Annotated in this window: 109 protein-coding genes, 10 tRNA genes and 1 pseudogene; 66 read left to right on the top strand and 54 right to left on the bottom strand. The window is 53.4% G+C overall.

The genetic code is table 11. The features are described from left to right. The first annotated feature begins 519 nt into the window (after positions 1-519). Positions 520-1,242 carry an ABC transporter ATP-binding protein gene (locus tag GA0061070_RS02645; RefSeq protein WP_090133411.1) on the top strand — a complete coding sequence of 241 codons (723 nt, stop codon included), beginning with the start codon at positions 520-522 and terminating at the stop codon, positions 1,240-1,242. On the opposite strand, the gene bioD is transcribed toward GA0061070_RS02645, so the two are convergent. Genes bioD through bioB form a run of 4 tightly spaced genes read right to left on the bottom strand, consistent with a single transcriptional unit; the run spans position 1,184 to position 4,826 of the window. Next, a complete protein-coding gene (gene bioD / locus GA0061070_RS02640; RefSeq protein WP_090133409.1) occupies positions 1,184-1,906 on the bottom strand; it encodes a dethiobiotin synthase in 723 nt (240 codons plus the stop codon). The genes GA0061070_RS02645 and bioD overlap by 59 nt on opposite strands. After that, on the bottom strand, positions 1,899-2,648 hold the full coding sequence (gene bioC / locus GA0061070_RS02635; RefSeq protein WP_090133407.1) for a malonyl-ACP O-methyltransferase BioC: 750 nt from the start codon (positions 2,646-2,648) through the stop codon (positions 1,899-1,901). The genes bioD and bioC overlap by 8 nt, the downstream gene beginning before the upstream one ends. After that, entirely contained in the window at positions 2,635-3,789 is a 1,155-nt protein-coding gene (bioF, locus tag GA0061070_RS02630) for an 8-amino-7-oxononanoate synthase (RefSeq protein ID WP_090133405.1), read from the bottom strand. Before bioF ends, bioC begins: the two co-directional genes overlap by 14 nt. Further along, positions 3,786-4,826: a biotin synthase BioB gene (bioB, locus tag GA0061070_RS02625; RefSeq protein ID WP_090133403.1), complete on the bottom strand. Its 1,041-nt coding sequence runs from the start codon at positions 4,824-4,826 to the stop codon at positions 3,786-3,788. The genes bioF and bioB overlap by 4 nt, the downstream gene beginning before the upstream one ends. An 86-nt stretch (positions 4,827-4,912) precedes the next feature. Between bioB and bioA the strand changes: the two genes are divergently transcribed. From bioA to GA0061070_RS02605, 3 genes are all read left to right on the top strand, one after another. Then, entirely contained in the window at positions 4,913-6,199 is a 1,287-nt protein-coding gene (gene bioA, locus GA0061070_RS02620; RefSeq protein WP_167353522.1) for an adenosylmethionine--8-amino-7-oxononanoate transaminase, read from the top strand. 35 nt (positions 6,200-6,234) lie between these two features. Further along, positions 6,235-6,711, top strand: coding sequence for a kinase inhibitor (locus GA0061070_RS02615; RefSeq protein ID WP_090133399.1), 477 nt, complete (start codon positions 6,235-6,237; stop codon positions 6,709-6,711). Positions 6,712-7,161: 450 nt separating this feature from the next. Then, complete coding sequence (locus GA0061070_RS02605) at positions 7,162-8,439, top strand: putative acyl-CoA thioester hydrolase (RefSeq protein ID WP_090133397.1); 1,278 nt, start codon at positions 7,162-7,164, stop codon at positions 8,437-8,439. Positions 8,440-8,497: 58 nt separating this feature from the next. Here the strand turns inward: GA0061070_RS02605 and pgl are convergent, their stop codons facing one another. After that, positions 8,498-9,493: a 6-phosphogluconolactonase gene (gene pgl, locus GA0061070_RS02600; RefSeq protein WP_090133395.1), complete on the bottom strand. Its 996-nt coding sequence runs from the start codon at positions 9,491-9,493 to the stop codon at positions 8,498-8,500. A 155-nt stretch (positions 9,494-9,648) separates the two neighbouring features. Here pgl and GA0061070_RS02595 point away from each other — a divergent pair, with 155 nt between their 5' ends. After that, positions 9,649-10,467, top strand: a complete 819-nt coding sequence (locus tag GA0061070_RS02595; RefSeq protein WP_090133393.1) for a pyridoxal phosphatase — start codon at positions 9,649-9,651, stop codon at positions 10,465-10,467. Here the strand turns inward: GA0061070_RS02595 and modC are convergent, their stop codons facing one another. The 4 genes from modC to GA0061070_RS02575 all read right to left on the bottom strand — a co-directional run bounded on the left by modC (position 10,468) and on the right by GA0061070_RS02575 (position 13,314). After that, complete coding sequence (modC, locus tag GA0061070_RS02590; RefSeq protein WP_090133391.1) at positions 10,468-11,526, bottom strand: molybdenum ABC transporter ATP-binding protein ModC; 1,059 nt, start codon at positions 11,524-11,526, stop codon at positions 10,468-10,470. A gap of 3 nt (positions 11,527-11,529) precedes the next feature. Beyond that, a complete protein-coding gene (gene modB / locus GA0061070_RS02585; protein ID WP_071920504.1) occupies positions 11,530-12,219 on the bottom strand; it encodes a molybdate ABC transporter permease subunit in 690 nt (229 codons plus the stop codon). Next, positions 12,219-12,992 carry a molybdate ABC transporter substrate-binding protein gene (gene modA, locus GA0061070_RS02580; protein ID WP_090133389.1) on the bottom strand — a complete coding sequence of 258 codons (774 nt, stop codon included), beginning with the start codon at positions 12,990-12,992 and terminating at the stop codon, positions 12,219-12,221. Before modA ends, modB begins: the two co-directional genes overlap by 1 nt. A gap of 172 nt (positions 12,993-13,164) precedes the next feature. Next, a complete protein-coding gene (locus GA0061070_RS02575; protein WP_090133388.1) occupies positions 13,165-13,314 on the bottom strand; it encodes an AcrZ family multidrug efflux pump-associated protein in 150 nt (49 codons plus the stop codon). A gap of 164 nt (positions 13,315-13,478) precedes the next feature. Here GA0061070_RS02575 and modE point away from each other — a divergent pair, with 164 nt between their 5' ends. The 7 genes from modE to gpmA all read left to right on the top strand — a co-directional run bounded on the left by modE (position 13,479) and on the right by gpmA (position 21,353). Further along, positions 13,479-14,267, top strand: a complete 789-nt coding sequence (gene modE, locus GA0061070_RS02570; RefSeq protein WP_090133386.1) for a molybdenum-dependent transcriptional regulator — start codon at positions 13,479-13,481, stop codon at positions 14,265-14,267. Between the two features lie 67 nt (positions 14,268-14,334). Continuing rightward, the gene (gene modF / locus GA0061070_RS02565) at positions 14,335-15,810 is read left to right on the top strand and encodes a molybdate ABC transporter ATP-binding protein ModF (protein ID WP_090133384.1); all 1,476 of its coding nucleotides are present in this window, start codon (positions 14,335-14,337) and stop codon (positions 15,808-15,810) included. A gap of 326 nt (positions 15,811-16,136) precedes the next feature. After that, positions 16,137-17,153 (top strand): UDP-glucose 4-epimerase GalE, encoded by a 1,017-nt coding sequence (gene galE / locus GA0061070_RS02560; protein WP_090133382.1) that lies wholly within the window; start codon positions 16,137-16,139, stop codon positions 17,151-17,153. 10 nt (positions 17,154-17,163) lie between these two features. Continuing rightward, positions 17,164-18,210, top strand: a complete 1,047-nt coding sequence (gene galT / locus GA0061070_RS02555; RefSeq protein WP_090133380.1) for a galactose-1-phosphate uridylyltransferase — start codon at positions 17,164-17,166, stop codon at positions 18,208-18,210. Between the two features lie 2 nt (positions 18,211-18,212). Further along, a complete protein-coding gene (galK, locus tag GA0061070_RS02550; protein ID WP_090133378.1) occupies positions 18,213-19,361 on the top strand; it encodes a galactokinase in 1,149 nt (382 codons plus the stop codon). Continuing rightward, positions 19,355-20,395, top strand: a complete 1,041-nt coding sequence (gene galM / locus GA0061070_RS02545; protein ID WP_090133376.1) for a galactose-1-epimerase — start codon at positions 19,355-19,357, stop codon at positions 20,393-20,395. Before galK ends, galM begins: the two co-directional genes overlap by 7 nt. Positions 20,396-20,600: 205 nt before the next feature. Further along, the gene (gpmA, locus tag GA0061070_RS02540; protein ID WP_074775320.1) at positions 20,601-21,353 is read left to right on the top strand and encodes a 2,3-diphosphoglycerate-dependent phosphoglycerate mutase; all 753 of its coding nucleotides are present in this window, start codon (positions 20,601-20,603) and stop codon (positions 21,351-21,353) included. A 131-nt stretch (positions 21,354-21,484) separates the two neighbouring features. Here the strand turns inward: gpmA and aroG are convergent, their stop codons facing one another. Next, positions 21,485-22,537, bottom strand: a complete 1,053-nt coding sequence (gene aroG / locus GA0061070_RS02535) for a 3-deoxy-7-phosphoheptulonate synthase AroG (RefSeq protein ID WP_090133372.1) — start codon at positions 22,535-22,537, stop codon at positions 21,485-21,487. A gap of 319 nt (positions 22,538-22,856) precedes the next feature. Between aroG and GA0061070_RS02530 the strand changes: the two genes are divergently transcribed. Together GA0061070_RS02530 and zitB are read left to right on the top strand one after the other, a co-directional pair. Next, positions 22,857-23,240, top strand: coding sequence for a YbgS-like family protein (locus GA0061070_RS02530; RefSeq protein WP_090133370.1), 384 nt, complete (start codon positions 22,857-22,859; stop codon positions 23,238-23,240). Positions 23,241-23,359: 119 nt separating this feature from the next. Continuing rightward, the gene (zitB, locus tag GA0061070_RS02525; RefSeq protein ID WP_090133369.1) at positions 23,360-24,292 is read left to right on the top strand and encodes a CDF family zinc transporter ZitB; all 933 of its coding nucleotides are present in this window, start codon (positions 23,360-23,362) and stop codon (positions 24,290-24,292) included. Here zitB and pnuC read toward each other — a convergent pair. From pnuC to GA0061070_RS02435, 18 genes are all read right to left on the bottom strand, one after another. Continuing rightward, a complete protein-coding gene (pnuC, locus tag GA0061070_RS02520) occupies positions 24,289-25,008 on the bottom strand; it encodes a nicotinamide riboside transporter PnuC (protein WP_090133366.1) in 720 nt (239 codons plus the stop codon). The genes zitB and pnuC overlap by 4 nt on opposite strands. A gap of 37 nt (positions 25,009-25,045) precedes the next feature. Continuing rightward, positions 25,046-26,089 carry a quinolinate synthase NadA gene (gene nadA / locus GA0061070_RS02515; protein ID WP_090133471.1) on the bottom strand — a complete coding sequence of 348 codons (1,044 nt, stop codon included), beginning with the start codon at positions 26,087-26,089 and terminating at the stop codon, positions 25,046-25,048. 383 nt (positions 26,090-26,472) lie between these two features. After that, positions 26,473-26,548, bottom strand: a tRNA-Lys gene (locus GA0061070_RS02510). Between the two features lie 149 nt (positions 26,549-26,697). After that, positions 26,698-26,773, bottom strand: a tRNA-Lys gene (locus tag GA0061070_RS02505). Positions 26,774-26,776: 3 nt separating this feature from the next. Continuing rightward, positions 26,777-26,852: transfer RNA gene (locus tag GA0061070_RS02500), tRNA-Val, on the bottom strand. 128 nt (positions 26,853-26,980) lie between these two features. After that, positions 26,981-27,056 (bottom strand) — tRNA-Lys (locus tag GA0061070_RS02495). A gap of 164 nt (positions 27,057-27,220) precedes the next feature. Beyond that, complete coding sequence (gene cpoB / locus GA0061070_RS02490) at positions 27,221-28,024, bottom strand: cell division protein CpoB (protein ID WP_090133364.1); 804 nt, start codon at positions 28,022-28,024, stop codon at positions 27,221-27,223. Between the two features lie 9 nt (positions 28,025-28,033). Further along, entirely contained in the window at positions 28,034-28,549 is a 516-nt protein-coding gene (pal, locus tag GA0061070_RS02485) for a peptidoglycan-associated lipoprotein Pal (protein ID WP_090133362.1), read from the bottom strand. Between the two features lie 29 nt (positions 28,550-28,578). Next, positions 28,579-29,871 carry a Tol-Pal system beta propeller repeat protein TolB gene (gene tolB / locus GA0061070_RS02480; RefSeq protein WP_090133360.1) on the bottom strand — a complete coding sequence of 431 codons (1,293 nt, stop codon included), beginning with the start codon at positions 29,869-29,871 and terminating at the stop codon, positions 28,579-28,581. A 57-nt stretch (positions 29,872-29,928) separates the two neighbouring features. Continuing rightward, positions 29,929-31,209, bottom strand: a complete 1,281-nt coding sequence (gene tolA, locus GA0061070_RS02475) for a cell envelope integrity protein TolA (RefSeq protein ID WP_090133358.1) — start codon at positions 31,207-31,209, stop codon at positions 29,929-29,931. 39 nt (positions 31,210-31,248) lie between these two features. Next, the gene (tolR, locus tag GA0061070_RS02470; RefSeq protein WP_061494500.1) at positions 31,249-31,677 is read right to left on the bottom strand and encodes a colicin uptake protein TolR; all 429 of its coding nucleotides are present in this window, start codon (positions 31,675-31,677) and stop codon (positions 31,249-31,251) included. A 3-nt stretch (positions 31,678-31,680) separates the two neighbouring features. Beyond that, entirely contained in the window at positions 31,681-32,373 is a 693-nt protein-coding gene (gene tolQ / locus GA0061070_RS02465) for a Tol-Pal system protein TolQ (RefSeq protein ID WP_090133356.1), read from the bottom strand. Next, positions 32,370-32,774: a tol-pal system-associated acyl-CoA thioesterase gene (gene ybgC, locus GA0061070_RS02460; RefSeq protein ID WP_090133354.1), complete on the bottom strand. Its 405-nt coding sequence runs from the start codon at positions 32,772-32,774 to the stop codon at positions 32,370-32,372. Before ybgC ends, tolQ begins: the two co-directional genes overlap by 4 nt. Positions 32,775-32,922: 148 nt before the next feature. Further along, the gene (ybgE, locus tag GA0061070_RS02455; protein ID WP_090133352.1) at positions 32,923-33,216 is read right to left on the bottom strand and encodes a cyd operon protein YbgE; all 294 of its coding nucleotides are present in this window, start codon (positions 33,214-33,216) and stop codon (positions 32,923-32,925) included. Further along, positions 33,216-33,329 (bottom strand): cytochrome bd-I oxidase subunit CydX, encoded by a 114-nt coding sequence (cydX, locus tag GA0061070_RS02450; protein ID WP_007373915.1) that lies wholly within the window; start codon positions 33,327-33,329, stop codon positions 33,216-33,218. Before cydX ends, ybgE begins: the two co-directional genes overlap by 1 nt. Before the next feature lie 14 nt (positions 33,330-33,343). After that, a complete protein-coding gene (gene cydB, locus GA0061070_RS02445; protein WP_090133350.1) occupies positions 33,344-34,483 on the bottom strand; it encodes a cytochrome d ubiquinol oxidase subunit II in 1,140 nt (379 codons plus the stop codon). Between the two features lie 15 nt (positions 34,484-34,498). After that, on the bottom strand, positions 34,499-36,067 hold the full coding sequence (cydA, locus tag GA0061070_RS02440; protein ID WP_090133349.1) for a cytochrome ubiquinol oxidase subunit I: 1,569 nt from the start codon (positions 36,065-36,067) through the stop codon (positions 34,499-34,501). A 716-nt stretch (positions 36,068-36,783) separates the two neighbouring features. After that, positions 36,784-37,176 (bottom strand): hypothetical protein, encoded by a 393-nt coding sequence (locus tag GA0061070_RS02435; protein WP_482183491.1) that lies wholly within the window; start codon positions 37,174-37,176, stop codon positions 36,784-36,786. Between GA0061070_RS02435 and GA0061070_RS02430 the strand changes: the two are divergent. Continuing rightward, a pseudogene (locus GA0061070_RS02430) lies at positions 37,136-37,571 on the top strand (winged helix-turn-helix transcriptional regulator). The gene GA0061070_RS02435 and the pseudogene GA0061070_RS02430 overlap by 41 nt on opposite strands. Before the next feature lie 71 nt (positions 37,572-37,642). Here GA0061070_RS02430 and sucD read toward each other — a convergent pair. The 8 genes from sucD to sdhC all read right to left on the bottom strand — a co-directional run bounded on the left by sucD (position 37,643) and on the right by sdhC (position 47,459). Continuing rightward, complete coding sequence (sucD, locus tag GA0061070_RS02425) at positions 37,643-38,512, bottom strand: succinate--CoA ligase subunit alpha (protein ID WP_090133347.1); 870 nt, start codon at positions 38,510-38,512, stop codon at positions 37,643-37,645. Then, entirely contained in the window at positions 38,512-39,678 is a 1,167-nt protein-coding gene (gene sucC / locus GA0061070_RS02420; protein WP_090133344.1) for an ADP-forming succinate--CoA ligase subunit beta, read from the bottom strand. The genes sucD and sucC overlap by 1 nt, the downstream gene beginning before the upstream one ends. Positions 39,679-39,791: 113 nt before the next feature. Beyond that, on the bottom strand, positions 39,792-41,015 hold the full coding sequence (gene odhB, locus GA0061070_RS02415; protein ID WP_090133343.1) for a 2-oxoglutarate dehydrogenase complex dihydrolipoyllysine-residue succinyltransferase: 1,224 nt from the start codon (positions 41,013-41,015) through the stop codon (positions 39,792-39,794). Next, a complete protein-coding gene (gene sucA, locus GA0061070_RS02410) occupies positions 41,015-43,837 on the bottom strand; it encodes a 2-oxoglutarate dehydrogenase E1 component (RefSeq protein WP_090133341.1) in 2,823 nt (940 codons plus the stop codon). The genes odhB and sucA overlap by 1 nt, the downstream gene beginning before the upstream one ends. Before the next feature lie 378 nt (positions 43,838-44,215). Next, the gene (gene sdhB, locus GA0061070_RS02405) at positions 44,216-44,932 is read right to left on the bottom strand and encodes a succinate dehydrogenase iron-sulfur subunit SdhB (RefSeq protein ID WP_007373904.1); all 717 of its coding nucleotides are present in this window, start codon (positions 44,930-44,932) and stop codon (positions 44,216-44,218) included. 15 nt (positions 44,933-44,947) lie between these two features. Continuing rightward, entirely contained in the window at positions 44,948-46,714 is a 1,767-nt protein-coding gene (sdhA, locus tag GA0061070_RS02400; RefSeq protein WP_007373903.1) for a succinate dehydrogenase flavoprotein subunit, read from the bottom strand. Then, positions 46,714-47,061, bottom strand: coding sequence for a succinate dehydrogenase membrane anchor subunit (gene sdhD / locus GA0061070_RS02395; protein ID WP_090118972.1), 348 nt, complete (start codon positions 47,059-47,061; stop codon positions 46,714-46,716). Before sdhD ends, sdhA begins: the two co-directional genes overlap by 1 nt. Further along, positions 47,055-47,459 carry a succinate dehydrogenase cytochrome b556 subunit gene (gene sdhC, locus GA0061070_RS02390; RefSeq protein ID WP_167353521.1) on the bottom strand — a complete coding sequence of 135 codons (405 nt, stop codon included), beginning with the start codon at positions 47,457-47,459 and terminating at the stop codon, positions 47,055-47,057. The genes sdhD and sdhC overlap by 7 nt, the downstream gene beginning before the upstream one ends. 274 nt (positions 47,460-47,733) lie before the next feature. On the opposite strand from sdhC, the gene GA0061070_RS25920 reads away from it, so the two are divergent. Further along, positions 47,734-47,892, top strand: coding sequence for a hypothetical protein (locus GA0061070_RS25920; protein WP_425256034.1), 159 nt, complete (start codon positions 47,734-47,736; stop codon positions 47,890-47,892). A 201-nt stretch (positions 47,893-48,093) separates the two neighbouring features. Next, a complete protein-coding gene (locus GA0061070_RS02385; protein WP_090133339.1) occupies positions 48,094-49,380 on the top strand; it encodes a citrate synthase in 1,287 nt (428 codons plus the stop codon). A 46-nt stretch (positions 49,381-49,426) separates the two neighbouring features. On the opposite strand, the gene nei is transcribed toward GA0061070_RS02385, so the two are convergent. The 7 genes from nei to GA0061070_RS02350 all read right to left on the bottom strand — a co-directional run bounded on the left by nei (position 49,427) and on the right by GA0061070_RS02350 (position 55,077). Further along, positions 49,427-50,218, bottom strand: coding sequence for an endonuclease VIII (nei, locus tag GA0061070_RS02380; RefSeq protein WP_090133337.1), 792 nt, complete (start codon positions 50,216-50,218; stop codon positions 49,427-49,429). A 15-nt stretch (positions 50,219-50,233) separates the two neighbouring features. Then, on the bottom strand, positions 50,234-50,971 hold the full coding sequence (gene pxpA / locus GA0061070_RS02375) for a 5-oxoprolinase subunit PxpA (RefSeq protein ID WP_090133335.1): 738 nt from the start codon (positions 50,969-50,971) through the stop codon (positions 50,234-50,236). Continuing rightward, positions 50,961-51,893 carry a 5-oxoprolinase subunit PxpC gene (gene pxpC, locus GA0061070_RS02370; RefSeq protein ID WP_090133333.1) on the bottom strand — a complete coding sequence of 311 codons (933 nt, stop codon included), beginning with the start codon at positions 51,891-51,893 and terminating at the stop codon, positions 50,961-50,963. Before pxpC ends, pxpA begins: the two co-directional genes overlap by 11 nt. Continuing rightward, positions 51,887-52,543: a 5-oxoprolinase subunit PxpB gene (pxpB, locus tag GA0061070_RS02365; protein ID WP_090133331.1), complete on the bottom strand. Its 657-nt coding sequence runs from the start codon at positions 52,541-52,543 to the stop codon at positions 51,887-51,889. The genes pxpC and pxpB overlap by 7 nt, the downstream gene beginning before the upstream one ends. A gap of 11 nt (positions 52,544-52,554) precedes the next feature. Beyond that, positions 52,555-53,298 (bottom strand): type 2 GTP cyclohydrolase I, encoded by a 744-nt coding sequence (locus GA0061070_RS02360; protein ID WP_090133329.1) that lies wholly within the window; start codon positions 53,296-53,298, stop codon positions 52,555-52,557. Between the two features lie 11 nt (positions 53,299-53,309). After that, complete coding sequence (gene phrB, locus GA0061070_RS02355; protein WP_090133327.1) at positions 53,310-54,722, bottom strand: deoxyribodipyrimidine photo-lyase; 1,413 nt, start codon at positions 54,720-54,722, stop codon at positions 53,310-53,312. Between the two features lie 148 nt (positions 54,723-54,870). Then, positions 54,871-55,077, bottom strand: coding sequence for a YbfA family protein (locus GA0061070_RS02350; protein WP_090133324.1), 207 nt, complete (start codon positions 55,075-55,077; stop codon positions 54,871-54,873). 368 nt (positions 55,078-55,445) lie between these two features. Here GA0061070_RS02350 and kdpF point away from each other — a divergent pair, with 368 nt between their 5' ends. From kdpF to GA0061070_RS02315, 7 genes are read left to right on the top strand one after another with little or no spacing between them, the layout of a single operon-like run. After that, complete coding sequence (gene kdpF, locus GA0061070_RS02345; protein WP_090118949.1) at positions 55,446-55,535, top strand: K(+)-transporting ATPase subunit F; 90 nt, start codon at positions 55,446-55,448, stop codon at positions 55,533-55,535. After that, positions 55,535-57,211: a potassium-transporting ATPase subunit KdpA gene (gene kdpA, locus GA0061070_RS02340; RefSeq protein ID WP_090133323.1), complete on the top strand. Its 1,677-nt coding sequence runs from the start codon at positions 55,535-55,537 to the stop codon at positions 57,209-57,211. Before kdpF ends, kdpA begins: the two co-directional genes overlap by 1 nt. A gap of 20 nt (positions 57,212-57,231) precedes the next feature. Then, positions 57,232-59,280, top strand: a complete 2,049-nt coding sequence (gene kdpB / locus GA0061070_RS02335; protein ID WP_090133322.1) for a potassium-transporting ATPase subunit KdpB — start codon at positions 57,232-57,234, stop codon at positions 59,278-59,280. A gap of 12 nt (positions 59,281-59,292) precedes the next feature. Further along, entirely contained in the window at positions 59,293-59,868 is a 576-nt protein-coding gene (gene kdpC / locus GA0061070_RS02330; protein WP_090133321.1) for a potassium-transporting ATPase subunit KdpC, read from the top strand. A 3-nt stretch (positions 59,869-59,871) separates the two neighbouring features. Beyond that, on the top strand, positions 59,872-62,559 hold the full coding sequence (kdpD, locus tag GA0061070_RS02325) for a two-component system sensor histidine kinase KdpD (RefSeq protein WP_090133319.1): 2,688 nt from the start codon (positions 59,872-59,874) through the stop codon (positions 62,557-62,559). Continuing rightward, positions 62,556-63,233, top strand: a complete 678-nt coding sequence (kdpE, locus tag GA0061070_RS02320) for a two-component system response regulator KdpE (RefSeq protein ID WP_090133317.1) — start codon at positions 62,556-62,558, stop codon at positions 63,231-63,233. The genes kdpD and kdpE overlap by 4 nt, the downstream gene beginning before the upstream one ends. 33 nt (positions 63,234-63,266) lie before the next feature. Continuing rightward, positions 63,267-63,695 (top strand): EamA family transporter, encoded by a 429-nt coding sequence (locus GA0061070_RS02315; protein ID WP_090133315.1) that lies wholly within the window; start codon positions 63,267-63,269, stop codon positions 63,693-63,695. A gap of 84 nt (positions 63,696-63,779) precedes the next feature. Here the strand turns inward: GA0061070_RS02315 and pgm are convergent, their stop codons facing one another. Both pgm and seqA read right to left on the bottom strand, forming a co-directional pair. Beyond that, positions 63,780-65,420: a phosphoglucomutase (alpha-D-glucose-1,6-bisphosphate-dependent) gene (gene pgm, locus GA0061070_RS02310; RefSeq protein WP_090133313.1), complete on the bottom strand. Its 1,641-nt coding sequence runs from the start codon at positions 65,418-65,420 to the stop codon at positions 63,780-63,782. Between the two features lie 24 nt (positions 65,421-65,444). After that, on the bottom strand, positions 65,445-65,999 hold the full coding sequence (gene seqA / locus GA0061070_RS02305; protein ID WP_090133311.1) for a replication initiation negative regulator SeqA: 555 nt from the start codon (positions 65,997-65,999) through the stop codon (positions 65,445-65,447). A 182-nt stretch (positions 66,000-66,181) separates the two neighbouring features. On the opposite strand from seqA, the gene ybfF reads away from it, so the two are divergent. The 4 genes from ybfF to fur all read left to right on the top strand — a co-directional run bounded on the left by ybfF (position 66,182) and on the right by fur (position 68,800). Further along, on the top strand, positions 66,182-66,955 hold the full coding sequence (ybfF, locus tag GA0061070_RS02300; RefSeq protein ID WP_090133309.1) for an esterase: 774 nt from the start codon (positions 66,182-66,184) through the stop codon (positions 66,953-66,955). 130 nt (positions 66,956-67,085) lie between these two features. Continuing rightward, on the top strand, positions 67,086-67,370 hold the full coding sequence (ybfE, locus tag GA0061070_RS02295; protein ID WP_090133307.1) for a LexA regulated protein: 285 nt from the start codon (positions 67,086-67,088) through the stop codon (positions 67,368-67,370). A 163-nt stretch (positions 67,371-67,533) separates the two neighbouring features. Further along, the gene (gene fldA, locus GA0061070_RS02290; RefSeq protein ID WP_167353520.1) at positions 67,534-68,064 is read left to right on the top strand and encodes a flavodoxin FldA; all 531 of its coding nucleotides are present in this window, start codon (positions 67,534-67,536) and stop codon (positions 68,062-68,064) included. Positions 68,065-68,353: 289 nt separating this feature from the next. Beyond that, positions 68,354-68,800 (top strand): ferric iron uptake transcriptional regulator, encoded by a 447-nt coding sequence (gene fur / locus GA0061070_RS02285; RefSeq protein ID WP_090118933.1) that lies wholly within the window; start codon positions 68,354-68,356, stop codon positions 68,798-68,800. A 105-nt stretch (positions 68,801-68,905) separates the two neighbouring features. Here fur and GA0061070_RS02280 read toward each other — a convergent pair whose 3' ends face one another. The 3 genes from GA0061070_RS02280 to glnS form a co-directional block, all read right to left on the bottom strand. Then, entirely contained in the window at positions 68,906-71,557 is a 2,652-nt protein-coding gene (locus GA0061070_RS02280) for a beta-N-acetylhexosaminidase (RefSeq protein ID WP_090133303.1), read from the bottom strand. Positions 71,558-71,601: 44 nt separating this feature from the next. Further along, positions 71,602-72,999, bottom strand: coding sequence for a chitoporin ChiP (gene chiP, locus GA0061070_RS02275; protein ID WP_090133302.1), 1,398 nt, complete (start codon positions 72,997-72,999; stop codon positions 71,602-71,604). Between the two features lie 444 nt (positions 73,000-73,443). Then, a complete protein-coding gene (gene glnS / locus GA0061070_RS02265; RefSeq protein WP_090133300.1) occupies positions 73,444-75,111 on the bottom strand; it encodes a glutamine--tRNA ligase in 1,668 nt (555 codons plus the stop codon). 140 nt (positions 75,112-75,251) lie between these two features. On the opposite strand from glnS, the gene GA0061070_RS25070 reads away from it, so the two are divergent. Further along, complete coding sequence (locus GA0061070_RS25070; RefSeq protein WP_167353519.1) at positions 75,252-75,416, top strand: hypothetical protein; 165 nt, start codon at positions 75,252-75,254, stop codon at positions 75,414-75,416. Here the strand turns inward: GA0061070_RS25070 and nagE are convergent. Then, complete coding sequence (gene nagE, locus GA0061070_RS02260) at positions 75,393-77,414, bottom strand: N-acetylglucosamine-specific PTS transporter subunit IIBC (RefSeq protein ID WP_090133297.1); 2,022 nt, start codon at positions 77,412-77,414, stop codon at positions 75,393-75,395. The genes GA0061070_RS25070 and nagE overlap by 24 nt on opposite strands. Before the next feature lie 351 nt (positions 77,415-77,765). Here nagE and nagB point away from each other — a divergent pair, with 351 nt between their 5' ends. The 12 genes from nagB (at position 77,766) to GA0061070_RS02200 (ending at position 85,241) form a co-directional block, all read left to right on the top strand. Then, complete coding sequence (gene nagB / locus GA0061070_RS02255) at positions 77,766-78,566, top strand: glucosamine-6-phosphate deaminase (RefSeq protein ID WP_090133294.1); 801 nt, start codon at positions 77,766-77,768, stop codon at positions 78,564-78,566. Positions 78,567-78,628: 62 nt separating this feature from the next. After that, on the top strand, positions 78,629-79,777 hold the full coding sequence (nagA, locus tag GA0061070_RS02250; RefSeq protein WP_090133291.1) for an N-acetylglucosamine-6-phosphate deacetylase: 1,149 nt from the start codon (positions 78,629-78,631) through the stop codon (positions 79,775-79,777). A 9-nt stretch (positions 79,778-79,786) separates the two neighbouring features. Continuing rightward, the gene (nagC, locus tag GA0061070_RS02245) at positions 79,787-81,007 is read left to right on the top strand and encodes a DNA-binding transcriptional regulator NagC (RefSeq protein ID WP_090133289.1); all 1,221 of its coding nucleotides are present in this window, start codon (positions 79,787-79,789) and stop codon (positions 81,005-81,007) included. 41 nt (positions 81,008-81,048) lie between these two features. After that, positions 81,049-81,801: an HAD-IIA family hydrolase gene (locus GA0061070_RS02240; protein ID WP_007373873.1), complete on the top strand. Its 753-nt coding sequence runs from the start codon at positions 81,049-81,051 to the stop codon at positions 81,799-81,801. Positions 81,802-82,056: 255 nt separating this feature from the next. Continuing rightward, the gene (gene asnB / locus GA0061070_RS02235; protein WP_090133287.1) at positions 82,057-83,721 is read left to right on the top strand and encodes an asparagine synthase B; all 1,665 of its coding nucleotides are present in this window, start codon (positions 82,057-82,059) and stop codon (positions 83,719-83,721) included. Between the two features lie 221 nt (positions 83,722-83,942). Beyond that, positions 83,943-84,019 (top strand) — tRNA-Met (locus tag GA0061070_RS02230). An 8-nt stretch (positions 84,020-84,027) separates the two neighbouring features. Beyond that, a tRNA-Leu gene (locus GA0061070_RS02225) sits at positions 84,028-84,112 on the top strand. A 22-nt stretch (positions 84,113-84,134) separates the two neighbouring features. Beyond that, positions 84,135-84,209, top strand: a tRNA-Gln gene (locus GA0061070_RS02220). 28 nt (positions 84,210-84,237) lie between these two features. Next, positions 84,238-84,314, top strand: a tRNA-Met gene (locus GA0061070_RS02215). A 45-nt stretch (positions 84,315-84,359) separates the two neighbouring features. Then, a tRNA-Gln gene (locus GA0061070_RS02210) sits at positions 84,360-84,434 on the top strand. A 33-nt stretch (positions 84,435-84,467) separates the two neighbouring features. Beyond that, positions 84,468-84,542, top strand: a tRNA-Gln gene (locus GA0061070_RS02205). A 114-nt stretch (positions 84,543-84,656) separates the two neighbouring features. Next, on the top strand, positions 84,657-85,241 hold the full coding sequence (locus GA0061070_RS02200) for a hypothetical protein (protein ID WP_090133285.1): 585 nt from the start codon (positions 84,657-84,659) through the stop codon (positions 85,239-85,241). A gap of 51 nt (positions 85,242-85,292) precedes the next feature. Here the strand turns inward: GA0061070_RS02200 and ubiF are convergent, their stop codons facing one another. Further along, complete coding sequence (gene ubiF, locus GA0061070_RS02195; protein WP_090133283.1) at positions 85,293-86,465, bottom strand: 3-demethoxyubiquinol 3-hydroxylase; 1,173 nt, start codon at positions 86,463-86,465, stop codon at positions 85,293-85,295. Positions 86,466-86,636: 171 nt separating this feature from the next. Between ubiF and miaB the strand changes: the two genes are divergently transcribed. The 9 genes from miaB to GA0061070_RS02145 all read left to right on the top strand — a co-directional run bounded on the left by miaB (position 86,637) and on the right by GA0061070_RS02145 (position 95,834). Continuing rightward, positions 86,637-88,061: a tRNA (N6-isopentenyl adenosine(37)-C2)-methylthiotransferase MiaB gene (gene miaB / locus GA0061070_RS02190; RefSeq protein ID WP_090133281.1), complete on the top strand. Its 1,425-nt coding sequence runs from the start codon at positions 86,637-86,639 to the stop codon at positions 88,059-88,061. 141 nt (positions 88,062-88,202) lie between these two features. Beyond that, complete coding sequence (locus tag GA0061070_RS02185; RefSeq protein WP_090133279.1) at positions 88,203-89,249, top strand: PhoH family protein; 1,047 nt, start codon at positions 88,203-88,205, stop codon at positions 89,247-89,249. Next, positions 89,246-89,713: an rRNA maturation RNase YbeY gene (gene ybeY / locus GA0061070_RS02180; protein ID WP_090133277.1), complete on the top strand. Its 468-nt coding sequence runs from the start codon at positions 89,246-89,248 to the stop codon at positions 89,711-89,713. The genes GA0061070_RS02185 and ybeY overlap by 4 nt, the downstream gene beginning before the upstream one ends. A 96-nt stretch (positions 89,714-89,809) precedes the next feature. Further along, entirely contained in the window at positions 89,810-90,688 is an 879-nt protein-coding gene (gene corC / locus GA0061070_RS02175) for a CNNM family magnesium/cobalt transport protein CorC (RefSeq protein WP_090133275.1), read from the top strand. A 5-nt stretch (positions 90,689-90,693) separates the two neighbouring features. Continuing rightward, a complete protein-coding gene (lnt, locus tag GA0061070_RS02170) occupies positions 90,694-92,232 on the top strand; it encodes an apolipoprotein N-acyltransferase (protein ID WP_090133273.1) in 1,539 nt (512 codons plus the stop codon). A gap of 377 nt (positions 92,233-92,609) precedes the next feature. Continuing rightward, complete coding sequence (locus GA0061070_RS02160; protein WP_090133271.1) at positions 92,610-93,533, top strand: amino acid ABC transporter substrate-binding protein; 924 nt, start codon at positions 92,610-92,612, stop codon at positions 93,531-93,533. A 158-nt stretch (positions 93,534-93,691) separates the two neighbouring features. Beyond that, a complete protein-coding gene (locus GA0061070_RS02155; protein WP_090133269.1) occupies positions 93,692-94,432 on the top strand; it encodes an amino acid ABC transporter permease in 741 nt (246 codons plus the stop codon). Between the two features lie 2 nt (positions 94,433-94,434). After that, entirely contained in the window at positions 94,435-95,109 is a 675-nt protein-coding gene (gene gltK / locus GA0061070_RS02150; protein ID WP_090133268.1) for a glutamate/aspartate ABC transporter permease GltK, read from the top strand. Beyond that, entirely contained in the window at positions 95,109-95,834 is a 726-nt protein-coding gene (locus GA0061070_RS02145; protein WP_090133266.1) for an amino acid ABC transporter ATP-binding protein, read from the top strand. The genes gltK and GA0061070_RS02145 overlap by 1 nt, the downstream gene beginning before the upstream one ends. Positions 95,835-95,872: 38 nt before the next feature. On the opposite strand, the gene GA0061070_RS02140 is transcribed toward GA0061070_RS02145, so the two are convergent. Then, complete coding sequence (locus tag GA0061070_RS02140; protein ID WP_090133264.1) at positions 95,873-96,355, bottom strand: zinc ribbon-containing protein; 483 nt, start codon at positions 96,353-96,355, stop codon at positions 95,873-95,875. Between the two features lie 236 nt (positions 96,356-96,591). On the opposite strand from GA0061070_RS02140, the gene leuS reads away from it, so the two are divergent. Genes leuS through nadD form a run of 4 tightly spaced genes read left to right on the top strand, consistent with a single transcriptional unit; the run spans position 96,592 to position 101,444 of the window. Continuing rightward, positions 96,592-99,174 (top strand): leucine--tRNA ligase, encoded by a 2,583-nt coding sequence (gene leuS / locus GA0061070_RS02135; protein ID WP_090133262.1) that lies wholly within the window; start codon positions 96,592-96,594, stop codon positions 99,172-99,174. Between the two features lie 14 nt (positions 99,175-99,188). Further along, positions 99,189-99,749 (top strand): LPS assembly lipoprotein LptE, encoded by a 561-nt coding sequence (lptE, locus tag GA0061070_RS02130; protein ID WP_090133260.1) that lies wholly within the window; start codon positions 99,189-99,191, stop codon positions 99,747-99,749. Further along, complete coding sequence (gene holA / locus GA0061070_RS02125; RefSeq protein WP_090133258.1) at positions 99,749-100,780, top strand: DNA polymerase III subunit delta; 1,032 nt, start codon at positions 99,749-99,751, stop codon at positions 100,778-100,780. Before lptE ends, holA begins: the two co-directional genes overlap by 1 nt. 1 nt (position 100,781) lies before the next feature. Then, entirely contained in the window at positions 100,782-101,444 is a 663-nt protein-coding gene (nadD, locus tag GA0061070_RS02120) for a nicotinate-nucleotide adenylyltransferase (RefSeq protein ID WP_167353523.1), read from the top strand. On the opposite strand, the gene cobD is transcribed toward nadD, so the two are convergent. Continuing rightward, entirely contained in the window at positions 101,398-102,486 is a 1,089-nt protein-coding gene (gene cobD, locus GA0061070_RS02115; RefSeq protein WP_090133255.1) for a threonine-phosphate decarboxylase CobD, read from the bottom strand. The two genes, nadD and cobD, sit on opposite strands and share 47 nt — an antisense overlap. A 100-nt stretch (positions 102,487-102,586) precedes the next feature. Between cobD and GA0061070_RS02110 the strand changes: the two genes are divergently transcribed. The 11 genes from GA0061070_RS02110 to lipA all read left to right on the top strand — a co-directional run bounded on the left by GA0061070_RS02110 (position 102,587) and on the right by lipA (position 113,340). Continuing rightward, positions 102,587-103,198: an adenosylcobalamin/alpha-ribazole phosphatase gene (locus GA0061070_RS02110; protein WP_090133253.1), complete on the top strand. Its 612-nt coding sequence runs from the start codon at positions 102,587-102,589 to the stop codon at positions 103,196-103,198. Positions 103,199-103,444: 246 nt separating this feature from the next. Then, entirely contained in the window at positions 103,445-103,762 is a 318-nt protein-coding gene (gene rsfS, locus GA0061070_RS02105) for a ribosome silencing factor (RefSeq protein WP_007373852.1), read from the top strand. 3 nt (positions 103,763-103,765) lie between these two features. Beyond that, positions 103,766-104,233 (top strand): 23S rRNA (pseudouridine(1915)-N(3))-methyltransferase RlmH, encoded by a 468-nt coding sequence (gene rlmH, locus GA0061070_RS02100; protein ID WP_000776107.1) that lies wholly within the window; start codon positions 103,766-103,768, stop codon positions 104,231-104,233. Between the two features lie 29 nt (positions 104,234-104,262). Beyond that, positions 104,263-106,164 carry a peptidoglycan DD-transpeptidase MrdA gene (gene mrdA, locus GA0061070_RS02095; protein ID WP_090133251.1) on the top strand — a complete coding sequence of 634 codons (1,902 nt, stop codon included), beginning with the start codon at positions 104,263-104,265 and terminating at the stop codon, positions 106,162-106,164. A 2-nt stretch (positions 106,165-106,166) separates the two neighbouring features. Continuing rightward, positions 106,167-107,279, top strand: a complete 1,113-nt coding sequence (gene mrdB, locus GA0061070_RS02090; protein WP_090133249.1) for a peptidoglycan glycosyltransferase MrdB — start codon at positions 106,167-106,169, stop codon at positions 107,277-107,279. Between the two features lie 10 nt (positions 107,280-107,289). Next, a complete protein-coding gene (gene rlpA, locus GA0061070_RS02085) occupies positions 107,290-108,462 on the top strand; it encodes an endolytic peptidoglycan transglycosylase RlpA (RefSeq protein ID WP_090133246.1) in 1,173 nt (390 codons plus the stop codon). A gap of 138 nt (positions 108,463-108,600) precedes the next feature. Next, positions 108,601-109,812, top strand: a complete 1,212-nt coding sequence (dacA, locus tag GA0061070_RS02080; RefSeq protein WP_090133244.1) for a D-alanyl-D-alanine carboxypeptidase DacA — start codon at positions 108,601-108,603, stop codon at positions 109,810-109,812. 104 nt (positions 109,813-109,916) lie between these two features. Continuing rightward, positions 109,917-110,180, top strand: a complete 264-nt coding sequence (ybeD, locus tag GA0061070_RS02075; protein WP_007373847.1) for a DUF493 family protein YbeD — start codon at positions 109,917-109,919, stop codon at positions 110,178-110,180. Positions 110,181-110,265: 85 nt separating this feature from the next. Further along, a complete protein-coding gene (gene lipB, locus GA0061070_RS02070) occupies positions 110,266-110,907 on the top strand; it encodes a lipoyl(octanoyl) transferase LipB (protein WP_090133242.1) in 642 nt (213 codons plus the stop codon). Positions 110,908-111,209: 302 nt separating this feature from the next. Further along, positions 111,210-112,163: a YbeF family transcriptional regulator gene (locus GA0061070_RS02065; RefSeq protein WP_090133240.1), complete on the top strand. Its 954-nt coding sequence runs from the start codon at positions 111,210-111,212 to the stop codon at positions 112,161-112,163. A gap of 211 nt (positions 112,164-112,374) precedes the next feature. After that, positions 112,375-113,340 carry a lipoyl synthase gene (gene lipA, locus GA0061070_RS02060; RefSeq protein WP_090118864.1) on the top strand — a complete coding sequence of 322 codons (966 nt, stop codon included), beginning with the start codon at positions 112,375-112,377 and terminating at the stop codon, positions 113,338-113,340. Between the two features lie 66 nt (positions 113,341-113,406). Here the strand turns inward: lipA and tatE are convergent, their stop codons facing one another. Next, the gene (tatE, locus tag GA0061070_RS02055) at positions 113,407-113,604 is read right to left on the bottom strand and encodes a twin-arginine translocase subunit TatE (RefSeq protein ID WP_090133238.1); all 198 of its coding nucleotides are present in this window, start codon (positions 113,602-113,604) and stop codon (positions 113,407-113,409) included. Positions 113,605-113,731: 127 nt separating this feature from the next. After that, positions 113,732-114,520 carry a deaminated glutathione amidase gene (locus GA0061070_RS02050; RefSeq protein WP_090133236.1) on the bottom strand — a complete coding sequence of 263 codons (789 nt, stop codon included), beginning with the start codon at positions 114,518-114,520 and terminating at the stop codon, positions 113,732-113,734. An 89-nt stretch (positions 114,521-114,609) separates the two neighbouring features. Between GA0061070_RS02050 and crcB the strand changes: the two genes are divergently transcribed. Continuing rightward, a complete protein-coding gene (gene crcB, locus GA0061070_RS02045) occupies positions 114,610-114,993 on the top strand; it encodes a fluoride efflux transporter CrcB (RefSeq protein WP_090133234.1) in 384 nt (127 codons plus the stop codon). The last annotated feature ends 350 nt before the right edge of the window (positions 114,994-115,343 follow it).

Below are 115,343 nucleotides of genomic sequence, written 5' to 3'. Positions count from 1 at the left end.
CTTGAAAGTTTTGTGGCAAGCAATGACACTTTTCTTACAACCATTGCTTTTATATAACCAATTGATAAACAATAATTAATTCAAAAAGCCGGGTTTCGCGCCAATTCAGACGAAAGCCGCGTCCGCTCTCGCTTGCCGCGCGTTTTCTAACTCTAATACACAAGGTTATCCACAGGAATAGTGGATAACTGCCGCCAGCCCGTATACCTCGCCAGCCGACAAATTCCCAACAAGACCCAATCACTACTCATTAAAAAATTTTTATCATTTCTTTTTGCTTATTATCAGCTAAACAAAGACGTCATTCTCATGAGATACCAATCACAAATTGTCACTTTGCTGCACCACAACCCGACACTGGTAGCACTGGCAAAGTGCAGGATATTTACCTGCGTTCTCTCTTTCCTGCGTGTTAAACAGCAGTTTTATCAGCGGCATCCGAAAAAAAAGCCTTTTTTTGCTTCTGGCAAGCCTTTTGCAATACGAAATGGTCACCAGAGCCGTAAGAAGGAGCGGACAATGTTGAGCTTACGCGCAGTAAACCAGTACTACGGTAATCAGCATACGTTATGGAATGTTGATCTTGATTTAACCCCGGGCGTATGTAATTCGATCATCGGCATGCCAGGAATGGGGAAAACGACTCTCATAAATTGCATTTCCGGTTATTTACCCGTTGAGAGCGGCAGCATGATTTGGCAGGAAGCCGGCGCACCACCGTGCGATCTGCTGAATATTCAGGCGGAACACCGCAGCGCGATGGGAATTGGCTATGTGCCACAGGACCGGCGCATCTTTTCACAATTGACCGTGGAGGAGAATCTGCATATTGCCATGCGTGCTGTCGGCGAGCCGGGAAGCGTCATGGGACGCGATATTTACGACCTGTTCCCGGAGCTGTATCCGATGCGCCCGGTACGTGGAGCAGAACTGTCAGAGGATAACCAGCAGCAACTGGCGATGGCGCGAGCGCTGGTCACCCGCCCGCGGTTGCTCTTGCTTGATGAGCCGACGCGCGGGCTGGGCCAGGCGTTTATCCATAAACTGGGCAACCTGATCGTGCGACTGAATCAGGAATTCGGCATGACCATTTTATTAGCCGAGCAGCATCTCTCATTCATTCGCCGGGTAGCTGACCGTTTTTGTCTATTGCACCGGGGGCGCAACGTCGCACAGGGAGATGTCAGACAACTGGATGATCAAATGTTGTCACACTGGATGACACGGGAGTCAGTACGCTGAGATCAAGAAAATGACCTGTTTTTTCTTTTTCGGGCGCGTGGGCAAACCAGGGGATTTCACCAATCAGTGGAGCCTGCATCACGCGCCGCAGCGTCGCCATATACTCCCGGTGACGCGCGCCTGGCGCCACCACATCGTTAGCAATCCAGCCCACCAGCCTTAATCCTGCCTGGCGTACCGCCTGCGCAGTCAGCATGGCGTGGTTGATACAGCCCAATTTCACGCCCACTACCAGAATCACCGGTAACTGCTCCTGGATAACCCAGTCCGCATAGGTGAAGGTTTCTGAAAGCGGCGTAAACCAACCGCCCGCCCCTTCCACCAGCAGCCATTCAGCTTGCGTTTCCAGCGTGCGTAACCCGGCGGACATCACAGCGGCATCAATCGGTTCGCCCAGAGAGGCGCTGACAATATGTGGCGAGGTCGGTTCCGCAAAGGTGTAAGGGTTCACGGTCTTATAATCCAGCGGCAGACTGCTGTGCTGCTGCAACGCCAGCGCGTCGCTATTTCGCAGCCCCTGCGCCGTCATTTCACTGCCGGATGCAACCGGTTTATAACCTGCGCTGCGTAAACCGCGCAGATTGGCCGCCTGTAGCAGTGCGCAACTGGCGATGGTTTTCCCCACTTCGGTATCCGTGCCGGTGACAAAGTAGCGTTCAATCACGCGTGATAACTCCCCAAAAAAGATGATATGTCAGAGGACATTTCCCCTGCTGCTGCGGCCAGGCGAGCTGTAGACGTTGCAGTTTTCCCCGCGTCAGTCCCTGCTGCCTGCCGTCGTGTAAATGTGTCGCGCCAATGCCTTTCAGAGACCGCAACGCGCGGGCGGCGTCATCAAAATGCAAGGTGATGCTCTCGACACCGCTGCGTAACGACCAGCCTGCTAAAGCCTGTTCGATGGCCGAAAGGGATAAAAAATGATTAGCATGCGGCCGATCGTCCACCGCTCGCCAGGCCTGATTCAATTCCGGCAACGACGCTTCCACTAGCGTGGTCAATGCCACCAGGCCGCCGGGTTGCGTCACGCGACAGAGTTCGTTGATGGCCAGGCGTAAATCATCACACCACTGCACGGCGAGATTGCTCCACACCAGTGAGAACTGTACATCCGGCAGTGGCAGCGCTTCGATATCTCCCAGCAGATAGTGATCGGCGCTCTGCTGTCGGCGAGCTTCATCCAGCATGGTGGCCGAGAGATCCAGCGCCGTCACGTTACTGCCCTGCCTGTGCCAGTAACGACTCATGGCACCGGGGCCGCAGCCAGCATCAAGAACGTTCGACGGGGTGATGTCGCCCAGTTGCCTCAACAGCAGATCAGCGCTCAGCCGCTGCAATGCATCGTGGTGGGCGTAACTTTGCGCCGCACGACCAAATGCAGCGGCCACTGCGCGTTTATTCACCGCCATATAACGCCTCCAGCAGACGATCAATATCTTCCGCCTGATGAGCCGCCGTCAGCGTCAGGCGCAGGCGCGCGGTACCTGGCGGGACGGTCGGCGGACGAATCGCGGTTACCCAGCAACCTTGCTGTCGCAGACGCTCCGCCAGATGCAGGGCGCGCGTGTTATCACCGACAATCAGTGGCTGAATGGCGCTCTCTGAATCTGCCAGCGTCATCGGTAGTTGCGCCGCACCGTGGCGAAAACGCGCAATCAGTGCCGCCAGCGTTGCCCGGCGTTGCTCACCTTCATTACTACGGATCACCCCTAATGCCGCGCTAAGCGCCATTGCCTGTGCCGGTGGCATTGCGGTGCTGTAAATCAGATGGCGGGCAAATTGCAACAGATAGTCGGCAACCGTTTCGCTGCACAGTACCGCCGCACCGCTGACGCCAAAACCTTTGCCAAAGGTAACAATCAATATCTCGGGTTTGATGCCATGCAGATGGCAACTGCCACGCCCCTGCTCGCCAACTACGCCAATGCCGTGCGCGTCGTCAACCATCAGCCACGCCTTCGCCTCACGCGCTGCCTGAGCGATATCACCTAGCGGCGCGCTGTCGCCATCCATACTGAAAATACCTTCGGTGACCACCAATTGCTGGCCGTCAATGGGTTTTGCCAGTAACGTTCGCATCTGCACCACATCATTGTGCGCAAAACGCCGCAACTGCGCCGGACTGTTGCTGGCGGCTTCCAGCAACGAAGCGTGGCTCAGCTTGTCGGCGACAACCCGATCCTCTTTATCGGTCAGCGCGGCGATCGCCGCCTGATTGGCGGAAAAGCCAGAGATAAACAGTAGCGCGCGCGGGTATCCCAGCCATTCGGCCAGCTCGTTTTCCAGCGCCTGATGTGCCACGGTGTAGCCGCTGACGTGCCCGGAACCTCCACTGCCCACGCCGTAGCATTCCGCACCCTGTTGCCAGGCGCGTACCACTGCCGGATGCTGGCTTAAACCGAGGTAATCATTACTGGAGAAGTTGCAAAAACGCCGCTCCCCGACCGTCAGCCAGCGTCCTGCGCCCTGTACCACAGGTTGGCGCGAGCGCAGAGCATCTGCCGCGCGGCGTTCGCGAAGCCGCAAATCAATACGCTGTTGCCAACTCATAGCGCTGCCGCGTTGTAGAATTGCTCCGTATCGGCGTGCAACAGTTGCTGCTCAATCTGCTGTTGCTGTTCGTTATCACCCTTCAGCACTTCCGTCTGCTGCGGGTTCAGCCCAAGCTTACGGAACAGTTGCAGATCTTTATCCTCTTCCGGGTTTGGCGTAGTCAGTAGTTTGCAACCGTAGAAAATGGAATTCGCCCCGGCCATAAAACACATCGCCTGGGTCTGTTCGTTCATCTGTTCGCGACCGGCAGAAAGACGCACATGGGAAGTGGGCATCATGATGCGGGCAATAGCGATGGTGCGGATAAAATCAAAAGCATCGACATCATCGTTATCGGCCAGCGGCGTACCTTTGACCTTTACCAACATGTTAATCGGCACGCTCTCCGGCGGTGTGGGCAGGTTCGCCAGTTGCAGCAGCAGACCAGCGCGATCTTTCACCGTTTCCCCTAGCCCGACGATGCCGCCCGAACAGACTTTGATCCCGGCTTCGCGCACTTTATCCAGCGTGTCGAGACGCTCCTGGTAGGTGCGGGTGGTGATGATATTGCCGTAAAACTCCGGTGAGGTGTCGAGGTTGTGGTTGTAGTAATCCAGCCCGGCGCTGGCAAGGCGCTGCGCCTGGTTTTCATTCAGCGTGCCAAGTGTCATGCAGGCTTCCATCCCCATCTCTTTGACCCCTTCAACCATTTTTTCAAGGTACGGCATGTCGCGATCGTGCGGGTTTTTCCAGGCTGCGCCCATACAAAAACGCGTTGATCCAGCGAGCTTCGCCTGGCGCGCGGATTCCAGCACCTGCTCCACTTCCATCAGCCGTTCGGATTCCAGCCCGGTTTTATAGCGCGCGCTCTGCGGGCAATATTTACAATCCTCCGGGCAGGCACCGGTCTTGATCGACAGCAGCGTACTGACCTGAACCTGGCGTGGATCAAAGTGTTGACGGTGAACCTGCTGCGCCTCGAACAGCAGTTCAAGAAGTGGTTTTTCAAACAGAGCGTTAACTTGCGACATTGTCCAGCGTGCGTGGTGAGCCATCGGGCGTCTCCAAAGGGTGTTGTTAATTTTTGATTCGGTGTAAACTCGTAAACCTAAAACTTTTTAATTTGGTTTACAAGTCGATTATGACCGCAGACGATTTCGCTTTTGACCAGCGCCATATCTGGCACCCGTACACGTCAATGACCTCTCCCCTGCCGGTTTATCCGCTGCAATCTGCCCAGGGCTGCGAGCTTTACCTCAACAGCGGCGAGCGGCTGGTGGATGGTATGTCTTCCTGGTGGGCGGCAATTCATGGCTATGGTCATCCGGCGTTGAACGCAGCGATGAAAGCGCAGATTGATACAGTTTCTCATGTGATGTTCGGCGGCATAACGCATCAACCGGCGATCGATCTCTGTCGCAAGCTGGTTGCGATGACACCCGGGGCGCTGGAGTGTGTATTCCTGGCAGATTCCGGTTCGGTGGCCGTGGAAGTGGCGATGAAGATGGCGTTGCAATACTGGCAGGCAAAAGGCGAAGCGCGGCAGCGTTTTCTCACCTTCCGCAACGGCTACCACGGCGATACTTTTGGCGCAATGTCGGTCTGCGATCCGGACAACTCCATGCACAGCTTGTGGAAAGGCTATCTGCCGGAGAACCTGTTCGCGCCTGCGCCGCAAAGCCGCTTCGATGGTGAATGGAGCGAGCTTGATATGGTAGCGTTTGCCCGGCTGATGGCAGCACATCGCCATGAGATCGCGGCAGTGATCCTGGAACCCATCGTGCAGGGCGCGGGCGGTATGCGCATGTATCACCCGGAGTGGCTAAAACGCATACGTAAAATGTGCGATCGCGAAGGCATTTTGCTGATTGCTGACGAAATTGCCACTGGCTTTGGCCGTACCGGTAAACTGTTTGCCTGCGAACATGCGGATATCACACCGGACATTCTGTGCCTCGGCAAAGCGCTGACCGGCGGCACGATGACACTCTCCGCCACGCTGACCACGCGACAGGTCGCTGAAACCATCAGTAACGGCGAAGCAGGCTGTTTTATGCATGGCCCGACATTTATGGGCAATCCGCTGGCCTGCGCGGCAGCAACCGCCAGCCTGACGCTTCTCGAAAGCGGCGCATGGCGTGAGCAGGTTGCGGCCATTGAAACCCAGCTCAAAGAGGAACTGGCACCTGCGGCGCGATCTGCCACGGTGGCAGATGTCCGCGTGCTCGGTGCAATAGGAGTGGTAGAAACCCGCTCGCCAGTAAATATGGCGGCACTACAGCGTTTCTTTGTTGAACAAGGCGTGTGGATCCGGCCATTTGGCAAGCTCATCTACCTGATGCCGCCATACATCATTACGCCAGAGCAGTTGTCACGACTGACCCGCGCGGTGAATCGCGCCGTTGCACGCAGCGATCTGTTCGCTTAGGCTACACTCAGTCTGAACAAAACCAGGAGCCCGCAATGAAGCTTATCAGTCATGATTTACGCGACGGCGAAAAACTGCCGAATCGCCATGTGTTTAACGGCATGGGTTACGATGGCGATAACCTTTCCCCGCATCTGGCATGGGACGATGTCCCTGCCGGAACCAAAAGTTTTGTCGTCACCTGCTATGACCCTGATGCGCCGACCGGCTCTGGCTGGTGGCACTGGATTATCGCCAACCTGCCTGCCGATACGCGCGTTCTGCCGCAGGGCGCCGGTTCTGGCGTCGCTGAACTGCCGGAAGGGGCGATTCAGACGCGCACCGATTTCGGCAAAGCCGGTTACGGTGGCGCTGCGCCGCCGAAAGGTGAAACCCATCGCTACATCTTTACTGTTTACGCGCTCGATGTGGAGCATCTGGAGGTGGATGAAAACGCCAGCGGTGCGATGGTCGGTTTTAACGTCCATTTTCATAAACTGGCCAGCGCCAGCATTACTGCGATGTTCAGCTAATTAATGTGCGCGCAACGTAGTGCGCCCGGCGACTGGGTGGATTTTCGCCGGTACGCTGGCTGATTTGCAGCGTACCCACCGCAAAGGGCTGGAGCGAAAAGTCACGGTTGTGCCACATATGTGGAAGCGATGTTCTCTACCGGCAATGATGGCACTAACCGCGCCGTGTTTTAGCAAGAAGATGCGGGGGCAATGAATCTGGTCGGTATTGCCCTGCGCAGACCGAAAAAAACCATCGATAAAGTGATCAAAGGTCTCATCCTGCATCCTTAATTGCCCTTCCCGCCGACGCCTTTGTGCGGCGGGAATTCCCCCATCTGTAAAATCGCGGTCAATTTCACTCATTTACCGGTGACTTTTTTCGATTTTGGCTTCCCGTTTCGCTCAACTTAGTATAAAAATGCAGGCTTTGACGTAACCCTTTCAATTTTGCATAGTCTGGAGCACGCTTTGAACACATCATCGGTTTCCCGTCTGGCGCTGGCGCTCGCTTTTGGCGTGACACTGACCGCCTGTAGCTCAACCCCGCCGGCTGAACGTCCCTCTGAACAGAAGGCACCGGGCACGACGTCACGTCCAGTCCTCAGCGAGGGCGAAGCGAAGAACTTCGTGGCGGATCGCTACTTTACCTCGATGACGCCGGACGGCGCGGTATGGAAACCGGTTTCGATCCGTCTGCCGCAAAAAGCAGACTTCGTGGTTGGCCCGGCAGGTACTCCAGGCGTAACGCATACCACCATTCAGGCTGCGGTAGACGCGGCAATCAACAAGCATGCCAGCGATCGTCAATATATCGCAGTGATGCCGGGCGAGTATGAAGGTACGGTGTATGTGCCAGCCGCCTCCGGCAGCGTGACTATTTACGGTACCGGCGAGAAAGCGCTGGACGTAAAAATCGGGCTGGCGATTGATTCTGAAACCGATCCGAACACCTGGCGCCGTCTGGTCAATCCATCAGGCAAATATATGCCGGGTAAACCGGCGTGGTACATGTTCGATAACTGCCAGCGCAAACGCACCGCTACGGTCGGTGTGATGTGTTCTGCGGTTTTCTGGTCACAGAACAATGGACTGCAATTGCAGAACCTGACTATTCAGAACACGCTGGGCGACAGTGTTGATGCGGGCAACCACCAGGCGGTAGCGCTGCGCAGTGATGGCGATAAGGTACAGATCAACAACGTCAACATTCTGGGTCGCCAGAACACCTTCTTTGTTACCAACAGCAACGTGGACAACACCCTGCGTAGTGATCGCCAGACCCGTACGCTGGTGACCAACAGCTACCTCGAAGGGGATGTTGATATCGTCTCTGGTCGTGGCGCTGTGGTGTTTGATAACACTGATTTCCGCGTAGTGAACTCCCGCACGCAGAAAGAAGGCTACGTATTCGCCCCGGCGACGCTCTCTAACCTGTACTACGGCTTCCTCGCCGTAAACAGCCGCTTTACCGGCAACGGCGTGGCGCAGCTCGGCCGTTCCCTGGACGTTGATGGCAATACCAACGGCCAGGTCGTTATCCGCGACAGCGTGATTAATGAAGGCTTTAATGTCGCTAAACCGTGGGCAGATGCCGCTGTTTCTGGCCGTGCGTACGCAGGCAATGTTGGCACTGTGGATGATAAAGGCAATGTACAGCGCGAGCTGAACAACCCGCAGTTCAACCGCATGTGGGAGTTTAACAACCGCGGCGTGGGCAGCCAGGTCGTCGCTGAGCCGAAAAAATAATTCTGTGGTACTAAAAAACCTCGCGGCGGCGAGGTTTTTTTATGGCTGATGTTCAGTATCAGAAGGCGTTAACCACCACCCACATTGGCCCCTGGCCTACCGCATAGCGTGCTTTCTCGGTCAGCAGCCCCTGCTCGCCGGAGATTTTATACAGCGCGATATGGTGCGATTTCTGCCCGGCCGCGATCAGATACTTACCGCTCTTATCGATGTTGAAACCGCGCGGCTGTGTTTCCGTCGGCTGGAACCCTTCCAGCGACAGCACGCTGCCATCTTCCGAGACACTGAAGATCGTCAACAGACTGGCGGTACGATCGCAGGTATAGAGATGACGACCATCCGGCGTGATATGGATATCTGCTGCCCAGCGGGTATCGGTAAAATCTGACGGCATAATATCCAGCGTCTGTACACACTCGATTTTGCCGTGCGCATCGCTCAACTGCCAGACATCAACGGAGCTGTTCAGTTCATTCACGCAATAGCCGAAACGCGCGTTCGGATGGAATACCATATGACGCGGGCCTGCGCCTTCCACGGTGGTCACTTCCGCCGGGTTTTGCGCCGTCAGATTGCCATCATCCGCCAGCGTGAACAGGCAGATACGATCCTGCTTCAGCGCCGGAACCCACAGCGTACGATTGTCCGGGGAGATGTTCGCCGAGTGGCATCCATCCAGCCCTTCCACGACATCGACGTTCTGGGTCGGAATACCGTCTTCCAGGCGCGTCACGCTGACGCTGCCCGCATTGTAAGAGGCGCTGAACAGGAAGCGGCCGCTGCGATCGGTGGAAATATGCGTCGGGCTACCCGGCAACGGCGCTTCCGCCTCAAACGTCAGCGCACCGTCGTCAGGAGCGATACGGTAAGCGATAACGCGAAATTCAGGGCGAACGCCCACGTAGAGGTAACGTTTATCCGGGCTGACCACCATCGGCTGAACCTGACCCGGCACATCAACGACTTGAACCAGCGTCAGGGTGCCCTCAGAATTCAAACGCCAGACATGGATCTGCTGGCTTTCCGGACTGGCGGTATAAACGGTTTGTTTCATGAACACTCCTTTCCTCTAATTCTTATTTGCGTTAAGTAACCAGAATAGCTTTTTTGTAGATTGATGCTGATTTTCTGTGCCAGATTTTGCGCATCCGACGACGCGGTGTACCATGCCCGGACGCAAAAATTTCAACATCGACCACGGAATACGTTATGACTTCGCGAGTTATTGCTCTGGATTTAGACGGTACGCTACTGACACCGAAAAAAACGCTTCTGCCCTCATCCATTGAAGCGTTGGCCCGCGCAAAAGCGGCAGGACATCAACTCATCATCGTCACCGGTCGGCATCATGTCGCCATCCACCCTTTTTATCAGGCACTGGCGCTGGATACACCTGCAATTTGCTGTAATGGCACTTATTTGTATGATTATCATGCAAAAAAAGTGCTCTCTGCTGATCCACTGCCGGTGCCAAAAGCGCAACAACTGATTACTCAGCTTAACGAGCATGACATTCATGGTCTGATGTATGTTGATAACGCCATGCTGTACGAGAAACCCACCGGCCATGTGCTGCGCACCAACAACTGGGCGCAATCGCTGCCGCCGGAACAACGTCCGGTATTCGAACAAGTGGCGTCGTTGAACACCGCAGCGCAGGAAGTGGAAGCCATCTGGAAATTCGCGCTCACCGATGAAGATACGCAAAAGCTGAAGAATTTTGTCCACCATATCGAACAGACACTGGGGCTGGAATGTGAATGGTCGTGGCATGATCAGGTTGATATCGCCCGCGCCGGAAACAGCAAAGGCAAACGCCTGGCCGAATGGGTGGCCTCACAAGGCATGTCGATGCAGAACGTGGTGGCGTTTGGTGATAATTATAATGATATCAGTATGCTGGAAGCGGCTGGTCTGGGCGTGGCGATGGGGAATGCCGACGATGCAGTCAAAGCGCACGCCGATGTGGTGATTGGCGATAATACTGTCGACAGCATTGCCAGCTTTATCTACAAAGCGCTGCTGTGATCAGGCCGTAATCGACACGCTCTTGATTTGCGCATACAGCCACTGGCCCGCTTTAACACCCAGTTCATCTCTTGCCCAGGGGCTGATGCGCGCCCACAACGTGCGGCTTCCCACCTCCAGTTGAACTTCTACCTGCCCATCAATATCGAAACACTGCGCCACTTTAGCGCGCAGAATATTACGAATACTGGTATTCATCGGCGGTTGTAGTACCAGGGAAACGTCCGTCGCCTGCACACGGATGCGCAACGTGCTTTGCAGCGGGCGATCGACTTTGTTCACCCAGATATGCTGATCGCCAAGCGCCAGTGCGGTCATCGCATAATGCGGATGGTGTTCCAGCACCACCACTTTTAGCACGCTGCTTTGCTGTTCGGGTGGCAGCCAGGGGTTCATCACGCGGCTTCCCCAGACATCTTCCAGGCTACCGAACGCTTTCACTTCACCCGCTTCCAGCACCATCACTTTATCGGCCAGGTGCAGGATCTCATCCAGCGAGTGGCTGACATACAGCATCGGGATGTTGATCTCCTGCGCCAGTCGCTGCAAATAGGGTAACAACTCCCGTTTACGGGGAATATCCAGTGAAGCCAACGGCTCATCCAGCAGCATCAGTTCCGGCGCGGTTAATAAGGCGCGGCCAATGGCAACACGCTGTTTTTCACCACCAGAGAGCGTACCCGGCAGCCGCTCCAGCAAAGGCTCAATGCCCAGCAGCGCCACCAGCTTGTCGAACTGCCCGGCCATTGATTTCGCCATGCCATAACGCAGGTTACCGAGCACTTTATAGTGTGGGAACAGGCGCGCATCCTGAAAAACATAACCGACACGGCGTTTTTCTGGCGGCAGGCAAATTTTGCGCGTGGTATCGAGAAGCACGCGATTGTTCAGAGTAATACGCCCCTCTTGTGGGTGCGTGAGGCCGCCAATTGCGTTAATCAGTGAGGTTTTCCCGGCGCCGGAAACACCAAAAATCGCCGTAATCCCGCTGGCAGGCAGTGATTCGGCGACACGCAGTTGATGTGTTCCCAGCGTTTGGGTGAAATTGAGCTCCAGCATAGGTTATCTTCCCGTCCGTTCACGGCTGATACGCGCCAGCCATTCCGACACCAGCAACGAGATTAGCGCCAACACAATAGAGATAACACATAGCCGCGCCGCCGCGCTTTCGCCGCCAGGCATCTGGATCAGGGTGTACATCGCCGACGGAATGGTGCGCGTTTCCCCCGGAATATTGGAAACGAAGGTGATGGTCGCGCCAAACTCACCGAGCGAGCGGGCGAAGGCCAGCACCGTACCAACAATAATTCCCGGCAACGTCAGCGGCAGCGTGATGGTGACAAAGACGCGCCAGCGCCCTGCACCAAGCGTACGTGCCGCCTGTTCAAGTTTTCTATCCACACCTTCCAGCGCCAGACGGATCGCGCGCACCATCAATGGAAAAGACATCACTGCGGCGGCTAACACCGCGCCGCGCCAGCTAAACGCAAAGGTGATACCGAACCAGTCATACAACCACTGACCGATAAAACCGCGTCGGCCCATCGCTACCAGCAACAGATAACCTACCACCACCGGCGGTAAAACCAAGGGCAGATGCAGTACGCTATCAAGGAGAGCCTTCCCTGGAAATGTGCAACGCACCAGCAGCCAGGCAAAGAAGATCCCAAAGGGCAAACTGAATAATACCGCGAGGGATGAGACTTTTAGGCTCAGCAGTACCGCCTGCCATTCAGGATCCGTCAATATCATTAGTGCGTCGTAAATCCGTAACGTTTGAAAATTTCAGAAGCCTGCGGGCCTCTCAGGTAATCATAAAACGCCGTTACCGTTGCGTTTTTATGCCCATCAATGATAGCCAGCGGGTATTCCACTTTTTGGTGTGAATCCTCCGGGAAGGTACCCACCACTTTCACACCTTTGCTGGCAACCGCGTCAGAACCGTAAACGATGCCCAGCGGCGCTTCTCCTCGCTCTACCAGTGCCAGCGCGCCACGCACGTCTTCTGCCGGAGCCAGCTTCGGTGACAGGGTGTCCCATGCCCCCAGTTTTTGCAGCGCTTCTTTAGCGTAAATCCCTGCCGGAACGTGTTCCGGGTCGCCAACGGCAAGGCGGCCGCCTTTCAGCAGGCTTGCCCAGTCCGTTTTGGCATTAATGGTAATATCGCCCTGAGCGCTACTTTTCGGGGCTACGACCACCAGGCTATTGCCCAACAGGGTTTCACGCGTCGCCGTATCAATGGCTTTTTTCCCGACCGCATAATCCATCCATTTCTGATCGGCAGAAATAAACAGATCGGCTGGCGCGCCTGCTTCAATCTGACGCGCCAACGTTGACGATGAGGCAAATGAAGAGACTACCTCAACGTTTTTCTCTTTTTTATACGCCGCCGCAATATCCTGTAGCGCATTGGTCAGCGATGCTGCTGCAAAAACGGTAATTTTGCCCTCTTCCGCCAGCGCATGCCCGGCAACAGAAAGCGATAAAGTCGCCCCAGCAAAAAGGCGTAACCATGTACCTGCCATTTGTAGCTCCTCTGAGTATCGTTATATACATTGAAACATAACGATGTTATCAGAGTTTTGATGAACGCAGGTAATACCCATAAAGAATGAGTAACTTCAGTAAATATATCGGCAGGATGTCACAAAACCTTGAACAGTAAAACGCCCACCGAAGTGGGCGTTTTCGAAAGGATCAGCGCTGCTGGCTGGAACGGTCGCGGCGACCAAAGGCGGAAAAGACGTTAAACACTTCACCCAGGCCATAAATCAACCCCAGGATGACAGCCATCACCACAGGAACCATGATCACGGCAAAAACCAGACTTTTCAATAACTCAAACATGATCGACTCCGGATATTGTGAAGGAAGCATTTTAGCCTGATTTCACAGTAAAACACTCGCCTTTTGTGCGATTGCATGCGCCACTTTGCTATCAATATCAGGGCTCAGGCTAGGCGTAATACTGCTTTTCCTTCACAATACTCTTTTTGCCAGGATATTGCGTAATGCAGGCTGAAATTCTCTTAACCCTCAAACTCCAGGAACGCCTTTTTGCCGATCCGCGCCGTATTTCTCTGCTGAAACAGATTGAACAAACAGGTTCGATTAGCCAGGGTGCGAAGAACGCAGGCATCAGTTACAAAAGCGCCTGGGATGCCATTAATGAAATGAACCAACTGAGCGAACATACGCTGGTTGATCGTGCAACAGGCGGTAAAGGCGGTGGCGGCGCGGTAGTGACGCGTTACGGACAGCGTCTGATTCAGCTTTACGATCTGCTGGCGCAGATTCAACAGAAGGCGTTTGACGTGCTGAGCGACGACGACGCGCTGCCGCTGGACAGCCTGCTGGCAGCTATTTCCCGCTTCTCCCTGCAAACCAGCGCCCGCAACCAGTGGTTTGGCACCGTAACCGCCCGCGATCACCAGCAGGTACAGCAGCATATTGAAGTGCTGCTGGCCGACGGTGAAACGCGTCTGAAAGTCGCTATCACCGCACAAAGCGGCGAACGGCTTGGCCTTGATGCAGGAAAAGAGGTACTGGTATTACTGAAAGCGCCATGGGTTAATATCACACAGGATGCGCAGTGCGCAGCGCTTGCCGACAACCAGCTTAAGGGGTTCATCAGCCATATTGAGCGTGGCGAACAGCAAAGCGAAGTGCTGATGACATTGCCCGACGGACAGCAACTCTGCGCCACGGTGCCGACGCATGATGTGGATAATTTGCAGAAACAGCACGAAGTGACGGCATATTTTAATGCCGATCGCGTCATTCTCGCCACGTTATGCTAATCGCATTGACAAGTGAGTGCATTGCACGTATCCCTGAGCTTCATTGCTGCAAAAAACGGGATGTATCATGTCATCATTGCAAATTTCGCAAGGCACGTTTCGTCTTAGCGATACACGTACACTGCACCTTGAACAGTTAATCCTGCGGGCGGGTGAAAGCTGGGCCTTTGTTGGTGCTAACGGCAGCGGGAAATCCGCGCTGGCCCGCGCGCTTTCAGGAGAACTGACGCTGTTGAACGGTGAACGTCAGTGCCAGTTTACCCGCCTGACGCGCCTCTCTTTTGAACAGTTACAAAAACTGGTCAGCGATGAGTGGCAGCGCAACAACACCGATATGCTCAGTCCTGGCGAAGAAGATACCGGGCGCACCACCGCCGACATCATTCAGGATGAGGTCAAAAACCCACAGCGCTGTGAACAACTGGCGGCGCTGTTCGGCATCACGCATCTGCTGACACGCCGTTTTAAATACCTTTCGACCGGCGAAACGCGCAAAACACTGCTGTGCCAGGCGCTGATGTCCGAGCCGGAACTGCTGGTTCTGGATGAACCGTTCGACGGGCTGGATGTGAACTCCCGCCAGCAACTGGCAGAACTTCTGGCGCGGTTGAATGCAGAGGGTTACACCGTGGTGCTGGTGCTTAACCGCTTCGATGAAATTCCGGAGTTTGTGCAGCATGCTGGCGTACTGGTGGATTGCACCCTAACGGAAACCGGTGAAAAGTCAGCCCTGTTGCAACAGGCGCTGATTGCGCAACTGGCGCACAGTGAAAAACTGACCGGCATTGCCCTGCCGGAACCCGATGCGCCCCCGGCCCGAGAAACGTTACGCACGGGCGAGCCGCTGATTGTGTTAAACGATGGTGTCGTTTCTTATAACGACCGGCCAATCATCAACCAGCTTTCCTGGACGGTAAACCCCGGCGAACACTGGCAGATCATCGGCCCGAACGGCGCAGGAAAATCGACGCTATTGAGCCTGATCACTGGCGATCATCCGCAAGGTTACAGTAACGATCTTACGCTGTTTGGCCGCCGTCGCGGCAGCGGTGAAACTATTTGGGATATCAAAAAACATATTGGTTACGTCAGCAGCAGCCTACATCTCGATTACCGCGTCAGCACCAATGTGCGCAACGTGATCCTCTCCGGCTATTTTGACTCAATTGGCATCTATCAGGCGGTGTCAGACAAACAGCACAAACTGGCGCAGCGCTGGCTGGATATTTTAGGTTTCGACGCCCGCACCGCCGATGCGCCATTCCACAGCCTTTCATGGGGACAACAGCGGCTGGCGCTGATTGTCCGTGCGCTGGTGAAACATCCGACATTACTGATCCTTGACGAGCCGCTGCAAGGCCTTGATCCGCTGAACCGTCAGTTGATCCGCCGCTTTGTTGATGTGTTAATCAGTGAAGGGCAAACTCAGTTGTTGTTCGTTTCACATCATGCTGACGATGCGCCAGCCTGCATTACTCACCGGCTTACCTTTGTGCCGGAAGGCGACAACTATCGCTACCAACTCGAAACGCACACTTCCTGAGCAGCATCACTCTGGCGAACTTCTGGAATATATGTCTTTTATCGTGTACGCCGATTGCCTGGCTGCCATCAATGACTTATAACCTCTCGGGACGTTGCCCGACTTTGTCGGCAGCGTCTGCGTTGCTGTAACGCAATGCAGTCATTTTAAGGCTGTTCAGATTCGCCGGATAAGCGCCGCTAAAGCAGGTTTTTCCGGCGGTTACACGACAAACCGGACGACAGAAAATTCAGTGTAAACGATTCCACTATTTTATCCCATATCACAGTTTTCACCTCTCTGTTATGCTAAGGTTTGTTCATATCAAATGCTTTATGGAGTGAAATATGCGAGTTCTTGTTACTGGTGGTAGCGGTTACATAGGAAGCCACACCTGCGTGCAACTGCTGCAAAACGGCCATGATGTCATCATTCTGGATAACCTCTGTAACAGTAAGCGCAGCGTACTCAATGAAATCGAGCGCTTCGGCGGGAAATCCGCGCTGTTCGTTGAAGGTGATGTTCGCGATGAAGCGCTGCTGGCCGAAATCCTGCACGATCATGCCATTGAAGCAGTTATTCACTTTGCCGGGCTGAAGGCTGTTGGCGAATCCGTGGCGAAGCCGCTGGAGTACTATGACAACAACGTCAACGGTACGCTGCGCCTGGTAGACGCCATGCGTGCCGCTAACGTCAAAAACCTGATTTTCAGCTCCTCTGCCACGGTCTACGGCGATCAACCGAAAATCCCTTATGTCGAAAGCTTCCCTACCGGGACGCCGCAAAGTCCGTACGGCAAAAGTAAGTTGATGGTGGAACAGATCCTCACTGACCTGCAAAAAGCACAGCCGGAGTGGAGCATCGCGCTGTTGCGCTACTTCAACCCGGTTGGCGCACATCCGTCGGGAGATATGGGCGAAGATCCGCAGGGTATTCCGAATAACCTGATGCCTTACATCGCGCAGGTTGCCGTTGGTCGTCGTGATTCGCTGGCAATCTTCGGCAACGATTATCCGACGCAGGATGGCACAGGTGTGCGTGATTACATTCATGTGATGGACCTTGCTGACGGTCACGTTGCAGCTATGCAACAACTGGCCGGCAAACCGGGCGTGCATATTTACAACCTCGGCGCCGGTGTCGGCAGCAGCGTACTGGATGTGGTTAACGCATTCAGCAAAGCCTGCGGCAAACCGGTGGCATGGCATTACGCGCCGCGCCGCGAAGGCGATTTACCGGCCTACTGGGCCGACGCGACCAAAGCCGATAAAGAGCTGAACTGGCGCGTGACCCGTACGCTTGACGAAATGGCAGAAGATACCTGGCGCTGGCAGTCACGCCATCCGCAGGGTTATCCGGACTGAAGGAGCAGTAATGACGCAATTTAACCCGGTCGATCACCCGCATCGCCGCTACAACCCGCTGACTGATCAGTGGATCCTGGTTTCTCCGCATCGCGCAAAACGTCCCTGGCAAGGGGCGCAGGAAACGCCTGCGAAGCAAACATTGCCTGCACACGATCCGGATTGCTTCCTGTGTCCGGGCAATACTCGCGTAACGGGCGATAAAAACCCCGATTACACCAGTACTTACGTGTTCACCAATGATTTTGCAGCGCTGATGACCGATACGCCGCAGGCGCCGGAAAGCAGCGATCCGCTGATGCGCAGCCAGAGCGCACGCGGAACCAGCCGGGTTATTTGCTTCTCGCCGGATCACAGCAAAACGCTGCCGGAGCTTAGCCTGAGCGCGCTGGAAGAGGTGGTGAAAACCTGGCAACAGCAAACCGCCGAGCTGGGCCAGCAGTATCCCTGGGTGCAGGTTTTTGAGAATAAAGGCGCGGCAATGGGCTGCTCCAACCCGCATCCGCATGGTCAGGTGTGGGCGAACAGCTTTCTGCCCAACGAAGTGGAACGCGAAGACCGTCTGCAAAAAGCGTACTTTGCTGAACATCACTCGCCGATGCTGGTCGATTATGTGCAGCGCGAGCTAAATGACGGCAGCCGTACGGTAGTGGAAACTGAGCACTGGCTGGCCGTGGTGCCTTACTGGGCGGCATGGCCCTTCGAAACGTTGCTGTTGCCGAAGGCGCATATCCAGCGCATTACCGACTTAACCACAGCGCAGCGCAGCGATCTGGCGCTGGCGCTGAAAAAACTGACCAGCCGTTACGACAATCTGTTCCAGTGCTCTTTCCCCTACTCAATGGGTTGGCACGGCGCACCGTTTAACGGTGAAGAGAATGATCACTGGCAATTGCACGCGCATTTCTACCCGCCGCTTCTGCGTTCCGCTACCGTACGTAAATTTATGGTGGGCTACGAAATGCTGGCGGAAACCCAGCGCGATTTGACGGCGGAACAAGCCGCTGAACGCCTGCGTGCGCTAAGCGATGTCCATTTTCGCGAATCCGGAGAATAATAATGAGTCTGAAAGAGAAAACACAATCCCTGTTTGCTGAGAAATTTGGCTACCCTGCCACCCATACCATTCAGGCTCCGGGCCGCGTGAATCTGATTGGCGAACATACTGACTATAACGATGGTTTTGTTCTGCCCTGTGCTATTGATTACCAGACGGTGATTAGCTGTGCACCGCGCACCGATCACATCGTGCGGGTGATTGCCGCTGATTACGATAACCAGACGGATGAATTTTCCCTCGACGCCCCCATTGTTATTCACGACAGCCAACAGTGGTCCAACTATGTGCGTGGCGTAATGAAACACCTGCAAAAACGAAACGCGAGCTTTGGCGGTGCCGATTTGGTGATCAGTGGTAACGTACCGCAAGGCGCGGGGTTAAGCTCTTCAGCATCGCTGGAAGTGGCGGTCGGTACCGTCTTCCAGCAGCTTTACCATCTGCCGCTGGATGGTGCGCAGATTGCCCTCAACGGCCAGGAAGCGGAAAACCAGTTCGTCGGCTGTAACTGCGGCATTATGGATCAGTTGATCTCGGCGCTGGGCAAAAAAGGCAGCGCGTTGCTGATCGATTGCCGCTCACTGGGTACCAAAGCAGTGTCGATGCCGGAAGGTGTGGCAATTGTCATCATTAACAGTAACTTCAAACGCACGTTAGTGGGCAGTGAATACAACACGCGTCGTCAGCAGTGCGAAACTGGCGCACGTTTCTTCCAGCAGAAAGCGCTGCGTGATGTCAGCATCGACCAGTTCAATGCGGTAGCGCACGAGCTGGATCCACTGGTCAGCAAACGCGTACGCCATGTGCTGACAGAAAACGCGCGCACGGTGGAAGCAGCAGCCGCGCTGGAGAAAGGCGATCTGCAACGCATGGGCGTGCTGATGGCCGAATCCCACGCGTCGATGCGCGATGATTTTGAAATCACTGTGCCGCAAATCGATACGTTGGTCGAGATTGTAAAAGCCACCATCGGTGACAAAGGCGGCGTACGCATGACCGGCGGCGGCTTCGGTGGCTGCGTTGTCGCGCTGGTGCCAGAAGCACTGGTTCCTGTGGTGAAACAGGCCGTGGAAAGCCAGTACGAAGCCAAAACCGGCATCAAAGAAACCTTTTATGTGTGTAAACCTTCACAGGGAGCAGGACAGTGCTAAACGAATCTGCGACGGCGGCCCCGGACGGGCTGCCCTTTCGTCTCATAACTCTGCGCAACAGCGCCGGAATGGTGGTGACACTGATGGACTGGGGCGCGACGCTGCTCTCGGCACGCGTGCCACTGAAAAATGGCACCGTACGTGAAGCGTTGCTTGGCTGCGCATCACCGGAATACTATCTACAACAATCCGCGTTTCTCGGCGCTTCGGTGGGCCGCTACGCCAACCGTATCAGCAAAAGCCGTTTTCAGCTTGATGGCCAGACGTATGCGCTTACGCCCAGCCAGGGCGAAAATCAGTTGCACGGTGGCCCTGACGGTTTCGACAAGCGTCGCTGGCGAATTGAGCGTCAGAATGAAAATGAAGTGCTGTTTTCGCTGACCTCGCCGGATGGCGATCAGGGTTTTCCGGGCAACGTAAATGCCACGGCGAATTTTCGCCTCGGCGAGGATAACCGTCTGGCCATTGAATATCGCGCCACGACCGACAAACCCTGCCCGGTCAATCTGACGAACCACGCGTATTTCAACCTCGATGGGTACCAGTCCGATGTGCGTAGCCACTCCCTGCAACTGCTGGCAGATGAATATCTCCCTGTGGATGAGATGGGGCTACCGACCGGTGGGTTGAAAAAAGTCGCGCTGACCAGTTTTGATTTCCGTACGCCCAAAACCGTGGCAGAAGAGTTTCTCAGCGATGACGATCAGCGTGTGGTAAAAGGCTACGATCATGCGTTTTTGTTGCAGGCAAAGGGCGATACCAGCCAGCCTGCGGCGTATCTGTGGTCAGCAGATAATCAACTGCAAATGACGGTTTATACCAGCGCCCCTGCGCTCCAGTTCTATTCCGGTAATTATCTTGACGGGACGCCAGCACGCGGGGGGAAAACCTACGCTGCATGGCAAGGCCTGGCGCTGGAAAGTGAATTTTTGCCCGACAGCCCGAACCGCCCGGACTATCCACAGCCGGACTGTGTGTTACGCCCCGGCAGCGAATATATCAGCCTGACGGAATATCACTTTATTGCGCTTTAATCTCAGCCCTCCTTCCGGAGGGTTTTTTTTGCTCATTTTGCTGAAATAAGCGTCACTCATCGACAAAACTATAACCACTGGTTCACAAGCATCTTACACTGCGCGGCTATTTTCGCTATGGTTATAGGTAACCGTTGCCGTGGCTCGCTCCCTGGCAATATAATGAGAATTGTTATCATTCAATCAGGTTTACAGGAGTAAGAGTATGGCTGTTACTAAACTGGTTCTGGTTCGTCATGGCGAAAGCCAATGGAACAACGAAAACCGCTTCACCGGTTGGTACGATGTCGATCTGTCAGAGAAAGGCGTTGGTGAAGCAAAAGCAGCAGGCAAACTGCTGAAAGAGGAAGGCTACTCCTTTGATTTTGCTTACACCTCCGTGCTGAAACGTGCCATCCACACACTGTGGAACGTGCTGGACGAATTGGATCAAGCATGGTTGCCGGTAGAAAAAAGCTGGAAACTGAACGAGCGTCACTACGGCGCATTGCAGGGTCTGAACAAAGCCGAAACCGCAGAGAAATACGGTGACGAGCAGGTTAAACAGTGGCGTCGTGGCTTTGCCGTTACCCCGCCAGCGCTGACCAAAGATGACGAACGTTTCCCGGGCCACGATCCGCGCTACGCCAAACTGACCGAAGCCGAGCTACCGCAGACCGAAAGCCTGGCGCTGACCATTGATCGCGTTATTCCTTACTGGAATGAAACCATTCTGCCGCGTCTGAAAAGCGGTGAGCGCGTGATTATTGCTGCGCACGGTAACTCCCTACGCGCACTGGTGAAATACCTCGACAATATGAGCGAAGAGGAGATCCTCGAACTGAACATCCCGACTGGCGTGCCGCTGGTTTATGAGTTCGATGAAAACTTCAAACCGCTGAAACACTACTACCTGGGCAATGCGGAAGAGATCGCCGCAAAAGCCGCTGCGGTAGCAAACCAGGGTAAAGCGAAGTAAGTTTTCTCCCATTAAAAAAGCGTCTCACGCGATCAGATACACAAAATAATTCGCAGTGCAGCTAATCCCCGGCTGCTAATACAAGCAAGCGGCCGGGTTAGTGAGGAAAGCCAACGCCTCTGTGTCTCGAATCAGGTGCGACGGGCTTTTACTGCTGCCGCTAACTGACGCAGGATCGCGTCCGTATCTTCCCAGCCGATGCACGCATCGGTGATGCTCTTACCGTAGAGCAGCGGTTTGCCGCTCTCCAGGCTCTGATTACCTTCCACCAGATGGCTTTCAATCATCACGCCGATAATCGCTTTTTCACCATTGGCGATCTGCTGGCAGACATCGCTGCCAACGTCCATTTGCTTTTTGAATTGTTTACTGGAGTTCGCATGACTGAAATCGATCATCACCTGCGGTTCCAGGCCCGCTTTGGTCAGACCTGATTTCACTTCTGCCACATGTTTTGCACTGTAGTTCGGTTCTTTGCCGCCGCGCAGAATAATGTGGCAGTCGCCATTACCGGCGGTATTCACAATGGCTGAGTGGCCCCATTTGGTGACGGACAGGAAGCAGTGCGGCGCGCTGGCGGCGTTAATGGCATCGATCGCCACTTTGATGGTGCCGTCGGTGCCGTTTTTGAATCCAACCGGACAGGAGAGACCAGAAGCCAGCTCGCGGTGTACCTGTGATTCCGTAGTTCGGGCGCCGATCGCCCCCCAGCTCATCAGATCCGCCAGATATTGCGGTGTGATCATATCGAGGAATTCCCCCGCAGCCGGCAGACCGCTGTCATTGATTTCCAGCAACAACTTACGGGCAATGCGCAGGCCGTCATTGATCTGGAAGCTGTTATCCATATACGGATCGTTGATCAGCCCTTTCCAACCTACGGTGGTACGCGGTTTTTCAAAATAGACGCGCATCACCACTTCCAGCTCACCGCTAAGCTCTTCACGCAATGCCAGCAGGCGCGAAGCATACTCTTTCGCCGCTGCAGGATCATTAATGGAGCACGGACCAATCACCACCAGCAGACGATCGTCATTGCCGCGCAGAATGTTGTGGATCGCTTTGCGGGCGCTGGATACCGTCCGGGCGGCAGTTTCAGTGGCGGGGAATTTTTCAAGGAGCGCTACAGGAGGTAATAACTCGTTGATCTCTTTAATACGTAAATCGTCGTTCTGATAATTCATGATCTTTCCAGTGTGCCCATACTTTTTTGTAATGAATGCAATCTTTCCAATCTATCTTGTCAGACCCGAAGTGTAAACGTCATTTTACACTTCGGGCGGATAATTCCTGGAATGGTGCAAAAAGCCATGCAAAAGTCGCAGACTGTAAGATTGGGGCTACACTTTTTAACTGCAAACACCGTTAAATTGAATTTTAGCAATATTACATTCTGCCGTTAATCACTAAAACGGCATCTTTCACCACTGAGCGTGATAACTCGTTCGCGCTGCTTTTATCGCCTTTGCCGGTGATGAAAACGACCAGAACAGGAGCTTTATGATGAAAATGAATAAATTAGCGACGCTTTTACTGACCTCGACGCTGACCCTTGCAGGTGGGGCAGCATGGGCTGCCGGTTCCACGGCTGATACTTCGGCCAATAACGGCCAGGCAAACTCCTCGGCAGCCGCAGGGCAAACAGCCCCGGATGCACAGCAGAATCTTGCGCCGAAAGGGGTTGATAACAGCAAAATTAACAACGGCAGCACAAATTCCGCTTCCGGGACACATCAGACTCATTCATCGCAGCATATGAGCAAAGATGAAGTGCACAAAAACACGATGTGTAAGGACGGCCGTTGCCCGGACGTGAACAAAAAAGTCCAAACCGGTAACGGTACTCATAATGATGCCGATACCAAAACCGATGGCACTACCCAGTAAAAATAATGACGCCGTAATACGTGAGGAGAGCTTCGGCTCTCCTTATTTTTTTCTTCTCACCGGTTAAAAATCTGTAATGATGTAAGGCGTTCAGCCTGGTTAAAAGGAAGGAGCCATTTATGGCGCTCTCACATTCACACGCCCCCGCCGATGCCAACGCCCGGCGTTTATTGCTGGCATTTATAGTCACTGCCATTTTTATGTTGGTGGAGGTGGTCGGTGGGATTATCTCCGGCTCGCTGGCGCTGCTGGCTGATGCCGGTCATATGCTTACCGATACCGCTGCCCTGCTCTTCGCGCTATTAGCTGTCTGGTTTGCTCGTCAGCCACCCAGCGCACATCGCACGTTTGGCTGGCTACGGCTGACAACACTGGCCGCCTTTGTGAATGCGCTGGCGCTGGTCTTGATCACCGTGTGGATTGTCTGGGAAGCACTGCAGCGCTTTTACCACCCGCAGCCAGTCGCCGGGTTAATCATGATGGTGATCGCCATTGCCGGTCTGCTGGCAAACATACTGGCGTTCTGGTTGCTACATCGCGGTAGCGAAGAGAAGAACCTTAATGTGCGTGCTGCGGCGTTGCATGTCCTTGGTGACCTGCTTGGTTCCGTTGGGGCGATCGTCGCCGCGTTGGTGATCATGCTCACCGGATGGACACCGATCGATCCGATACTATCTGTGCTGGTTTCCGCGCTGGTGTTGCGTAGCGCGTGGCACTTATTGAAGGAAAGCGTCAACGAATTGCTGGAAGGCGCACCGTCGACATTCGACATTGGCACGCTGAAACGTCATTTGCGTCGCGCCATTCCGGAAGTGCGCGATGTACACCATGTTCATGTCTGGTTGGTCGGTGAAAAACCATTAATGACGTTACATGTACAGGTTATTCCGCCGCGTAATCACGATAAGTTACTCAGTGAGATCCAGCATTTCCTCACCCATCATTACCAGATTGAGCACTCCACCGTGCAGATGGAGTATCAGCTCTGTAACGGGCCAGACTGCACGCTGGGAGAATCACAGCCTGACCATCACCATCAGTACCATCATTAATGTGAAAACGCGTGAGAACCCCGCTCACGCGCGCTGTTCATCCACATCCGGCTGCCATTAAGCGCAATGAATGTCAGGATCAGATATTCAAGCGACATCGCCCATACGCCTTGTAAAGCGAAAATCACCACGCTGATAACGTTGATGATCACCCAAAGCAGCCAGTTTTCAACATATTTGCGAGTCATCAGGATCATCGCCACAATCGACAACACCATCATGGAGGAATCCCAGAACGGGAAAGCATCCGGTTGCAGTTGCGGCATCGCCACATTCAGCCCCAGCGTTTGCATTACTGAAACGGCAATTGTCGTCAGAAATGCAAAAACAGGATCAATAAACGCGGTCATCAGGCCAATCGCAACCACACACACGGCCAACCATGCCAGCGCTTTCGGCAATGGCAACCAGCGAATTTGCAGCTCAGCCTCGTTTTGCGATGTCTGCCGTGACCAGGCGTACCAGCCGTAAATATTGGCAGCAAAGAAAAAGAGCTGGAGTAACAGGCTGGCATAGAGCTGGATCTGGAAAAAGATAATGGCGAACAGCGTGACGTTTATCAGACCAAACGCGTAATTACTGATTTTCTCCAGGCTCGCCAGCCAGATACAAAGTAAGCCCGCCAGCGTGCCTGTGGCTTCAATCCATGAGAGATCGTACCCACCTGCACCCAGCGGTATGTGTACCAGGATGTTCTGTGTACTAAAAAAATCCATTATTTCCTCAGAGCGTATCGTTACGCGTTAAAAAGTATTACGGTCGTAGTGTAGCCGCAAAATCCAGCATGCGGTTCAGCGATACTAATGCGCCTTCGCGTAGTGCCGCATCAACATGGATCTCATGCTCAGCACCGGCATGTTCCAGCCCTTCAGCAATCGCTTTCAGTCCATTCATCGCCATCCATGGACAGTGCGCACAACTACGGCAAGTTGCCCCTTCTCCCGCCGTCGGCGCTTCAAACAGATCTTTTTCCGGTACAGCTTGCTGCATTTTATAAAAGATACCCCGGTCCGTGGCGACAATAAGCTGTTGGTGCGGTAGCGTTTTCGCCGCGGCAATTAATTGGCTGGTAGACCCCACGGCATCCGCCAGTTGCACGACCGATTGCGGCGATTCCGGATGCACCAGAATAGCGGCTTGCGGGTAAAGCGCTTTCATGCGCATCAACGCCTGGGTTTTAAACTCATCGTGAACAATACATGCCCCCTGCCAGCACAGCACATCTGCACCGGTCTGTTTCTGCACGTAGCTTCCCAGATGTTTGTCCGGCGCCCAGATAATTTTCTCGCCGAGGCTATCGAGATGCTCAATCAACTCCACGGCAATACTGGAGGTCACGACCCAGTCGGCACGCGCTTTTACTGCTGCCGAGGTATTTGCGTAGACCACCACTGTGCGGTCCGGGTGAGCATCGCAGAAAGCGGTAAACTCCTCAATCGGACAGCCCAGATCGAGCGAACATTCGGCGTGTAGCGTTGGCATCAGAATGGTTTTTTCCGGGCTGAGAATTTTGGCGGTCTCGCCCATAAAACGAACGCCTGCAACCAACAGCGTAGAGGCTGGATGTCTGGCGCCAAAGCGCGCCATCTCCAGCGAATCAGCTATACAGCCACCGGTCTCTTCCGCGAGTTGTTGGATCTCCGGGTCGGTATAGTAGTGCGCAACCATCACCGCATCCCGCTCTTTCAGCAAGCGTTTGATTTTCTCGCGGTAAAATTGCTTGCCTTGCTGATCCAGCGGCAGAGGTTTTGGCGGAAAAGGATAGATTGCGGCTTCAGTGTCACACATTACGCTCATCATGCTTACTCGTTTTTCTTGCTGAACTTAACAACCGGGTTAGCCGCCATGGGAGCGGGTAATACGGCAGGGATGTTTTATATACTAAACAAGATAGCCGATTGCGTAAAAAATGTCGTGAGGAATTTTTAAGGAATGGCAGATAGCAAAAAAGCGCCGCCAGCGCCATTTTTATATTGGTGGGTCGTGCAGGATGACTCGCTTCGCTCGCCCTTCGGGCCGTCGCCGCAAGCGGCTCCGTTGTCTCACTGCACTACTCGTCTCATCCTGAGACTCGCCCTACGGGCCAACGCTGGCGCGTTGTTCAAAATTGTTCCCGACAATTTTGTCGAATCTTGTATATTGCAGATAGCAAAAAATTTCGTCCTGCGCCTTTTTTACATTGGTGGGTCGTGCAGGATTCGAACCTGCGACCAATTGATTAAAAGTCAACTGCTCTACCAACTGAGCTAACGACCCATAAAGGTAGTGACTTCGAAGATAATTTAACTGGAAACCACATTGAGTGGTGGATCGTGCAGAATGATTTGGCTTTTGCCTCGCCCTCTGGCGCCGCTGCTGTCGCAGCGTTATCCTCCACGTTTAACACCATTAGATTGATGTTAAATTGGTGGGTCGTGCAGGATTCGAACCTGCGACCAATTGATTAAAAGTCAACTGCTCTACCAACTGAGCTAACGACCCGAGTGGTGGGTGATGACGGGATCGAACCGCCGACCCCCTCCTTGTAAGGGAGGTGCTCTCCCAGCTGAGCTAATCACCCGATACTACGTGCTGGATACTGCTTTAAGTGGTGGGTCGTGCAGAATGACTCGGCTTTGCCTTGCCCTGTCGGGCCGTTGCTACGCAACGTTATCCTTCACGCTTAACATCTCCACCCCGATGTTAAATTGGTGGGTCGTGCAGGATTCGAACCTGCGACCAATTGATTAAAAGTCAACTGCTCTACCAACTGAGCTAACGACCCACTTTTACGTTGCTTCTGGTTTAAGAGATATCCCGTGGCAACGGCGGCATATATTACTGATTTAAGAATTCAGCGCAACAACAATTTCAACGAGAATAACTTAACTGCTTATGATTCATGCGACAAGACCAGAAAAAACACGATTTCTGGTCATGCGCTATGCATTACATAGAACCAAGGCGTTTTTGCGCTTGTTTCGCGCCTTCGGTACCAGGATATTTACTGACCACCTGCTGGTAAACCGCTTTCGCTTTAGCACTGTCACCTTTGTCCTGCATAATCACACCAACCTTGAACATGGCATCAGGCGCTTTAGGCGACTTCGGGTAATTTTTCACCACAGAGGCAAAGTAATAAGCAGCGTCGTCTTTTTTACCCTTGTTGTAATTCAACTGACCAAGCCAGTAGGTGGCATTCGGTATGTAGGTTGAATCTGGGTACTTTTTGACAAAATTCTGGAAAGCAGCGATCGCATCATCCTGGCGGGCTTTATCCTGTACCAGCGCAATCGCTGCATTGTAATCCGTATTCGCGTCGCCACTTTGAACTGGCGCACCAGACGTTGCCGCACCGTTATTTGCGCCCGTATCCGCTGCTGGCGCTTGCGCCGCCGCACCGCTCTGGTCGCCGGAAGCTTGCTGCGTCTGTCCCGCAGTGCCACTGCTCAGATTGCCTATCTGCTGCAAAATTTGCTGTTGGCGTTCAACCACCTGATTAAGCTGATACTGATTTTCCTGGATTTGTCCACGAAGGGTATCAATATCGGCCTGATTATCAGAAAGTTGTTGCTGGAGTTGAGTCAAAAGCTGGCTATGAGCATTAGAAATACGCTCAAGTTGAGTGACACGGTCTTCGACCGAGCCTGAGCCGACACTACTGATTGGCGCCTGCGCAGTAGCGGCCCATGGGGCCGCTATGCCAACCAGTAACGACAGACTCAACAAATGATGTCTGAAGTTACTGCTCATGCAATTCTCTTAGTAAACCAGTACGGCACGACGGTTTTTAGCGTAAGCCGCTTCGTCATGACCCAGTACTGCAGGTTTTTCTTTACCGTAAGAAACGATGGAGATCTGGTCTGCGGAAACGCCTTTACCCTGCAGGTACATTTTAACGGCGTTAGCACGACGTTCGCCCAGGGAGATGTTGTATTCCGGAGTACCACGTTCGTCCGCGTGACCTTCTACGGTGACTTTATAGGACGGGTTGCTACGCAGGAAGTTAGCGTGAGCATCCAGCATCGCAGCAAAATCAGAACGGATGTCATATTTGTCCAGATCGAAGTAAACAATGTTGTTCTGCTGCAGTTGTTGCATTTGCAGACGCGCTTGTTCTTCGGAAGACATGTTGCCATTACCGTTCATGCCAGTGCCAGCACCCATCATGCCTTCGCCGCTCTGGTCGCTGGTGTTGTTCTTGTGAGAAGAACATGCAGCAATTGCCATAACAGGCAGAGCCAGCATCAGGCCTTTCAGCACTTTGTTCAGTTGCATTTCTTTGATTCCTTTATAAATATTTATTATCACAGATACGGAGACCAGGCAGGGAATTTAACCTGACCATCAGTCGCCGGAAGACGCGCTTTGAAACGCCCATCTGTAGAAACCAGATTCAGCACGGATCCCATCCCCTGAGAAGAGCTGTAGATCACCATTGTGCCGTTAGGTGCCAGACTTGGCGTTTCATCCAGGAACGTTGACGACAGAACCTGTACGCCACCCGCTGCCAGATCTTGTTTAGCGATGTGCTGCTGACCACCGTCAGAGCTTACCATCACCATAAATTTGCCGTCACTGCTCACGTCAGCATCCTGGTTTTGTGCACCCTGCCAGGAGAGACGCTGCGCGGCGCCGCCATTGATACCTATTTTATACACCTGAGGACGTCCTGCCTGGTCAGACGTAAATGCCAGCGTCTGGCTGTCCGGGAACCAGGTCGGTTCGGTGTTGTTGCTGCGGCCATCGGTAACCTGGCGAATCTGACCAGAACCGATATCCATGACATAAATGTTCAGGCTACCGGTTTTAGACAGCGCAAACGCCAGTTTAGAACCGTCCGGCGAGAAGGCTGGCGCACCGTTGTGGCGCGGGAACGAAGCAACCTGGCGGATGCTAGCATTCGCCAGCGTCTGGATAACCAGAGCAGAACGACCACTTTCAAACGTCACGTAAGCCAGTTTGGACCCATCCGGAGACCATGCCGGAGACATCAGCGGCTGCGGAGATTTATGCACCAGGAACTGGTTGTAACCGTCATAGTCTGAAACACGCAGTTCATACGGGAACTGACTGTTCGCCGTCTGCACTACGTAAGCAATACGGGTACGGAACGCACCTTTAATACCGGTCAGTTTTTCGAATACTTCATCACTGGCGGCATGAGCGGCATAACGCAGCCACTGTTTGTTCACTTTAAAGGAGTTCTGTGCCAGCACAGTACCCGGCGCACCGGCGGTGTCCACTAGCTGGTAAGCGACGTTGTAGCTGCCGTCAGGATTCGGGGTTACCTTACCAACAACCACCGCATCGATGCCCAACGCAGACCATGCTGCCGGCTGAACTTCCTGTGCACTACCAGGCTGCTGCGGCAGGCGGGAACGATCCAGAGGATTGAATTTGCCGCTGTTGCGCAGATCCGCAGCAACGATACCGCCGGCATCTTCAGGCGCGGCACCAGGACCTGCCCACTGGAAAGGCACAACACCAATCGGGCGTGCCGAGTCCACCCCCTGGGTGATCTCGATACGTACTTCTGCGTGCAGCACTGCTGCCCACAGCATCAGAAAACCAAATACAACACGTAATGCCTGCTTCATCATATCTCCCTTATCCGGGCGGAAAACCCGCGATAATTTAGCAGAATTTTAACAAACTCATTGTGGTTTAAAGACCAGCGGCGCATTTTTGAACACTTCATACACAGCCTGACTTGGCGGCTTCGGTATTTTCGCCTGTCTTGCAGCTGTAAGAGCAGCCTGACAAAGCGCCGGGTCGCCACCTTCCGACTGAATATCTAACAGCATACCATCTGGCGCCAGTTTGATGCGTAATGTACAGGTTTTCCCCGCATAGGAGGAGGCGTCATAAAAGCGGCTTTCAATCGCCGATTTAATCTGCCCTGCATAGTTACTGATGTCAGCACCAGATGCGCCGTTATTCTTAGTGTTACCAGAACCAGCTGCGGCTGCATTACTACCTTTCGCCCCGCCACCTGTTTTCGGCGCATTCTTACCAGAGCTTAAATCGCCAAACAGATCGTCAACGCCAGCGGCGGCAGCGGCTTTTTCAGCAGCAGCTTTCTTGGCAGCGGCCGCTTTTTCGGCTGCCGCTTTCTTATCGGCTGCGGCCTTCTCTGCGGCAGCAGCTTTCGCGGCAGCAGCCTTTTCAGCGGCAGCGGCTTTCGCAGCAGCAGCCTTCTCAGCCGCAGCGGCTTTTTCAGCTGCCGCTTTTTCTGCGGCGGCTTGTTTAGCCGCTTCGGCCTGTGCTTTCTTCTCAGCGTCGGCCTGAGCTTTCTTCGCGGCTTCAGCTTCGGCTTTTTTCTTCGCATCGGCGGCGGCTTTCGCGGCTTCAGCTTCGGCTTTTTTCTGTGCGTCTGCAGCAGCTTTTGCGGCTTCAGCTTCCGCTTTTTTCTGCGCATCAGCGGCGGCTTTCTTCGCAGCTTCTGCCGCCTCTTTTGCCTGAGCAGCTGCTTTAGCTTTTGCATCGGCTGCGGCTTTCGCTGCGGCTTCTTCAGCTTGCTTCTGTTGCTGCTGTGCTTTTTTCGCCGCCTCTTCCGCTTGCTTCTGCTGTTCGGCCTGTTCGCGCGCGGCTTCCTGCGCCTGCAAACGCTCCTGCTCCAGTTGTTTCAAACGCTCCTGCTCGGCAGCCTGCTTTTCACGCAGCTCTTCTGCCTGCTGTTGCGCCTGTTTTTCGCGCTGCTCTTTGGCGCGTTGCGCACTGGCTTGCTGTTGCTGTTGGCGATTGTAATTGTCCACCACAGCACCGGGATCGACCATCACCGCATCGATCGCCGAGCCACCGCCGCCGCCTGCAGACGCATCAATATGCTCGTCGAACGAACTCCAAATCAGCAGCGCCACCAGAATTATGTGCAGCAATGCCGAGATGATTATCGCTCGCTTCAGCTTGTCGTTTTGTACGGTTGCCTTTGACACTCTCGGTTCCCAAAAACTGTCCGCCTGTCAGGCGAGTGATCAGATAGGCTGCGTCATCAAGCCAACCGATTTCACACCCGCGCTATGTAACAGGTTCAGCGCTTTAATGATTTCATCGTACGGCACGTCTTTCGCTCCGCCGATTAAGAACACGGTTTTCGGATTGGATTGCAGGCGACGCTGCGCCTCGGCAATCACCTGCTCTGGCGGTAGCTGATCCATACGATCTTTTTCCACCACCACGCTGTATTGTCCGACACCGGAAACCTCAATAATGACCGGAGGATCGTCATTAGTACTGACGGTCTGCGATTGCGTCGCATCCGGCAGATCGACCTCTACGCTCTGCGTGATGATCGGCGCTGTTGCCATAAAGATCAGCAGCAGCACCAGCAACACGTCCAGCAACGGTACAATGTTGATTTCAGATTTGAGGCCACGACTGCCTCGCCCACGCGATCTGGCCATGGATTACTCCTTGTTGCTGTCGCTGCTGGCGAATGCCTGGCGATGCAGAATAGCCGTGAACTCTTCCATAAAGTTGTCGTAATTCTGTTCCAGTTTGTTCACGCGCTGGTTCAGGCGGTTATACGCCATCACCGCCGGGATTGCGGCAAACAGACCAATTGCGGTAGCGATCAGCGCTTCCGCGATCCCCGGCGCAACCATTTGCAGTGTGGCCTGCTTCACCGCGCCCAGCGCGATAAAGGCGTGCATGATCCCCCACACCGTACCGAACAGACCGATATATGGGCTGATAGAAGCCACGGTGCCAAGGAAAGGAATGTGGTTTTCCAGATTTTCCAGCTCGCGGTTCATCGAAATACGCATCGCCCTTGATGCTCCTTCGACAATCGCTTCTGGCGCGTGACTGTTTGCGCGATGCAGACGGGCAAACTCTTTGAACCCGCTATAGAAAATTTGTTCCGAACCGCTCAGATTATCGCGGCGCCCCTGGCTTTCCTGATACAAACGCGACAGTTCAATCCCGGACCAGAACTTGTCTTCGAATGCCTCCGCTTCGCGCCCTGCTGTGTTGAGGATGCGCGTTCTCTGGATGATGATTGCCCAGGATGCGATTGAAAAACCAATCAAAATCAACATGATAAGTTTGACCAGAAGGCTTGCCTTCAGGAACAAATCAAGGATGTTCATGTCAGTCACTGCTTAAACTCCGCGACAATAGACTTGGGAAGCGCACGAGGCTTCATTAAGAGTGGATCAACACAGACAATCAGTACCTCAGCTTCATTCAGCACTTTGTTCTCTGCGTTGACAATCCGCTGCGTGAAAACCATGGCGGTACCACGCATTGATGTAATTTCCGTTTGGACTTCGAGCATGTCGTCGAGTCTGGCGGGTGCAAAATACTCCAGCACCATTTTGCGTACCACGAACGCGACGCGCTCAGCCAGCAGAACTTGTTGGCTAAAGTGATGATGGCGCAGCATCTCAGTACGAGCTCGTTCATAAAAAGCCACGTAGCTGGCGTGGTAAACCACACCACCGGCGTCAGTATCTTCGTAATAGACACGAACCGGCCATCGAAACAGCGTTGTATTCACTTTACATCCCGGTAATGCAAAAAAAGTTAGAGCTTTTAAACTTCGCTACTATACGCGCGGGGAAGGTGCTTTGGAATGGCTTCAGGTAAACGGATGGTAAAAATTTATGGGCTTTTGCAAGCCCATGAGGATAACGGATATTTCTTATTCAAAAGAAGAAAAAAATAAGCCCCACCAGCAGAACAACATCCGCGATAAGCGGGCAGAAAAACCCCTGCCAGTGAATAGCGTGCGGACGGAAACCGACGCCGTGGATAACCCCGGAACAAACCGCCCACATCAGCAGCAATCCGTGCCAGACCTCCAGCTCGCTGGTTTTCGCAGCAAAACGGGATGGATCCCAGAAAATGCAGCCAGCCAGCAGGAGCGCCATTATTAAGGAAAGGGCCCTTAACGGGCCCTTATCCATTACCGCATACAATTTTGCGATAATTTTTTCCATTACTGTTCTTCTTGTCCGGCTTTCGACGCTTCAACATGTTCCAGCGCCAGGGCGGTAATCACTCCAAAAGCACAGGCAAGAAGCGTTCCTAAAATCCATGCGAAATACCACATATTCAGCTCCTTACTTAGTACAGTGAGTGGGTATTGCTTTCAATATGTTCTTTGGTGATACGGCCGAACATTTTCCAGTAACACCAGATGGTGTAGAGCAGAACAATTGGCACAAATACCAGAGCAACATAGGTCATCAGATTCAACGTCAGTTGAGTCGATGTCGCATCCCACATGGTCAGGCTGGCCTTCAGCATGGTGCTTGACGGCATGATGAACGGAAACATCGCGACACCGGCGGTCAGAATGATGCAGGCCAGGGTCAGCGAAGAGAACACAAATGCCCATGCTGCTTTATCCAGACGCGCGGTCAGTATGGTCAGCAGCGGCAGTACTACACCCAGAGCCGGGATCACCCACAATACAGGCATGTTGTTAAAGTTAGTCAGCCAGGCGCCAGCCTGTACAGCAACGTCTTTAAGCAGTGGGTTAGACGGGGCGTGATGATCCATCACCGAGGTCACCACATAGCCATCAATACCATAAACTACCCACACACCGGCGAGTGCAAAACAGACCACTGTCACCAGTGCGGCGATCTGCACAGTAGCGCGAACACGCAGATGCAAATCACCCACGGTGCGCATTTGCAGATATGTCGCGCCCTGCGTCAGGATCATCGCCACGCTAACCACACCCGCCAGCAGACCGAACGGGTTCAGCAACTGGAAGAAGTTACCGGTGTAGAACAGACGCATATCGTTGTCGAGGTGGAATGGCACGCCCTGCAGCAGGTTGCCAAACGCCACGCCAATCACCAGCGGCGGTACAAAGCTACCGATGAAAATGCCCCAGTCCCACATTCCGCGCCAGCGATTGTCTTCAATTTTCGAACGGTAGTCGAAACCAATCGGACGAAAGAAGAGAGAAGACAGCACGAGGATCATCGCAACATAGAAGCCAGAGAATGCAGCAGCGTAAACCATCGGCCAGGCAGCGAACAACGCACCACCGGCGGTGATCAGCCAAACCTGGTTGCCGTCCCAGTGCGGCGCAATGGCGTTAATCATCACGCGGCGCTCAGTGTCGCTACGACCCAGCACGCGGGTCAGCATGCCTACACCCATGTCGAAGCCATCTGTTACAGCAAAACCAATCAGCAGAATGCCAACCAGCAGCCACCAGATAAAACGTAATACTTCATAATCGATCATTTGACGACTCCTGTCTTAGCGTGCCGGCTGAGAAGCCACACTGGACTGCTCATAGTGATAGCGACCTGTTTTCAGGCTGCTCGGCCCAAGGCGAGCAAATTTGAACATCAGGAACACTTCCGCCACCATAAACAGCGTATAAAGGCCGCAAATCAGAATCATGGAGAACAGCACATCGCCAACGGTTAACGACGAGTTAGCCAATGCGGTCGGCAACACTTCACCAATCGACCACGGTTGACGTCCGTACTCGGCAACAAACCAGCCGGTTTCTACGGCGATCCACGGCAGTGGAATACCATACAAAGCTGCACGCAACAGCCATTTCTTCTCGCCAATACGGTTACGAATCACCGTCCAGAAGGACGCAGCGATAATCAGCAGCATCAAAACACCACACGCCACCATGATACGGAACGCGAAGTACAGCGGCGCAACACGCGGAATGGAGTCTTTCGTCGCCTGCTGGATTTGCGCGTCAGTCGCATCGGTCACATTCGGCGTATAGCGTTTAAGTAACAGGCCATAACCAAGGTCTTTCTTGACGTTGTTGAACTGATCGCGAATGGACTGATCGGCAGAACCTGCACGGAGTTGCTCCAGCAACTGGTACGCTTTCATACCGTTACGGATACGCTCTTCATGTTGCACCATCAGCTCTTTGAGGCCGATAACCGGGGTATTCAACGAACGGGTCGCGATAATACCCAGCGCATAAGGGATCTGGATAGCAAATTTGTTCTCTTGCTTATCCTGGTCCGGCACGCCAAACAGGGTAAATGCCGCCGGAGCCGGCTGCGTTTCCCATTCGGCTTCAATGGCAGCCAGTTTGGTTTTCTGCACGTCACCCATTTCGTAACCGGATTCATCACCCAGCACAATAACAGACAGAACAGCGGCCATACCAAAGCTGGCAGCGATAGCAAAGGAGCGTTTAGCAAAAGCGATGTCACGCCCACGCAGCAGGTAATAAGAGCTGATACCGAGAATAAAGATAGCGCCGCAGGTATAACCGGAAGCCACGGTGTGAACGAATTTAACCTGAGCAACCGGGTTCAGCACCAGTCCGGCAAAGCTCACCATCTCCATGCGCATGGTTTCGAAGTTGAAATCAGCCGCGACGGGGTTTTGCATCCAGCCGTTAGCTACAAGGATCCACAATGCCGACAAGTTAGAACCCAGCGCGACTAACCAGGTGACTGCCATATGCTGCACTTTGCCGAGACGATCCCAACCGAAGAAGAACAGACCAACAAATGTGGATTCGAGGAAGAAGGCCATCAACCCTTCGATTGCCAGCGGAGCACCGAAGATATCCCCAACGTAGTGGGAATAGTATGACCAGTTAGTCCCGAACTGAAACTCCATCGTCAGGCCTGTTGCCACGCCCAGAGCAAAGTTGATACCAAACAACTTACCCCAGAACTTGGTCATATCTTTATAAATCTGTTTGCCGGAGAGGACATAAACCGTTTCCATAATTGCCAGCAGGAACGCCATACCGAGCGTCAGTGGCACAAACAGAAAGTGGTACATCGCAGTCAAGGCAAACTGTAAGCGCGACAGTTCGACTATATCTAACATTCTGACTCCTTGCTCATCGCATGAAGACTCCGAGAGTAAACCCCGTTAGTGCGGGTTCACACGCATGCCCCAATAGAAATTTGTTGCACTGTTTTTATTCACTGTCACATAACGTGTGGTAATGAATGAAAAAAAGTTACAACCAGGTTAATAAAATTTCGAATTGATCTCGAGCATATTAACTCGGAACACCCTTACGATAAATAGGTTTTTATTGAGTTAATTTTACATTTTTCGACAGCGATCAATTTATGCCCATCTTACCGATTCTTAGCCAATTTGATCTGCAACAATTTAACGATTTTCATAATCTTTTCCAAGCATTTAGATATTGATTTAAATCATTTTTTATTCCGTATTGTTAACTTTGTAGCCGATGTACAATTGCAGTAAAATCATTGTTAACAGCATGTTCATTTTAACGTAATCAATGGTTATCAATCGGTGGGTAAAGATAAATAATGGCGAGTATATTTAACGTTTATCATCCCCAGAAAAAAATGGATCATCCATGACAGATAAAGTGTTTGAGAAATTAGACTTATTGCACATCTTTTTTATTTTACAAATATTTCACCATTACGGTTATCATGCTTAACACCGCTCCGTGATTATTCTTTTTATTCTCGCACGCACAAAAACCATTTTATTTCAGTGGCTATTATTCAGTGGCATCCAGCGTCGTGTTGTGGCCCAGACGATAAGCGCCAGTAGACTTACGCTGGCGCCGGGCAGACAAACCTCCTGCCAGCCGACCCCGGCACCATGGCGCCCAGCCCGCTGCCTGTCGCGTAAAACAGCATATATAACGCCACCAGTGCTCCCGCAAACGTCAACAGCGCCAGCACACCACAGATTTGCAACACCCGATCGGTGCATAACAACGCCAGCATTGAAGACATCAAACGAAACCAGCTTTCAGAAACTGCGGAGGTGCGCATGACAGGCAACCGTTGTCTGAGGAGCAGCAACAGCATCATCATTACCAATGCAGAAACACCATACACCGCCCGCCATCCTGCCAGGTCGCTGATAACCCCAGCAAAAACACGTGCCAGCAATAGGCCGATAAAAACAGCGCTTTGCGCAGCACCCGCAACCCTGTCCATTGCCCGTTCTGTCGATTTAATTGGCGATCGCTGGGCCTTGCTTATCATCCGGCGCGCGGCGTTTTGGGGATTTTCAGCGTGGTCCTGGCGTGGCACGCAACATTCTTACCGACAGGTTACGCAAGCTGGTAGACGCTGGCGTTTTTGCCACTCAACCCGCATCAGATGGCACGGCGTATCAGGAATATGCGCTAACAGAGAGAGGAGAGTCGTTATTCCCGGTGGTGGTGGCACTGCGCCAGTGGGGCGAACAGCATCTTTTTGCTCCTGGAGAACCCCATTCCATATTGATCGATAGCCAGAGTGGCGAAGCCATCCCCACAATGCTGCTGCAAGCGGCTGACGGACACCGTCTTACCGCTGAAAATACTGAAGTGCGTAAATTACAACCATAAAAAAGGCCGCTACAGGAGCGGCCAATCATGTCGAGACAAGTTTTTGCTCCCCTCAGGGAGGAGCAATGGTTTTATTTAATGATAGATTTCAGGGCTTCGCCGATATCAGCGAGGCTACGCACAGTTTTCACCCCGGCAGCTTCCAGCGCAGCGAATTTCTCGTCTGCCGTACCTTTACCGCCCGCGATGATGGCGCCCGCATGGCCCATGCGTTTGCCTTTCGGTGCAGTTACACCTGCAATGTAGCCGACGACCGGTTTGGTCACATGTTCTTTGATATAAGCAGCAGCTTCTTCTTCTGCACTGCCGCCGATCTCACCGATCATGACGATCGCTTCGGTCTGCGGATCTTCCTGGAACAGCTTCAGGATGTCGATAAAGTTAGAGCCCGGGATCGGGTCACCGCCGATACCGACGCAGGTAGACTGACCAAAGCCGTAATCGGTGGTCTGTTTAACCGCTTCGTAAGTCAACGTACCGGAACGTGACACAATACCGATTTTACCCGGCTTGTGAATATGGCCCGGCATGATGCCGATTTTGCACTCGCCCGGGGTGATTACACCAGGGCAGTTCGGGCCGATCATGCGCACGCCAGCTTCGTCCAGCTTCACTTTAACCGTCAGCATATCCAGTGTCGGGATACCTTCAGTAATGGTGATGATCAGTTTGATACCTGCGTCGACTGCTTCCAGAATTGAGTCTTTGCAGAACGGCGCCGGAACGTAAATCACGCTGGCTGTTGCGCCAGTGGCTTCTACCGCTTCGCGTACGGTATTAAATACAGGCAGCCCCAGATGCGTGGTGCCGCCTTTACCAGGCGTTACACCGCCAACCATCTGCGTACCGTAGGCAATCGCCTGCTCGGAGTGGAAAGTACCCTGGCTACCGGTGAAACCCTGGCAGATAACTTTGGTATTCTTATCAATCAAAACAGACATTATTTCCCCTCCACTGCGGCAACAACTTGCTGTGCTGCATCCGTCAGACTTTTCGCTGCGATAATGTTCAGACCACTGTCCGCCAGACGTTTGGCACCCAGCTCAGCGTTGTTACCTTCCAGACGGACAACGACCGGAACGTTAACACCCACCTCTTCTACCGCACCGATGATACCGTCGGCGATCAGATCGCAACGCACGATCCCGCCGAAAATATTCACCAGCACCGCTTTCACGTTCTCATCGGAGAGGATAATTTTAAACGCTTCAGTAACACGTTCTTTGGTCGCACCGCCGCCTACGTCGAGGAAGTTAGCCGGTTCGCCGCCATGCAGCTTAACGATGTCCATGGTGCCCATCGCCAGACCAGCACCGTTCACCATGCAGCCGATGTTACCATCCAGCGCAACATAGTTCAGTTCCCACTGCGCAGCTTGTGCTTCACGCGGGTCTTCCTGCGACTGGTCGCGCATTTCGCGCAGTTCCGGCTGACGGAACAGTGCGTTGCCATCAGCGCCCAGTTTGCCGTCGAGGCAGATCAAGTCGCCCTGTTTGGTGATGACCAGCGGGTTGATTTCGATCAGCGCCAGATCGCGCTCAAGGAAAATGGTCGCCAGCCCCATGAAAATTTTGGTGAACTGCTGAACCTGTTTGCCTTCCAGACCGAGTTTGAACGCCAGTTCGCGTCCCTGGTATGGCATCGGGCCAGTCAGCGGATCAAGGGTGGTTTTGTGGATCAGGTGCGGCGTCTCTTCTGCCACTTTTTCGATTTCCACGCCGCCTTCCGTCGACGCCATGAACACCACACGGCGTGAGCTACGGTCAACAACCGCGCCCAAATAAAGCTCTTTGCCAATATCCGTTGCCGCTTCCACCAGGATCTGGTTAACCGGCTGACCATTGGCGTCTGTTTGGTAGGTTACCAAGCGTTTACCCAGCCAGTGTTCCGCAAAAGCGCGAATATCTTCTTTGCTGTTAACGACTTTTACGCCGCCCGCTTTACCACGGCCGCCCGCGTGAACCTGGCATTTCACCACCCACGGGCCAGTGCCGATTTTAGATGCGGCTTCTTCTGCTTCACGTGGGGTAGCACAGGCGTAACCAACCGGAGTCGGCAGACCTGACCGGGCAAAAAGCTGTTTCGCCTGATACTCGTGTAAGTTCATGTGTTCTATCCATCCTTCATTTAATTTGTCATGCCGGAAGCTACGCGGCTTTCCGGCCTGCAAAGCAGGTGTTTGTTATAGACCCGGCAGCCTGCGCTGCCGGGCAAAGGACACTACACATCCAGCAGCAGACGCGTCGGATCTTCCAGCATTTCTTTAATGGAAACCAGGAAACCCACAGACTCGCGTCCGTCGATCAGGCGGTGGTCATAGGAGAGCGCCAGGTACATCATCGGCAGGATTTCAACTTTGCCATCGACCGCCATTGGGCGATCTTTAATGGCGTGCATGCCAAGGATCGCACTCTGCGGCGGGTTGATGATCGGCGTGGACATCAGCGAACCGAATACACCACCGTTAGTGATGGTAAAGTTACCGCCGGTCAGATCCTCAACGGTCAGCTTGCCGTCACGGCCTTTTACCGCCAGTTCTTTAATTTTCTTCTCGATGTCGGCCATGCCCAGCGTATCCACATCACGCAGTACCGGCGTAACCAGACCACGCGGTGTGGAAACCGCCATGCTGACATCGAAATAGTTATGGTAAACCACATCTTCGCCATCAATAGAGGCGTTCACTTCCGGATAGCGTTTCAGCGCTTCAACGACCGCTTTCACGTAGAACGACATAAAGCCCAGACGAATACCGTGGCGTTTTTCAAACGCATCACCGTACTGCTTACGCAGATCCATAATTGGCTTCATGTTGACTTCGTTGAAAGTCGTCAGCATGGCAGTTGAATTTTTCGCTTCCAGCAGACGCTCAGCCACGCGTTTGCGCAGGCGGGTCATCGGCACGCGTTTTTCTGAACGACCAGCCAGTTGCGGCGCCGGGCTGCTTACCGGCTGAGCGGCAGGTTTGCTTTCGTCTTTGGCCGGAGCTTTCGCCAGGTGCTTATCTACATCTTCACGGGTGATGCGGCCGCCAACGCCGGTACCTTTAATCGCACTGGCGTCAAGGCTGTGTTCAGCCAGCAGACGACGGATCGCCGGGCTGAGCGCGTCGTTATTTTGCTCTTCCAGCGACGCCTGCTGGCGCTGAGCTGGCGTGGATTCTTTCGCTTCAGATTTGGCGCTGCTCTCTTTACCCGAGCTATTGCCCTCTTTCAGGCGGCCAAGGATCTGACGAGAAGTGACCGTCGTACCTTCGTCTTCCAGCACCGCGTCCAGAACACCGTCCGCTGAAGCCGGTACTTCCAGTACCACTTTATCCGTTTCGATTTCTACCAATACTTCATCGCGTCGGACGCTATCGCCTGGTTTTTTGTGCCAGGTCGCGACGGTCGCATCAGCAACAGACTCAGGCAGATCGGGAACAAGAATATCTACGCTACTCATTATTTATCCTTTATTGAATCGACGTTCAGCGCGTCATTCACCAGATCTTGCTGTTGCTTCTGGTGAACGGACAGATATCCCACCGCCGGGGAGGCGGAGGCCGGGCGTCCTGCATAGCGCAGAGCGGCCCCAAAAGGTATCACATCACGGAAATGATGCTGGCTGCAGTACCATGCGCCCTGGTTAAGCGGCTCTTCCTGGCACCAGACAAAATCATGTACGTGCGCATAAGGTTTCAACGCGTCCTGCACCGACTGATGCGGGAACGGGTACAACTGCTCAATACGGACGATGGCGACATCCTTCTGGTCATTTTTACGACGCTGTTCAAGCAGATCGTAATAAACCTTACCAGAACAAAGGATAACGCGTTTCACAGCTTGCGGATCCAAATCATCTACTTCGCCAATCGCCGGCATAAAGGTGCCATTTGCCAGTTCATCCAGCGTGGAAACAGCCTGCGGATGACGCAGCAGAGACTTCGGTGACATCACCACCAGTGGACGACGCATACCGCGCAGCGCCTGACGACGCAGCATATGGTAAACCTGCGCCGGGGTGGACGGGACGCAAACCTGCATGTTTTGCTCAGCGCACAGTTGCAGATAACGCTCCAGACGAGCGGAGGAGTGCTCCGGCCCCTGGCCTTCATAACCATGCGGCAACAGCATGACCAGCCCGCACATACGGCCCCACTTCTGTTCGCCGGAACTGATGAACTGGTCAATAACCACCTGCGCGCCATTAGCGAAGTCGCCGAACTGCGCTTCCCAGATGGTCAGCGTACGCGGCTCAGCGGTGGCATAGCCATATTCAAAAGCCAGAACAGCTTCTTCTGATAACACGGAGTCCCACACACGGAACGGGCCCTGGCCATTATGCACATGGCTCAGCGGTGTATAAGTTGAGCCATTGGCCTGGTTATGGATCACGGCATGGCGATGGAAGAAAGTACCGCGTCCGGAGTCTTCACCGGAGAGGCGCACCGGAATGCCCTCATCAACCAACGTGGCGTAAGCCAGCGTTTCCGCACCGCCCCAGTCGAACAACTTCTCGCCATTCGCCATTAACTGGCGATCGGCATAGATTTTCGCCACACGGGATTGCATCTCAATGGCTTCCGGCACCGTACTGATGCGCTTCGCCAGCTCTTGCAGGCGTTTCATCTCTACTTTGTTCGGGTAGCTCTCATCCCACTCGTGGTTGAGGTAGGGCGACCAGGTAAAGGAGTGCATATTCATTGGACGCCATTCAGCGACCACACACTCGCCTGCATCCAGCGCGTCGCGATACAGGTTAACCATCTCCGTGGCATCTTCCAGCGTGATGGTTTTATCCTGCTCCAGACGATCGGCATAGATTTTACGCGGCGTCGGGTGTTTTTTGATTTTCTGATACATCAACGGCTGGGTTGCACTCGGCTCGTCGGCTTCGTTATGGCCGTGACGACGGTAGCACACCAGATCGATAAACACATCACGTTTGAAGGTGTTACGGAAGTCCAGCGCAAGACGGGTAACGAAAGCAACCGCTTCCGGATCGTCCGCGTTGACGTGGAAAATCGGCGCCTGCACCATCTTACCGATATCGGTACAGTACGGCGTAGAACGGGCATCCAGCGGGTTTGAGGTGGTAAAACCGACCTGGTTGTTGATCACCACGCGTACCGTGCCGCCCACTTCATAACCGCGCGCTTTGGACATGTTCAGGGTTTCCTGTACCACGCCCTGACCCGCCACCGCCGCGTCACCATGAATGGTGATTGGCAGCACTTTATTGCTGCTCGGCTCAGAGAGACGATCAAGACGCGCACGTACGGAACCAATAACCACCGGGCTGACAATTTCAAGGTGCGACGGGTTAAACGCCAGCGCCAGGTGCACCAGACCGCCTTCGGTCTCAACATCAGACGAGAAGCCCATATGGTACTTCACGTCGCCGGTACCAAGGTGCTCTTTATGTTTACCAGCAAACTCGTCGAACAGATCTTGCGGCTGTTTGCCCAGTACGTTGACCAGCACGTTCAGACGACCACGGTGCGCCATGCCCAGCACCACTTCACGGGTACCGCTTTTACCTGCATGGCGAATCATCTCTTTCAGCAGCGGTATCAGTGCATCGCCGCCTTCCAGCGAAAAGCGTTTCGCGCCCGGGAACTTCGCCCCGAGATAACGCTCCAGGCCTTCAGCCGCTGTCAGTTCGCTTAAGAAGCGTTTTTTCTCTTCGCTGCTAAAGCTCGATTTTCCGGCTGCTGACTCAATCCGCTGCTGGATCCAGCGCTTCTCTTCAGTGCTGGTAATGTGCATGTATTCCGCGCCGATCGAACCGCAATAGGTTTCTTTCAACGCTTTGATCAATTCACCCAGCGGCAGGGTATCTTTCCCGATCGCAAAGGAACCTACGTTATAGCTGTTCTGATAATCCGCTTCGCTCAGATCGTGGTATGTCGGATCCAGATCGGCAACACGTTCTTGCTGCCACAGTCCCAACGGATCGAGATTCGCATGCTGGTGACCACGGAAGCGGTAGGCGTTGATCAACTGCAGGACTTTGACCTGCTTAACGTTAGTGTCAGGGTCGGAAATAGAGGAAGAGTAACGTGAGGCATCTTTCGCCAGTTGACGGAAATAATCACGCGTTTTGGAGTGGAACTGATCCGGTTTGACTCCGGTGCCCGGTAACTGCTGGAACATAGATCGCCAGTTAGCATCTACCGAGTCAGGATCGGTTAAGAAGTCTTCATAGAGCTGTTCTATCCAGCTCTGGTTCGACCCAGAGAGGTAAGAAGAGTCCAGCCAGGCTTTCATTGCGCCGTTCTGCATCGTGATCCCTTAAGCATTGTTATGCTTACTTCGCCGTGGATAACTACGACGTACACCGAGTAGCGCACGTCCCAGGGTTCACTTGCGGGCTCTTGGCGGCCCGCGAAGGAACCTTTAAAAACCGTTGAATAATCTGCTTCGTTCAGGCTGCGACGGCGTTGCGGCCTCACTCACCGCGGTCACATAGATGACTATGCTCCCGGGGATTCGTTCAGCCGCGCCTTGTCTCGCTCTGAACGTCTTGATTATTCTTAATAAGACAACAGTTTTTAGAGGTTTCCTGCTTTTGTATCGACAAACATCACTACTACTGTAGGCCGGATGAGCGCAAGCGCCATCCGGCACTTCGACCGCGCAGCGCCATCCGGCGCGGGCTAATTACGCACTTCTTTGCAACAACATCGACTTAATATGGCCGATGGCGCGCGTCGGGTTCAGCCCTTTCGGACATACACTGACGCAGTTCATGATGCTGTGGCAGCGGAATACGCTGAAAGCATCGCTCAACCCTTCCAGACGGCTGTCGGTTTCAGTATCGCGGCTGTCGATCAAGAAGCGATATGCCGCCAGCAAGCCAGCCGGGCCGATAAACTTATCCGGGTTCCACCAGAATGACGGACAGGATGTAGAACAGCAGGCGCAAAGAATACATTCGTACAGACCGTCGAGCTTTTCACGCTGCTCCGGTGCCTGTAAATGTTCTCTGGCCGGTGGATTTTGCCCATTATTCAATAAGTAAGGTTTAATCTTCTCATATTGGGCATAGAATTGTCCCATGTCCACCACCAAATCGCGGATAACCGGCAGTCCTGGCAGCGGACGGATAACGATTTTTTGTTTGCCGTTGCCAAGTGCGGAAATCGGGGTGATACAGGCAAGACCATTCTTACCGTTCATATTCAGGCCATCGGAACCACATACACCTTCACGGCAGGAGCGGCGGAACGACAGTGTAGAGTCCTTTTCTTTCAGCTGGATTAACGCATCCAGCAACATCATGTCACGCCCTTCTTCCGCTTCCAGCGTGTAATCCTGCATACGCGGCGCGTCGTCCACATCCGGGTTATAGCGATAAATCGAGAATTCGAGTTTCATCATCCTGTCTCCGCATTAATAAGTACGAATCTTCGGCGGGAACGCCGGACGCAGTTTCGGTTCCATATTGACGCTACGGCGCGTCATGGATTCCGTTTCTGGCAGATACAGGCTGTGGCACAACCAGTTCTCATCGTCACGATCCGGATAGTCGAAGCGGCTGTGTGCGCCACGGCTTTCGGTACGGAAGTTTGCGGAAACAGCCGTTGCGTAGGCGGTTTCCATCAGGTTATCCAGCTCAAGGCACTCAACGCGCTGGGTATTGAACTCGCTTGACGTATCATCCAGACGGGCCTCTTTCAGACGCTCACGGATCACTTTCAGTTGTTCAAGACCTTTCGCCATCGCATCACCTTCGCGGAATACCGAGAAGTTATGCTGCATACACTCTTGCAGCGCTTTACGGATGGTGACCGGATCTTCGCCGCTGCGGTTGTTATTCCAGCGGTTGAGGCGGGTAAGCGCGCCTTCGATATCCGATTCACTGGCATCGCGCAGCGCGCCCTGTTCGGCAATAGATTCTTGTAAATGAAGACCCGCCGCACGGCCAAAGACCACTAAGTCGAGCAGTGAGTTGCCGCCCAGGCGGTTGGCGCCGTGAACCGATACGCAGGCGATTTCGCCCACCGCAAATAGCCCCGGGATCACGACATCCTCGCCTTTCTCGTTCACCGTCAGCGCCTGACCGGTCACTTTGGTCGGAATACCGCCCATCATATAGTGGCAGGTCGGGATCACCGGGATTGGCTCTTTCACCGGATCCACGTGAGCAAAGGTGCGTGACAACTCCAGGATCCCCGGCAGGCGAGATTCGAGTACTTCTTTACCCAGGTGATCGAGTTTCAGTTTAGCGTGCGGTCCCCACGGACCATCGCAGCCGCGGCCTTCACGGATTTCGATCATGATGGAACGCGCCACCACATCACGACCCGCCAGGTCTTTGGCGTTTGGCGCATAGCGCTCCATAAAGCGCTCGCCGTGTTTGTTCAGCAGATAGCCGCCTTCACCACGACAGCCTTCCGTCACCAGTACCCCTGCCCCGGCGATACCGGTCGGATGGAACTGCCACATCTCCATATCCTGCACCGGAACACCCGCACGCAGCGCCATACCAACGCCGTCGCCGGTATTAATGTGCGCATTGGTAGTAGACTGGTAAATACGGCCTGCGCCGCCAGTTGCCAGCACGGTTGCACGGGCTTTGAAGTAGACGACTTCGCCGGTTTCAATACACAGTGCGGTGCAACCTACAACAGCACCATCCTGGTTTTTCACCAGATCCAGCGCGTACCACTCGGAAAAAATAGTAGTGTGGTTTTTCAGGTTCTGCTGATAAAGGGTATGCAACAGCGCATGACCAGTACGGTCTGCCGCCGCTGCGGTACGCGCCGCCTGCTCGCCGCCGAAGTTCTTCGACTGGCCGCCAAACGGACGCTGATAGATACGACCGTCATCAAGACGGGAGAACGGCAGGCCCATATGCTCCAGCTCAAGAATCGCTTCCGGGCCGGTTTTGCACATATATTCAATCGCGTCCTGGTCACCGATATAGTCGGAACCTTTTACCGTGTCATACATGTGCCATTCCCAGTTATCTTCATGGGTATTGCCCAGTGCGACGGTGATGCCGCCCTGTGCAGACACAGTGTGGGAACGGGTCGGGAAAACTTTGGAGAGCAGCGCACAGGTTTGCCCGCTCTGGGAAATTTGCAGCGCCGCGCGCATACCTGCACCGCCCGCGCCAATGACAACAGCATCAAATTCTCTGACTGGCAATTTCATTACACACCCCACACCACAACGAATCCATAAATCACGTAAGCCGCCAGCGCCACAACAATAATCAGTTGCAGAATCAGACGTACAGCCAGCGGTTTAACGTAGTCGGTCAACACTTGCCACATGCCAATCCAGGCATGGATCAGAATGGAAAACAGAGCCAGCAGAGTGAAGACTTTGGTAAAGGCGGAGGAGAAGAAACCGGTCCAGACCACCCAGGTCAGCTCGCCATGCAGGGCGAAAAAACCCACCATATAGATGATGTATAACGTCAGGACGATGGCGGTAGCACGGACAAGAATAAAATCATGTACGCCGTTGCGTCCTAATGCGGAGGCGTTGCTTACCATACGAGAACTCCTGCGAGAATTGAAAGCACGACAGTGATCACAAAAGAGAGATTAGCGGAACGTTTTCCTGCTTCGAAGGTTTCTTCCAGCCAGCCAAAATCCATCAGCATGTGGCGAATCCCGCCGACAGCATGATACGCCAGCGCGGTGAGGATGCCCCACAGAATGAATTTAACGAAGAAGCTGTTCATGATGGCAGAGGCAGCCTGGAAGCCGTCTTCAGATGACAGCGACAGGCCCAATAACCACAGCAGAATACCGACAGCCACAAACGTAATGACGCCGGAGGCGCGGTGAAGAATGGAAGCTATAGCCGTAACAGGAAACCGAATTGTTGTCAGATCCAGATTGACAGGTCTTTGTTTTTTCGCATTTTTTATCATGAATAACGCCCACATGCTATTCTTCTAGTTTCCTTCCTCCGGTCTGCGTGCGGGTCAGACAGCGTCCTTTTCTATAACTGCTCGTCATGCAAAAAATTAGCTTCCAGAAGCTAAACGACAGGTTACAACGCTGGGTGGCTCGGGATGGCAGGGTATTCCGGAGACCTGGCGGCAGTATAGGTCGTTCACAAAATCATTACAATTAACCTACATATAGTTTGTCGGGTTTTATGCAGAACAGTGACATCCATCACGATAACAACATTCTTTTAAAATTTAATCATCTGATTTGACAAAACTTAAACATTGTTGTTACAAACTACACCTAATAAGGCATATAATTCGCAAAAGTTATGGGGTCTTGCTTTCACCTGAGAATAAGTTATGTAACAGTGTGATGCTATTGACCGATGTAATCAGGACAGTTATTAGTGATATACAGGTTTGATAAATTCGGACTGCTGAGACGCTGATTTGCTGTTTTTTCACTGTATTTTCAATGTGTACTGGCACGCGCCATTGCTCTGTACCCTGGTTCTCCCTCTCCACAGAGCTGCGAGCTAATAACAAACTGGTAACGTTGACGGGCAGTTGAAAGCAAATCCGGTAACTGGCAGTCTTAAGCAATAAGGCGCTAAGGAGACCGTAAATGGCTGATAAAAAAGCAAACATCACCTACAATGGTGACGCTGCTATTGAACTGGATGTGCTAAAAGGCACGCTCGGTCAGGATGTTATTGATATCCGTAGTCTCGGTTCAAAAGGGGTTTTTACTTTTGACCCTGGTTTCACCTCCACCGCATCGTGTGAATCAAAAATCACTTTTATCGACGGTGATGAAGGCATTTTGTTACACCGCGGTTTCCCAATTGATCAACTGGCGACCGAATCCAACTACCTGGAAGTGAGCTACATCCTGCTATACGGCGAAAAACCGACGCAGGAGCAGTTTGCAGAGTTCAAACTGACAGTCACCCGCCACACCATGATTCATGAGCAGATCACCCGTCTGTTCAACGGCTTCCGTCGCGACTCACATCCGATGGCGGTACTTTGTGGCGTGACCGGCGCACTGGCTGCGTTCTACCACGATTCGCTGGATGTGAACAATCCGCGCCACCGTGAAATCGCGGCGTTCCGCCTGCTGTCCAAAATGCCGACCGTGGCAGCGATGTGTTACAAATACTCCATCGGTCAGCCGTTTATTTATCCGCGCAACGATCTCTCCTACGCTGGCAACTTCCTGCATATGATGTTCGCCACTCCGTGTGAACCGTATGAAGTGAATCCTGTGCTGGAACGCGCCATGGATCGTATTCTGATCCTGCATGCCGATCACGAGCAAAACGCCTCCACCTCTACTGTGCGTACCGCTGGTTCTTCTGGTGCAAACCCGTTTGCCTGTATCGCGGCCGGTATCGCCTCTCTATGGGGACCGGCGCACGGCGGCGCCAACGAAGCGGCACTGAGAATGCTGGAAGAGATCAGCTCAGTGAAACATATTCCGGAATTCCTGCGTCGCGCCAAAGACAAGAACGATTCGTTCCGTCTGATGGGCTTCGGTCACCGTGTCTACAAGAACTACGACCCACGCGCTACTGTGATGCGTGAAACCTGCCACGAAGTGCTGCGCGAGCTGGGTACAAAAGACGACCTGCTGGAAGTGGCAATGGAACTGGAGCACATTGCGCTCAACGACCCGTACTTTATCGAACGCAAACTCTACCCGAACGTCGACTTCTACTCCGGTATTATCCTGAAAGCGATGGGTATCCCGGCGTCCATGTTTACCGTTATCTTTGCGATGGCACGTACCGTGGGCTGGATTGCGCATTGGAGCGAAATGCACGACGATGGCGTCAAGATTGCCCGCCCACGTCAGCTTTATACCGGCTACGCCAAACGCGAATTCTCCTCCGATCTGAAAAAAGATTAAGGGTCAATCCGCATGAAGAAACGCGCCAGTGGGCGCGTTTTTTATTTCAGCATTGGCAGCCTGGGCACCAGTAAAACGGGCGTGATGAGAGCATGGTTTTTTCGATGATCCCACCGCAGCGCTCACACACATCCCCTGCCCGGTGGAAGACCCGGAAGCGAAACAGCGCGCCGTGATGCTTGTTCTCATACACAGTGCCGCGCGTCTGCCAGGACAAACGAGGAATATCCAGCAACGCCTGCGCCAGCACATCAAGCTGGGTATCATCCAGTTCGGCGGCATTATGCTGCGGCGCCAACGCGCAGTACCAGAGGATCTCCACGCGTAAATAGTTACCCAGCCCGGCCAGAAACGCCTGATCAAGCAGCAATCCCGAGAAGCGACGCTGGCGAAAACGCGCTGATAACAGGCGTTCTTTCACCTGTGCCGCCGTGAGTGTCATGTTCAGCACATCCGGCCCGAGCCGTTGTAAAAAAGGGTGCCGGGCCAGTTGTTCCGCCGTGAGCATGGCAATATCTGACGCGCTGTAAAGCAAGATGGCTTTATCGGCCGTCTGTAATTTTACGCGCAGCACGCGGTTGGTTTGCGGCGTTTCGCCCGCATTCACCACGCGCCAGACACCGTAAAGCTGGTTATGGCTGTAGAGGGTCAACCCGCCAGAAAAGTGCGTCAACAGCGCCTTGCCGCGTGTTTCAATCTGCTCGATGCGCTGTCCCACAAGGCCTGGGGCGAAATCGGTTAGCTGCGGCAGAGCAAACCAGACATCGGTCAGTGGTTTTCCCTGAACCGCCGCTTCAAGCATATCTGCCGCCCGGCGGATTTCCGGACCTTCCGGCATGTAAAACTCCTTGTGTTATCGTGCGGAAATAATCACTCCACGCTGGGTAAAAGCAGCATTCAGGCGGCGGGCAAACAGTAACGCATGCTCACCGTCGCCGTGCAGACACACCGTTTGCGCCTGCACGGAAACATACTCGCCTTCAATACTTTTGACACGCCCTGCCAGCACCATCTCCAGCGTTTGCGCCAGCGCCACATTGTCATCGTCAATCAACGCACCCGGCTCGTTGCGTGGTACCAGCCGACCATCGCTGTGATAGCCGCGATCGGCAAACACTTCCTGGCGGGTGAGCAGCCCCCAGTTTTTTCCGGCGCGGATCAGTTCGCTGCCTGCCAGCCCGATCAGAATCAAATCCGGATCAACATCGTGTACCGCACTGGCAATAGCGTCAGCCAGTTGCGCATCATTTGCCGCCTGGTTGTATAGCATGCCGTGGGGCTTCACATGCTGTAATTTGCCGCCTTCAGCATGCACCATCGCTGCCAGTGCGCCGATTTGGTACAGCACCTGGGCATACACTGTTTCTGGCGGTAGTTGCATCGCCGTACGACCGAAGTTTTCCCGATCGGGAAACGAGGGATGAGCACCGACTGCGACCCCGTTACGTAGCGCTTCGCGCACGCATGTCAGCATTGTCCCGGCATCGCCCGCATGAAAACCACAGGCGATATTGGCCGACGAAACCAGTTTCAACAACGCAGCATCATTGCCGCAGCCTTCGCCAAGATCGGCGTTTAAATCAATCTTCATGCATTAACCGCCATGCCAGTTGTTCAAGGTAACGCTGTTGATCCTGACGGGCATACAGCGCTTCATCCAGTGAACATTGAACAAAATGCACCGGTTGCCCAAGAGGAATTTGCGCCAAATGGTACATATCGGCCTCAATAATGCAGGCAATACGCGGGTATCCGCCGGTTGTCTGAGCATCATTCATCAACACAATCGGCTGGCCGTTTGACGGCACCTGTATAACGCCAGGTAATAAGCCGTGGGAGAGCAGCTCGCGTGAAGTCATCCGTAACAGTGGCCGCCCCTGTAAGCGGTATCCCATGCGGTTGCTCTGCGGGCTTATCTGCCACGGCAGACGCCAGAATGCTTCCTGCGAAGCCGTGTCGAATTCATGATATTCCGGCCCCGGCAGCGCGCGAATGCGGTTGCCCCACAGCAGTTGTTTTACACCCTGCTGGGTACGAAATTGCTGCTCCGGTTCTACCAGAGGCAGTGTATCGCCATCACGTAGCAGTCGCCCTTCCAACCCACCGACAGCGGCTTTCAGGTCAGTACTACCGGAACCCAGCACCTCCGGCAGCGCAAAACCACCCGCCACCGCCAGATAGCTACGCACACCGTGCAGTGGACGTTTCAGCACCAGCCGCTGTCCAGCTTTTGCCACAAAACGCCAGCCCGTCCACACGGGTTTACCGTCGAGCTTCGCTTCACAACCCGCGCCAGTCAGGGCAAACCAGCAACGGCTTTCGAACACCACTTCGAACTGGCCAAGCGTGATCTCAAGCCCGGCCGTATCGGGTGTATTGCCCACCAGTGCATTGGCAATTTTCAGCGCAGGTGCGTCCAGCGCACCACAATAGCTGATTCCGGACTGGCGCAAACCGGTACGCTTCCCCCCCTGCAAAGTCGTGTAAATACCGGCGCGAATAATTTTCAACATACGCCCTCCTTGCGCGGAATGAAGCGCAGTGTGTCGCCAGGACGCAGCAGTGACGGTTCTGTTAAACGCGGATTAAAGAGCGCCAAATCAGTGCGGCCAATCAGGTTCCAACCGCCGGGCGTCTCCAGCGGATAGATGCCAGTCTGTGCGCCACCAATACCGACAGAACCCACCGCTACGCGAACGCGCGGTTCAGCGCGTCGCGGCGTGGCCAGCGCTTCCGGCAGGCCGCCCAGATAGGGAAAGCCAGGCTGAAAACCAATAAACCAGACCACGTAATCAACAGAGGCATGCAGCTCCACCACCTGTTTTTCACTCATCCGACAATGTTCCGCTACCCGTCCGAGATCCGGTCCGGCATCGCCGCCGTACAGCACTGGGATCTCAATGGCGCGAGATTCCGGCTCCAGCGCCTCACTATCTTCCCACCAGCGCTGCAGGCGTTCAATAGCATCCAGCACCAGCGTGCCCGGATCGCTCAGCACAACTGTCATGTTATTCATCCCTGGAATGACTTCCGCCACCTCCGGCATCGTGGACAGCCGCTGCGTCAACCGCCAGATCCGCTTTTGCGTCGCCAACTGTACAGGAGGCTCAAGCTCCAGCACCACGGCAGTTTCCCCTAATAAATAACAACGCGCTCGCTGCACTTGTTCACTCCTCAGGCCGGGTTCGGAATATCCACAAACGTAACATCAAGATCGGTATGCGTATTCAGCCAGTCGCTCAGGGCGCGAATACCGCCGCGTTCGGTAGCATGGTGCCCCGCCGCGTAGAAATGCAGCCCTTGCTCGCGCGCGGAGTGAATGGTCTGCTCCGACACCTCGCCGGTGATAAAGGCATCAACGCCAAAACGAGCAGCTTTATCGATAAAACCCTGTCCGCCACCGGTACACCAGGCGACACGTTTCACAAGATCCGGCCCAGTATCGCCGCACCAGAGCGGTTTACGCCCCAGACGAGCTTCAATCCAGGAAGCCAGTTCCAGCCCCGGTACTGGCATCGTTAGTTCTCCCCACGACAACAGCTCTTCGATTTCTCCTTGCAGGGTAATACCGAGCAGTGCCGCCAGTTGTGCGTTATTGCCCAGTTCCGGGTGCGCATCGAGCGGCAGATGCCAGCCATACAGGTTGATGTCGTTCGCCAGAAGCGTTTTCAGGCGGTTACGCTTCATGCCCAGAATGACCGGCGCTTCATTTTTCCAGAAATAGCCGTGATGGACGATTACCGCGTCCGCCTGTTGACGTACCGCCTCATCCAGTAACGCCTGGCTGGCGGTCACGCCAGTGACAATTTTTTGCACCGTTTCCCGTCCTTCAACCTGTAGGCCGTTCGGGCCGTAGTCACTGAATGCCGCACTGTTCAGTTTCTCGTTAATCAGTTTTTCCAGTTCGGTATTTTTCATCAATGCTCTCTTTATGCTTTACGGGCGGCTTCATACGCCGCCAGAGTGGCGGCTCGTGTCTGTTTATGGTCCACAATTGGGCGGGGATAATCGAGACGTAGCCCCTGTTTATCCGCCCACGCCCAGGGTTGATGGAGATGCTTTTCCGGCACCGCTTGTAATTCAGGTAACCAGCGACGAATAAACTCGCCTCTGGCGTCAAAGCGTTCCCCCTGCGTGGTGGGGTTGAAAATGCGAAAATAAGGCACCGCATCGGTCCCCGTTGAGGCAGCCCACTGCCAGCCGCCATTGTTTGCCGCCAGATCACCATCAATCAACTGGGAGATAAAATAGCGCTCTCCGCAGCGCCAGTCGATAAGTAAGTCCTTGACCAGAAAGCTGGCCACGATCATCCGCAGTCGATTATGCATCCAGCCGGTACTGTTCAACTGACGCATTGCGGCATCAACAATCGGAAAGCCAGTGCTGCCCTTTTGCCAGGCCTCAAGCTGCTGTTGATTTTCCTGCCACTGCACCTTATCGGTCCAGGGGATAAAAGGTTTGTGCTTGCAGAGTGCCGGATGGAACATCATCAGATGACGGTAAAACTCTCGCCAGATCAGCTCATTGAGCCATACTGCGCCGCTTCCGCCATCGAGCGCCTGCGGCTGCTCGGCCAGTAAATGGTGCAGACACTGGCGCGGCGACAGTGCACCAATCGCCAGCGCGGCGGAGAGGCGGCTGGTACCTTCAATCGCCGGAAAATCACGTTGCTGCTCATACTCTGCCGCCTGCTGCTGGCAAAAGTGGCGTAGCCGGGCAATCACGCTTTTCTCATCAATGGGGAAAAGTTGTTCATCAAACGGCTGCTGCGGGTAGTTAAGTATGATCGGCTTAGCAATGGGCCGCGTCCCTTTCCGCGAGCACGGTGCGGCTACGCATTCGGGCAGTTTCTCTTTTAGCCGCCGTAAAAAAGCGTTTTTGAACGGCGTAAAGACTTTATACATCTCGTGATTGCCAGTCATCACGCTGCCCGGTGCCAGCATCACGCTGTCGTCAAACCTCTGGCAGGATACGTTTGGCAGCGCTTTTTCTACAGCCCCATCACGCTGGCGTTCATTGAATTCATACTGAGAGTTATAAAAAAGATGGCTTACCTGCTCACTGGCACAGATTTGGGCAAGGACCTGCACGCAGGCAGCAAAATCATCCACCTCGCGGTAGAGCAGCGGAATGCCCTTTTCCGCCAGCGACTGTTGCAGTGAGTTAAGACAGGCGTTGAGCAGCGCCGCCTGGCGCGGCGCCATGTGATGCTGCTGCCACTGTGCTGGCGTGGCAATAAAAAGCGCGATAACACGGACGCCGGGATTGTGGCAAGCGGCCGCGAGCGCAAGATTATCATGTACGCGCAAATCCGCGCGAAACCAGACCAGATGGGTGGGCATATCACTCCTTATGCCCGTAACAAAAGGGCAGTGCTGCGAATTGTTAATCCGCTGCGCCTGGCGGCACAGTGTAAATGTAGCAAAAAGGTTACCTCAAAAAAAAACCACCGCAAGGCGGTGGCTTAGAGGATTTACTGTATGTAATCGATTAATAAAAGTCGCAGGCTACTTTGTCGGCCTGGTCCATCCACACCGGTTTTTCACTGGTTTTCGCCCAGACGCGGTGCAGGTAGCTATAAAAACGTGCGCGATCTTTCCAGAATAACATCACCGGTAATGCCAGAACGCCTGCCAGAATAGCGAAAGCGCGGCGCATCAACACAACGTGTGCCGGAAACGCTTTATATGTGTTCATAATCCTCTCCCCTTTGTCCGGCCAGCAATCACTACCGGAAAATGTTCCCGCCTTACAGAAAACCAGGGCGGCGCTGAAATCTGGTTAAAATAGTATCGCTTTATTCGTAATTTTACTACTCATCCGACCACTATTTTCTGTCAATGTCGGACTTATTTATGCGCTGGCGGTAAATTAGTTACAAAACGGTTAAATTATCACTAACCATTAGTTAATGCGTGGTTTACCCGAGGTTTCTCTGCTTGCCCAACCAATGTTTTTGGCCATTTTTATATTTTTTTTACACCCCACCTGGCGATTTTTGCGAAATCTTTGCGCTGAAAAAACTACTTTTACAATACATCCTTAAATCACCCTGGAGGTGAATTGTGAATGCAGGCGTAATAATCGGCATCGTGCTGGTTTTCCTGTTATTGGGCTACCTGGTTTATGCCCTGATTAACGCGGAGGATTTCTGATGGCCGCTCAGGCATTTCTTCTGGTCGCCAGCTTTTTACTGGTGCTATTTATTCTTGCGCGTCCGCTGGGATCGTTACTGGCAAAACTCATTGCCGGACAGGCGCTGCCCGGTACGGCAACAATCGAAAATATCCTCTGGCGTGGACTCGGTATTGATACTCGGGAAATGAACTGGCGGCACTATTTGTTCGCCATCCTGTGGCTGAATACGCTCGGTATTGTGCTGCTATTTGCCCTGCTTATGTTGCAGGGCATTTTGCCAATGAACCCGCAAAACCTGCCCGGCCTCTCATGGCATCTGGCGCTGAATACAGCGGTCAGTTTTGTTACGAATACCAACTGGCAATCCTATTCTGGCGAAAGCACGCTGAGTTATTTCAGCCAGATGGTCGGGCTGACGGTGCAAAACTTCCTCTCCGCAGCAACGGGGATTGCTGTGATATTCGCGCTGATCCGCGCCTTTGCGCGCCGCAGCATGGATACGCTCGGTAACGCGTGGGTGGATCTCACCCGCATTATCCTGTGGGTGTTACTGCCAATTTCACTGGTCATTGCATTGTTCTTTATTCAGCAAGGCGTACTGCAAAACTTTTTGCCTTATCAGTCTTACACCTCGCTGGAAGGCGTTCAGCACTTGATGCCAATGGGGCCAGTCGCGTCCCAGGAAGCGATCAAAATGCTCGGCACCAACGGCGGGGGATTCTTCAACGCCAACTCCGCTCACCCGTTTGAAAATCCGACCGCATTGACCAACATCGTTCAGATGCTGGTGATCTTCCTGATCCCGGCTGCGCTTTGCTTTGCTTTTGGCGATGCCGTGGCGGACCGTCGCCAGGGGCACATGCTGCTGTGGGCAATGTCGCTGATCTTCGTGGTCTGCGCCAGCGTGGTGATGTGGGCAGAGTTCCAGGGTAACCCGCACTTCCTGACGCTCGGCGGCGACAGCGCCATCAATATGGAAGGCAAAGAGAGCCGTTTTGGCATTCTGGCGAGCAGCCTGTATGCAGTGGTCACAACCGCCGCCTCATGCGGCGCGGTGAATGCCATGCATGACTCCTTTACCGCGCTGGGCGGCATGATCCCGATGTGGCTGATGCAGATTGGCGAAGTGGTGTTCGGCGGCGTGGGCTCGGGTCTCTACGGCATGCTGCTGTTCGTGCTGCTGGCGGTGTTTATTGCTGGCTTAATGATTGGTCGTACGCCGGAGTTTATCGGCAAAAAAATCGATGTCCGCGAGATGAAAATGACCGCGCTGGCGATCCTCGTCACCCCGGCGCTGGTGCTAATTGGCACCGCGCTGGCGATGATGACCGACGCCGGGCGTAGTGGCATGTCTAACCCCGGCATTCACGGCTTTAGTGAAGTACTGTATGCCGTTTCGTCAGCAGCCAACAACAACGGCAGCGCCTTTGCCGGATTAAGCACCAACACCCCGTTCTGGAACTGCCTGCTGGCATTCTGCATGTTCTTCGGACGTTTCGGTGTGATTGTTCCGGTGATGGCAATTGCTGGTTCACTGGTTGGTAAGAAAATCCAGCCCGCCAGCACAGGCACCCTGCCAACGCACGGCGCGTTGTTTATTGGCCTGCTGATCGGCACGGTACTGCTGGTTGGCGCATTGACCTTTATTCCTGCCCTGGCGCTCGGCCCGGTAGCGGAATACCTCTTATTTTGAGACTGGCGGAGACGCGTTTTATGAGTCGCAAACAACTGGCCCTGTTCGAACCGAACCTTGTTCGCCAGGCGCTGATGGATTCGGTGACCAAGTTAAGCCCGCAAGTACAGTGGCGTAACCCGGTAATGTTTATTGTCTGGATCGGCAGCCTGTTGACCACCATCCTGACTGTGGCAATGGCAACAGGCCACCTTGACGGCAGCGCGTGGTTTACCGGCGCAGTCAGCCTGTGGTTGTGGATTACGGTATTGTTCGCCAACTTTGCAGAGGCGCTGGCGGAAGGTCGCAGCAAAGCACAGGCCAATAGCCTGAAAGGGGTGAAAAAAACCGCTTTCGCCCGCAAATTACGCGCCCCGCAGCATGATGCGCAAATCGACCATATTCCGGCAGCAGATCTGCGTAAAGGCGATGTAGTGCTGGTCGAGGCCGGTGACATTATTCCTTGTGATGGAGAAGTGATTGAAGGCGGTGCATCGGTGGATGAGAGCGCGATCACTGGTGAATCAGCACCGGTGATCCGTGAGTCCGGCGGCGATTTTGCTTCGGTCACAGGCGGGACACGTATTCTTTCTGACTGGCTGGTGATCCAGTGCAGCGTTAACCCCGGTGAAACGTTCCTCGACCGCATGATTGCGATGGTGGAAGGTGCGCAACGGCGTAAAACACCGAATGAGATCGCCCTGACCATTCTGCTGGTTGCCCTGACCCTTGTCTTCCTGCTGGCAACCGCCACCTTGTGGCCATTCTCGGTATATGGCGGCCAGGCGGTCAGCGTTACTGTGCTGGTGGCCCTGCTGGTATGCCTGATCCCAACGACTATCGGCGGACTGCTGTCTGCGATTGGCGTTGCCGGGATGAGTCGCATGCTGGGTGCGAATGTGATTGCCACCAGCGGTCGTGCGGTAGAAGCGGCGGGTGATATTGATGTGCTGCTGCTGGATAAAACCGGCACCATCACCTTAGGTAACCGCCAGGCATCCGATTTCCTGCCCGCGCAGGGCGTGGATGAAAAAATGTTGGCCGATGCTGCGCAACTCTCCTCGTTGGCGGATGAAACGCCGGAAGGCCGCAGTATTGTGATACTGGCCAAACGCCGTTTTAATCTGCGCGAACGCGATATGCAAAGTCTGCAAGCCACCTTTGTGCCCTTCACTGCGCAAACCCGCATGAGCGGCATCAACGTGCAGGATCGAATGATCCGTAAAGGTTCGGTGGATGCGATTCGTCGTCACATCGCCGCCAATGGCGGTCAATTCCCGGCCGATGTGGAAACGCTGGTCGAACGTGTCGCCCGTCAGGGTGCCACGCCGCTGGTCGTTGCCGAAGGGGCGAAAGTGCTGGGCATCATCGCGCTGAAAGATATCGTCAAAGGCGGGATTAAAGAGCGTTTTGCCCAGTTGCGTAAAATGGGCATTAAAACGGTAATGATCACCGGGGATAACCGCTTAACCGCTGCGGCGATTGCCGCTGAAGCCGGTGTCGATGATTTCCTTGCGGAAGCGACGCCGGAAGCGAAACTGGCGTTGATCCGCCAGTATCAGGCGGAAGGTCGTCTGGTGGCGATGACGGGTGATGGCACTAACGATGCGCCAGCGCTGGCACAGGCAGATGTTGCAGTAGCGATGAACTCCGGCACACAGGCCGCAAAAGAAGCGGGCAACATGGTGGATCTCGACTCTAACCCCACCAAATTGATTGAAGTGGTGCATATCGGTAAACAGATGCTGATGACTCGTGGTTCGCTGACCACCTTCAGTATCGCCAACGATGTGGCGAAATACTTCGCCATCATTCCGGCGGCATTTGCAGCAACCTATCCGCAACTGAATACGCTGAACGTAATGCATCTGCACTCCCCGGCATCGGCAATTTTAAGCGCGGTGATCTTTAACGCGCTGGTGATTGTGTTTCTTATCCCGCTGGCGCTGAAAGGGGTGAGCTACAAGCCGCTTACCGCTTCCGCCATGCTGCGCCGCAACCTGTGGATCTACGGGTTGGGCGGGCTGGTGGTGCCGTTTATCGGTATCAAGGCGATCGACCTGATTTTGACCCTGTTTGGCCTGGTGTAAGAGGTATAAAAAATGGCTTTATTACGTCCCGCATTTCTGCTTTTGATGCTCTTCACCCTGATTACCGGCGGGATCTACCCGCTGGTAACTACCGCGCTCGGGCAGTGGTGGTTTAATCCGCAAGCGAACGGCTCACTGATCCGTGAGGGCGATACCGTGCGCGGTTCACGCTTGCTGGGTCAGAACTTTACCGCACCGATTTATTTTCACGGTCGCCCTTCTGCCACTGCCGATGCACCTTATAATCCAATGGCGTCCGGCGGCAGCAACCTGGCAGGCAGCAACCCGGAGCTGGATAAAGAAGTGGCGGCTCGCGTGGCACAACTGCGCGCAGAGAACTCACAAGCAGATACGCATGTTCCGGTGGAGTTGATTACCACCTCGGCGAGCGGCCTTGATGGTCAACTCTCTCCGACCGCTACTGCCTGGCAGATCCCGCGCGTGGCGCAAGCCCGTCACTTACCGGTGACAGAAGTGGAAAAAATGGTGGCTGAACATACCACCACGCCGCTGGTCAACTTTATTGGCCGTCCGGTGGTCAACATAGTGGAACTCAATCTGGCGCTGGATGCACTCAAGGATAAATAAAGCATGACTGAAGAGCCTTTGCGCCCTAATCCCGACCGCTTGCTGGAGCACGCCGCAACGGCACACCGGGGGAAGTTGAAAGTCTTTTTCGGCGCCTGCGCTGGTGTGGGCAAAACGTTCGCTATGCTGCAAGAAGCGCAGCGTCTGCGGGCGCAGGGGCTTGATATTCTCGTTGGCGTGGTGGAAACCCACGGGCGCAAAGAGACCGCCGCGCTGTTGGAAGGGCTGTCAACTTTGCCGCCGCACCGTATCGCTCATCGCGGGCGTCTTATTCAGGAGTTTTCGCTGGACGATGCCCTTGCGCGCCGTCCAGCGCTGATTTTAATGGACGAGTTGGCGCACAGTAACGCGCCTGGCTCGCGCCACCCAAAACGCTGGCAGGACGTAGAAGAACTGCTGGAAGCGGGCATCAATGTCTTTACAACCGTCAACGTCCAGCATCTGGAAAGCCTCAATGATGTGGTCAGCGGCGTGACCGGTATCCAGGTGCGTGAAACCGTGCCGGATCCTTTTTTCGACAACGCGGATGAGGTCGTACTGGTGGATTTGCCGCCGGACGATCTCCGCCAGCGCCTGCACGAAGGCAAAGTCTATATCGGTGGCCAGGCCGAGCGCGCCATCGAACACTTCTTCCGTAAAGGTAATCTGATTGCCCTGCGCGAACTGGCGTTACGCCGCACTGCCGACCGCGTGGACGATCAGATGCGTGCCTGGCGCGATCGCAAGGGAGAAGAGAAAGTCTGGCATACGCGTGATGCCATTCTGCTCTGCGTCGGGCATGGCGCGGGCAATGAGAAGCTGATCCGCACGGCGGCGCGGCTGGCGGCCAAACTTGGCAGCGTCTGGCATGCGGTGTATGTCGAAACACCATCGCTACATAAATTGCCGGAACCGCAACGGCGGGCGATTTTAGGTGCCCTGCATCTTGCGCAGGAACTGGGGGCCGAAACGGCAACACTTTCCGATCCGGCGGAAGAGAAGGCAATTCTGCGTTACGCCCGCGAGCATAACCTCGGTAAAATTATTATTGGCCGACGTAATAAGCACCACTGGTGGCGTCCGGAACCGTTTGCCGATAAGCTGGCGCGCCGCGCGCCGGATCTCGACCTGGTGATCATCGCGCTGGACGACGCTCCGCCAGCATTGATCTCTCGCGCCGGTGATGCACGCCCATTTATTGAGCGCTGGCGGGTACAATTAAAAGGGTGTGCCGTCGCCCTCGCCCTTTGCGCAGCCATCACGCTGATCGCCGAACAGTGGCTGACCGCTTTTGATGCCGCCAACCTGGTGATGATCTACCTACTCGGCGTGGTGCTGGTTGCACTGTTTTATGGGCGTTGGCCATCCGCGTTCGCCACGGTGATTAATGTCATCAGTTTTGATCTCTTTTTTATCGCTCCGCGCGGCACGCTGGCCGTTTCCGATGTGCAATATCTGCTGACCTTTAGCGTGATGCTGACGGTCGGTTTGGTCATTGGCAATCTCACCGCCGGGGTGCGTTATCAGGCACGCGTGGCGCGTTATCGCGAGCAGCGCACCCGCCATCTTTATGAGATGTCGAAAGCGCTGGCGGTCGGGCGCAATAACAAGGATATCGCTGTCACCAGCGAAACGTTTATCCAGTCTACCTTTGATGCCCGCAGCAAATTGTTGCTACCGGATAGCCACGGGCAGTTGAAAGCGGTGACGCAAGCCCACGGCATGACGCCCTGGGATGATGCGATTGCCCGCTGGAGTTTTGATAAAGGCCAGCCTGCCGGAGCGGGAACCGACACCCTGCCCGGTGTGCCGTATCAAATTTTGCCGCTAAAAAGCGATCATAAAACCCATGGGTTATTGATTGTGGAACCGACCAATTTGCGCCAGTTGATGATCCCGGAGCAGCAACGCCTGTTGGAAACCTTCACCCTGCTGGTTGCCAGTGCGCTTGAACGCCAGGCGTTAGCCACCAGCGAAGAACAGGCTCGCCTCGCCAGTGAGCGGGAAAGTATCCGTAACTCCTTGCTGGCTGCGCTCTCCCACGATCTGCGCACGCCACTGACTGTGCTGTTTGGCCAGGCAGAGATCCTGACGCTCGATCTGGCAAGTGAAGGCTCCTCCCATGCGCCGCAAGCCAACGAGATCCGTCAGCATGTGCTGAATACCACGCGGCTGGTGAATAATCTGCTGGATATGGCGCGTATTCAATCCGGTGGTTTTAACCTTAAAAAAGAGTGGCTAACGCTGGAAGAGGTGGTCGGCAGCGCGCTCAGAACGCTGGAACCCGGACTTGGCGGTCGACATATCAAACTCGCCCTGCCCGACCCGTTAATGCTGGTGCATGTTGATGGTCCATTATTTGAGCGGGTGCTGATCAATCTGCTGGAAAATGCGGTGAAATACGCAGGACAGCGGGCGGAGATTGGCATTACCGCCCATGACACACCGCAACAGTTGATGCTGGATGTGTGGGATAACGGGCCAGGTATCCCGGCAGGACAGGAGCAGGCCATTTTTGATAAGTTCGCGCGAGGAACTAAGGAATCAGCAATACCTGGCGTCGGTCTTGGGCTGGCAATTTGTCAGGCGATTGTTGAAGTTCATGGCGGCACCATTAGTGCCCGCAATCGCCCACAAGGGGGCGCGCTGTTTTGTGTTACACTTCCCCGTGAAACACCGCCGCAACTGGATGAATTACCTGAGGATCTGTGATCAACGTTCTGATTGTCGAAGATGAACAAGCTATTCGCCGATTTCTGCGTACCGCGCTGGAAGCTGAGGGGCTGCGCGTCCATGAAGCGGAGACTTTACAGCGCGGCCTGATTGAAGCCGCCACCCGCAAACCCGATCTGGTGATCCTCGATTTGGGGCTGCCGGATGGCGATGGCCTGGACTTTATCCGCGATTTGCGCCAGTGGAGCCAGATGCCGGTGATTGTCCTTTCGGCGCGTGCTGAAGAGAGCGACAAAATTGCGGCTCTTGATGCCGGAGCCGATGATTACCTCAGCAAACCGTTTGGTATTGGCGAGTTGCAGGCCCGTCTGCGTGTTGCCCTGCGCCGTCATGCGACCGCAACCCCCGGCGAACCTGTGGTGGCCTTTGCCGATATTCGCGTCGATCTGGCTAACCGCCGCATTCAGCGCGGTGAGGAAGAGATCCATCTGACACCAATTGAATTTCGCCTGCTGGCCGTGCTGCTGAATAATCACGGCAAAGTATTAACTCAGAGACAATTGCTAAGCCAGATCTGGGGGCCGAATGCCATCGAGCACAGCCACTACCTGCGCATCTATATGGGCCATCTGCGCCAGAAACTCGAAACCGATCCTGCCCGCCCTCGTCATTTACTTACTGAAACAGGGATTGGCTACCGATTTATGCTTTGAAGGCGTATCCTGCTGTTTTTTAGGAGAGTAATGATGAGCGCCTGGCTAATTTATGCGTTGTTATCGGCGGTGACCGCTGCGTTGGTGGCTATTTTCGGCAAGATCGGTTTGCAACATCTCGACGCCAATACCGCCACGGCAATCCGTGCGGTGGTAATGGCCCTATTTCTGGTCGGTGTGGTCGTGGTGCAAGGCAAATTGTCGCTGGTCGCCACCGTGCTGGCCGATAAAAAAGCGCTACTGTTTGTGGTGCTAAGCGGCATTGCGGGCGCGCTGTCGTGGCTGTTCTATTTTATGGCGATCAAAAGCGGCAACGTGTCGCGGGTTGCTCCCATCGACAAGCTGAGCGTGGTGTTTGCCGTGATCCTGGCCGTGATCCTGTTTGGCGAGAAAGTCTCGCTGGTTGCGGCAGCAGGTGTGGCGTTAATTACTGCCGGTGCGCTGATGGTAGCGCTGGGGTAAGTTTGCAGCGGGAAATTTGCCAGGGCAGCGCCCGCTCCACAGAAAATTAAGGCTCCCGAAGGAGCCTTTCTGTTACGTATTTTTTTACGCGTTTTTCAGCACTTCGCTGACAATTTCTACCGCTTCTTTTTCAATCAGCTTCCGGTGTTCATCACCGAGGAAACTTTCGCAGTAGATTTTGTAGGCGTCTTCAGTACCTGACGGACGCGCGGCGAACCAGCCATTGTCGGTCATCACTTTCAGGCCGCCAATCGATGCTCCATTGCCCGGAGCTGCCGTCAGGCGCGCAGTGATCGGGTCACCTGCCAGCGTGCTGGCGCTCACCATTTCCGGAGAGAGTTTGGACAGCGCAGCTTTCTGTGCGGAGGAGGCTGAAGCCTGCAAACGGTTGTAGCTCGGCGCGCCGAAGCGTACCGCCAGCTCGTCGTAATGCTGCTGCGGATTTTTCCCGGTCACGGCGGTGATCTCAGCCGCCAGCAGACACATGATGATGCCGTCTTTATCCGTTGACCACGGCGTACCGTCGAAACGCAGGAAGGACGCGCCTGCGCTCTCTTCACCACCAAAGCCGAAGCTGCCGTCATGCAGACCGTCAACAAACCATTTGAACCCCACCGGCACTTCCACCAGCTTACGGCCAAGGTCGTTAACCACGCGGTCGATCATCGCAGAAGAGACCAGCGTTTTGCCGACAGCAACATCTTTGCCCCACTGCGGACGGTGCTGGAACAGGTAATTGATAGCAACCGCCAGGTAGTGGTTCGGGTTCATCAGCCCAGCCGGGGTAACGATGCCGTGACGGTCGTAGTCTGGGTCGTTAGCAAACGCCAGATCGAACTTGTCGCGCAACGCCAACAGACCCGCCATCGCACATTCGGAGGAGCAATCCATACGGATCGCGCCATCTTTATCCAGATGCATAAAGCGGAAGGTCTGATCGACCTGATCGTTAACGATACTTAGATCCAGCTTGTAATACTCCGCAATGCGTTTCCAGTATTCAATACCGGAACCACCCAACGGATCGACGCCCAGCTTCAGGCCAGCTTTCTGGATTGCCGCCATGTCGACGATATCCGCCAGCCCTTCAATAAATGGCTGCACCAGATCTTTTTCTGTCACATGACCAGAGGCCAGTGCTGCATCCAGCGTAAAGCGTTTCACGCCCTTCAGGCCATCCGCCAACAGCGCGTTAGCGCGGTCTTCCACCACTTTGGTAACGTTGGTATCCGCCGGGCCACCGTTAGGCGGGTTGTACTTGATACCACCATCTTCCGGCGGGTTATGCGACGGGGTGATAACGATACCGTCCGCCTGCGCGCCGCCGTTTTTGTTGTGTACCAGAATGGCATTTGAGATAGCAGGCGTCGGCGTGAAGCCGTTATTTTCCTGCACGATCACATCCACACCGTTTGCTGTCAGCACTTCCAGCACGGAGATAAACGCCGGTTCAGACAGCGCATGGGTATCTTTACCCACATAACACGGCCCGGTAATCCCATTTTTTGCACGCTCTTCAGCAATCGCCTGAGCGATAGCCAGAATGTGTGGCTCGTTGAAACTGTGACGATGAGCACTGCCTCGGTGGCCGGAAGTGCCGAATTTCACCGCATGTTCTGAATTGCCGACTTCAGGTTTCAACACATAGTACTGCGCAGTAAGCTGGGCGACGTTAATCAAATCGCCCTGTTGTGCAGGTTGACCCGCACGCGGGTGGTTAGCCATTGCCTGGTCCTTTCGATGCAAGGATTAAATTGTACCGCAAACTTTTTCAATCAATTCCGCCGGGAACTGCATTGACTGCATGATGTGCTCAATCATGCTGCATTTACGGCCCGTATTGGTGTTAGTGATGACCCAGTAAGGGGTGTTCGGCACCTGCTTCGGTTTGGTCTGGTTGCCGTTCTGCAGCAGGGTTTGCTCATTGACGGCAAAGTATACTCTTGTGCGCCCGTGCAATGATTCAGTGGATTCCGTAAAGCCTTTGTCGTCGAGTGAATAGAGGGTAGACAGCACCATCAGGAAACGATTGACGGCCTTTTTCTGCTCGGCATATTCATCAGAGAGGAGCAGTTCACGCACGGCGCGGACTTTATCTTTTGCGGTATTAGCCGGTTTGATGCTTTCGACAGTGACGACGGTACGCGGCTCTTTTACCGGTGCAAGAGAAGCGGCTGGCTGTACCGATGATACGGCGGAAAATTTCAACATGCGCCGTAAAATGTCGGATGCGCTCTCGCCGATATGTTTAGTGTGGCTGGCAATATAACTATAGAGCTCATCATCAACTTCAATCGTTTTCATCTTAATCCAGTGCTATATCTAATCTGAATACAAGTGTTGGGATTATAAAGTGAAATCTCAACATCGGATAGCGTCAAACCAGGATGGCGGCAAAAGTAAGAGTAATTCTTAACCTTGCAGCCGGGCGGCAGAATGTTCACCATAATAACCTAACCCGCCAGAGTGAAAAAAAGAACTTTCCTATGAAATTAAATACGCGAGCGCAATCTGCACAACATCCGCACAATAATTCTCCAGTCGTCCTTGTTCACGGGCTGTTTGGTAGCCTCGATAACCTCGGCGTACTGGCCCGCGAACTGGTGCCGGAGTACGACGTGGTGCAGGTGGATATGCGCAACCACGGTCTTTCCCCCCGTTCCGACGAGATGAACTATCCGGCAATGGCGCAGGATCTGCTGGACACGCTGGATGCCCATCATATCGACAAAGCTGTCTTTATCGGTCACTCAATGGGCGGCAAAGCTGTGATGGCGTTGTCTGCGCTAGCGCCGGAACGTGTAGAAAAGCTGGTGGCAATTGATATTGCACCAGTCGATTACCACATTCGCCGCCACGACGAGATATTTACCGCGATCAACGCGGTCACCGACGCACAGATTACTACGCGCCAGCAAGCGGCTTCGCTAATGCGCGAGCATGTAAAAGAAGAAGGCGTGATCCAGTTTCTGCTGAAATCGTTTGTTGAGGGTGCGTGGCGTTTCAATGTGCCAGTGCTGTGGGAGCAATATCCGCATATTGTCGGCTGGGAAACCATTCCCGCGTGGCCTCATCCGGCACTGTTTGTCTGCGGCGGCAACTCCCCTTACGTTACAGAGCAGTACCGGCGTGCTTTGCTTGACCAGTTCCCGCAGGCACGCGCGCATGTGATTGCTGGCGCTGGCCACTGGGTGCATGCGGAAAAACCTGAAGCAGTGATGCGGGCAATTAACCGTTATCTCGCTGAAAAGTCAAACTGATTAAAAAGGCGGCGACCGGTTGCCAGAACGCGTCCGCCCGTTGGCGCGCCCGTTATGCTGATGTATGATGGCGCGCTATTCAGCCCGGGCGGCAGCCCGATTGCTTGTCTTTCCCGTAGTATGCTTAAACATGGCTAAAGAACAAACGGACCGTACAACCCTGGATCTGTTCGCGAATGAGCGTCGCCCGGGACGGCCGAAGACGAATCCGCTCTCGCGCGATGAACAGTTACGCATCAACAAACGCAATCAACTAAAACGCGATAAAGTTCGTGGGCTTAAACGCGTCGAGCTAAAACTGAATATTGAAGCCGTCGATGCGTTAAACCAACTTGCCGATGCGCGCGACATGAGCCGCAGCGAACTTATCGAAGAGATGCTGCTGGCACAACTGGACGCGTTGCGCGAAAAGTAATTACTCCGAATCACCTCTCTTATTTTTATGTTTTCATGTGTCATACAGTGCACTCCGGGGCGATAGCTGTTTTCGCGCCCTTCTCTGTTCTGCTATGATTGCCCTTATCTGTAGGCATAGCACCACCATCATATTCATTAGGTTTCAAGAGGTTATTTTACTCATGGCAATTACAGGTATTTTCTTCGGCAGCGATACCGGCAACACCGAAAATATTGCGAAAATGATCCAGAGTCAGCTTGGTAAAGATGTTGCCGATGTGCATGACATTGCCAAGAGCAGCAAAGAAGATATCGAAGGATATGATATTCTGTTGCTCGGCATTCCGACCTGGTATTACGGCGAAGCGCAGTGCGACTGGGATGATTTTTTCCCGACACTGGAAGATATTGATTTTAATGGTAAGTTAGTTGCACTGTTCGGCTGCGGCGATCAGGAAGACTATGCAGAATATTTCTGTGATGCGCTGGGTACGATCCGCGACATTATTGAGCCGCGCGGCGCGACCATCGTGGGCCACTGGCCGACAGCGGGCTACCATTTCGAAGCCTCTAAAGGCCTGGCGGATGATGACCATTTTGTTGGTCTGGCGATTGACGAAGACCGTCAGCCAGAACTGACCGCAGAACGTGTACAAAAATGGGTTAAGCAAGTGCGCGAAGAGCTGCATCTTGATGACATCATCAATGCCTGATTGTGCCGCGTAATCTGCGGGTTACGTGGTATTAATAGGTAAAAGCAATGGGAATAATTGCTACAAATTTTTAACTTTTTTCTCCATCGCTGTACAATAAGCTCTGCCAGAGTGGTGTCATGAAACACAGGAGTTGCTGGTGACACCACGTTTTAAAAGCTTACTTTACTTGAGGACTTGCAGTTTTCATTTAGTCATGGCAGTTCTATAATGAGACGCATTACCCCAGGTGCATTCCTTCTAACTTCCATTGAGGAAGTGAATCGTATAGCAACAGGACAGATTCCGCATGACTGACAACAATATCGCATTAAAGAAGGCTGGCCTGAAAGTCACGCTTCCTCGGTTAAAAATACTGGAAGTGCTTCAGGAACCGGATAACCATCATGTCAGTGCGGAAGATTTGTATAAACGACTGATCGACATGGGCGAAGAGATCGGACTGGCAACAGTATATCGTGTATTGAACCAGTTTGATGACGCTGGCATTGTGACCCGTCATAACTTCGAAGGCGGGAAATCCGTTTTTGAACTAACTCAGCAGCATCACCACGATCATCTGATTTGCCTGGACTGCGGCAAAGTGATCGAATTCAGTGATGATTCCATCGAAGCGCGCCAGCGTGAAATCGCCGCCAAACACGGCATTCGCCTGACGAACCACAGCCTTTACCTGTACGGCCACTGCGCCGAGGGTGACTGCCGCGAAGATGAACACGCGCACGACGCGAAATAATCCCTTTTCATACTCAAGCCAACCTTCGGGTTGGTTTTTTTTTACCCTACAAAAACAAAAATGCCCGGCAGGTTTGCGCCACCGGGCAGGTTACTTCAGCAATAATTACGCTTTCACTCTATCCACACGGCTGAAACGCTTGCCGTCCGGGCTGGCGGTACGGATCTGCACGTCCCCGCTCACCTGCGGACGCGCTTTATCGTCGTAGCATAGCCAGTTTTTACCACCATCCGTAGAATATTCAACGACCATTCCTGGGAAGCTGGTATTGGCTTCCAGCTTGCCGCCGACCACGCGCGCGCCCGGTACAGGCAGGCGGTAGTTGATGCCTGCTTTGTCCAGTTTTGCCAGTTCACGATGACCTAACAGATTTGCAAAGCGGGTCCAGTCTTTATCCAGCGCTTTTACATCGACCAGATGGGTTTTACCACCTTTGTACTCGCGGCCGGCCTGATAATCCTGTTCCCAACCGGCGCGGTGCCATGCCCGCTCTGCGACTGCAATCATACGTGGATAAATCATGTACTCCATCTGGTTGTCGGTGCGTACCACTTCACTCCACAACTGAGCAGAAAGACCATAGGCTCCCGGCCACGGTTTATCCGATTTCGCGTTGAATGGATTGCCGTCACGATCCAGTGAGGTTTCAGCATTTTGCGGCATGTTGTCCGGCGCAAAGCTGAAGATCTTGCGCTCATCGCTAAAGCGCGTTCCCCAATAGTAGCCACTTTCCGCCGGATTAACTTCACTCGGAAAGTCGAGGTAAACATAGTCCGGATTTGAGACAATGACGCGGAACCCTTTATTTGCCCAGTCATTTACCGAATCGAAACCGCCCCAGTAGAGCGTATCCCAGAAGTTGACATTGACGTGATCGGTGGCAAAGTCGGCGGCATTTTTGGCATCTTTCAGTCCATCCTGCCACGCCTGCATGGTGCCAATACCGTGCGCTTTCACCAGCTTGCTGACCTCAACTCCAAAATAGCTGGAAAGATGATCAACATCGGCAATCTTACCCTCTTTGACCATGGTCTGGCAGACCTGAGATTTCGCCCACGGTTTGTCCTGATTGCTCTGATCGATGATACCTTTGCCCGCTTCAGGTTTTTTCTGGTCGGTATAACCCGCTCCCAGATAGATGTTTTTCGCTTCGTCAGCGCCAAAATGCCAGGTGTTCAGCGGTACACCCGCTTCTTTGTGCATTTGCTGGATTTCGCCAATCACCTTATCGACGAAGTTGCGCGATGAATTAAGGCAAGGGTTCAGATAGCCAGTGCGGTTATAAAACTGTACCCCGGTGGTATTGGAGGTGTCTGTAGGATCCAGTAAACGGTACTGATTCGCCTCTTTCTCTTTTCCCTCTTTGTGAAGTCGCTCGTAGCGCGCTTCCATTGAGATCACAGCAGCACGGGCGTGAGCTGGCATATCAATTTCCGGGATCACTTCAATCTGTCGCGCTTTCGCGTACTTTAGTATGTCGATGTAATCGGTACGGCTGAAGTGGCCGCTACCATTGTTGTTGCTGTCCGGGCCGGAACCCAACTGCGGCAGCAGACACGTTTTCTCGCTCAGATCGTGGCAACGTTTACTGCCGATGTCGGTCAGTTCAGGCAGACCAGGGATCTCAATACGCCAGCCTTCGTCATCGGTAAGGTGAAAGTGGAATTTGTTCAGCTTATAAGCTGACATCTGATCCAGCAGGCGCAGCACGGCATCTTTGCTGTGGAAGTTACGTCCCACATCAAGTTGAATAGCGCGATAATCAAAGCGCGGTGCGTCTTTCGCTTCAAGTTGTGCGATTTTCTGTGGGCCACTGGAAGGGACCAACGACAGTAAAGATTGCAGGCCATAGAACACACCTGCCTGATCAAAACCAGTTATTACCGCTTCATTTGCCCCGATGCGCAACTGGTAGGCGCCAGATATGGCTTCATCACCCACAAAGTCCTTCGCTGCGATCTCTGTACGAACAGGATAACGGCCCTCTTTGACGCCCAGCAGCGCGAAGCGCGACTTCACCGCTGCCTGCGCATCCGCGCCGAGTGCAGAGAGATCGAGCTTCACGCCTTTGCTCAGATCCACATCCTGGCCGGAGATTTTTACCTTCTGCGGCGTGGGAACAATCTGGCCACGCAATAGGGAGAGGTTCAGCGCGTTGACGTCGCTATTTTTCTCAAAGCGCGCTTCCGCAGTCATCAGGATATTTTTATCATCCGGAGTACGTTTCCAGTGGCCGTCGAGCGGCGTAACAAACTGGAACAGATCTTCGGTATCGGTATTGGCGATCACTTTTGCCGTCGCACCTTCAGCCGTCACGTACCATCGAGGTAGCACATCAGTGACAAACAACTGCCAGTACTCATTAACAACCGGAATTTCCACCGCCTGCTTTGCCGGGAAGCCGGTAAATTTGTCCGTCGGCTCCAGCTTGTGCAGATCGCCCATAATATGGGTGACCTTGAACTGGTCATTTGCTACCTCCAGTATCGGACGGATGCTATGGAAGTAAATCGTCCAATCTTTGTCAGTTACAGCTTCACCATTATTGGTCAGCGTGATCACCGCTTTATTGCAGGAAGCCCAGTCGGCACCAAGCTTCGCACAATCAGTACCATTCTTTGCGGCAAAGTTATCTTTCACCGCGTAGTTAAGATGAAACTGGCTGATAGCGTCGACGGTACTCTGATTTGCCAGCACGGGGCTGCTTAACACCCCGAAGATTGCGCTGGCTAAGATGCTTAATTGTACTGTTTTCATTACTTGTTCCTTGTATTCCAGCCGGGCATAATCCGGCAAACACATCAGAAAATGGTGAACGGAGCGATAACCATAAATTTCACGTCGCGCTCATCCTGGAAGATGTTGCCGTAGCCGCCGCCGTAGCTCGGAATATCAGAATGGTTGTCGTATTGGGTAAAGTGCAGCTTGAACATCGTGCCTTTGGCACGACCATCCTGAACGGTATAAATTCCATCCAGGCTGTAAGCGGACTCTTTCAGGCGGTAGTTTGGATCGTAATACGCATCCGGTGTGGCCATAGCAGCCGGTTTCGCGTCCCACCCATAGACATAAGATGCGCCGATCGTAAAGCCAGGGAGGTTCCAGTTCTTCAGGTCATACATCGCGCCGAAGAAGAGGGCCTTTTCACCGTTGGCATTAAAGTCAGAGCGGTTATCCCACCAGATATCAAGGCGCCCGTTGGATGACGCATAGGTTGGTGTCATACGTTGCAGGAAGTATCCTTGCTGGCCGTCAGCTTTGACCAGGGTGCCTTCAAGACGCAAATCGACCTGACCAATTTTGTAGCCAAAAGTCAACGCTTGCAGCCATGCGGTGCCGTCATAAATATCATTCACGCCGCCATTACTGACTTTGTCGCGGGTACCGTAGAACTGATAGCTGGTGCTTAGCGGGCTACCTGCCACATCAAATTTGTAGCTGGCTTTAGCGAAGTATTGATCGACGTAGCCTTCCGCCTGGCCAAATGCAGCCTCCAGCACAAGGTCGTTTTTGAAGTCATATTTTGCGCCGAGAGAGTGTAGATAGTCGACTTTGGTTTTTCTGTCGTTCTGATAAAACTTATCCATCTCGATATGCCACGGCGACTTGTATTCATTGGCCCACATATACGAGAAGCTCAGCGCACCTGCATCGCCGTAATCAAAACTCGCCCCGGCTTCCGCACCCTGGTAGGTACCCGGCATAAAGCTCCAGTGCGGCGCTAACAGTGTTTGTCCGGTTGGCTGGATGTAACCCGCGCGCGCCCAGACAGGGCCATATTTAAATTTCGCAGCGGCTTTATACAGACTGATCCCGCTTTTATCTCCTGACCAGTCTTCTTTGTAGGCTTTATTACTGGAGGAGAAAGCAATTTCGTTCGGATGTGCGCTGTCACCGTTTTCTGCCATTTCAATCGCGGTAAAAGCCGCAATATCCAGACCGAACATGTCAGCGATATAGCCAGACTGGAAATCCAGGTTGGCATTCCAGGTTGAGTGCGAAAGATTAGTTTTGTATTTATTTTCCAGCACATCTCTACGGTCACGTTCACGCTGCCAGTAATAAATACCGCCCGTAAGCGTGGAATCATCGATAAAACCGGCTGCATGAGCCTGTGGAGATACAACCCAGCCCGACATTGCTGTGACACTGGCAATAGCCAGCGCCAGTGCACTACGTTTACCACTAAACATACGCATGTGTGATTCCTTCTGGACGCATATAACCCGCCGAGACGGCGAGAAAAAAAGCAAAAAGTTTAGGTGGTTATGAAATACCCCTGAAGTAACTACCGGCTCAAGACTATTTTTCGCGTCGCGAATTATCAACGCTTTTTAGTGAGTAAAATGCAGGATTATGATGGAGTGCACATAATTTGTAGCGTTTTGAAAAAAATTACATCAACCGGTTAAATGATTAATTTAAATGCATAAAAGCAGGATATAATTCTTATTGTTAACGATTACATGTTATATTTATCTGGAATTTGGAAGTTACCATCTTTCAGGCGGGTTAATTCAATATCAATAAGAGACGACATTAATTCGCAACGCGAATGAATTATGCTGTAATGACCTCTTGAATAAGCAAAAAAAACGCCGCAGTTCGCGGCGTTTTAAACTGATTGTCCGTGGTTGACTTAATCAATCACCCATTTTTGCCCAGGTATCACGCAGCCCAACAGTGCGGTTGAAGACAGCTTTGGTAGCGCTTGCATAACGGCTGTCGAGGCAAAAATAACCTTCGCGCTCGAACTGATACGCTTTACCCGCCTTCGCTTCTTTCAGAGACGGTTCGGCATAACCTTGTTTGATCACCAGTGATTCCGGATTGATAGTGGCAAGGAAATCGTCCGCCGCGCCCGGGTTTGGTACACTGAACAGGCGATCGTAGAGACGGATTTCTATCGGCAACGCATGTTGCGCGCTTACCCAGTGGATCACACCTTTAACTTTACGGCCATCAGCCGGATCTTTGCTCAGAGTATCCGCATCATAAGAGCAGAAAATGGTCGTGATATTGCCTTCGTCATCTTTTTCCACGCGTTCAGCTTTAATCACATACGCGTTGCGCAGGCGCACTTCTTTACCCAGCACCAGACGTTTGTACTGCTTATTCGCTTCTTCACGGAAATCTGCGCGATCGATCCAGATCTCACCGCTAAACGGCACTTCACGCGTGCCCATCTCCGGTTTATTCGGATGGTTAGGCATGGTGACGATTTCGCTGCTATCCTGCGGGTAATTTTCGATAACCAGTTTCACCGGATCGATAACAGCCATTGCGCGCGGCGCATTCTCGTTAAGATCTTCACGGATGCAAGACTCCAGCGAAGCCATTTCGATGGTGTTGTCCTGCTTGGTCACGCCTATGCGTTTACAGAATTCACGGATGGAAGCAGCAGTATAACCACGGCGTCGCAGACCGGAGATGGTCGGCATACGCGGGTCATCCCAGCCTTCCACATGCTTCTCGGTCACCAACTGATTCAGTTTGCGCTTCGACATCACGGTGTATTCCAGATTCAGACGCGAAAACTCGTACTGGCGCGGATGAACCGGAATGGTGATGTTATCCAGCACCCAGTCGTAAAGACGACGGTTGTCCTGGAATTCCAGCGTACATAGGGAGTGCGTAATACCTTCCAGCGCATCGCTGATGCAGTGGGTAAAGTCGTACATCGGGTAGATACACCACTTGTTGCCGGTCTGGTGGTGCTCTGCAAATTTAATGCGATACAGCACCGGATCGCGCATCACGATAAACGGCGATGCCATATCGATCTTCGCGCGCAGGCATGCTTTACCTTCCTCAAAGCCGCCGGAACGCATTTTCTCAAACAGCTCCAGGTTCTCTTCTACGCTGCGATCGCGGAACGGGCTGTTTTTACCCGGCTGAGTCAGAGTACCGCGATATTCACGGATTTCATCAGCGGAAAGCTCGTCAACATAGGCCAGGCCTTTGTTGATCAGTTCGATGGCATACTGGTACAGCTTGTCGAAGTAATCCGAGGAGTAGCAGATGTCGCCAGACCAGTGAAAGCCCAACCATTGCACGTCGTTTTTGATCGATTCGACGTATTCAATGTCTTCTTTAACCGGATTGGTATCATCAAAACGCAGATTACACTGGCCCTGATAATCTTGTGCGATGCCAAAGTTCAGACAGATAGATTTCGCATGACCGATGTGCAAGTAGCCATTCGGCTCCGGCGGAAAACGGGTATGGATAGTAGTGTGCTTACCACTGGTCAGATCTTCATCAATGATCTGGCGAATAAAGTTAGTCGGGCGGGCTTCTGCCTCACTCATCACGGGTTCCTCAAGGCGTAAACAACGTATAACGGCATATGATCTAATAACAGGACGCAGGAAACAACCTTTACTTATACAAATCAGCGTTGCCCGCTGGCAAGGTAACCGGCTATAGCTTGTGTTCGTAGGGAGCCTCAATGCAACAGCAGCAAACAGAGTCAAAAGCGCATCCGTTTGTAATAAAGCGGCAGCAATATGGCATTGATTATGTGCAGGGCAAAAAAAACGGCGGAGGTTCTCCCCCGCCGCTTAAGGCATTAATGTTTACTCAGGAACGATCACTTGCCTTTAATATCGTATAACGGCGTTTGACCGGCAACAAGCTGGCCCTGCGCCTTGATAACCAGACCGCTAAAGTCATCAATATTGCTGACGACTACCGGACTAATCATTGAACGGGCATTGGCATTGAGGTACGCCAGATCCATTTCCAGTATCGGCTGGCCCGCCACAACTTCTGCGCCTTCTTCCACCAGCCGCGTAAAGCCCTGGCCGCCCAACGTCACGGTATCGATGCCCATATGCACAACGATTTCAGCGCCTTTTTCGGTTTCCAGGCAGAATGCATGGTTGGTGTTGAAGATTTTAACGATTGTGCCCGCTGCCGGAGAAACCACAATGCCTTCGGTCGGTTTCACCGCCACGCCGTCACCAACAGCTTTGCTGGCGAAAGCTTCATCAGGCACTTGATCCAGCGCAACCAACTCACCCGTTACCGGCGATACCAGTTCAGCAATCACTGTTGCGTTCGGTACAGCCTGAGGTTTAACACCCGCCACTGGCGCAGCGGCTGGCGCTGCATTACCTGCAGCCGGAACATGACCAGTAGTCTTCATCGCATTGGCGATTTTTTCCGCCACAAAACCAACGATGATCTGCACGCTGGTTTTGTTCAAACGGATAACCCCGGTTGCGCCCAGACGTTTCGCCAGCGCATCATTCACCAGTGCAGAATCTTTCACGTTCAGACGTAAACGGGTGATACAAGCATCAATGCCAGTCAGGTTATCAGTACCACCAACTGCGGCAATATACTGACGCGCCAGCCCACTCACATCCTGCGCGGAATCCACGCTTACGTTGACATCCTGCCCATCCGTTTCGTCACCAGCGACAGCCAGCTCACGACCCGGCGTCATCAGGTTAAATTTGGTGATCGTAAAACGGAAGATCACATAGTAAATAACGAAGAATACCAGCCCCTGCGGGATCAGCATCCACCACTGAGTTGCCAGTGGGTTACGCGAAGAGAGCACCATATCCACCAGACCCGCACTAAAGCCGAAACCGGCAATCCAGTGCATACTCGCGGCAATGAAAACAGAGATACCGGTCAGAATTGCGTGGATGACATACAATACCGGCGCTACAAACATGAAGGAGAATTCCAGCGGTTCAGTAATACCGGTAAAGAACGCGGCAAACGCGCCGGCCATCATGATGCCCAGTACTTTAGCTTTGTTTTCTGGACGAGCGCAGTGGTAAATCGCCAGCGCTGCACCGGGCAGACCGAACATCATGATCGGGAAGAAGCCCGCCTGATAACGACCGGTAACACCGACAACCGCTTTACCGGCTTCGATAGACTGTGCGCCGCCAAGGAAGTTAGGAATGTCATTGATACCAGCAACATCGAACCAGAACACGGAGTTCAGCGCGTGATGCAGACCAACCGGGATCAGCAGACGGTTAAAGAAGGCGTAGACACCCGCACCGATTGACCCCAGTTTCTGGATATGTTCACCAAAACCGACCAGACCGCTAAACACAACCGGCCAGATAAACATCATGATGAATGCGACCACGATCATCACAAACGAAGTGAGGATCGGCACCAAACGGCGGCCGCTAAAGAAGGAGAGCGCTTTCGGCAATTCAACATTGCTGAAGCGGTTGTAAAGTTCAGCGGCAATAATCCCCACCAGAATACCAATAAACTGGTTTTTGATTTTGCCGAAAGCAGCAGGTACCTGATCCGCTGGAATCTTCTGGATCATGGCAACTGCAGCAGGTGAACACAGCGTGGTCAATACCAGGAAACCGACAAAGCCAGCAAGCGCAGCAGCACCGTCTTTATCTTTGGACATACCGTATGCGACACCCACCGCGAACAGCACGCCCATGTTATCGATAATGGCAGAGCCGGACTGAATGAAAAAAGCCGCCAGTGCGTTTTGCCCACCCCAGCCAACCGGGTCAATCCAGTAACCGACGCCCATCAGTATCGCCGCCGCAGGCAGAGTGGCGACAGGCACCATCAGCGCACGGCCAATCTTTTGTAAATAACCTAGAATACTCACTTTTATTCCCCCTATGAACCCATCGTGAGCTCACTGAAAACAGTCGTTTTTTATTGTGTAACTAACCTGAAATCACGGCTATTTATTCACTACCCTACAGGCTATTTTTTCACTACCTTGCTGAGTGTGTGAAAAATTAATTCGCCTCGCAAATTAAAAGCATTTTTTTTGTGATTAAAATCACTAACTATCGTCAATAAGCCTCCCAACCGCTAGCAAACAAGCAAAACTTATTTTATGATCAAAAATATCAAGACGGAGTGCTGCCGCTCTGTAACGAATTCAGGTTACGCTTAAGCCGAGCCAGTAAGCATTCTGCCAACTTTATTCATTTAACTTTTGAGGTGAACAATGAGACTGATTCCCCTGGCGACAGCTGAACAAGTCGGAAAATGGGCAGCCCGCCATATCGTAAATCGAATCAACGCATTCAAACCGACAGCAGATCGTCCGTTTATCCTTGGTCTGCCAACCGGTGGTACGCCGCTCACCGCTTACAAGGCACTGGTTGAGATGCACAAAGCAGGCCAGGTTAGTTTTCAGCACGTTGTCACCTTCAACATGGACGAATATGTTGGCCTGCCGAAAGAGCATCCGGAAAGCTATCACAGCTTTATGCACCGCAACTTCTTTGATCACGTTGATATTCCCGCAGAAAATATTAATCTGCTGGATGGCAATGCGCCTGATATTGACGCAGAATGCCGCCGTTATGAAGAAAAAATCCGCTCCTACGGCAAAATTCACCTGTTTATGGGCGGCGTAGGTAACGACGGGCACATTGCGTTTAACGAACCTGCCTCTTCTCTGGCTTCACGCACGCGCATCAAAACCCTGACTCATGATACCCGCATGGCGAACTCTCGCTTTTTTGACGGCGATGTAAATCTGGTGCCGAAATACGCGCTGACTGTCGGCGTGGGCACGCTGCTTGATGCAGAAGAAGTGATGATCCTGGTACTTGGCGGTGTGAAAGCTCAGGCTCTACAGGCAGCAGTAGAAGGCAACGTAAACCATATGTGGACCATTAGTTGCCTGCAGTTACATCCGAAAGCGGTGATCGTCTGCGATGAACCGTCCACGATGGAACTGAAAGTTAAGACGCTGAAATACTTCAACGAGTTAGAAGCGGAAAACATTAAAGGTCTGTAATTCAGTTTCCGCTCCGCAAGGGATGATTGCGGAGCGGTACATATTTGTAACCGGGGGTCGTTATGTATGCTTTAACCCATTGCCGAATCTACACCGGCCATGAAATTCTGGATAATCACGCGGTTGTGATTGCCAATGGCCTGATTGAACGTCTTTGCCCACAGGACGAGTTGCCGACGGGAATAGAACAACGCTCGTTGAGTGGCGCCATTCTGGCCCCCGGCTTTATCGACGTGCAGCTTAACGGCTGCGGCGGTGTGCAGTTTAATGACACCGCGGAAGCGGTAAGCGTAAAAACGCTGGAGATCATGCAGCAGGCGAATGAACGATCCGGCTGCACCAGCTATCTACCGACACTGATCACCTCCAGTGACGAATTAATGAAACAGGGCGTGCAGGTGATGCGCGATTACCTGGCGAAATATCCCAATCAGGCGCTCGGTCTTCATCTGGAAGGGCCGTGGCTGAATCTCGTTAAAAAAGGTACCCATAACCCGGCGTTTGTGCGTAAACCGGAACCTGAGCTGGTCGATTTTCTGTGCCAGAACGCCGACGTTATCACCAAGGTAACACTGGCTCCGGAAATGACAGGCGACAAGGTCATTCGACAACTGGCGGATGCAGGCATTGTGGTCTCCGCCGGGCACTCTAACGCCACGCTGAAAGAAGCGAAAGCCGGGTTCCGCGCCGGGATTTCTTTTGCGACCCACCTTTATAATGCCATGCCGTACATTACCGGTCGTGAACCGGGATTGGCTGGCGCAGTGCTCGATGATGCGGATGTTTACTGTGGCGTTATTGCAGACGGGTTGCACGTCGATTACGTTAATATCCGTAACGCTAAGCGTCTGAAAGGTGACAAACTTTGTCTGGTGACCGATGCAACCGCGCCAGCGGGTACAAACATTGATCAATTTATTTTTGCTGGCAAAACAATATACTACCGGAACGGGTTGTGTGTGGATGAAAACGGAACGCTGAGCGGTTCCTCCCTGACAATGATTGAAGGGGTACGCAATCTGGTAGAACATGTCGGCATCGCACTGGACGAAGTACTGCGTATGGCAACACTCTACCCCGCTCGCGCCATTGGCGTTGACAACCGCTTAGGCAGCCTCGCTACCGGCAAAGTAGCGAACCTGACCGCGTTCACACGCGATTATAAAATCATCAAGACCATCGTTAATGGCAACGAGGTCGTCACTGTATAAAGAGAAAGTATGACATCAGGCGGACAGGCTCAAATTGGTAACGTTGACCTCGTAAAACAGCTTAACAGCGCGGCGGTTTACCGCCTGATTGATCAACATGGCCCCATTTCGCGCATTCAGATTGCCGAACAAAGCCAGCTAGCTCCTGCCAGCGTGACCAAAATCACGCGCCAACTGATTGAACGTGGCTTGATCAAAGAAGTCGATCAACAGGCCTCCACCGGAGGCCGCCGCGCCATCTCCATAGTCACCGAAACCCGCAATTTCCAGGCTATCGGCGTGCGTCTTGGCCGCTATGACACCACGCTAACGCTGTACGATCTGAGCAGTAAAGTGCTGGCCGAAGAGCACTACCCTTTACCGGAACGCACCCAGGAAACGCTCGAGCATGCGCTGCTTAATACCATCAGCCTGTTTATTGAAACCAACCAGCGTAAGATCCGCGAACTGATTGCCATTTCGGTCATCCTGCCGGGGCTGGTCGATCCGGAAAGCGGCGTCATCCGTTACATGCCGCATATCCAGGTCGAAAACTGGGGGCTGGTGGAAGCACTGGAAAAACGCTTTAAATTGACCTGTTTTGTTGGTCATGATATTCGCAGTCTGGCGCTTGCCGAGCACTATTTTGGGGCAAGTCAGGATTGCGAAGACTCTATTTTGGTGCGCGTACATCGCGGCACTGGCGCAGGGATCATCTCCAACGGGCGTATTTTTATTGGTCGTAATGGTAACGTAGGCGAGATCGGTCACGTGCAGGTCGAGCCGCTGGGAGAGCGTTGCCACTGCGGCAACTTCGGTTGTCTGGAGACTATCGCAGCGAATGCCGCCATCGAACAACGCGTGCGCCATCTGCTGGAACAGGGCTATCAAAGCCGCCTCACACCAGACGATTGTTCAATTAAAACGATCTGTAAAGCCGCAAATAAAGGCGACACACTAGCCTGTGAAGTGATCGAATATGTCGGCCGCCATCTTGGCAAAACTATTGCGATTGCCATCAATCTGTTTAATCCGCAAAAAGTCGTGATCGCAGGCGAGATTGTCGATGCCAGTAAAGTCCTGCTGCCCGCCATTGAAGCCTGCATCAATACCCAGGCGCTGAAAGCATTTCGCAAAAACCTGCCGGTGGTACCCTCCACGCTGGATCATCGCTCGGCTATCGGCGCATTCGCGCTGGTGAAACGCGCCATGTTGAACGGTCTGCTGCTGCAACGTTTGCTGGAAAACTGACAGGGTTTATAGTTATTACTTCATTTTTATCCGGACAGTCCATGACCATTCAGAATGTAATCTGTGATATCGACGGCGTGCTGATGCACGATAACGTAGCGGTGCCTGGCGCGGCAGAGTTCATCACGCGCATCCTTGAGAAAGGAATGCCGCTGGTGCTGCTGACGAATTACCCTTCTCAGACCGGCCAGGATCTGGCGAACCGCTTTATTTCTGCCGGTATTGATGTGCCCGCCAGCGTCTTTTATACCTCGGCCATGGCCACCGCAGATTTTCTCAAGCGCCAGGAAGGTAAAAAAGCCTATGTTGTTGGTGAAGGCGCGCTAATCCATGAGCTTTATAAAGCAGGCTTTACCATTACCGACATCAACCCGGATTTTGTCATCGTCGGCGAGACCCGCTCCTATAACTGGGAAATGATGCACAAAGCGGCCTTCTTTGTCGCCAATGGCGCACGCTTTATTGCCACCAACCCGGACACCCACGGGCGCGGTTTTTACCCGGCGTGTGGCGCGCTGTGTGCAGGTATCGAAAAGATTTCTGGCCGTAAACCGTTTTACGTCGGCAAACCCAGCCCATGGATCATCCGCGCCGCGCTGAATACGATGCAGGCGCACTCAGAACAGACAGTGATTGTCGGCGACAACCTGCGCACCGACATCCTGGCTGGTTTTCAGGCCGGCCTGGAGACCATTCTGGTGCTTTCGGGTGTTTCGCAAATCGATGATATTGACGCCATGCCATTTCGCCCTTCGTGGATTTATCCCTCCGTCGCGGAAATTGATGTTATCTGACAGAACCACGTCTTCGGGCGTGGCTTTTCATTTTGGGCATGACAAAAAACAACGCCATTCAATAAAAAGCGTTTTATTTTGATGATTCATCAATAACCGAGTTCAATCTGTACTCTTTTTTCAGCATTCGATAATCACTATTGCACTTTTTACGCTTGTGAACGCAAAAGGCTTGCACGCCCCTGCGCTTTTGCGGCATTTTGAATGCAAGCACACAACATTGCAGCAATACCCTCAAGGTTAACGGAGAAGTCTATGTGTTCAATTTTTGGCGTACTGGATATTAAAACCGACGCAGCAGAATTACGTAAAAAAGCGCTGGAATTATCCCGCCTGATGCGCCACCGTGGCCCGGATTGGTCCGGCGTGTATGCAAGTGACAAAGCCATTCTGGCCCATGAGCGTCTCTCTATTGTTGACGTCAACGCTGGCGCACAGCCGCTGTATAACGAGAAAAAAACGCATGTGCTGGCGGTTAACGGTGAAATCTACAACCATCAGGCACTGCGCGCAGAATACGGCGATCGCTATGCATTCCAGACCGGTTCCGACTGTGAAGTGATCCTCGCGCTGTATCAGGAGAAAGGCCCGGAATTCCTCGACGACTTGCAGGGGATGTTTGCTTTCGTCCTGTATGACAGTGAAAAAGATGCTTACCTGATTGGTCGCGACCATATCGGTATTATTCCGCTGTACATGGGGCACGATGAGCACGGCAACTTTTATGTTGCCTCAGAAATGAAAGCGCTGGTACCGGTTTGCCGCACGATTAAAGAGTTTCCGGCAGGTAGCTATCTGTGGAGCAAAGACGGTGAAATCCGTTCTTACTATCACCGTGACTGGTTTGACTATGACGCCGTAAAAGACAACGTGACGGATAAAGCCGAGCTGCGCCAGGCGCTGGAAGAATCGGTGAAAAGCCATCTGATGTCAGACGTGCCGTATGGCGTGCTGCTCTCTGGCGGTCTGGATTCTTCCATCATTTCAGCCATCACCAAGAAATTCGCTGCGCGTCGTGTTGAAGATCAGGAGCGTTCTGAAGCCTGGTGGCCGCAATTGCACTCCTTTGCCGTTGGCCTGAAAGGCGCGCCGGATCTGAAAGCCGCGCAGGAAGTGGCTAACCATCTCGGCACCGTGCACCATGAAATTCACTTCACCGTGCAGGAAGGTCTGGATGCTATCCGCGACGTTATCTATCACATCGAAACTTATGACGTGACGACTATTCGCGCTTCAACTCCAATGTACCTGATGTCGCGTAAAATCAAAGCGATGGGTATCAAAATGGTACTTTCTGGTGAAGGTTCCGATGAAGTATTCGGTGGCTATCTCTACTTCCATAAAGCACCAAATGCCAAAGAATTGCATGAAGAAACCGTGCGCAAACTGCAAGCGCTGCATATGTTTGACTGCGCGCGTGCAAACAAAGCGATGTCGGCCTGGGGTGTTGAAGCTCGCGTTCCGTTCCTCGATAAGAAGTTCCTCGACGTGGCAATGCGCATCAACCCGCAGGACAAAATGTGCGGCAGCAACGGCAAAATGGAAAAACACATTCTGCGCGAATGTTTTGAATCCTATCTGCCAGCAAGCGTGGCGTGGCGCCAGAAAGAGCAGTTCTCCGACGGCGTAGGTTACAGTTGGATCGATACGCTGAAAGAAGTAGCGGCGCAGCAGGTGACGGATCAGCAACTGGCGACCGCCAGCTACCGCTTCCCGTACAACACGCCAGCGTCAAAAGAAGCGTATTTGTACCGCGAAATCTTTGAAGAGCTGTTCCCGCTGCCAAGCGCAGCAGAATGCGTACCTGGCGGTCCGTCCGTCGCCTGCTCTTCGGTTAAAGCATTCGAGTGGGATGAAGCATTCAAAACCATGAACGATCCGTCAGGCCGCGCGGTAGGTATTCACCAGTCCGCTTATTAATAAATAGCGGTTATCCTTACGGGTCCTGCGGGGCCTGTATTTTTTTGTATCACTGATTTCATGAATAAATTCGAATTTTGTTGAATAAAGCAGCCATGCTGTTCGCAACCTAACCAAACAGTCACATTACGGCAATTTTCGATGAAAAAGATATTGACGCTGTAAGGTCCAATACGCATAATGCGCCCCGCAACACCGATAAGGTAACGCGAAAAAAAGATGGCTACGTAGCTCAGCTGGTTAGAGCACAGCACTCATAATGCTGGGGTCACAGGTTCGATTCCCGTCGTAGCCACCATCTTTTTTGCGGGAGTGGCGAAATTGGTAGACGCACCAGATTTAGGTTCTGGCGCCGCAAGGTGTGCGAGTTCAAGTCTCGCCTCCCGCACCATTCCCAATAGGTGTTGCACGGATGGGGTATCGCCAAGCGGTAAGGCACCGGTTTTTGATACCGGCATTCCCTGGTTCGAATCCAGGTACCCCAGCCAGTCGATGACTGGGTAAGCAGTAAATTTTGGCTACGTAGCTCAGCTGGTTAGAGCACAGCACTCATAATGCTGGGGTCACAGGTTCGATTCCCGTCGTAGCCACCATATTTAAGGTGTAATACTTTAGTGTATTAAACCTGCAAGATTTGTTGGGGTATCGCCAAGCGGTAAGGCAGTGGATTCTGATTCCACCATCCCGAGGTTCGAATCCTCGTACCCCAGCCATCTCAAAGACGTTTGCTTTTGCGGGCGCACATTTGGGGTATCGCCAAGCGGTAAGGCAGTGGATTCTGATTCCACCATCCCGAGGTTCGAATCCTCGTACCCCAGCCACTTAATGCAAAAAAGCTCGCTTCGGCGAGCTTTTTTGTTAATCCCCGGAATTGGTAGCAAGCATCCCGCCAAAGTCAGTGATAATTTAAACCATTACTCAGCAGGGATGACATCATGAACTACCAGACAACAGCCTTCCCACTCTACTCTCCACGCTACATTCTGTTAGGTGTATTTTACCTGGCGCTGGCTTTTTTCGGCCTCCCTGCCCCCTTTTTGTATGGTCTGCTGATGGGGCTTGTGTTTCCGGTGCTGGTTTCGATGCGGCTGCACACGCTCAGCCAGCGTGGCCAGGTCACGCTGCTCAGCGAAATCTCCAACTGGAAAGTTTACATACAAGGTATTCCGCTGGAAGAGCAACGCGCTTCGCTTAAAAACCCCTGTTTTCATACGTCAGAACGTCTTCAGCAGTTCTACTGGCGTGGCTTTATTGCCCGGCTTATTTTGCAGTTAATGACCTTAGGACTGCTGATACAGCAGACGAGGGAAATTGAGTGGACAATCTATGCCGGGATCGCAGCAGTGGCGGCATTTATACTTCTGCTGCTGTCGATCTACCATACGTTGGCAACAATACGCGATATGCGCGCCGGTGCATGGGCATTGCAGCGTGTTGAAGCTGCGAATGGTTACCAGGCCTTTTTTCAGCAGAAAATGCGCGTGCGCACCGCGCTGGATGTACTGTTTTCGTTACACTAATGCGAATTAAAGGCCGCGAGCACTGGATACTCGCGGCACTAAAGTTACCGTCTATAGCCCTAAAGCATATTTCAGCGCCTGACGTTTCAGCACTCCGGCACGTTCCGCCGCCATCAGACCAATATTACGCAACAACCTGACCGGGCCAAGGTTATTGCTGAACCCGGCATAGAACAGATCCATACCACTTTGCATAATAAAGTTATCCGCCATTCGACGCGTCTGATAGCGTTTTAAAATCGCATGACTGGCCCAGGCTTCACCGTGCGTACGCGCCCCGGCAAGCACTTCCAGCAAAGCATCAACATCGCGATAGCCCAGATTGACGCCCTGCCCGGCCAGCGGATGAATGGTATGTGCCGCATCGCCCACCAGCGCAAGGCCGGGGCGAACATACTGCAACGCATGACGGCGTGCCAGCGGGAATGCTGCCGCCGCAACCGGCTTCACACGCCCCAGTCGCGGAGGAAAGTTGCGGGCAATCTCCTGCTCCAGTTGCACCATAGACAACGTCTGTAACTGGCGAATACGCGCAGGCGTGTCATACCACACCAACGAGGCCCAATTGCCAAACAGCGGTAAAAAGGCGTGCGGCCCGTCGGGGGTAAAATGTTGCCAGGTACTTTCGCCTGCCTCAGCGTCGCACTCAACGGTAATTAACATACAGGATTGCTGATACTGCCAGACATGAATGCCAATCCCGGCAGCCTGCCGAACGCGGGAGTTCGCACCATCCGCGCCGACCACTAACTTCGCCGTTAGCGGCTCGCCCTCTTCGAAGGTCAACTGATAATGATCGCCGTCCGCATGCAGTCCACTGAGTGCTGCAGGAACACGTAACGTCACCTGCGGATGCGCCTCCAGCGCGTCCCACAGTGCACGTTGCAGGACATTGTTTTCAACCATATAACCGAGCAGCGGTAATTTCAGCTCGCGGGCGTCGAATATCACATGGGCGTTTTCCCACTCCCATGTTTCCAGTTGGCGATATGGATGGCAGCGCATCGCCTGCACGCGTTCCCAGACACCCAGCCCGCGCAGCAACGCCACCGATGCGGCGCTAATCGCCGAAATACGCACATCCGGCTGCGCCGTCGCATCAAACGCAGACGGCGCATGCTGTTCAATCACCGTAACGCTAAATCCATGTTGCGCCAGCCCCAGCGCCAGTGCTCCGCCGACCATGCCACCGCCAACGACGGCGACTTCAGTATGATGTGTCATGGCTAATTTTCCTTAAACGAGAATCCCTTAAGTTTACCGGATTTTTTCTCCCTTGCGTCTGACATCCGTCATACTGGTCAGCACGCGACCAAAGCATTACAATACGCGGCCTGCAATCCTGGCTTATACCCGTCATACTCGGGGTATATGAACTTAAGCAAGAGCAAGTCAATGACTAAAAAACTCCACATAAAAACCTGGGGCTGTCAGATGAATGAATACGATTCATCAAAGATGGCCGATCTGCTGGATGCCACACACGGCTATCAACTGACCGACGTGGCGGAAGAGGCGGATGTGCTGCTGCTCAATACCTGCTCGATCCGCGAAAAGGCTCAGGAAAAAGTTTTCCATCAACTGGGTCGCTGGAAGCTGCTGAAAGAGAAAAACCCCGATCTGATTATCGGTGTCGGCGGCTGCGTGGCTTCACAGGAAGGCGACCACATCCGTCAGCGCGCCCACTACGTTGACATCATTTTCGGGCCGCAAACTCTGCATCGCCTGCCGGAGATGATCAACTCCGTACGCGGCAACCGTAGCCCGGTCGTCGATATTAGCTTCCCGGAAATTGAAAAATTCGATCGACTGCCGGAGCCGCGCGCCGAAGGCCCGACTGCCTTTGTCTCTATCATGGAAGGCTGCAACAAATACTGTACTTACTGCGTAGTGCCTTACACCCGCGGTGAAGAAGTTAGCCGCCCGTCTGACGACATTCTGTTTGAAATCGCTCAACTGGCGGCGCAGGGTGTGCGCGAAGTGAACCTGCTCGGCCAGAACGTTAACGCCTGGCGCGGTGTGAGCTTCGACGGCAGCGCCGAAACCTTTGCGGAACTGTTGCGTCTGGTCGCCGCGATCGACGGCATTGACCGTATCCGTTTCACCACCAGCCACCCGATTGAATTCACCGACGATATCGTTGATGTCTACCGTGATACGCCGGAGCTGGTGAGCTTCCTGCACCTGCCAGTGCAAAGCGGTTCCGACCGCGTGCTGAACATGATGGGCCGTACGCACACCGCGCTGGAATATAAAGCAATTATTCGCAAGCTGCGCGAGGCGCGCCCGGATATCCAGATAAGCTCCGACTTTATCGTTGGCTTCCCTGGTGAAACCACAGACGATTTCGAAAAGACCATGAAGCTGATCGCCGATGTCAATTTTGACATGAGCTACAGCTTTATCTTCTCTGCACGTCCGGGGACACCGGCCGCCGATATGGTGGACGATGTGCCGGAAGAGGAGAAAAAACAGCGCCTCTATATTTTGCAAGAGCGCATTAACCAGCAGGCGATGGCCTGGAGTCGGCGTATGCTCGGCACTACCCAGCGCATTCTGGTAGAAGGCACCTCACGCAAGAACATCATGGAGCTGTCTGGTCGCACCGAAAATAATCGCGTGGTGAACTTTGAAGGCTCGCCGGAGATGATCGGTAAATTCGTCGATGTGGAAATCGTTGACGTCTATCCAAATTCCCTGCGCGGCGTACTGGTTCGTACCGAAGACGAAATGGGTCTGCGTGTTGTGGAATCTCCGGCATCGGTGATCGCCCGTACGCGTAAAGAGAACGACCTCGGCGTCGGCATGTACCAGCCGTAAGGCCACTGGCCTGCCATTTCTGGCAGGCCTTGCTTTTCCCCTGCCAGCCCCAACATCATGCGCTATGCTTGCGACTTCTTAATATGCCGTGAATAATTCCCTGATGGGCATAGCCCGCGACACACTGAAAAGAGGAACAGTTTGAACATAGATACGCGTGAAATTACCCTTGAGCCAGCGGATAACGCACGTCTGCTAAGTCTGTGCGGCCCGTTTGACGACAACATCAAACAACTGGAGCGGCGACTGGGCATCGAAATCAACCGTCGCGATAATCACTTCAAACTCACCGGACGCGAGATCTGCGTCAACGCAGCGACTGACATTCTACGCACGCTGTATGTCGATACTGCGCCGATGCGCGGTCAGATACAGGATATCGAACCGGAACAAATTCATCTGGCGATCAAAGAAGCCCGCGTGCTGGAACAGAGCGCCGAGAGCGTACCGGACTACGGCAAAGCTATCCACATCAAAACCAAGCGTGGCGTGATTAAACCGCGTACGCCAAACCAGGCTCAGTACGTCGCCAATATTCTCGACCACGATATCACCTTCGGCGTAGGCCCAGCGGGTACAGGGAAAACCTACCTTGCTGTTGCAGCGGCGGTGGATGCGCTGGAACGCCAGGAAGTGCGCCGTATTCTGCTAACGCGTCCGGCGGTTGAGGCGGGGGAAAAACTGGGCTTTCTGCCTGGCGATCTCAGCCAGAAAGTGGATCCGTATCTGCGCCCGCTGTATGACGCGCTGTTTGAAATGATCGGTTTCGAACGCGTGGAGAAACTGATTGAACGCAACGTAATTGAAGTCGCGCCGCTGGCCTATATGCGCGGGCGGACATTAAACGACGCCTTCATTATTCTTGATGAAAGCCAGAACACCACCATCGAACAGATGAAGATGTTCCTGACGCGTATCGGCTTTAACTCAAAAGCAGTGATCACCGGCGACATCACGCAAATCGACCTGCCACGCAATACCAAATCCGGCCTGCGCCATGCGATTGAAGTGTTGGCGAATGTCGATGAAATTAGCTTTAACTTTTTCCACAGCGAAGACGTGGTCCGCCATCCTGTCGTTGCTCGCATCGTTATCGCCTACGAGGCATGGGAAGAAGCCGAACAGAAACGTAAAGCAGAACTGGCTGCCGAACGTAAGCGCGAAGCACAGGAGCAGGAACAGAAATGAGTCAGGTGATCCTCGATTTACAGTTGGCGTGTGAAGATAACAGCGGCCTGCCAGAAGAAGCACAGTTTCAGAAATGGCTGGACGCGGTTATCCCGCAGTTTCAGGAAGAAGCAGAAGTTACCATTCGCCTGGTCGACAACGCGGAAAGCCACGAACTCAATATGACTTATCGCGGGAAAGATAAGCCGACCAATGTGCTGTCATTCCCTTTTGAAGCACCACCCGGCATCGAAATGTCGCTGCTCGGCGATCTGATTATCTGCCGCCAGGTGGTGGAACAAGAAGCGCTGGAGCAAGGTAAACCGCTGGATGCACACTGGGCACATATGGTTGTGCACGGTAGCTTACACCTGCTTGGTTACGACCATATTGCAGACGATGAAGCGGAAGAAATGGAAGGAATCGAGACAGAGATAATGCTTGCTCTGGGCTATGAGGATCCGTACATTTCCGAGAAAGAGTAACCGGAAAGCCTGCACTTCTACTCTTAACTGCCGTCCGGCGCTGAGTTTACGCGTGACGAGCGACAAATTAACCAACATGAGAACCCACACGACGCCATGAGCGACGATAACTCACACAGTAGCGACACAACCAACAGCAAGAAGGGATTCTTCTCCCTTTTACTAAGCCAGCTTTTCCACGGCGAACCGAAAAACCGTGACGACTTACTGGCTCTGATCCGAGACTCCGGGCAGAACGAGCTTATCGACAACGATACGCGCGACATGCTTGAAGGGGTGATGGATATTGCGGACCAGCGCGTACGCGACATCATGATCCCCCGTTCACAAATGATCACCCTGAAACGCAACCAGACGCTGGACGAATGTCTCGATGTCATTATCGAGTCTGCCCACTCGCGCTTTCCGGTGATCAGCGAAGACAAAGATCATATCGAAGGGATTCTGATGGCCAAAGATTTGCTGCCCTTTATGCGCAGCGATGCCGAAGCCTTCAGCATGGAAAAGGTGTTACGCCCGGCAGTGGTGGTACCGGAAAGTAAGCGTGTGGATCGCATGCTGAAAGAGTTCCGTTCCCAGCGCTACCATATGGCTATCGTGATTGATGAGTTTGGTGGTGTTTCCGGTCTGGTGACGATTGAAGACATTCTGGAGTTGATTGTCGGCGAAATTGAAGATGAGTACGACGAAGAAGAGGATATCGACTTCCGCCAGCTCAGCCGTCACACCTGGACGGTGCGCGCGCTGGCACCGATTGAAGACTTCAATGAAACCTTCGGCACCCACTTCAGCGATGAAGAAGTGGACACCATCGGCGGGCTGGTGATGCAGGCGTTTGGCCATCTCCCGGCGCGCGGAGAAGCGATTGACATTGATGGTTACCAATTCAAAGTCGCTATGTCCGACAGCCGACGTATTATTCAGGTCCACGTCAGAATGCCTGATGATTCGCCGCAACCAAAACTGGATGAGTAATGTAAATGGTATTTGCCTCACTGTTTGAGCGCCAGCGCGTGCGTCTGCTGCTGGCACTGCTGTTCGGAGCCAGCGGAACGCTGGCTTTTTCTCCTTATGACTTCTGGCCCGCTGCCCTTATATCTCTGGTTGGTCTGCAAGGATTAACCCTCAATCGCCGACCGCTGCAGTCAGCCTGGATTGGCTATTTCTGGGGGTTAGGGCTGTTTGGTAGCGGCATACACTGGGTTTACGTCAGTATCGCGCAGTTCGGCGGTATGCCTGGTCCGGTCAATGTTTTCCTCGTGGTATTGCTGGCCGCCTATTTGTCGCTGTATACCGGTCTGTTCGCCGGAATTTTGTCACGCCTTTGGCCGCAAACAAACTGGCTGCGCGTGGCTGTCGCCGCACCCGTAATATGGCAAATTACCGAATTTTTGCGCGGCTGGGTACTCACCGGGTTCCCGTGGCTACAGTTTGGCTACAGCCAGATTGACGGTCCGCTGAAAGGGCTGGCACCGCTGATGGGCGTCGAAGCCATCAATTTCCTGTTAATGGTAGTTAGCGGCCTGCTGGTACTGGCGCTGGTAAACAAAAGCTGGCGTCCGTTAGTGATTGCGGTACTGCTGTTCGCCCTGCCGTTCCCGCTACGCTATATCCAGTGGTATCAGTTGCTGCCACAGCGCACCACGCAGGTTTCGCTGGTACAGGGCAATATTCCCCAGACGCTGAAGTGGGACGAAAAGCAACTGTACAACACGCTGAAAATCTACAGCGACGCCACTGAGCAGGTGATGGGTAAATCGCAACTGATCATCTGGCCGGAGTCCGCTATTACGGATCTGGAGATTAATCAGCAGCGCTTTTTAACCGCCATGGATGATCTGCTGCGAGCGCATGACAGTACACTTATTACTGGCATTGTCGATGCGCGGCTGAATCAGCAAAACCGTTACGATACCTACAACACCATTATCACGCTGGGTAAAGACAGCGCCTACAGCTACAGCTCATCCGATCGCTACAACAAGAACCATCTGGTGCCGTTTGGCGAATTCGTACCGCTGGAATCGATTCTGCGCCCGCTGGCGCCGTTCTTCGATCTACCGATGTCTTCATTCAGCCGCGGAGCGTATGTGCAGCCGCCATTGACGGCGCACGGCCTGAAGCTAACGGCGACTATCTGCTATGAGATCATCCTTGGCGAGCATGTGCGTGACAACTTCCGCCCGGATACCGATTTCCTGCTGACCATCTCTAACGATGCGTGGTTCGGCAAGTCTATCGGCCCGTGGCAGCACTTCCAGATGGCGCGTATGCGCGCGCTGGAACTGGCGCGTCCTCTGCTGCGCAGCACCAACAATGGTATCACCGCAGTGATTGGCCCGCAGGGCGAGATTCAGGCGATGATCCCGCAGTTTACCCGCGAGGTACTCACCACCAGCGTCACGCCAACTTCCGGTTTGACACCATACGCACGTGCAGGTAACTGGCCGGTATGGATCCTCTCCGCCCTCTTCGGCTTTGCCGCCGTGGTGATGAGCCTGCGCCAGCGCCGCCGTTAATCGCCCTCCCTCTCTTTTCCAGGCCGGATAAGCACTGCACTTATCCGGCCTGGAACGACTATCCAACACAAACTCGTTTTGGCATGCCATTTGCTTATACATATCAGGCAGCTATGAAATCCGCTTATGTGCAACAGAGTCGCACCGGCAGGAAACAATAGCAGCACCAGTTTGGTGCAATGTAAGTTTTTTGCCTTTAAACGGTGCGGCACGCCTCGCAAAAATAAACAATACCGCAGCAAAACCTTTACATTAAGCCAGACTAAATGTAACAAACACACACGACACTGCACAAAAAAGTCGCAGTCTATAAAAAAACACAACATACACAATGGGTATCAATGCGTCTCTGGCGCTGACGATAAAGGAGTCTGGATATGCAATTACGTAAACTGGCCGCCGCGATGCTGGTGATGGGAATGTCCGCCGGTCTGGTTCATGCTGAAGATGCAAAACCTGCCGATGCGGCTGCTCAGCAGCAAACGACGCTGGATAAAATTGCCAAAAACGGCGTTATCGTCGTGGGTCACCGTGAATCATCCGTACCGTTCTCCTATTACGACAACGAACAGAAAGTGGTCGGCTACTCACAGGATTACTCCAACGCTATCGTTGAAGCGGTGAAGAAAAAACTGAATAAGCCGGATCTGGCCGTTAAGCTGATCCCTATCACTTCGCAGAACCGTATTCCGCTGCTGCAAAACGGCACTTTCGATTTTGAGTGTGGTTCCACCACCAACAACCTTGAGCGTCAGCAACAAGCGGCTTTCTCCGACACCATTTTCGTGGTCGGTACGCGCCTGCTGACCAAAAAAGGCGGCCCGATCAAAGATTTCTCTGATCTGAAAGGCAAAGCGGTCGTCGTGACCTCGGGTACCACCTCCGAAATTCTGCTCAACAAACTGAATGATGAGAAGAAAATGGACATGCGCATCATCAGCGCGAAAGACCACGGCGACTCTTTCCGTACGCTGGAAAGCGGCCGTGCAGTGGCCTTTATGATGGATGATGCTCTGCTGGCAGGTGAACGGGCGAAAGCGAAGAAACCGGACAACTGGGAAATCGTCGGTACGCCGCAGTCCCATGAAGCGTACGGCTGCATGCTGCGTAAAAACGATCCCGAGTTTAAAAAGCTGATGGATGACACCATTGCTCAGTTGCAAACCTCCGGCGCGGCAGAGAAGTCCTACGACAAATGGTTTAAAAACCCGATTCCGCCAAAAAACATGAACATGAACTTTACGTTGTCTGAAGACATGAAAGCGCTGTTCAAAGCACCGAATGACAAAGCTCTTAACTAATTAAAACCATTAGGGGCGGGTTTACCTGCCCTCTCGATTGTCGAAGTAGCACGGACAGACTATACGTTGAATGGTCGTTCCCCACTCAGCGCGAAAACTCGCTCTTCATACAATCTTCGAGGGTAGCGCTGCTACCCTCTTTTTTCTGGAGTAGATTTATGTCCATAGACTGGAACTGGGGAATATTCCTGCAACAAGCCCCGTTCGGCAACACCACCTACCTTGGCTGGCTATGGAGTGGTTTTCAGGTCACTATCGCGCTTTCCATCGCGGCCTGGATTATCGCTTTTCTTGTCGGTTCACTGTTTGGCATCCTGCGAACTGTCCCTAACCGTTTCCTGTCCGGCATTGGCACCGTCTATGTCGAACTGTTCCGTAACGTTCCGCTGATCGTGCAGTTTTTTGCATGGTATCTGGTGGTACCGGAACTACTGCCGGAAAATATCGGTATGTGGTTCAAACAGGAGCTCGATCCGAATATCCAATTTTTCGTCTCTTCAATGGTTTGTCTGGGGCTGTTCACCGCCGCTCGTGTATGCGAACAGGTGCGGGCGGCGATCCAGTCGCTGCCGCGCGGTCAAAAGAACGCCGGGCTGGCAATGGGGTTGACGCTGTCACAAACCTACCGTTATGTGCTGTTGCCGAATGCGTATCGCGTGATTGTGCCGCCAATGACCTCCGAAATGATGAATCTGGTGAAAAACTCCGCTATCGCCTCCACCATCGGTCTGGTTGATATGGCGGCACAGGCAGGGAAACTGCTGGATTACTCCGCGCATGCGTGGGAATCCTTCACTGCAATCACCCTGGCCTATGTCCTGATTAACGCGGTCATTATGCTAGTGATGACGCTGGTAGAACGTAAAATTCGCCTGCCGGGCAATATGGGAGGCAAATAAACATGTACGATTTCGACTGGAGTTCAATTGTTCCTTCTCTGCCCTATCTGCTTAATGGGTTGGCCATCACGCTGAAAATCACTGTGACTGCCATCGTGGTAGGGATCGTCTGGGGCACTCTGCTGGCAGTAATGCGTTTGTCGACGTTTGCGCCGCTGCGCTGGTTCGCCAAGAGCTATGTGAACGTCTTCCGTTCCATCCCGCTGGTGATGGTGCTGCTGTGGTTCTATCTGATTGTGCCGGGTTTCCTGCAAAACGTTCTGGGGCTGTCGCCGCAAACTGATATCCGTTTGATTTCGGCAATGGTGGCATTCTCAATGTTCGAAGCGGCTTACTATTCGGAAATTATCCGCGCCGGTATCCAAAGTATCTCGCGCGGACAATCCAGCGCCGCGCTGGCGTTGGGTATGACACACTGGCAGTCGATGCAGTTAATCATCCTGCCGCAGGCGTTTCGCGCCATGGTTCCGCTGCTGTTAACGCAAGGGATCGTGCTGTTCCAGGACACCTCTTTGGTGTATGTCCTGAGCCTCGCGGATTTCTTCCGTACGGCATCCACCATTGGCGAGCGTGATGGTACCCAGGTCGAAATGATCCTGTTTGCCGGCGCCGTGTATTTTGTTATCAGTCTCAGTGCTTCGCTGTTGGTCAGCTGGCTGAAGAAAAGGACCGTCTAATGATCTCCCTGAAAAATGTTTCTAAATGGTATGGTCACTTTCAGGTGTTGACCGACTGCTCCACCGAAGTGAAAAAAGGCGAAGTGGTGGTAGTGTGTGGCCCGTCTGGTTCCGGTAAATCCACGCTGATTAAAACCGTTAACGGCCTGGAGCCGGTGCAGAAAGGTGAAATCATCGTCAACGGCACCCAAGTGAATGACAAGAAAACCAATCTGGCAAAACTACGATCGCATGTCGGCATGGTATTCCAGCATTTTGAACTCTTCCCACATCTGTCGATTATCGACAACCTGACGCTGGCGCAGGTCAAAGTGCTGAAGCGTGATAAAGCCGCCGCGCGGGAAAAAGGCTTAAAATTGCTTGAGCGTGTTGGGCTGTCGGCACACGCTAACAAATTCCCGGCGCAGCTCTCTGGCGGTCAGCAGCAACGTGTGGCAATCGCCCGCGCTCTGTGTATGGATCCGGTGGCGATGCTGTTTGATGAACCGACATCAGCGCTCGATCCGGAGATGATCAACGAAGTGCTGGACGTGATGGTCGAACTGGCAAACGAAGGGATGACAATGATGGTGGTGACTCACGAAATGGGCTTTGCCCGCAAAGTGGCAAACCGCGTGATCTTTATGGATGAAGGGAAAATCGTTGAGGATTCAGAGAAAGACGCTTTCTTTAATAATCCAAAATCCGAACGAGCAAAAGATTTCCTCGCCAAAATCCTGCACTAACAAATTAACGCCTGCCAGTATCGGCAGGCGTTTTTGCCTTAAGGTTCAAAGGGGCGTCGCTGGAACTGATCGTGTCCGCATTTCGGGCACAGCGGCAACACATCCGGGGTATATACCGCCAGGTGGAAGTGGCACTTCTCGCATACCAGATTCCCCAGCCCTACCACTTCACCACTGTGGTAGACGCCGTGATGATTGAGATCCTGGAATACTTCGCGCCATTCAAGCTGCGTTTTATCGGTGATATCCGCCAGTTCCTGCCAGATACTCTCTTTAATTACCCGCATAAAGACGCTATCCGTCACTTCATCCTGACTTTCCTTATAGCTGCGGGCAAACTCTTCGAGATCGCGGCGGATAGCCCGCATCAGTTCGTCGATCTCGGTGCGAGTTAACTCACCGGTCTGTGAGACACGCTGGCGCGCCTGATCAACCAATGCATCAATATCGCGCTCTCCATTGCGCAAACGTTCGGTTAACGTCGCTACCAGTTCACGGTAAAAATGAGCAACCTTGTTCATCGTTTCGCCTCCCGGCTCAGTAACTATCTCTAATGATAGACGTTATTTACCGTGCGTAGTGCTAACTGCGCCGCACTGTTGGCAAAAAGTCAACGGCAAAAGCGCCGGGCTATTTCATTCCCGGCTCGCGGAAAGGCTGTTTTGAGGCTGACGTTTGGGCTATGCTATGCCGATCTGAAAAACCACGTAACAACGCTACATTTGTAGCTGTAGCAAAAACAGGACTACTGGCTGCCATGCAAGAGCAATACCGCCCGGAAGAGATAGAATCCAAAGTACAGCGTCACTGGGAAGAAAAACGCACATTCGAAGTCACTGAAGACGAGAGCAAAGAGAAATACTATTGCCTGTCGATGCTTCCCTATCCTTCTGGCCGACTACACATGGGCCACGTCCGTAACTACACCATTGGCGATGTGATTTCTCGCTACCAGCGCATGCTGGGTAAAAACGTATTGCAGCCAATTGGCTGGGATGCGTTCGGTCTGCCTGCGGAAGGTGCGGCGGTGAAAAACAACACTGCACCAGCGCCGTGGACTTACGACAACATCGCCTATATGAAGAACCAGCTCAAAATGCTGGGCTTCGGCTACGACTGGAGCCGCGAGCTGGCGACCTGTACCCCGGAATACTATCGCTGGGAACAGAAGTTCTTCACCGAATTGTACAAAAAAGGACTCGTTTACAAGAAAACCTCGGCAGTGAACTGGTGCCCGAACGACCAAACCGTACTGGCGAACGAACAGGTTATCGACGGCTGCTGCTGGCGCTGCGATACCAAAGTTGAGCGTAAAGAGATCCCACAATGGTTTATCAAAATCACCGCCTACGCTGACGAACTGCTGAACGACCTGGATAATCTGGATCACTGGCCGGATACCGTGAAAACCATGCAGCGCAACTGGATTGGCCGTTCCGAAGGCGTGGAAATCACCTTTGACGTTCAGGGCAGCGACCAGAAGCTGACAGTCTATACGACCCGTCCGGATACCTTTATGGGCGCGACCTATCTGGCCGTTGCCGCAGGTCACCCACTGGCGCAAAAAGCCATTGCCAGTAACTCAGAGCTGGCCGCTTTCATCGACGAATGCCGCAATACTAAAGTGGCAGAAGCCGATATGGCGACAATGGAGAAAAAAGGCGTTGATACCGGCTTTAAAGCAGTTCATCCGCTGACCGGAGAAGCGATCCCTGTCTGGGCGGCAAACTTCGTACTGATGGAGTACGGCACTGGCGCGGTCATGGCTGTGCCGGGCCACGATCAGCGCGACTACGAATTTGCCACCAAATACAGCCTGCCGATCAAAGCAGTTATCCTGGCGGCGGACGGTTCAGAGCCGGATCTGTCAGAGCAGGCGCTGACTGAAAAAGGCACGCTGTTCAACTCTGGCGAGTTCAGCGGTCTGAGCTTTGAAGAAGGCTTCAACGCGATTGCCGACAAACTGGCAGAGAAAGGCGTGGGCGAACGTAAAGTGAACTTCCGTCTGCGCGACTGGGGCGTTTCCCGTCAGCGTTACTGGGGTGCGCCGATTCCGATGGTCACTCTCGAAGACGGTACAGTCATTCCGACGCCGGAAGATCAACTGCCGGTGATCCTGCCGGAAGATGTGGTCATGGACGGCATCACCAGCCCGATCAAAGCTGACCCGGAATGGGCGAAAACGACGATTAACGGTCAACCAGCACTGCGTGAAACAGATACCTTTGACACCTTTATGGAGTCTTCCTGGTACTACGCACGTTACACCTGCCCGCAGTACAGCGAAGGCATGCTCGACCCGAACGCGGCGAACTACTGGCTGCCGGTCGATATTTACATTGGTGGTATCGAACACGCCATCATGCACCTGCTCTACTTCCGCTTCTTCCATAAACTGATGCGCGATGCGGGCATGGTGAACTCTGACGAACCAGCTAAACAGTTGCTGTGTCAGGGTATGGTACTGGCGGATGCGTTCTATTATGTGGGCGTAAACGGCGAGCGTAACTGGGTCTCCCCGAAAGACGCGATCGTTGAGCGCGACGACAAAGGCCGTATCGTGAAAGCGAAGGATTCGGCAGGCCATGAGCTGGTTTATACCGGCATGAGCAAAATGTCCAAGTCGAAAAATAACGGTATCGACCCGCAGGAAATGGTTGAACGTTACGGCGCGGATACCGTTCGTCTGTTCATGATGTTCGCCTCTCCGGCTGACATGACGCTGGAGTGGCAGGAATCCGGCGTGGAAGGAGCGAACCGTTTCCTGAAACGCGTATGGAAACTGGTTTACGAGCACACCAGCAAAGGCGCGGTTGCCGCTCTGGATCTGGCTGCGCTGAACGACGAGCAGCAGGCGCTGCGCCGTGATGTTCATAAAACCATTGCTAAAGTTTCCGATGATATCGGCCGTCGTCAGACCTTCAACACCGCGATCGCAGCGATTATGGAGTTGATGAACAAACTGGCAAAAGCGCCGCAGGAAAACGAGCAAGATCGCGCGCTGATGCAGGAAGCCCTGCTGGCCGTGGTTCGTATGCTGAACCCGTTCACACCGCACGCCAGCTTTACGTTGTGGCAGGAGTTGGGCGGCGAAGGCGATATCGATAATGCACCGTGGCCGGTAGCGGACGAAAAAGCGATGGTGGAAGACACCACGCTGGTTGTCGTCCAGGTAAACGGCAAAGTGCGTGGTAAAATTACCGTTGCCGTGGACGCCACCGAAGAACAGGTGCGTGAACGCGCTGGCCAGGAACACCTGGTGGCGAAGTATCTTGATGGCGTTACCGTGCGTAAAGTGATTTACGTACCGGGTAAACTGCTCAATCTGGTCGTTGGTTAAGCGCGGGAGGAAGCGTGCGATATCTGGCAACATTGTTATTGTCACTGGCGGTACTGGTCACCGCCGGATGTGGCTGGCATCTGCGTAATACCACGCAGGTGCCGGGCGAAATGAAAACGATGATTTTCGATTCCAGCGATCCCAATGGTCCGCTGAGCCGTGCCATTCGTAACCAGTTGCGCCTGAACGGTGTCGAACTGCTGGAGAAAAGCACGCTTCGTCAGGATGTGCCTTCGCTGCGCCTGGGCGCGGTGACGTTTGCACGTGATACGGCATCGATCTTCCAGGATGGCCGTACCGCAGAGTATCAAATGGTGCTGACCGCGAACGCCAGCGTGCTGATCCCGGGACATGATATCTACCCAATCAGCACAAAAGTGTTCCGTTCATTCTTTGATAACCCGCAAACAGCGCTGGCAAAAGCCGCCGAGCAGGACATGATTATTCAGGAAATGTACGACAAAGCGGCAGAGCAGTTGATTCGTAAACTGCCGAGCGTCTACACGGCTGATGCGGCGACGCATCACACCAAAACACCTGCTTCTCCCTCTGTTTCCGTAACACCAGGTAGCTAATGCTCAGGTTGTATCCGGAACAACTCCGTGCGCAGCTCAATGAAGGGCTGCGCGCGGCGTATCTGCTGCTCGGTAACGATCCACTGTTGTTGCAGGAGAGTCAGGACGCCGTGCGCCAGGTTGCCGCGACGCAAGGCTTTAGCGAACATCACACGTTTACGCTGGATGCCAGCACCGACTGGGACGCTATTTTTTCCATCTGCCAGGCACTCAGCCTGTTCGCCAGCCGTCAAACCCTACTTTTGCTACTGCCGGAGAACGGCCCAAACGCCGCCATTAATGAACAACTGGCAAAGTTGGTTTCGTTGCTGCATGAGGATCTGATCCTGATCGTGCGCGGCAACAAATTGACGAAAGCACAGGAAAACGCGGCATGGCTGACGCAGTTAAATAACCACGCCGTACAGATTAGCTGCCAGACGCCAGAGCAGGCGAATCTCCCCCGCTGGGTCGCCGCGCGGGCGAAGCAAAGCAAACTGGAGCTGGATGACGCCGCAAATCAGCTGCTTTGCTATTGCTATGAAGGCAATCTACTGGCACTGGCGCAAGCGCTTGAACGGCTGTCGCTGCTGTGGCCGGATGGCAAATTAACGCTGCCACGCGTGGAGCAGGCGGTGAACGACGCAGCGCACTTTACCCCGTTTCACTGGGTCGATGCACTGCTCGCTGGTAAAAGTAAACGTGCGTTGCATATTCTGACCCAGTTGCGCCTGGAAGCGTGCGAGCCGGTGATCCTGCTACGCACGGTGCAGCGAGAATTGCTGCTACTGGTCACGCTCAAGCGTCACGCGGCACATACACCGCTGCGTACGCTATTTGATAAACATCGGGTCTGGCAAAATCGCCGTGGCATGATGGGCGATGCGCTAAATCGCCTGAGCGCCGAGCAGCTATGCCAGGCGGTGCATCAACTCAGCCGCATTGAGCTGATTGTGAAGCAGGACTTTGGTCAATCGGTGTGGGCCGAGCTGGAAGGGCTTTCTCTGCTACTCTGTCATAAGGCATTAGCAGACGTTTTTATTGATGGTTGATATGAATCAGTTGCAGGCACTGTTTGGTGGTACGTTCGATCCTGTCCATTATGGGCATCTGAAGCCGGTTGAAGCGCTGGCGAATCAGGTTGGGCTGTCACGGGTGATCATTATGCCCAATAACGTGCCGCCGCACCGTCCACAACCGGAAGCCACCAGCCAGCAACGCAAAACCATGCTCGAACTGGCCATCGCCGACAAACCGCTGTTTACCCTCGATGAGCGGGAACTGCGCCGCGATACGCCTTCTTATAGCGCGCTAACACTGAAAGAGTGGCGAGAGGAACAAGGGCCACAGCGTCCGCTGGCATTTATCATCGGTCAGGATTCACTGCTTACCTTCCCGAGCTGGCACCACTACGAAACCATCCTGGATAACTGCCATTTAATTGTTTGCCGCCGCCCCGGTTACCCGCTGGAGATGGCGCAGAAAGAACATCAGCAATGGCTTGATGACCATCTCACTCAGCATGTCGAAGCGTTACACACACAGCCCGCGGGAAAAATCTATCTGGCTGAAACGCCGTGGTTTAATATCTCCGCAACGCTTATCCGCGAGCGGCTAGAGCACGGCGAAAACTGTGATGATCTGCTGCCTGCCGCCGTGCTGGAATATATCAACGCGCAGGGGTTGTACCGCTCAGCGCCCGGCGCATCGCTATAATCAACCGATCATTTTCCTCTTTGCTACGCACCGCAACACGGTAATAGCGATCATCCAGCCCCGGATAATTCGCACAACGACGAATTAAAATATGCTGTTTCAGCAGCGCATGCTGTAATTCCACCTCAGGCGCATCACAGCGCAGAAAAAGGTAATTCGCCATACCAGGCCAGACAGTGAGTGCCGGAAGATCGTTCAGCGCGGCGAACAAACGCGGACGCTCACACGCCAGCCACTGCCAGCTCGCCTGCTGATAAGCGTGGTCATGCAGAATCACCTCCCCCGCCAGCGCAGCAAACGCATTGATTGACCACGGCATCTGCGCAGCGCGCATCTGCGTCACCTTCTGTTCGTTGCTACCCAACAGATAGCCGAGCCGCAAACCGGGAATAGCATAAAACTTGGTCAGCGAGCGTAGCACCCACAGATGCGGATTGCCCGCCAGATGCCGGATAAAACCGCAGCGTTGCGGGATAAAATCCATAAATGCTTCATCAAGAATAAGCGCAATGCCCAGCAACTTGCAGCGCGTCGAAATGGCCTGTAGCAGCGCGTCATCCGGCAGTAGTCCGGTCGGATTATTGGGCGTGCAGAGAAACAGGCAGTCCAGATCCGGTGTCAGCGCCCCCAAAAAGCGTTCGGTCAGTTGCCAGCCCTCGTCTTCGCGCAAAGGAAAATCGACGATGTCACAACCTGCCAGCCGCAGCGCACGGCGATACTCTGCAAACCCTGGCGTAATAAGCATCGCCCGACGCGGAGACAACGCATTGACCAGCGCAAAAATCACTTCCGTCTCACCATTTCCAGCCAGCAACCATGACACCGGAACCTGATGATGTTCCGCCAGCGTCTGATACAGGCGCTGATACTCCACGTCCGGATAGCGCTCGGCCAGCGCCATGTTCTCCAGCAATGCACGCCGCAAAGCGTCTGGCATACCCGCCGGATTGATATTGGCGCTGAAATCCAGTAACTGCTCAGGTGCAATGCCCAGCAGTGCGGCCGCCTCGCGTGTATTGCCGCCGTGCGCGCTATGAAACATCGCTCTCTCCGCTTGCTTAAAGCCGTTATCTTAAACGAAAAAGGGATGTGGATTGAGGGGCATGGTAAACTTTGCGCAGTAATCCAGACGGGAGATAATGATGCGACTCTGGTTGATACGTCACGGTGAAACTGAAGCAAACGTTGCCGGGCTTTACAGCGGCCACGCCCCCACTCCGCTGACGCCAAAAGGTCTGGCGCAGGCGAAAACCCTGGGGGAATTGCTCAGCGAGGTTCCCTTTGATCATGTGCTGTGCAGCGCGCTGGAGCGGGCACAACAAACAGCGGAGCGCGTTCTTGCGCGGCGGGAAATCACCATTGAAACCACACCGTTACTGAATGAAATATTCTTCGGCGACTGGGAAATGCGCCATCACCGCGATTTGGCGCGCGAAGATCCGCAGAACTATACCGCCTGGTGCAATGACTGGCAGAATGCCATCCCAACCAATGGCGAAGGCTTTCAGGCATTTTCCGCGCGTATTGAGCAAGTTATCGCACATCTGGCCGATATTAAGCACCAGCAGAATATCCTGCTGGTCAGCCATCAGGGCGTGTTGAGCCTGTTAATCACCCGCCTGTTAAAGATGCCTGCCGCCTCGCTATGGCATTTTCGTGTCGATCAAGGGTGCTGGAGCATGATCGATATACATGAGAATTTCGCTACGCTGCGCGTGCTTAATAGCCGCGCCGTCTGGCGGGCCGACGAGTAATGGCGTGTTTTTTAACCATCCCATTCAACATGGTGATTCGGTCATTGACACACCATGCAAGGCTGCTATCCTCCGCGCGCAGAAATTGTTTTACAAAAATGGCGATGCAATCACACCTTCATGATGGGATGATGGCCCGCTTTTGAAATTGCCGGGTCAGACATTTGTCCCGACAATTGATGTAGTTCAGGTATAATGTCAGGCCGTTCATTAACAGTACATTTTTCACTCACCCAGGGGGAACACTTGCAGGGTAAAGCACTCCAGGATTTTGTTATCGACAAAATTGATGACCTGAAAGGTCAGGACATCGTTGCGATTGACGTACAGGGCAAATCAAGCATCACCGATTGCATGATTATCTGTACCGGCACTTCCACTCGTCATGTGATTTCCATAGCAGATCATGTGGTTCAGGAATCCCGCGCAGCCGGTCTGATGCCGCTGGGTGTCGAAGGCGAAAGCGCCGCCGACTGGGTTGTGGTCGATCTGGGTGATGTCATTGTCCATGTAATGCAGGAAGAGAGCCGTCGCCTGTACGAGCTGGAAAAACTCTGGAGTTAATGCGTGAAACTGCAACTGGTCGCCGTCGGCACAAAAATGCCGGACTGGGTACAGACAGGTTTTACTGAATATCTGCGCCGTTTTCCCAAAGATATGCCGTTTGAGCTGATTGAGATCCCAGCCGGAAAGCGCGGTAAAAACGCAGATATCAAACGTATTCTCGACAAAGAGGGTGAGCAGATGCTGGCGGCTGCTGGCAAGAATCGCATCGTCACCCTTGATATCCCCGGTAAACCCTGGGATACGCCGCAGCTTGCAAATGAGCTGGAACGCTGGAAGCAGGACGGACGCGACGTCAGCCTGCTTATCGGCGGCCCGGAAGGGCTATCTCCCGCCTGCAAAGCGGCAGCAGAACAAAGTTGGTCTCTCTCTGCGCTGACGCTCCCGCACCCACTGGTGCGCGTGCTGGTAGCTGAAAGCCTGTATCGCGCATGGAGTATTACCACCAACCATCCTTACCACCGTGAGTAATGACGAGTCTTAGGTAGATTAAGCAGCGGATGAAATTACAGAATTCTTTTCGCGACTATACGGCTGAGTCCGCGCTGTTTGTACGCCGGGCGGTGGTCGCCTTTACGGGGATTTTGCTGCTTACCGGCGTGCTGATCGCTAACCTTTATAACCTGCAAATCGTCCGTTTTGCGGACTACCAGACCCGTTCTAACGAAAACCGCATCAAACTGGTTCCCATCGCGCCAAGCCGCGGCATTATCTACGATCGCAACGGCACGCCGCTGGCGCTTAATCGCACCATTTACCAGATCGAAATGATGCCGGAGAAAGTCGATAACGTGCAGCAAACGCTGGATGCCCTGCGCGACGTGGTGGACCTGACCGATGACGATATTGCCAACTTCAAAAAAGAACGCTCACGTTCGCACCGCTTCACCTCAATTCCGGTAAAAACCAACCTGACCGAAGTTCAGGTGGCGCGTTTTGCCGTTAACCAGTACCGCTTTCCCGGCGTGGAAGTAAAAGGCTACAAACGCCGCTACTACCCTTACGGCTCCGCACTGACTCATGTTATTGGCTACGTTTCGAAAATTAACGATAAAGACGTCGATCGGCTGGATAAAGAGGGCAAGCTGGCCAACTATGCCGCCACGCACGATATCGGTAAGCTGGGCATTGAGCGCTATTACGAAGATGTTCTGCACGGTCAGACCGGTTATGAAGAGGTTGAAGTTAACAACCGCGGCCGCGTGATCCGCCAGCTTAAAGAAGTGCCGCCGCAGGCCGGGCACGATATCTACCTGACGCTGGATTTAAAATTGCAGCAGTACATCGAAACACTGCTTGCCGGCAGCCGTGCGGCGGTGGTAGTCACCGATCCGCGCAACGGCAGCATTCTCGCGCTGGTATCGATGCCGAGCTACGATCCCAACCTGTTTGTCGATGGTATCTCCAGCAAAGATTATACGTCGCTGCTTAATGATCCGAACACACCATTGATCAACCGCGCCACCCAGGGGGTTTACCCTCCGGCATCAACGGTGAAACCGTATGTGGCGGTTTCCGCGCTCAGCGCCGGGGCAATCACCCGCAATACCAGCCTGTTCGATCCCGGCTGGTGGCAGTTGCCGGGCTCTGAAAAACGCTACCGCGACTGGAAAAAATGGGGTCACGGACGTCTGAACGTCACAAAAGCGCTGGAAGAATCCGCCGATACCTTCTTCTATCAGGTCGCTTATGACATGGGTATCGATCGCCTGTCAGAGTGGATGGGTAAATTTGGTTATGGCCACTATACCGGCGTCGATCTGTCGGAAGAGCGCTCCGGTAACATGCCGACGCGCGAGTGGAAACTGAAACGCTTTAAGAAACCGTGGTATCAGGGCGATACCATTCCGGTGGGAATTGGCCAGGGCTACTGGACGGCAACGCCATTGCAGATGAATAAAGCGATGATGATCCTGATTAACGACGGTATCGTCAAAGTGCCGCACCTGCTAATGAGCACAGTGGAAAATGGTCAACAGGTGCCGTGGAAACAACCTGTTGAACCCCCGGTCGGTGATATTCACTCCGGCTACTGGGAGATCGCCAAAGACGGCATGTACGGCGTGGCCAACCGCCCGAACGGGACCGGCCACAAATACTTTGCCGATGCGCCGTATAAGGTCGCAGCGAAGTCCGGTACTGCGCAGGTCTTTGGCCTGAAAGCGAATGAAACCTATAACGCGCACCGGATCGCTGAGCGCCTGCGTGACCATAAACTGATGACTGCGTTTGCGCCGTATGATAATCCGCAGGTCTCCGTCTCTATGATTCTGGAAAACGGCGGTGCAGGACCGGCTGTTGGGACCATTATGCGCCAGATCCTCGACCACATTATGCTTGGCGATAACAACACCGATTTGCCAGCGGAAAACCCCTCAACGGCAGCGGCGGAGGACCAATAATCATGACGGATAATCCGAACAAAAAATCGTTCTGGGACAAAATACATATTGATCCCACAATGTTGCTTATCATCCTCGCGCTGCTGTTTTATAGCTCGATCGTGATTTGGAGCGCCAGCGGCCAGGACATTGGCATGACCGAACGTAAAATCGGCCAGATCGCCATGGGGCTGATTATCATGGTAGTGCTGGCGCAGGTGCCGCCGCGCGTCTATGAAGGCTGGGCGCCCTATCTCTACATTTTCTGCATTATCCTGCTGGTAGCGGTGGATGCTTTCGGCGCGATCTCCAAAGGTGCGCAGCGTTGGCTCGATCTCGGCGTTGTACGTTTTCAACCTTCTGAGATCGCTAAAATCGCCGTGCCGCTGATGGTGGCGCGCTTTATTAACCGCGACGTTTGCCCGCCTTCGCTGAAAAATACCGCTATTGCGCTGGCGCTGATCTTTCTGCCAACGCTGCTGGTGGCGGCGCAGCCGGATCTGGGTACCGCGATTCTGGTGGTGCTCTCGGGGCTGTTTGTCCTGTTCCTTTCCGGTCTAAGCTGGCGGCTGATCGCTATTGCTGCGGTGCTGGTCGCGGCGTTTATTCCGGTGCTGTGGTTCTTCCTGATGCATGATTATCAGCGCCAACGTGTGATGATGTTGCTCGATCCGGAAACCGATCCGCTCGGCGCAGGCTACCATATTATTCAGTCGAAAATTGCTATCGGCTCCGGCGGTCTGAGCGGCAAAGGTTGGTTGCACGGTACGCAGTCGCAGCTGGAGTTCCTGCCCGAACGCCACACCGACTTTATCTTCGCCGTACTGGCGGAAGAGCTGGGGCTGATCGGGATTCTGATTTTGCTGGCGCTGTATGTGCTGCTGATTATGCGCGGGTTATGGATTGCCGCGCGGGCACAAACCACCTTTGGCCGTGTCATGGCTGGCGGTTTAATGTTGATTTTATTCGTTTATGTGTTCGTAAATATTGGTATGGTGAGTGGCATACTGCCGGTGGTCGGCGTACCGTTGCCACTGATCAGTTACGGCGGATCAGCTCTGATCGTACTCATGGCCGGGTTTGGTATCGTTATGTCGATCCATACTCACAGGAAAATGTTGTCTAAGAACGTTTAAGAGGTGCGCAATGCGTAAGCAATGGCTGGGGATCTGCATAGCAGCAGGGTTACTGGCAGCATGTTCAAATGATGATGGTCAGCAGCAGACGACCGTAGCGCCTCAACCTGCGGTGTGTACTGGTCCTGTTGTTGAGATCAGCGGCGCGGAGCCTCATTACGAAGCACCGAATGCCACGGCAAATCAGGATTATGAGCGCGACGGCAAGAGCTACAAAATCGTTAAGGATCCTTCCCGTTTCAGCCAGGCCGGTTTCGCCGCCATTTATGATGCTGAGCCGGGCAGCAATCTGACCGCTTCCGGCGAAGCGTTCGATCCAATGCAACTGACGGCAGCCCATCCGACGCTGCCGATCCCAAGCTACGCACGTATCACCAACCTGGCAAATGGCCGCATGATTGTTGTTCGCATTAACGATCGTGGACCATATGGCAACGACCGAGTGATCTCGTTATCGCGCGCGGCAGCGGACCGCCTGAACACGTCGAATAACACCAAAGTGCGTATCGACCCGATTATCGTCGCTCAGGATGGTTCACTCTCCGGGCCGGGCATGGCCTGTACTAAAGTCGCGCAGCAAACCTATGTGCTGCCCGCGCGTCCCGATCTCGGCGACGGTTCGGGCAGTGTCTCTTCCGCACCGCAGCCTGTACAGCCGCAGGGCAACGTTCAGGCCATCAGTAACGATACGCTAAAAAGCAGCGATGCCACTGGCGCGCCGGTAAGTAGCGGCGGCTTCCTCGGTGCACCGACACCGCTCCCCAGCGGCGTGCTGGAAGGCAGTGAACCAGCGCAACCGATCGCAACGGCGACCACGACGCCAGTCGCGCAAACCACCACGCCGGTAACGCAAACCGTGATGCCAGCAACCCGCACTTCGCCAGTTACGGCGCCGGGATCTGTCCAGGGGCGCGTACAAAGTTCCGTCACCGCCAGCAGCGCAACAGCAGCCTCCAGCAGCGGCTATATGGTGCAGGTCGGCGCCGTCAGCGATCAGACTCGCGCACAGCAGTATCAGCAGCGCCTGGCCCAGCAGTTCTCTGTACCGGGCCGCGTGACGCAGAACGGTGCGGTATGGCGCGTTCAGCTTGGGCCATTCAGCACTAAAGCAGACGCCAGCGCACTGCAGCAGCGGTTGCAAAATGAAGCGCAATTACAGTCTTTTATCACTGGCGCGCAGTAATTGGGTAAGGTGTCTGACTTTGTCAGCTTATGTAAGCAGCATTAACAAAGTCATGCTTAAAGTCGGATGCCTGCCGATATAGCTTTTGCTATAGTAAGGCACTTTTTTTAACTCCATCACGGATGTCGTTGTTCGACCATGAAGACCACTTTTTCCGTTCGTTTTGTGCAGCGCCTGGCGCTCACCACCGCGCTGACTGCAGCGTCTCTTACCGTCGCCCATGCTGATGATCTGAATATCAAAACCATGATCCCAGGCGTTCCGCAGATTGACGCGGAATCTTACATCCTGATCGATTACAACTCCGGTAAAGTGCTGGCGGAACAGAACGCCGACGCACGCCGTGATCCGGCGAGTCTGACCAAAATGATGACCAGCTATGTCATCGGCCAGGCGATGAAAGCGGGCAAGTTTAAAGACAGCGATTTGGTGACTATCGGTAAGGATGCATGGGCGACCGGCAACCCGGTATTCCGTGGCTCTTCGCTAATGTTCCTGAAACCTGGCATGCAGGTGCCGGTTTCTCAGTTGATTCGTGGTATCAACCTGCAATCCGGCAACGACGCCTGTGTAGCAATGGCCGATTATGTTGCGGGCAGCCAGGATGCTTTCGTCGGCCTGATGAACAGCTATGTGAATGCGCTCGGTTTGCAGAACAGCCACTTCCAGACGGTTCACGGCCTGGACGCTGATGGCCAGTACAGCTCCGCACGCGATATGGCGCTGATTGGCCAGGCATTAATCCGCGACGTACCGAACGAATACTCCATCTATAAAGAAAAAGAATTTACCTTTAACGGCATCCGCCAGACCAACCGTAATGGTTTGCTGTGGGATAACAGCCTGAACGTGGACGGTATCAAAACCGGCCATACCGAAAAAGCGGGTTATAACCTGGTGGCTTCGGCAACGGAAGGTCAGATGCGCCTGATCTCTGCCGTAATGGGTGGTCGTACCTTTAAAGGCCGCGAAACCGAAAGCAAAAAACTGCTAACCTGGGGCTTCCGCTTCTTTGAAACCGTCAGTCCGCTGAAAGCCGGTAAAGAGTTTGCTTCTGAGCCAGCCTGGTTTGGCAACAGCGATCGCGCATCGTTGGGCGTTGATAAAGACGTTTACCTGACCATTCCACGTGGCCGCATGAAAGATCTGAAAGCCAGCTATGTGTTGAACACCAGCGAACTGCATGCACCGCTGCAAAAAAATCAGGTTGTTGGTTCCATTAACTTCCAGTTAGATGGCAAAACCATTGAGCAGCGCCCGCTGGTGGTGTTGCAGGAGATACCGGAAGGCAATTTCTTCGGCAAAGTCATTGATTACATTAAATTGATGTTCCATCACTGGTTCGGTTAAAAATTGAGCACTTGAAAGTGTGATTTCCGTCCCCATATACTTAGCATCTCAGAAAAACTCCTGCCCATCCGGCAGGAGTTATTATTTTTTACGCCGGAGCTGACATGAAAACCAATCTCAAAGAACTGCTTGAATTCCCGACACCCTTTACTTACAAAGTGATGGGTCTGGCGAAGCCAGAGCTGGTTGATCTGGTGGTTGAAGTGGTGCAGCGCCACGCGCCTGGTGATTACTCCCCGCAGGTAAAACCGAGCAGCAAAGGCAATTACCACTCGGTATCCATCACCATCACCGCCACCCATATTGAGCAAGTTGAAACGTTGTACGAAGAACTCGGCAACATTGAAATTGTGCGTATGGTTCTGTAATCGTTTGGCGTTACCCGGAAACATTCGGGTAACGTCTTTGCTGTGATATACTCCCCTCACTCTTTTCTCCGCCGGAGATGCCGTTTTGTCTCAGGACACCATTCTTATCCGCAATCTGGGCCTGCAACCTTACGAGCCAGTGTCCCAACAAATGCATGACTTCACAGATACCCGCGACGATACAACGCCTGATGAAATCTGGCTGGTAGAGCACTACCCGGTGTTTACTCAGGGGCAGGCCGGTAAAGCTGAACACGTTCTGGCACCCGGAGATATTCCGGTCATCCAGAGCGACCGCGGCGGCCAGGTGACCTATCACGGCCCAGGCCAGCAAGTGATGTACGTGCTAATCAACCTGAAACGCCGTAAAATTGGTGTGCGTGAGCTTGTTACGTTGCTGGAAAATACGGTTATCAACACGCTGGCGACGCAGGGAATCAATGCACAAGCGCGCGCTGATGCACCGGGCGTTTATGTACAGGGGAAGAAGATCTGTTCGCTGGGTTTGCGTATCCGTAAAGGTTGCTCATTTCACGGGCTGGCATTAAATATCGACATGGATCTGACACCGTTTATGCGCATCAATCCCTGTGGCTATGCCGGAATGGAAATGACGCAGGTCAGCCAACTGACGGAAAATACTGGGGTGGATAACCTAAGGCCAATTCTTGTTCAGCAATTTTTAGCGTTACTAAACAATCCGCGCCATCAATATATGGGTGCTTAATATATCATGTATTTCGACCCGCATTTTGTGCGGGTCGTTATTTAACTGGCATGTTAGCGCTTTACAACAGATGCCTTCTTCTCTATTTTCAACCTACCTGCCTTGTCTGGCAAATATACATTACGGTGCTATTCCGGCTTCGTATGCGTGCTTCAGGCCAGCAATTTTGAGCGCAATGTTCGCATCACGATGAAAAAATTACGTAATGATGATGCATGACAGGATGTTAACTCAAATTAATAATCAACTAGAAAAACAAATTCAACTATCATTCATGTTGCGAATGATTATGGAGCACAAGCGTGGATAATAATAACCTACAGGAAAAGCGAATAACCGTTTGCCCTGAAGAAGATAAGCCGCAAATCTTCCGGACGCTGCGCAATATTGATCTCAACTTACTGACAATTTTTGAGGCAGTATATGTCCATAAAGGAATCGTCAACGCGGCAAAAGTGCTTAGCCTCACGCCTTCTGCTATTAGCCAATCGATTCAGAAACTGCGCTTAATATTTCCAGATCCGCTTTTTATTCGTAAAGGTCAGGGCGTTACACCGACCGCCTATGCCACACATTTGCATGAATATATCAGCCAGGGGCTGGAGTCGATTCTTGGCGCGTTGGATCTTACCGGTAGCTACGACAAACAACGAACCATTACGATTGGCACGCCGCCGTCGATCGGCGCATTAGTTATTCCGATCCTCTTTCAGGCTATTAAAGCGCAAACGCCGCATCTGATGATGCGTAATATCCCGGTAAACGACGCAGAAAGCCAGCTTAGTCAGTTCCAGACGGATTTGATTATTGATACGCATATTGCCAGTTCGCGCACACTCAATCATCACGTGTTGTATAGCGACCGGATGATGCTGGTGTGTCGTAAAGGGCATCCTTGTCTGAATGAGCCGATCAACGAAGTAGTATTGCAAAAGTATGAGCACACACTGCTCATGATGGAAGGGCAAAAACTGAGTGGGCTGCGTCAGCGTGTGCAGGATCTCTTTCCGGAACGTCAGGTGAGTTTTAGCAGTTACAATGTGTTTACTATTGCAGCACTGATCGGCAACAGCGATCTGCTCGGCCTGATGCCGAGACGTTTGTTCAAACTCTTCAGTAATTGCTGGCCACTGGTCGAAATCGATTTTCCGCCGATTAGCAGTGAACGGTTCGATATCTCACTGTATTACAATAAATTGAGTTTGCGCGATCCTGTGCTGGAGAATGTCATCAATGTTATCCGACGGGCTTTTTAACGCCCGTTCTCCCCTGGTGAAAGTGCTAACACTTGCTGGGCATTAGGCACAAAACAACAACTATTTTACAAATTGCTCCCGCTGTCAGGCTGCTTTCTACTCGCCAATAATGGTATACTGCGCGCACGTTAATTCAAAAATAGTTGATAAATACAACATTCACTTGAATTGAAATACTTACTTCGTTATCCGCAACTGGAACACGCACGCTATGAGTAAACCCATTGTGATGGAACGCGGTGTTAAGTACCGCGATGCCGATAAAATGGCGCTTATCCCGGTTAAAAACGTGGCAATCGAGCGCGAAGCTCTGCTGAGAAAACCGGAATGGATGAAAATCAAACTCCCGGCAGATTCTTCCCGTATCCAGGGGATCAAAGCAGCCATGCGTAAAAATGGGCTGCACTCTGTGTGTGAAGAGGCATCCTGCCCGAACCTTGCTGAGTGTTTCAATCACGGAACGGCCACTTTTATGATCCTCGGTGCCATCTGCACACGTCGTTGCCCATTCTGCGATGTAGCGCACGGTCGTCCGGTGGCGCCTGACGCTAACGAACCGCAAAAACTGGCGCAGACTATTGCTGATATGGCGCTGCGTTATGTGGTCATCACTTCCGTTGACCGTGATGATTTGCGTGACGGCGGTGCACAGCATTTCGCGGACTGCATCACCGCAATCCGCGAAAAAAGTCCATCCATCAAAATTGAGACGCTGGTTCCGGACTTCCGTGGCCGTATGGATCGTGCGCTGGATATCCTCACCGCAACGCCGCCAGACGTGTTTAACCACAATCTCGAGAACGTGCCGCGTATCTATCGCCAGGTACGTCCAGGTGCCGATTACAACTGGTCACTGAAACTGCTGGAGCGTTTTAAGGAAGCGCATCCGGAGATCCCAACCAAATCCGGTTTGATGGTAGGACTTGGCGAAACGAATGCTGAAATTATCGATGTGATGCGCGATCTGCGCCGCCACGGTGTGACGATGCTGACGCTGGGGCAGTATTTACAGCCAAGCCGCCATCACCTGCCGGTTCAGCGCTATGTCAGCCCGGACGAGTTTGACGAGATGAAAGAAGAAGCGCTGGCAATGGGCTTTACCCATGCGGCGTGCGGCCCGTTTGTTCGTTCTTCCTATCACGCGGACTTGCAGGCTAAAGGTATTGAAGTGAAGTAACACCTGCTTACACTCCAGACAAAAAAACCGGCATCTACGCCGGTTTTTTTCGCCTGTCGGGGCAGTTCACTCTTTGTGAGTGAGTTTTTCTGCTGTCACTTCGTTAGCGTCTTTCTTCGCGGCATCGTCATCATTCATGGCTTTTTTGAAGCCCTTGATGGCTGCGCCCAGATCACCGCCCAACGTACGCAACTTCTTGGTTCCAAACAGCAGAACAACCAGTGCGGCCACGACCAGCAGCTTGGTAATACTAATTTCACCCATAGATACCTTCTTTCGTAAAACAGGCTGTATAAAACGTCATTATAACCTGAGTTCATTAACGGTCATCCGACGCGCGCACACAATAGCAATCTGTAACGAGATGAATCAAGTTTTGTTTAAAAAAACATCACAGGAGTTGCGGCGGCGCAAAGCGTCGGTTCTGTAAAACGGGAAGTTTCTCTCGCGTTTGCATTACGCGATCTGTCGTGACCTCAACATAAATGAGTTGTGGCGCTTCGGCAGCCGCAGCAATGGTTACACCTTGCGGATCGATAATCCGACTCTGGCCGATATTCTTGTTTCCACATTCTCCGGCTGCCACCATGTAACAAGTGGTATCCAGCGCCCGGGCAGACAGTAATGTCGCCCAGTGCTGCTCTTTTAGCGGCCCTCGCACCCATGCGGCAGGCAGAACCAGCAGTTGCGCGCCCGCCAGCGCCAGTGCCAACGCCAGTTCCGGAAAACGCAAATCATAACAGGTCATCAACCCGACCTGCATTCCACCAACCTCAATCAGCGGTGGCAGAACGCTGCCCGCATCTACCCGCGCTGACTCCTGCATATTAAATGCGTCATAGAGATGGAGCTTTGCATACTGGGCAACGATCTCCCCCTGACATAACGCCAGCAGCGTATTAACTGCCCTCCCTTGCGTGGAGGGAACATGCACCGTCAGTATGGTGGTCATCTTATTCCGGCGGCTCTCTTCAAGAAGCAGACATAGAAAGCCGCCATCCAGCCTCTGCGCCGATTTTACCGAAAGATAAGGGTCAGCATCATCCCGGGCCAGTAACGCCTCTGGCAGCACCAGCAGCGACGCCTGTTGCTGTGCCGCTTGCGCCATCAACTCGACGCAAGTTGATGCATTAGTTTCCCAGTCCGGTGTAACAGCAAACTGCCCGGCTGCAACAATCATCGTTTTCCCCTCCGCTGTGCCGCCATAGCCAGAAAGTGGTCACGGCGCTAAACTCAGCACTCTAACAAATCAAATAGCAGGATTTCACAGTGTTACAACTTCTTTTAGCGGTATTTATCGGTGGCGGTACAGGCAGCGTTGCGCGCTGGATGCTCAGTATGAGGCTAAACCCGACGCATCAGATAATTCCCCTTGGCACGTTAACCGCCAACCTGGTGGGCGCATTTATTATTGGCATGGGGCTGGCGTGGTTCAACCGAATGACGCATATCGACCCTGTGTGGAAAGTGCTGCTTACCACCGGCTTCTGTGGCGGGCTGACGACATTTTCCACCTTTTCTGCTGAAGTGGTGTTTTTGTTGCAGGAAGGTCGTGTCAGCTGGGCGTTATTGAACGTAGCGGTTAACTTGCTGGGATCGTTTGCGATGACGGCGCTGGCTTTCTGGCTCTTTTCAACCGTTAACGCAAACTGAAGAATCGGGATAGGGGCTGATCTCACGATCAGCCTCCTCCCACACCACCGTACATACGGGTCCGTATACGGCGGTTCGGTTATGTTTATCGTCGCCTGCCTATAAATCCGGTAGGCCCAGTCTGATGAACAGGCGATTGGGAAGTGCTATGCTCAGTGCCGGACTACAGCTTATCCGCCATTGCTTATGGCAACTCCCTACCGTTTGCGCTGCAAGGTCTTTGCTTACTCCCCGTCTGCGCAACTCTTTGAAGCGCTTGCTGCCCGTTTTCCACTGTTTCCACAGGACACTTCGCAACCTGCGCCTTATCCACCTGTTCAGATCTCTCATCAGCGTTTGCCACTGGTTCA

The organism is Kosakonia oryziphila (assembly GCF_900094795.1).
In the GTDB taxonomy this organism is placed as follows: domain Bacteria; phylum Pseudomonadota; class Gammaproteobacteria; order Enterobacterales; family Enterobacteriaceae; genus Kosakonia; species Kosakonia oryziphila.
Note: the sequence above shows the minus strand (reverse complement) of the source record. Positions and strands in the feature narration are given on the sequence as shown.

Coding starts and splice junctions, on each gene's coding strand:
- phrB (WP_090133327.1), bottom strand. CDS start 54,722: ATGCCCACCCATCTGGTCTGGTTTCGCGCGGATTTGCGCGTACATGAT.
- miaB (WP_090133281.1), top strand. CDS start 86,637: ATGACTAAAAAACTCCACATAAAAACCTGGGGCTGTCAGATGAATGAA.
- modB (WP_071920504.1), bottom strand. CDS start 12,219: ATGATATTGACGGATCCTGAATGGCAGGCGGTACTGCTGAGCCTAAAA.
- galK (WP_090133378.1), top strand. CDS start 18,213: ATGAGTCTGAAAGAGAAAACACAATCCCTGTTTGCTGAGAAATTTGGC.
- modA (WP_090133389.1), bottom strand. CDS start 12,992: ATGGCAGGTACATGGTTACGCCTTTTTGCTGGGGCGACTTTATCGCTT.
- pxpC (WP_090133333.1), bottom strand. CDS start 51,893: ATGTTGAAAATTATTCGCGCCGGTATTTACACGACTTTGCAGGGGGGG.
- GA0061070_RS02575 (WP_090133388.1), bottom strand. CDS start 13,314: ATGTTTGAGTTATTGAAAAGTCTGGTTTTTGCCGTGATCATGGTTCCT.
- GA0061070_RS02385 (WP_090133339.1), top strand. CDS start 48,094: ATGGCTGATAAAAAAGCAAACATCACCTACAATGGTGACGCTGCTATT.
- sdhD (WP_090118972.1), bottom strand. CDS start 47,061: ATGGTAAGCAACGCCTCCGCATTAGGACGCAACGGCGTACATGATTTT.
- bioC (WP_090133407.1), bottom strand. CDS start 2,648: ATGGCGGTGAATAAACGCGCAGTGGCCGCTGCATTTGGTCGTGCGGCG.
- gltK (WP_090133268.1), top strand. CDS start 94,435: ATGTACGATTTCGACTGGAGTTCAATTGTTCCTTCTCTGCCCTATCTG.
- galE (WP_090133382.1), top strand. CDS start 16,137: ATGCGAGTTCTTGTTACTGGTGGTAGCGGTTACATAGGAAGCCACACC.
- tolB (WP_090133360.1), bottom strand. CDS start 29,871: ATGAAGCAGGCATTACGTGTTGTATTTGGTTTTCTGATGCTGTGGGCA.
- GA0061070_RS02110 (WP_090133253.1), top strand. CDS start 102,587: ATGCGACTCTGGTTGATACGTCACGGTGAAACTGAAGCAAACGTTGCC.
- nagB (WP_090133294.1), top strand. CDS start 77,766: ATGAGACTGATTCCCCTGGCGACAGCTGAACAAGTCGGAAAATGGGCA.
- GA0061070_RS02530 (WP_090133370.1), top strand. CDS start 22,857: ATGAAAATGAATAAATTAGCGACGCTTTTACTGACCTCGACGCTGACC.
- GA0061070_RS02280 (WP_090133303.1), bottom strand. CDS start 71,557: ATGAAAACAGTACAATTAAGCATCTTAGCCAGCGCAATCTTCGGGGTG.
- nei (WP_090133337.1), bottom strand. CDS start 50,218: ATGCCGGAAGGTCCGGAAATCCGCCGGGCGGCAGATATGCTTGAAGCG.
- lnt (WP_090133273.1), top strand. CDS start 90,694: ATGGTATTTGCCTCACTGTTTGAGCGCCAGCGCGTGCGTCTGCTGCTG.
- GA0061070_RS02240 (WP_007373873.1), top strand. CDS start 81,049: ATGACCATTCAGAATGTAATCTGTGATATCGACGGCGTGCTGATGCAC.
- fur (WP_090118933.1), top strand. CDS start 68,354: ATGACTGACAACAATATCGCATTAAAGAAGGCTGGCCTGAAAGTCACG.
- sucC (WP_090133344.1), bottom strand. CDS start 39,678: ATGAACTTACACGAGTATCAGGCGAAACAGCTTTTTGCCCGGTCAGGT.
- GA0061070_RS02140 (WP_090133264.1), bottom strand. CDS start 96,355: ATGAACAAGGTTGCTCATTTTTACCGTGAACTGGTAGCGACGTTAACC.
- mrdA (WP_090133251.1), top strand. CDS start 104,263: ATGAAATTACAGAATTCTTTTCGCGACTATACGGCTGAGTCCGCGCTG.
- GA0061070_RS02160 (WP_090133271.1), top strand. CDS start 92,610: ATGCAATTACGTAAACTGGCCGCCGCGATGCTGGTGATGGGAATGTCC.
- kdpC (WP_090133321.1), top strand. CDS start 59,293: ATGGCTTTATTACGTCCCGCATTTCTGCTTTTGATGCTCTTCACCCTG.
- gpmA (WP_074775320.1), top strand. CDS start 20,601: ATGGCTGTTACTAAACTGGTTCTGGTTCGTCATGGCGAAAGCCAATGG.
- pal (WP_090133362.1), bottom strand. CDS start 28,549: ATGCAACTGAACAAAGTGCTGAAAGGCCTGATGCTGGCTCTGCCTGTT.
- modF (WP_090133384.1), top strand. CDS start 14,335: ATGTCATCATTGCAAATTTCGCAAGGCACGTTTCGTCTTAGCGATACA.
- kdpA (WP_090133323.1), top strand. CDS start 55,535: ATGGCCGCTCAGGCATTTCTTCTGGTCGCCAGCTTTTTACTGGTGCTA.
- cpoB (WP_090133364.1), bottom strand. CDS start 28,024: ATGAGCAGTAACTTCAGACATCATTTGTTGAGTCTGTCGTTACTGGTT.
- sdhB (WP_007373904.1), bottom strand. CDS start 44,932: ATGAAACTCGAATTCTCGATTTATCGCTATAACCCGGATGTGGACGAC.
- cydB (WP_090133350.1), bottom strand. CDS start 34,483: ATGATCGATTATGAAGTATTACGTTTTATCTGGTGGCTGCTGGTTGGC.
- GA0061070_RS02615 (WP_090133399.1), top strand. CDS start 6,235: ATGAAGCTTATCAGTCATGATTTACGCGACGGCGAAAAACTGCCGAAT.
- ybfE (WP_090133307.1), top strand. CDS start 67,086: ATGGCTAAAGAACAAACGGACCGTACAACCCTGGATCTGTTCGCGAAT.
- sucA (WP_090133341.1), bottom strand. CDS start 43,837: ATGCAGAACGGCGCAATGAAAGCCTGGCTGGACTCTTCTTACCTCTCT.
- seqA (WP_090133311.1), bottom strand. CDS start 65,999: ATGAAAACGATTGAAGTTGATGATGAGCTCTATAGTTATATTGCCAGC.
- kdpD (WP_090133319.1), top strand. CDS start 59,872: ATGACTGAAGAGCCTTTGCGCCCTAATCCCGACCGCTTGCTGGAGCAC.
- mrdB (WP_090133249.1), top strand. CDS start 106,167: ATGACGGATAATCCGAACAAAAAATCGTTCTGGGACAAAATACATATT.
- GA0061070_RS02200 (WP_090133285.1), top strand. CDS start 84,657: ATGAACTACCAGACAACAGCCTTCCCACTCTACTCTCCACGCTACATT.
- holA (WP_090133258.1), top strand. CDS start 99,749: ATGCTCAGGTTGTATCCGGAACAACTCCGTGCGCAGCTCAATGAAGGG.
- ybeY (WP_090133277.1), top strand. CDS start 89,246: ATGAGTCAGGTGATCCTCGATTTACAGTTGGCGTGTGAAGATAACAGC.
- cydA (WP_090133349.1), bottom strand. CDS start 36,067: ATGTTAGATATAGTCGAACTGTCGCGCTTACAGTTTGCCTTGACTGCG.
- corC (WP_090133275.1), top strand. CDS start 89,810: ATGAGCGACGATAACTCACACAGTAGCGACACAACCAACAGCAAGAAG.
- sdhC (WP_167353521.1), bottom strand. CDS start 47,459: ATGTGGGCGTTATTCATGATAAAAAATGCGAAAAAACAAAGACCTGTC.
- GA0061070_RS02155 (WP_090133269.1), top strand. CDS start 93,692: ATGTCCATAGACTGGAACTGGGGAATATTCCTGCAACAAGCCCCGTTC.
- pgm (WP_090133313.1), bottom strand. CDS start 65,420: ATGGCTAACCACCCGCGTGCGGGTCAACCTGCACAACAGGGCGATTTG.
- nagA (WP_090133291.1), top strand. CDS start 78,629: ATGTATGCTTTAACCCATTGCCGAATCTACACCGGCCATGAAATTCTG.
- nagC (WP_090133289.1), top strand. CDS start 79,787: ATGACATCAGGCGGACAGGCTCAAATTGGTAACGTTGACCTCGTAAAA.
- bioA (WP_167353522.1), top strand. CDS start 4,913: ATGACCGCAGACGATTTCGCTTTTGACCAGCGCCATATCTGGCACCCG.
- sdhA (WP_007373903.1), bottom strand. CDS start 46,714: ATGAAATTGCCAGTCAGAGAATTTGATGCTGTTGTCATTGGCGCGGGC.
- ybgE (WP_090133352.1), bottom strand. CDS start 33,216: ATGGAAAAAATTATCGCAAAATTGTATGCGGTAATGGATAAGGGCCCG.
- galT (WP_090133380.1), top strand. CDS start 17,164: ATGACGCAATTTAACCCGGTCGATCACCCGCATCGCCGCTACAACCCG.
- dacA (WP_090133244.1), top strand. CDS start 108,601: ATGAAGACCACTTTTTCCGTTCGTTTTGTGCAGCGCCTGGCGCTCACC.
- GA0061070_RS02145 (WP_090133266.1), top strand. CDS start 95,109: ATGATCTCCCTGAAAAATGTTTCTAAATGGTATGGTCACTTTCAGGTG.
- GA0061070_RS02645 (WP_090133411.1), top strand. CDS start 520: ATGTTGAGCTTACGCGCAGTAAACCAGTACTACGGTAATCAGCATACG.
- fldA (WP_167353520.1), top strand. CDS start 67,534: ATGGCAATTACAGGTATTTTCTTCGGCAGCGATACCGGCAACACCGAA.
- GA0061070_RS25070 (WP_167353519.1), top strand. CDS start 75,252: ATGCAACAGCAGCAAACAGAGTCAAAAGCGCATCCGTTTGTAATAAAG.
- bioF (WP_090133405.1), bottom strand. CDS start 3,789: ATGAGTTGGCAACAGCGTATTGATTTGCGGCTTCGCGAACGCCGCGCG.
- GA0061070_RS02350 (WP_090133324.1), bottom strand. CDS start 55,077: ATGAACACATATAAAGCGTTTCCGGCACACGTTGTGTTGATGCGCCGC.
- odhB (WP_090133343.1), bottom strand. CDS start 41,015: ATGAGTAGCGTAGATATTCTTGTTCCCGATCTGCCTGAGTCTGTTGCT.
- GA0061070_RS02050 (WP_090133236.1), bottom strand. CDS start 114,520: ATGATTGTTGCAGCCGGGCAGTTTGCTGTTACACCGGACTGGGAAACT.
- nadD (WP_167353523.1), top strand. CDS start 100,782: ATGAATCAGTTGCAGGCACTGTTTGGTGGTACGTTCGATCCTGTCCAT.
- chiP (WP_090133302.1), bottom strand. CDS start 72,999: ATGCGTATGTTTAGTGGTAAACGTAGTGCACTGGCGCTGGCTATTGCC.
- glnS (WP_090133300.1), bottom strand. CDS start 75,111: ATGAGTGAGGCAGAAGCCCGCCCGACTAACTTTATTCGCCAGATCATT.
- ubiF (WP_090133283.1), bottom strand. CDS start 86,465: ATGACACATCATACTGAAGTCGCCGTCGTTGGCGGTGGCATGGTCGGC.
- pxpA (WP_090133335.1), bottom strand. CDS start 50,971: ATGAAGATTGATTTAAACGCCGATCTTGGCGAAGGCTGCGGCAATGAT.
- GA0061070_RS02595 (WP_090133393.1), top strand. CDS start 9,649: ATGACTTCGCGAGTTATTGCTCTGGATTTAGACGGTACGCTACTGACA.
- tatE (WP_090133238.1), bottom strand. CDS start 113,604: ATGGGTGAAATTAGTATTACCAAGCTGCTGGTCGTGGCCGCACTGGTT.
- GA0061070_RS02360 (WP_090133329.1), bottom strand. CDS start 53,298: ATGAAAAATACCGAACTGGAAAAACTGATTAACGAGAAACTGAACAGT.
- cydX (WP_007373915.1), bottom strand. CDS start 33,329: ATGTGGTATTTCGCATGGATTTTAGGAACGCTTCTTGCCTGTGCTTTT.
- modC (WP_090133391.1), bottom strand. CDS start 11,526: ATGCTGGAGCTCAATTTCACCCAAACGCTGGGAACACATCAACTGCGT.
- cobD (WP_090133255.1), bottom strand. CDS start 102,486: ATGTTTCATAGCGCGCACGGCGGCAATACACGCGAGGCGGCCGCACTG.
- pnuC (WP_090133366.1), bottom strand. CDS start 25,008: ATGGATTTTTTTAGTACACAGAACATCCTGGTACACATACCGCTGGGT.
- GA0061070_RS02315 (WP_090133315.1), top strand. CDS start 63,267: ATGAGCGCCTGGCTAATTTATGCGTTGTTATCGGCGGTGACCGCTGCG.
- leuS (WP_090133262.1), top strand. CDS start 96,592: ATGCAAGAGCAATACCGCCCGGAAGAGATAGAATCCAAAGTACAGCGT.
- tolR (WP_061494500.1), bottom strand. CDS start 31,677: ATGGCCAGATCGCGTGGGCGAGGCAGTCGTGGCCTCAAATCTGAAATC.
- ybfF (WP_090133309.1), top strand. CDS start 66,182: ATGAAATTAAATACGCGAGCGCAATCTGCACAACATCCGCACAATAAT.
- lipA (WP_090118864.1), top strand. CDS start 112,375: ATGAGTAAACCCATTGTGATGGAACGCGGTGTTAAGTACCGCGATGCC.
- GA0061070_RS02435 (WP_482183491.1), bottom strand. CDS start 37,176: ATGGACAGGGTTGCGGGTGCTGCGCAAAGCGCTGTTTTTATCGGCCTA.
- aroG (WP_090133372.1), bottom strand. CDS start 22,537: ATGAATTATCAGAACGACGATTTACGTATTAAAGAGATCAACGAGTTA.
- zitB (WP_090133369.1), top strand. CDS start 23,360: ATGGCGCTCTCACATTCACACGCCCCCGCCGATGCCAACGCCCGGCGT.
- modE (WP_090133386.1), top strand. CDS start 13,479: ATGCAGGCTGAAATTCTCTTAACCCTCAAACTCCAGGAACGCCTTTTT.
- pgl (WP_090133395.1), bottom strand. CDS start 9,493: ATGAAACAAACCGTTTATACCGCCAGTCCGGAAAGCCAGCAGATCCAT.
- rlpA (WP_090133246.1), top strand. CDS start 107,290: ATGCGTAAGCAATGGCTGGGGATCTGCATAGCAGCAGGGTTACTGGCA.
- kdpB (WP_090133322.1), top strand. CDS start 57,232: ATGAGTCGCAAACAACTGGCCCTGTTCGAACCGAACCTTGTTCGCCAG.
- nadA (WP_090133471.1), bottom strand. CDS start 26,089: ATGAGCGTAATGTGTGACACTGAAGCCGCAATCTATCCTTTTCCGCCA.
- ybeD (WP_007373847.1), top strand. CDS start 109,917: ATGAAAACCAATCTCAAAGAACTGCTTGAATTCCCGACACCCTTTACT.
- sucD (WP_090133347.1), bottom strand. CDS start 38,512: ATGTCTGTTTTGATTGATAAGAATACCAAAGTTATCTGCCAGGGTTTC.
- bioB (WP_090133403.1), bottom strand. CDS start 4,826: ATGGCTCACCACGCACGCTGGACAATGTCGCAAGTTAACGCTCTGTTT.
- asnB (WP_090133287.1), top strand. CDS start 82,057: ATGTGTTCAATTTTTGGCGTACTGGATATTAAAACCGACGCAGCAGAA.